76 protein-coding genes and 2 pseudogenes are annotated in these 87,144 nt (G+C 47.4%); 60 read left to right on the top strand and 18 right to left on the bottom strand.

The features are described from left to right. Positions 1-319 precede the first annotated feature (319 nt). From A4U59_RS15800 to A4U59_RS21860, 6 genes are all read left to right on the top strand, one after another. Positions 320-4,006 (top strand): nitrate reductase subunit alpha, encoded by a 3,687-nt coding sequence (locus A4U59_RS15800; RefSeq protein WP_070121362.1) that lies wholly within the window; start codon positions 320-322, stop codon positions 4,004-4,006. Then, positions 3,996-5,543 carry a nitrate reductase subunit beta gene (gene narH, locus A4U59_RS15795; RefSeq protein ID WP_070121361.1) on the top strand — a complete coding sequence of 516 codons (1,548 nt, stop codon included), beginning with the start codon at positions 3,996-3,998 and terminating at the stop codon, positions 5,541-5,543. Before A4U59_RS15800 ends, narH begins: the two co-directional genes overlap by 11 nt. Continuing rightward, positions 5,530-6,066: a nitrate reductase molybdenum cofactor assembly chaperone gene (gene narJ, locus A4U59_RS15790; RefSeq protein ID WP_070121360.1), complete on the top strand. Its 537-nt coding sequence runs from the start codon at positions 5,530-5,532 to the stop codon at positions 6,064-6,066. Before narH ends, narJ begins: the two co-directional genes overlap by 14 nt. Positions 6,067-6,081: 15 nt before the next feature. Continuing rightward, positions 6,082-6,789, top strand: coding sequence for a respiratory nitrate reductase subunit gamma (gene narI / locus A4U59_RS15785; RefSeq protein ID WP_070121359.1), 708 nt, complete (start codon positions 6,082-6,084; stop codon positions 6,787-6,789). A gap of 63 nt (positions 6,790-6,852) precedes the next feature. Beyond that, the gene (locus A4U59_RS15780; RefSeq protein ID WP_169823986.1) at positions 6,853-7,254 is read left to right on the top strand and encodes a hemerythrin domain-containing protein; all 402 of its coding nucleotides are present in this window, start codon (positions 6,853-6,855) and stop codon (positions 7,252-7,254) included. Positions 7,255-7,545: 291 nt separating this feature from the next. Continuing rightward, the gene (locus tag A4U59_RS21860) at positions 7,546-7,689 is read left to right on the top strand and encodes a hypothetical protein (protein WP_169823985.1); all 144 of its coding nucleotides are present in this window, start codon (positions 7,546-7,548) and stop codon (positions 7,687-7,689) included. A gap of 484 nt (positions 7,690-8,173) precedes the next feature. Here A4U59_RS21860 and A4U59_RS15775 read toward each other — a convergent pair whose 3' ends face one another. The 3 genes from A4U59_RS15775 to A4U59_RS22060 form a co-directional block, all read right to left on the bottom strand. Beyond that, positions 8,174-9,673: a nitrate/nitrite transporter gene (locus tag A4U59_RS15775; RefSeq protein WP_070121375.1), complete on the bottom strand. Its 1,500-nt coding sequence runs from the start codon at positions 9,671-9,673 to the stop codon at positions 8,174-8,176. Between the two features lie 305 nt (positions 9,674-9,978). Then, on the bottom strand, positions 9,979-11,340 hold the full coding sequence (locus A4U59_RS15770) for a TrkH family potassium uptake protein (RefSeq protein ID WP_281183834.1): 1,362 nt from the start codon (positions 11,338-11,340) through the stop codon (positions 9,979-9,981). A 209-nt stretch (positions 11,341-11,549) separates the two neighbouring features. After that, positions 11,550-11,699 (bottom strand): hypothetical protein, encoded by a 150-nt coding sequence (locus A4U59_RS22060; protein ID WP_211274952.1) that lies wholly within the window; start codon positions 11,697-11,699, stop codon positions 11,550-11,552. A gap of 263 nt (positions 11,700-11,962) precedes the next feature. On the opposite strand from A4U59_RS22060, the gene A4U59_RS15765 reads away from it, so the two are divergent. Further along, positions 11,963-12,349, top strand: a complete 387-nt coding sequence (locus A4U59_RS15765) for a hypothetical protein (RefSeq protein ID WP_070121373.1) — start codon at positions 11,963-11,965, stop codon at positions 12,347-12,349. 50 nt (positions 12,350-12,399) lie between these two features. Here A4U59_RS15765 and A4U59_RS15760 read toward each other — a convergent pair whose 3' ends face one another. Then, the gene (locus A4U59_RS15760; protein WP_342670201.1) at positions 12,400-12,801 is read right to left on the bottom strand and encodes a DUF2500 domain-containing protein; all 402 of its coding nucleotides are present in this window, start codon (positions 12,799-12,801) and stop codon (positions 12,400-12,402) included. A gap of 135 nt (positions 12,802-12,936) precedes the next feature. On the opposite strand from A4U59_RS15760, the gene A4U59_RS15755 reads away from it, so the two are divergent. After that, positions 12,937-13,803, top strand: a complete 867-nt coding sequence (locus A4U59_RS15755; RefSeq protein WP_070121372.1) for a 5'-3' exonuclease — start codon at positions 12,937-12,939, stop codon at positions 13,801-13,803. Between the two features lie 225 nt (positions 13,804-14,028). On the opposite strand, the gene A4U59_RS22625 is transcribed toward A4U59_RS15755, so the two are convergent. Together A4U59_RS22625 and A4U59_RS22620 are read right to left on the bottom strand one after the other, a co-directional pair. After that, positions 14,029-14,862 (bottom strand): methyl-accepting chemotaxis protein, encoded by an 834-nt coding sequence (locus A4U59_RS22625; RefSeq protein WP_425388916.1) that lies wholly within the window; start codon positions 14,860-14,862, stop codon positions 14,029-14,031. Positions 14,863-14,973: 111 nt separating this feature from the next. Next, positions 14,974-15,774, bottom strand: a pseudogene (locus tag A4U59_RS22620) (cache domain-containing protein); the annotation flags it as partial. 513 nt (positions 15,775-16,287) lie between these two features. Between A4U59_RS22620 and A4U59_RS15745 the strand changes: the two are divergent. Together A4U59_RS15745 and A4U59_RS15740 are read left to right on the top strand one after the other, a co-directional pair. Then, positions 16,288-16,845 carry a P-loop NTPase family protein gene (locus tag A4U59_RS15745; protein WP_070121355.1) on the top strand — a complete coding sequence of 186 codons (558 nt, stop codon included), beginning with the start codon at positions 16,288-16,290 and terminating at the stop codon, positions 16,843-16,845. Between the two features lie 168 nt (positions 16,846-17,013). Next, entirely contained in the window at positions 17,014-17,952 is a 939-nt protein-coding gene (locus tag A4U59_RS15740; protein ID WP_070121354.1) for a manganese-dependent inorganic pyrophosphatase, read from the top strand. Positions 17,953-19,013: 1,061 nt separating this feature from the next. Here the strand turns inward: A4U59_RS15740 and A4U59_RS15730 are convergent. Continuing rightward, positions 19,014-19,421 carry an anti-sigma regulatory factor gene (locus A4U59_RS15730; protein ID WP_070121352.1) on the bottom strand — a complete coding sequence of 136 codons (408 nt, stop codon included), beginning with the start codon at positions 19,419-19,421 and terminating at the stop codon, positions 19,014-19,016. A 545-nt stretch (positions 19,422-19,966) separates the two neighbouring features. Between A4U59_RS15730 and A4U59_RS15725 the strand changes: the two genes are divergently transcribed. The 22 genes from A4U59_RS15725 (at position 19,967) to A4U59_RS15620 (ending at position 43,495) form a co-directional block, all read left to right on the top strand. Then, complete coding sequence (locus A4U59_RS15725) at positions 19,967-20,644, top strand: GntR family transcriptional regulator (protein ID WP_070121351.1); 678 nt, start codon at positions 19,967-19,969, stop codon at positions 20,642-20,644. A gap of 98 nt (positions 20,645-20,742) precedes the next feature. Continuing rightward, a complete protein-coding gene (gene hpaI / locus A4U59_RS15720) occupies positions 20,743-21,669 on the top strand; it encodes a 2,4-dihydroxyhept-2-ene-1,7-dioic acid aldolase (protein ID WP_070121350.1) in 927 nt (308 codons plus the stop codon). A 3-nt stretch (positions 21,670-21,672) separates the two neighbouring features. Continuing rightward, the gene (locus A4U59_RS15715; protein ID WP_070121349.1) at positions 21,673-22,473 is read left to right on the top strand and encodes a fumarylacetoacetate hydrolase family protein; all 801 of its coding nucleotides are present in this window, start codon (positions 21,673-21,675) and stop codon (positions 22,471-22,473) included. Further along, positions 22,469-23,935, top strand: coding sequence for a 5-carboxymethyl-2-hydroxymuconate semialdehyde dehydrogenase (gene hpaE, locus A4U59_RS15710; RefSeq protein WP_070121371.1), 1,467 nt, complete (start codon positions 22,469-22,471; stop codon positions 23,933-23,935). The genes A4U59_RS15715 and hpaE overlap by 5 nt, the downstream gene beginning before the upstream one ends. A 136-nt stretch (positions 23,936-24,071) precedes the next feature. Next, positions 24,072-24,935: an FAD synthetase family protein gene (locus A4U59_RS15705; RefSeq protein ID WP_070121348.1), complete on the top strand. Its 864-nt coding sequence runs from the start codon at positions 24,072-24,074 to the stop codon at positions 24,933-24,935. Between the two features lie 197 nt (positions 24,936-25,132). Continuing rightward, entirely contained in the window at positions 25,133-26,323 is a 1,191-nt protein-coding gene (locus A4U59_RS15700; RefSeq protein ID WP_070121347.1) for an ABC transporter substrate-binding protein, read from the top strand. 12 nt (positions 26,324-26,335) lie between these two features. Continuing rightward, positions 26,336-27,217, top strand: a complete 882-nt coding sequence (locus tag A4U59_RS15695) for a branched-chain amino acid ABC transporter permease (protein ID WP_070121346.1) — start codon at positions 26,336-26,338, stop codon at positions 27,215-27,217. Between the two features lie 14 nt (positions 27,218-27,231). Then, positions 27,232-28,290 (top strand): branched-chain amino acid ABC transporter permease, encoded by a 1,059-nt coding sequence (locus tag A4U59_RS15690; RefSeq protein WP_070121345.1) that lies wholly within the window; start codon positions 27,232-27,234, stop codon positions 28,288-28,290. Beyond that, on the top strand, positions 28,287-29,072 hold the full coding sequence (locus A4U59_RS15685; RefSeq protein ID WP_070121344.1) for an ABC transporter ATP-binding protein: 786 nt from the start codon (positions 28,287-28,289) through the stop codon (positions 29,070-29,072). The genes A4U59_RS15690 and A4U59_RS15685 overlap by 4 nt, the downstream gene beginning before the upstream one ends. Beyond that, a complete protein-coding gene (locus A4U59_RS15680; RefSeq protein WP_083270888.1) occupies positions 29,065-29,871 on the top strand; it encodes an ABC transporter ATP-binding protein in 807 nt (268 codons plus the stop codon). Before A4U59_RS15685 ends, A4U59_RS15680 begins: the two co-directional genes overlap by 8 nt. Then, positions 29,852-30,289 carry a pyridoxamine 5'-phosphate oxidase family protein gene (locus tag A4U59_RS15675; RefSeq protein WP_169823984.1) on the top strand — a complete coding sequence of 146 codons (438 nt, stop codon included), beginning with the start codon at positions 29,852-29,854 and terminating at the stop codon, positions 30,287-30,289. Before A4U59_RS15680 ends, A4U59_RS15675 begins: the two co-directional genes overlap by 20 nt. 29 nt (positions 30,290-30,318) lie before the next feature. Beyond that, on the top strand, positions 30,319-31,740 hold the full coding sequence (locus A4U59_RS15670; protein ID WP_070121341.1) for an aldehyde dehydrogenase family protein: 1,422 nt from the start codon (positions 30,319-30,321) through the stop codon (positions 31,738-31,740). A 55-nt stretch (positions 31,741-31,795) separates the two neighbouring features. Continuing rightward, on the top strand, positions 31,796-33,283 hold the full coding sequence (hpaB, locus tag A4U59_RS15665; RefSeq protein ID WP_070121340.1) for a 4-hydroxyphenylacetate 3-monooxygenase, oxygenase component: 1,488 nt from the start codon (positions 31,796-31,798) through the stop codon (positions 33,281-33,283). Positions 33,284-33,319: 36 nt separating this feature from the next. Further along, positions 33,320-34,321 (top strand): 3,4-dihydroxyphenylacetate 2,3-dioxygenase, encoded by a 1,002-nt coding sequence (gene hpaD / locus A4U59_RS15660; protein WP_070121339.1) that lies wholly within the window; start codon positions 33,320-33,322, stop codon positions 34,319-34,321. A 1,020-nt stretch (positions 34,322-35,341) separates the two neighbouring features. Further along, positions 35,342-36,547: an MFS transporter gene (locus A4U59_RS15655; protein WP_070121338.1), complete on the top strand. Its 1,206-nt coding sequence runs from the start codon at positions 35,342-35,344 to the stop codon at positions 36,545-36,547. 138 nt (positions 36,548-36,685) lie between these two features. Next, on the top strand, positions 36,686-37,471 hold the full coding sequence (locus tag A4U59_RS15650) for a carbon-nitrogen family hydrolase (protein WP_070121337.1): 786 nt from the start codon (positions 36,686-36,688) through the stop codon (positions 37,469-37,471). A 122-nt stretch (positions 37,472-37,593) separates the two neighbouring features. Continuing rightward, a complete protein-coding gene (locus A4U59_RS15645; protein ID WP_070121336.1) occupies positions 37,594-38,283 on the top strand; it encodes a type 1 glutamine amidotransferase domain-containing protein in 690 nt (229 codons plus the stop codon). Positions 38,284-38,866: 583 nt separating this feature from the next. Beyond that, a complete protein-coding gene (locus A4U59_RS15640) occupies positions 38,867-39,733 on the top strand; it encodes an alpha/beta hydrolase (RefSeq protein ID WP_070121335.1) in 867 nt (288 codons plus the stop codon). Then, positions 39,730-40,428, top strand: a complete 699-nt coding sequence (locus A4U59_RS15635) for a Type 1 glutamine amidotransferase-like domain-containing protein (RefSeq protein ID WP_070121334.1) — start codon at positions 39,730-39,732, stop codon at positions 40,426-40,428. The genes A4U59_RS15640 and A4U59_RS15635 overlap by 4 nt, the downstream gene beginning before the upstream one ends. 128 nt (positions 40,429-40,556) lie before the next feature. Continuing rightward, positions 40,557-41,585 carry a CsxC family protein gene (locus A4U59_RS15630; RefSeq protein ID WP_070121333.1) on the top strand — a complete coding sequence of 343 codons (1,029 nt, stop codon included), beginning with the start codon at positions 40,557-40,559 and terminating at the stop codon, positions 41,583-41,585. Positions 41,586-42,014: 429 nt separating this feature from the next. Next, on the top strand, positions 42,015-42,779 hold the full coding sequence (locus tag A4U59_RS15625; protein WP_070121332.1) for a DUF3794 domain-containing protein: 765 nt from the start codon (positions 42,015-42,017) through the stop codon (positions 42,777-42,779). 89 nt (positions 42,780-42,868) lie between these two features. Beyond that, positions 42,869-43,495, top strand: a complete 627-nt coding sequence (locus A4U59_RS15620; protein ID WP_070121331.1) for a class I SAM-dependent methyltransferase — start codon at positions 42,869-42,871, stop codon at positions 43,493-43,495. 57 nt (positions 43,496-43,552) lie between these two features. Here A4U59_RS15620 and A4U59_RS15615 read toward each other — a convergent pair whose 3' ends face one another. Then, positions 43,553-43,741, bottom strand: coding sequence for an alpha/beta-type small acid-soluble spore protein (locus A4U59_RS15615; RefSeq protein ID WP_070121330.1), 189 nt, complete (start codon positions 43,739-43,741; stop codon positions 43,553-43,555). 1,095 nt (positions 43,742-44,836) lie between these two features. Beyond that, positions 44,837-45,061, bottom strand: coding sequence for a DUF3892 domain-containing protein (locus tag A4U59_RS15610; RefSeq protein ID WP_070121329.1), 225 nt, complete (start codon positions 45,059-45,061; stop codon positions 44,837-44,839). Between the two features lie 140 nt (positions 45,062-45,201). Between A4U59_RS15610 and kynU the strand changes: the two genes are divergently transcribed. The 4 genes from kynU to A4U59_RS15590 all read left to right on the top strand — a co-directional run bounded on the left by kynU (position 45,202) and on the right by A4U59_RS15590 (position 49,114). Next, positions 45,202-46,488 (top strand): kynureninase, encoded by a 1,287-nt coding sequence (gene kynU, locus A4U59_RS15605; RefSeq protein WP_070121328.1) that lies wholly within the window; start codon positions 45,202-45,204, stop codon positions 46,486-46,488. Between the two features lies 1 nt (position 46,489). Beyond that, positions 46,490-47,137 carry an arylformamidase gene (kynB, locus tag A4U59_RS15600; RefSeq protein ID WP_070121327.1) on the top strand — a complete coding sequence of 216 codons (648 nt, stop codon included), beginning with the start codon at positions 46,490-46,492 and terminating at the stop codon, positions 47,135-47,137. A gap of 15 nt (positions 47,138-47,152) precedes the next feature. Continuing rightward, positions 47,153-48,007, top strand: a complete 855-nt coding sequence (kynA, locus tag A4U59_RS15595; protein ID WP_070121326.1) for a tryptophan 2,3-dioxygenase — start codon at positions 47,153-47,155, stop codon at positions 48,005-48,007. A 444-nt stretch (positions 48,008-48,451) separates the two neighbouring features. Beyond that, positions 48,452-49,114, top strand: coding sequence for a YkuS family protein (locus A4U59_RS15590; RefSeq protein WP_070121325.1), 663 nt, complete (start codon positions 48,452-48,454; stop codon positions 49,112-49,114). 77 nt (positions 49,115-49,191) lie between these two features. Here the strand turns inward: A4U59_RS15590 and A4U59_RS15585 are convergent, their stop codons facing one another. Both A4U59_RS15585 and A4U59_RS15575 read right to left on the bottom strand, forming a co-directional pair. Next, positions 49,192-49,512 (bottom strand): hypothetical protein, encoded by a 321-nt coding sequence (locus A4U59_RS15585; protein ID WP_070121324.1) that lies wholly within the window; start codon positions 49,510-49,512, stop codon positions 49,192-49,194. Between the two features lie 450 nt (positions 49,513-49,962). Further along, positions 49,963-50,463 (bottom strand): CBO0543 family protein, encoded by a 501-nt coding sequence (locus A4U59_RS15575; RefSeq protein ID WP_070121370.1) that lies wholly within the window; start codon positions 50,461-50,463, stop codon positions 49,963-49,965. A 405-nt stretch (positions 50,464-50,868) separates the two neighbouring features. On the opposite strand from A4U59_RS15575, the gene A4U59_RS15570 reads away from it, so the two are divergent. Then, positions 50,869-51,306 (top strand): hypothetical protein, encoded by a 438-nt coding sequence (locus A4U59_RS15570; RefSeq protein WP_070121322.1) that lies wholly within the window; start codon positions 50,869-50,871, stop codon positions 51,304-51,306. 84 nt (positions 51,307-51,390) lie between these two features. After that, on the top strand, positions 51,391-51,603 hold the full coding sequence (locus A4U59_RS15565) for a hypothetical protein (protein WP_070121321.1): 213 nt from the start codon (positions 51,391-51,393) through the stop codon (positions 51,601-51,603). 192 nt (positions 51,604-51,795) lie between these two features. Here the strand turns inward: A4U59_RS15565 and A4U59_RS15560 are convergent, their stop codons facing one another. Further along, positions 51,796-53,025 (bottom strand): MFS transporter, encoded by a 1,230-nt coding sequence (locus tag A4U59_RS15560; protein WP_425388915.1) that lies wholly within the window; start codon positions 53,023-53,025, stop codon positions 51,796-51,798. A 650-nt stretch (positions 53,026-53,675) separates the two neighbouring features. On the opposite strand from A4U59_RS15560, the gene A4U59_RS15555 reads away from it, so the two are divergent. After that, the gene (locus A4U59_RS15555; protein WP_070121320.1) at positions 53,676-54,944 is read left to right on the top strand and encodes a CNNM domain-containing protein; all 1,269 of its coding nucleotides are present in this window, start codon (positions 53,676-53,678) and stop codon (positions 54,942-54,944) included. A gap of 94 nt (positions 54,945-55,038) precedes the next feature. On the opposite strand, the pseudogene A4U59_RS15550 reads toward A4U59_RS15555, so the two are convergent. Continuing rightward, positions 55,039-56,659: pseudogene (locus A4U59_RS15550) on the bottom strand (bifunctional metallophosphatase/5'-nucleotidase). A 326-nt stretch (positions 56,660-56,985) separates the two neighbouring features. On the opposite strand from A4U59_RS15550, the gene A4U59_RS15545 reads away from it, so the two are divergent. The 7 genes from A4U59_RS15545 to A4U59_RS15520 all read left to right on the top strand — a co-directional run bounded on the left by A4U59_RS15545 (position 56,986) and on the right by A4U59_RS15520 (position 62,602). Continuing rightward, positions 56,986-57,630, top strand: coding sequence for a FusB/FusC family EF-G-binding protein (locus A4U59_RS15545; RefSeq protein WP_070121319.1), 645 nt, complete (start codon positions 56,986-56,988; stop codon positions 57,628-57,630). 227 nt (positions 57,631-57,857) lie between these two features. Then, positions 57,858-58,061 (top strand): hypothetical protein, encoded by a 204-nt coding sequence (locus A4U59_RS21855; protein WP_169823983.1) that lies wholly within the window; start codon positions 57,858-57,860, stop codon positions 58,059-58,061. Positions 58,062-58,782: 721 nt separating this feature from the next. Next, the gene (locus A4U59_RS15540) at positions 58,783-59,451 is read left to right on the top strand and encodes a hypothetical protein (RefSeq protein ID WP_070121318.1); all 669 of its coding nucleotides are present in this window, start codon (positions 58,783-58,785) and stop codon (positions 59,449-59,451) included. Further along, entirely contained in the window at positions 59,448-60,191 is a 744-nt protein-coding gene (locus A4U59_RS15535) for a cytochrome c biogenesis CcdA family protein (protein WP_070121317.1), read from the top strand. The genes A4U59_RS15540 and A4U59_RS15535 overlap by 4 nt, the downstream gene beginning before the upstream one ends. A 22-nt stretch (positions 60,192-60,213) precedes the next feature. Continuing rightward, positions 60,214-60,819: a redoxin domain-containing protein gene (locus tag A4U59_RS15530; RefSeq protein WP_342670200.1), complete on the top strand. Its 606-nt coding sequence runs from the start codon at positions 60,214-60,216 to the stop codon at positions 60,817-60,819. 30 nt (positions 60,820-60,849) lie between these two features. Continuing rightward, entirely contained in the window at positions 60,850-61,536 is a 687-nt protein-coding gene (locus tag A4U59_RS15525) for a response regulator transcription factor (RefSeq protein ID WP_070121316.1), read from the top strand. Next, the gene (locus tag A4U59_RS15520; RefSeq protein WP_083270886.1) at positions 61,520-62,602 is read left to right on the top strand and encodes a sensor histidine kinase; all 1,083 of its coding nucleotides are present in this window, start codon (positions 61,520-61,522) and stop codon (positions 62,600-62,602) included. Before A4U59_RS15525 ends, A4U59_RS15520 begins: the two co-directional genes overlap by 17 nt. 55 nt (positions 62,603-62,657) lie before the next feature. On the opposite strand, the gene A4U59_RS15515 is transcribed toward A4U59_RS15520, so the two are convergent. Continuing rightward, a complete protein-coding gene (locus A4U59_RS15515) occupies positions 62,658-63,515 on the bottom strand; it encodes a YihY/virulence factor BrkB family protein (RefSeq protein ID WP_070121314.1) in 858 nt (285 codons plus the stop codon). A gap of 444 nt (positions 63,516-63,959) precedes the next feature. Between A4U59_RS15515 and A4U59_RS15510 the strand changes: the two genes are divergently transcribed. From A4U59_RS15510 to A4U59_RS15470, 9 genes are all read left to right on the top strand, one after another. Next, positions 63,960-64,652, top strand: a complete 693-nt coding sequence (locus tag A4U59_RS15510) for a FadR/GntR family transcriptional regulator (RefSeq protein WP_245680572.1) — start codon at positions 63,960-63,962, stop codon at positions 64,650-64,652. A gap of 54 nt (positions 64,653-64,706) precedes the next feature. Then, entirely contained in the window at positions 64,707-66,005 is a 1,299-nt protein-coding gene (locus A4U59_RS15505; RefSeq protein ID WP_342670202.1) for an FAD-binding oxidoreductase, read from the top strand. After that, entirely contained in the window at positions 66,005-67,405 is a 1,401-nt protein-coding gene (locus tag A4U59_RS15500) for a (Fe-S)-binding protein (protein ID WP_070121311.1), read from the top strand. Before A4U59_RS15505 ends, A4U59_RS15500 begins: the two co-directional genes overlap by 1 nt. Positions 67,406-67,459: 54 nt before the next feature. Beyond that, positions 67,460-68,872, top strand: a complete 1,413-nt coding sequence (locus A4U59_RS15495) for an FAD-linked oxidase C-terminal domain-containing protein (protein WP_070121367.1) — start codon at positions 67,460-67,462, stop codon at positions 68,870-68,872. A 347-nt stretch (positions 68,873-69,219) separates the two neighbouring features. Further along, positions 69,220-70,002: a fumarylacetoacetate hydrolase family protein gene (locus A4U59_RS15490; RefSeq protein WP_070121310.1), complete on the top strand. Its 783-nt coding sequence runs from the start codon at positions 69,220-69,222 to the stop codon at positions 70,000-70,002. A gap of 255 nt (positions 70,003-70,257) precedes the next feature. Further along, the gene (locus tag A4U59_RS15485; protein ID WP_070121309.1) at positions 70,258-72,042 is read left to right on the top strand and encodes an L-lactate permease; all 1,785 of its coding nucleotides are present in this window, start codon (positions 70,258-70,260) and stop codon (positions 72,040-72,042) included. Between the two features lie 1,069 nt (positions 72,043-73,111). Next, a complete protein-coding gene (locus A4U59_RS15480; protein WP_070121308.1) occupies positions 73,112-74,617 on the top strand; it encodes an MMPL family transporter in 1,506 nt (501 codons plus the stop codon). 1 nt (position 74,618) lies between these two features. Then, positions 74,619-76,025, top strand: coding sequence for an efflux RND transporter permease subunit (locus A4U59_RS15475; RefSeq protein ID WP_245680571.1), 1,407 nt, complete (start codon positions 74,619-74,621; stop codon positions 76,023-76,025). 7 nt (positions 76,026-76,032) lie between these two features. Then, entirely contained in the window at positions 76,033-76,602 is a 570-nt protein-coding gene (locus A4U59_RS15470; protein ID WP_070121365.1) for a TetR/AcrR family transcriptional regulator, read from the top strand. A gap of 60 nt (positions 76,603-76,662) precedes the next feature. Here the strand turns inward: A4U59_RS15470 and A4U59_RS15465 are convergent, their stop codons facing one another. Both A4U59_RS15465 and A4U59_RS15460 read right to left on the bottom strand, forming a co-directional pair. Next, positions 76,663-78,249: a putative sodium/potassium/calcium exchanger gene (locus tag A4U59_RS15465; protein WP_070121307.1), complete on the bottom strand. Its 1,587-nt coding sequence runs from the start codon at positions 78,247-78,249 to the stop codon at positions 76,663-76,665. Between the two features lie 34 nt (positions 78,250-78,283). Then, positions 78,284-79,252 carry a hypothetical protein gene (locus A4U59_RS15460; protein ID WP_070121306.1) on the bottom strand — a complete coding sequence of 323 codons (969 nt, stop codon included), beginning with the start codon at positions 79,250-79,252 and terminating at the stop codon, positions 78,284-78,286. A 206-nt stretch (positions 79,253-79,458) separates the two neighbouring features. Between A4U59_RS15460 and A4U59_RS15455 the strand changes: the two genes are divergently transcribed. Further along, positions 79,459-80,193 carry a ZIP family transporter gene (locus A4U59_RS15455; RefSeq protein WP_070121305.1) on the top strand — a complete coding sequence of 245 codons (735 nt, stop codon included), beginning with the start codon at positions 79,459-79,461 and terminating at the stop codon, positions 80,191-80,193. A gap of 694 nt (positions 80,194-80,887) precedes the next feature. Here the strand turns inward: A4U59_RS15455 and A4U59_RS15450 are convergent. Beyond that, entirely contained in the window at positions 80,888-81,913 is a 1,026-nt protein-coding gene (locus A4U59_RS15450; protein WP_070121364.1) for a DUF2332 domain-containing protein, read from the bottom strand. A gap of 257 nt (positions 81,914-82,170) precedes the next feature. Between A4U59_RS15450 and A4U59_RS15445 the strand changes: the two genes are divergently transcribed. After that, positions 82,171-82,848, top strand: a complete 678-nt coding sequence (locus A4U59_RS15445; RefSeq protein WP_083270885.1) for a hypothetical protein — start codon at positions 82,171-82,173, stop codon at positions 82,846-82,848. A 197-nt stretch (positions 82,849-83,045) separates the two neighbouring features. Next, positions 83,046-83,414, top strand: coding sequence for a hypothetical protein (locus A4U59_RS15440; RefSeq protein ID WP_070121304.1), 369 nt, complete (start codon positions 83,046-83,048; stop codon positions 83,412-83,414). A gap of 67 nt (positions 83,415-83,481) precedes the next feature. On the opposite strand, the gene A4U59_RS15435 is transcribed toward A4U59_RS15440, so the two are convergent. Then, on the bottom strand, positions 83,482-84,747 hold the full coding sequence (locus tag A4U59_RS15435) for a sensor histidine kinase (protein WP_083270884.1): 1,266 nt from the start codon (positions 84,745-84,747) through the stop codon (positions 83,482-83,484). 554 nt (positions 84,748-85,301) lie between these two features. On the opposite strand from A4U59_RS15435, the gene cbpA reads away from it, so the two are divergent. Both cbpA and A4U59_RS15425 read left to right on the top strand, forming a co-directional pair. Continuing rightward, a complete protein-coding gene (gene cbpA, locus A4U59_RS15430; RefSeq protein ID WP_157888204.1) occupies positions 85,302-85,922 on the top strand; it encodes a cyclic di-AMP binding protein CbpA in 621 nt (206 codons plus the stop codon). A 247-nt stretch (positions 85,923-86,169) separates the two neighbouring features. Continuing rightward, positions 86,170-86,670: a DoxX family protein gene (locus A4U59_RS15425; protein ID WP_070121301.1), complete on the top strand. Its 501-nt coding sequence runs from the start codon at positions 86,170-86,172 to the stop codon at positions 86,668-86,670. Positions 86,671-87,144 lie beyond the last annotated feature (474 nt).

Raw genomic sequence — 87,144 nt, 5'->3', positions numbered from 1 at the left:
TTTTGTTCTGTATGGGTGTTCTCCCTTTTAATTAAGTTTAATTCGAAAAACAGGACTCCCAGGTGCAGCGCACCATGTCAGGGGCACCCGCCCACCTTTGCAGTACGTGGTGTGCAAAGCGCCGGGTTTTAGATAAATAGATAAGCGGATACCAATAGTTGGTCTTCAAAATGGAAGAAGTCAACCATACCGGTCATCATTCAAAGGAATAAAATACTGATTATGTTATTATTAGCCAATGTTCTGACTAATCTGTTAACATGGAAAATGAGTAATCCAAATACATGTTTTACCGAAAAAATGCGAGGGAGATGTGAAGATGCGAAAGAAAACGCCACCTTTTTTGCAGAAACTCAAGTATCTGGGTAAAACGAACGAGGAAACAGACCACAGTGAAATGTCACCTAAACCCCGCAAAAACACCGAGCAATATTACCGGAAGCGCTGGCAGCATGACAAAGTCGTCCGCTCCACTCATGGCGTGAACTGCACCGGCTCGTGCAGCTGGAAAATCCACGTAAAAGACGGGATCATCACCTGGGAAACACAGCAGACGGATTACCCGACGACAGGGCCGGATATGCCGGAATATGAACCGCGCGGCTGTCCGCGCGGCGCCAGTTTTTCCTGGTACACGTACAGTCCGCATCGCGTCCGCTATCCTTACATAAGGAGTTCATTACTCAAACTTTGGCGTGAGGCCGCAGCTGATACGGATGATCCTGTTCAAGCGTGGGCATCGATTTCCGAAAACGAAGAATTATCTTCACAGTACAAACAGGCCCGCGGCAAGGGCGGTTTCGTCCGTGCTGAATGGGATGAAATCGAAACCCTCATTTCCGCTCAGCTTATTTATACCATTAAAACATACGGCCCTGACCGTATCTTCGGTTTTTCCCCGATTCCTGCCATGTCGATGGTCAGTTACGCAGGCGGCGGCCGGTTTTTGAATTTGATCGGCGGTGTTTTACTGAGCTTCTATGACTGGTATGCCGACCTTCCGCCAGCTTCCCCGCAAATATGGGGCGAGCAGACAGATGTTCCGGAAAGTGCTGACTGGTATAATTCCAGTTACTTGCTTGTATGGGGTTCCAACCTCCCGCAGACCCGCACCCCGGATTCCCACTTCATGGTAGAGGCGCGATATAAAGGGACCAAAGTAGTTGCCGTCAGTCCGGACTATGCGGAATTCGTCAAGTTCGCTGATGACTGGCTGCCGGTCCAGGCCGGCATGGATGGCGCGCTGGCAATGGCGATGACCCATGTCATCCTCCAGGAGTTTTACATCGACCGCCATGTGCCCTACTTCGACAACTATGCGAAAACTTACACAGACCTTCCTTATTTGATCACATTGAAAGAGACAAAACACGGACTGAAGTCCGACCGCTTTTTGCGGGCAAGCGACCTGTCGATCGATACTGAAAAAGCCGAATGGAAAACGGTTGTCTTTGATGAAGATGCCGGCCAATACGCTGTTCCAAACGGTTCTATCGGCCACCGGTGGGATGGCGAGAAGAATTGGAACCTTTTAAAAGCGGATAAAGTCAACAATCTGGATATGATTTCGCCTGCCTTGACGATGCAGGGTCATGAAGATGCAATCGAACAGGTATGCATTGCCGAATTTGATGCTGACGATAACCGTGTGTTGAAACGGGATATTCCCGTTAAAAAGGTGGATACGGGTGAAGGAGAGGTTTATGTCACGACTGTGTTTGACATGATGTGCGCCCAGATGGGAGTGAACAGGAGCCTGAACGGCGATAATCCGGATGGGGCCGGCTATGACGAAGACCGCCCGTATACACCAAAATGGCAGGAAAAATATACCGGCATCAACCCGAAGCTTGTTGCCCAAATTGCCAGGGAGTTCGCCCAGAATGCGATTGACAGCAAAGGGCGTTCCATGATCATTATGGGATCGGGCATCAACCACTGGTATCATTCCGATACGATTTACCGCGCTGTGCTGAACCTTGTCCTTTTGACTGGTTCCCAGGGGGTGAATGGAGGCGGATGGGCCCACTATGTCGGCCAGGAAAAAGTCCGGCCGCTTGAAGGATGGCAAACGGTGGCAATGGCCAGAGACTGGGGCGGGCCGCCGCGTCTGCAAAACGGCACGTCATTCTTTTATTTTGCGACCGAGCAGTGGAAATACGAGGAACAAAAGACACGGGATCTAGCATCCCCGCTCGTTGAAAAAACGAAATATCAAAACCTGGCTGATTACAACGTGCTTGCGGCGAGGCTCGGATGGCTCCCTTCATATCCGCAATTCAACAAGAATCCAATACAAATGTATGAGCAGGCCAGGTCCGCAGAAGAAAATGTCAATGACATTGTCGATTCTGTTCAAGACCATAAAATGAATTTTGCGATCGAATCGCCGAACGATCCAATCAATTTTCCGCGGTCGATGTTTGTCTGGAGAGCTAACTTGCTTGGAAGTTCGGCAAAAGGGCATGAATACTTCCTGAAGCATTTACTCGGCACGCACGGCCATAATTTGAGTGAAGAAAATGAATCGCTTGAAACAACAGAACTTAATCTTGACATCCCATCAGCAACCGGAAAATTGGACTTGCTCATCAATCTTGATTTCCGCATGTCAGGGACAGGGCTTTATTCCGATATCGTATTGCCGGCAGCTACATGGTATGAAAAACACGATATCAGCTCGACTGACATGCACCCGTTTGTCCATCCGTTCAATCCGGCCATTACACCGCCGTGGGAGAGCCGTTCCGATTGGGATATCTTCAAGAAGCTCGCGAAGCGTTTTTCGGAAATGGCGGCTGATCATTTTCCGGAAATTGTCCATGATACGGTCGCGGGTCCGCTGCTGCACGATTCAACAGATGAAATAGCCCAGACATTCGGGCAGGTTCCGGATTGGAAAGCGGACGGCACACGCCCGGTACCGGGCGTGAATTTCCCGAGGGTTACTGTCGTTGAGCGTGAGTACGCAAAAGTATATGACAAATTCATTTCGCTTGGGCCGAAAATCAAAGAATCGATTGGTGCCAAAGGGATGGCATGGAAAGCTGATGAGGAGTATGCGAAACTGCTTGATATGCTTGGGCCTTCCAAAAAATCGGCCTATTATAAGGATTGCCCGAGCTTAGACAAGGATATTAACGTCGCCGAGACGATTCTGACCCTGTCGAGCACGACGAACGGTTCCCTCGCGATGAAGGCATGGAAGACGCTTGAGGAAAAAACAGGGCAATCTTTGCAAGACCTTGCCGAAGAACGGGCGGAAGAGCATCTGTCCTTTGCGGAAATAACGGCTCAGCCCCAAAAGGTGATATCATCACCGGTTTACAGCGGAACGGAAACAGGCAACCGCCGTTATTCGCCGTTCACGACAAACGTGGAACGGATGATTCCTTGGCGCACGCTGACAGGCAGGCAGAGCTTTTATTTAGACCACCAGACAATGCTTGAATTCGGCGAGGAACTTCCGACGTTCAGGCCGCCGTTGAAAAAGGCGGCGTTTTATACAAATGACAACAGGCCGGAAAGCCGTGAGAAAGAGATTACGCTCAGATATTTGACACCGCACTTCAAATGGTCCTATCACAGTACGTACGGCGACACGCTGCCGATGCTGACGCTGTTCAGGGGCGGTCCGCATGTCTGGCTGAATAACCTGGATGCTGAAGAGGTCGGCATCAAGGATAATGACTGGCTTGAAATGTATAACCGCAATGGTGTCGTCGTCGCCAGGGCAGTCACGAGCCACCGCCTGCCGCGCGGAGTTGTCTTCATGTACCATGTCCAGGACCGGCTCATCAATGTGCCGGGATCAAAAATCACGAAAGACCGCGGCGGAACATTCAACAGCCCGACGCGTATCCATATTAAACCGACCCAGATGATCGGCGGATATGCCCAGCTCAGTTACGGATTCAATTATTATGGCCCGACGGGAAACCAGCGTGATGAACAGGTGCAGATCAGGAGAATGGATCGAAGCGAGGTGGATTGGCTTGAAGATTAAAGCTCAATTTGGAATGGTGATGAATCTCGATAAATGCATCGGCTGTCATACGTGCAGTGTCACATGCAATAATACGTGGACAAACAGGCCTGGTGCTGAATACATGTGGTGGAACAACGTGGAGACGAAGCCTGGCATCGGCTACCCGAAAGAATGGGAAAACCAGGAGAAAAACAAGGGCGGCTGGGAAATGCGCAATGGCAAGCTGTCCCTGAAAGCGGGAGGGAAAGCAAGCAAGCTCTTGAATATCTTTTTTAATCCCGACATGCTTGATATGGATGAATATTATGAACCATGGACCTATGAATACGATAACCTTGTCAACAGCCCGGAAAAATCACACCAGCCGGTCGCGCGCCCGAAATCGCAGCTGACCGGAGAATACATGGATATCCTCTGGGGGCCGAACTGGGAAGATGATCTGGCCGGTGTCCATGAAACGGGAAAACGGGATCCGAATATGCAGGGGATCGACGAAAAAGTGAAGTTCGAATTCGAACAGGCGTTCATGATGTATTTGCCGCGTATCTGCGAACATTGTGTCAATCCGTCATGCGTCTCCTCCTGTCCTTCAGGCGCGATGTACAAACGTGAGGAAGACGGCATTGTCCTTGTCGACCAGGACGCATGCCGCAGCTGGAGATACTGCATGTCTGGCTGCCCTTACAAGAAAGTGTATTTCAACTGGCAGACGAACAAAGCAGAAAAATGTACGTTCTGTTTTCCGAAGATCGAAAACGGCGATCCGACAATCTGTTCGGAAACGTGCGTCGGCCGGATCCGCTATATCGGCATTGTCCTTTATGATGCCGATCGCGTGAAAGAAGCAGCTTCTGTTCCGAACGATCAGGACCTTTACCAGGCCCAGCTCGACTTGATTCTTGATCCGAACGACCCGGAAGTCATCGCCCAGGCAAAAAAAGACGGCATTCCGGAAGACTGGATTGAAGCTGCCCAGGAATCGCCGGTGTACAAGCTGGCCTGTGAACAGAAAATCGCGCTTCCGCTCCATCCGGAATACCGGACGCTGCCGATGGTCTGGTATATTCCGCCGTTAAGCCCGATTGTCGATGCGTTCAACGGCCATTTCAACGACCTTGACCCGTCTGTCGTTTTCCCGGCAATTGACCAGTTCAGGATTCCGATTGAATATCTTGCAAACCTGATGACAGCAGGTGACACGGAACTGGTATCACACGTACTGAAAAAGCTGGTTGCCATGCGGACATATATGCGCAGCATCGACCTTGGCAAAGAACCGGATACAAGGCTCATCGACGAAGTCGGCATCTCCGAGCAGATGGCGCGTGACATGTATGAATTATCGGCTATTGCAAAATACGGGGACCGTTATGTCATTCCGAAAGCCCATCGTGAACAGGCTGAAAATATGTTCAACCATCAGGGAAGTGCAGGCTTTGACTTCATGGAAGGCTGTGAATCCTGTGCCGTAAACGGCGAATGGAAAGACCCGTATGAATACAGTGAATCTTATTGGAGTGATGTGACAGGAGGTGCGAAGGATGGAAGACAGTAGAAATGTGTTGAAACTATGCTCTTTGTTCCTCCGTTACCCTGAAGAAGACTGGCACAGGAATGAAGAAGTTGCCCGGTTCATTGCCGGGCTTCCTGACAGTCCGGTCAAAAAGAATATCGCTGCATTCTGGGATTATGCGGTTTCTGTCCCCTGGATGGAATTCAGCCAAAATTATGTGAAACAGTTCGATTTCAGCCAGGACTGCTCCTTATATCTCACATATGGCGTGTTTGGCGATAAGCGGGAACGCGGGCTCGGATTCGTGAAACTGAAAATGGAGTTTGCGAAAGCGGGGTTTTATATAAAGGATGGCGAACTGCCCGACTACCTGCCCCTGATTCTTGAATTCATGTCAGAAGCGGATGAGGGTTTCATCCAAAAACTTTATTTTATCCATAAAAAGGCGATGGATGAACTCTTCGGACAGCTGCGGGACCAGAATTCCCCTTATTCGTTTCTGCTTGCAGCCGCTCTGGAAACATTGGATGCGATCGCGCCAGGCCAAAAGGCCAATACGGTATGAAGGGATGGATTCCGCATGACACCAATTGATTTCCTGTTATGGGTCGCTTATCCTTATATAACGTTGACAATTTTTGTTGTCGGGCATATTTACCGGTACAATTATGACCAGTTCGGCTGGTCTGCGCAGTCAAGCCAGTTTTTGAAGTCGGACGCGCTCCTCCGGTGGGGGAGCATCCTATTCCACTTCGGTGTCATTTTTGTATTTTTCGGGCATGTCGGCGGTATTCTTGTGCCGAAAGCCTTTTACCCGATGATCGGAATCACGGAAGAGATGTATCACTTCGGAGCCGTCTGGTTCGGCGGGCTCGCCGGTGCTGCGATGGTGATCGGTGGTGCGCTCCTCACGATCCGCAGGCTGAAAAACAAACGGGTCAGTGAAACAGGTTCACGGAAGGATTTATGGGTTCTGTTGCTGATCGGGGTCGTAACGGTGGTCGGCTTCACGAATACGGCCTGGTACACTGCATCTGGAGGCGAGTTCGATTACCGGGATACAATCGGTCCGTGGTTCCGCGGCATCCTCACCTTCAGGCCGATGCCGGAAATGCTTGCAACAGCTCCCTGGGGCTTTCAGGCCCATGTGTTTGCAGCCTTCACCCTTTTTGCGGTTTGGCCGTTTACAAGGCTTGTTCATGTGTGGAGCCTTCCGCTTGAATACATTGCCAGAAAATATGTCATTTACAGGCGGGCAAATCCGGATAGATCAAAAAAGGTGCAGTGAAATAGTGAAGAGTAATGATTGTTAACCAGAAGGAAAAGGAATGATTTCATGTCAGGACCTGCATTGCGACAGCTGAATCAACACCGATCCATTCATGAAGCGGCATATGGACAGGTGGAAGAAATGACGGAAGTGTTGAAAAGACTTTATCAGGACGGCCGCACAAAAGAAGCGGGCCAGGCAGAAGTGATTTTGATTGAACACTGGCAGGACCATATTCTTACCCATGCCGAGTCGGAAGAAGAGGGGCTTTATGAGGAGATGAAGCAAAAGAAGCCCGAACTGACCGAAACGATAACCCAGTTAAAAAGGGACCATGATTTACTCAGGAAAATCATTGCTGGTATTAAAGAATTGCTTAATGACGAAACGGCTATTGAAAAACGGCTGGCGATGTTTGATAGCCTGCTTGTCGTTAACTGGCATCACAGCCGTGATGAAGAACGGTATTTGCTTGATGACTGAAACGAAAAGGGCGCTCCGCTGGATGCGGGGTGCCCTTCTTTCAATGGGTAAGAAAGGTTTCAAGCAAGATCAATGTTCAGCTGCGAGCCCTAGCGGCTATCGTCATAAGCATTGCCGCCCCATGAAGGGAAAAACGCCCTTCCTGGTGCGGCCCTGCTTATGCGTACGCCGCTGAACAAGGGCTTTCCGTATTTCAAGATGTGCAGCTTCAGGCGCCAGCGGCTATCGCATTTCGAATGTCCGGGTGCGAGCCAGGGTTTATCGCCATGCTTGAAAAAAAGGAGTTCCGGCGTGAAAGCCGGGCTGAATGGCGCGAAACAGCTGCTCCGGCGTGAAAGTTGGACTCTACGGCATGAAATATGGAAGATTATGCGTGAAACAGTGATCGTTTGGCGTGAAAGAAAACAGATGCCGCGCGAAAGTGCATCCCCCTGATCGCGGTTGTTCGTAAACGGCGTGAAAAGCCGGGGATATGGCGCGAAGGAACAGTCATCTGGCGTGAAATAAGAAGAAAAGTAATAGTTTTTTTTATAAAATGAGACAAATCCGGCAGGTTACCGGACCTAAATGGTTTGAGTGATCATGTATATGAGTATATAACCCTATTTTGGCCGTCAGCTTGCTTGACAGGTGGTAGAACGTGCAAATTTCCATGGCCGGGGTACACAGGCTGTGCTGGTTGGGCATTGTTTAGGGATGCGGATCAGCTGCTCCCCTCCGGGAGGGAAAACCGCCTTATTGCTGATACTCCCGATTATGAGTACGCCGCTAAGCGGCGCCTTGCGCATGTCGAATGTCCGGCTGCGAGTCGTAGGGGCTATCTTCTCAAGCATTGCCGCACCATGAAGGGAAAAGCGCCGTTCCTGGTGCGGCCCCGTACATGCATACGCCGCTATGCGTACGCCTTGCGCTTTTCTTATTACCTGGATTCTTCCTTCAATTCGGAGAACATCGCGACATATCCTGTGACAGGCTGGTTGCTTTCGCTGATCGGACTGATGGTCAGCCACTCCAAAAACAAATCCCCATTCTTTTTCCGGTTCCATATTTCCCCTTTCCAGAAGCCGTCGCGCTCGAGATTATCCCACAATTTACGGTAAAATTGTTCATCATGTTTCCCGGATTTCAAAATGCTGGGCGTTTTGCCGACCGCTTCGTCTTCCTTAAAGCCCGTTGTCTCCGTAAATGCGGGATTCACATATTGAATGATGCCGTTTTGGTCTGTAATCATAATTCCTTCCACTGTATGTTTCATTGCCGTATAAGTCATTTGCAATTTGTCGGTAAAATACATCCAGATGACGATAATCAGACTTGCCAGGGCGAACTGTGAAAGTGCCATGAAACCGATCGCATAATGGCCGGTTATTCCGTAAACGGCACTGAGCACAAGCGGCGGGAAGAATCCGCCAAGCCCGCCGATCGCAGACACGATGCCGTTGACGATACCTGCCTGCCGGGAAAAATAAAACGGCACCAGCTTGAACACAAGCCCATTTCCGATACCTGCGCAAACGGCCACACTTAAGACGCCGACTGTATATAGCCCGATTGTCGGAGAAAAGGACAACAGCACGCCGGCCAGGGTCAGACCCGCAAACACAGCCATCAGCAGCTTGAACGAATCAAATTTGTCGCCGAGCCAGCCGCCAACAGGACGTAAAAAGGTAGCCAGCACGATGAATCCAGCCGTCCGCATTCCAGCGTCGCTGCTGGACAATCCGAAATTGGTCACGAGGAAGTTGGGCAGATAAATTGTAAAAGCGACGAAAGAACCGAATGTAATGAAGTAAAACAAACTCAAGAACCACATTTTCTCATTTGGAATGACTTCTTTTATTTGAGGAATGACAGGTACTTTCACCTTCCGCTCACGGCGGTCGCCGAATAGGAAGTTAAGGACGATGAAAAACAGCAGCAGTACGAGATAAAGGCGGATTGTAGCCTGCCAGCCGACTTGTGCAGCAATGAGCGGAGCGGCAAATGAGGTGACAGCCGTTCCGATATTGCCGACTGCATAGATGCCGTTTACGAAACCGTGCCGCGTTTTATCGTAATATTTTGGCAGCGACGTAACACCAATCGAAAAGACAGCACCACCCAGTCCAACGAGAAGCCCGCCAAGCACAAGATCTAAAAAAGAGTCGGCAATGCTCAGATAGAACACTGGAAATAAGAGGATGATGAAACTGATTGTGAATAAAAGGCGCGCACCGTATTTATTTGCCCAATAGCCAAGCGGCACGCGGAGAAGCGAGCCAAGGATTACCGGAATTGCGGTTGCCAGGGCGATTTGGTTTGCGCCAAGATCAATGTCTTCCTTGATAAACGGCATGAGAGACGAAATAATGACCCATACCATAAAACCTGCTAGCAGACTGAACGTCTGCAGCCCTAACTGAAGTCCCGGTTTTTGCATGAAAACACCTTCCTTTGTGATTTTGATCTTGAACACCTGGGAACCGGACAGTGGTTTCAAGATGTGTGGAGCTTTTGCAAGGAGCAAGTTTCTCAGAAGCTATCATGCAGCACCTGAAAGCCAGCACATTCTGCTCTATTTATACTATTATCTATTAAGGATGGAATAAAACTCATTTTAAGGTAACAATGCCCATATTTTGAGTTATTTCCATATGTCTATACATACTTCCTTTATCAGACGAAAAAATCCGCCACACACGGCGGATTTTTCGCAAACATGATAATCTGTCAGAATAAGGTCCCTCAACCGATGATCACTCTTTCCCTCGGATAACGGTAATGCTCCGTTGCCGTTGTTCCGCGGATGATCAACAAGAATGAAATGAGGCCGACCCTTCCCACAAACATTAACACAATGATTACCAGCTTTCCGGCAGTGCTCAGATCCGGCGTAATTCCCATCGACAGACCTGTCGTACCAAAAGCGGAGGCTACTTCAAAGGTGATTTCCAATAAACTGAACGAAGGCTCAAGGAAACTGAGAAGCATGACAGCAGATATGCAAAGCATCATTGCTGTCGTAATGACAATAAATGAACGGTGGATGTCCGTGCTGTCGATTTCCCGCCTGAAAATTTTAATCGTGTTTTTTCCTCTGGCGAAAAAGAAAATGCTTAACAGCACGATCGCAAACGTCGTTGTTCGGACTCCGCCGCCGACACTGCTTGGTGATGCGCCCACGAACATTAAGAAACAAATGAGCAGAAGTGTCGGTTCGGAAAACTGGCTGACATCCATTGTGGCAAGTCCGCCGTTTCTGGTTGTCACAGACTGGAACAACGAATAGAAAAGCGATTCATGCCATGTTTTATCTGCAAAAAAACGGTTGAATTCAAACAGGTAAATAAGAATTGTACCTGCAGCAATTAGGGCGAAAAACGTGATGGTGGTCAATAACGTATACAGCGAAAACCGATACCGTTCTTTTCCTTTATGCTTTATAAATTCCTGTGTTTCAATGAGAACCGGAAATCCGATCGCACCCGATATTAACAAAATGATATTGATGAACTGAACAAAATAATCATTTGCGAACGGAACGAGTGATGCCCCGGTAATATCAAAGCCGGCATTCGTTGTTGCGCTTACTGCTGCAAATGCCCCCTGCAAAAAGGCTTCCTGCCAGGTTGGATAGTATGTAAGAAAATAGATTCCCAATATGATCGCACCTACAAGTTCGATCGCCAGGATAAGGGTCAGTATTTGTTTCATTAGACGGACAAGTCCGCTGAAGGTTGAACGGTTTTGATCCGTCATAATCAACTGGCGTTCTCTGAATCCGATTTTCCTCCTGAACAGCAGCCAAATGAACGTTCCGAGTGTCATAATGCCAATGCCCCCGAACTGGAGAATAAACATAAGAATGAAAACACCCGCCGTACTAAAGGTTCCCGCTGTCGGAACAACTGTGAGGCCGGTGACACTGATAGCACTTACAGCTGTAAAGAGGGCATCAATAAATGTCCAGTCGACATCAGGCTGATGAGCGACAGGAAGGCTTAACAAAATCGTGGAAACAGCTGCCGCCGAGAAGTAAAACAGAATGATTAATTGTACGGATGACAGCCGTATTTTCTTTCTTAGCTGTATATTTCGCATAACCATAAATTCACTACCTTACAATTTGATAACACCATTATTATCCTATTATTACAATTCTGCAAGTGAACATTTAAAAAAAGACCCCGCTGAAAACACCTTTGAATACGGCATTTCCCGGGAGAGGTCCCTGATCCTTCGATATTTTCCAGCACTCGGACCGGCATGGAGCGTTTTTTCTTCCGGCTGCTGTATAGTACAGCGGTTTGGGAGGATCACCAAATTAAAACTGGAATAACGGACAAATTAAACGTGACCGCATTTTCGGCTACTGAAGCTCCTTTTTTGGCATGGGCAAGTGCAGGCGCCCTTCCGATACCCCCGCCGCCAGTGACGATCGCTTCTTTGTTTTCAAAACTTCTCATTTGAGCCTCCCCATAAAGATAATGAACTTGCATAAATTTTTTTTGCGATGAAACAACTTCTCTTTAAGGTTAGCCGGCCGGGGCTGACTTTATACTGAGCGGAGACGGGCAAAAAAGTGATAGGATGTAAGAATAGTTAAGAAGTGAAATGTAAGTCTTATTTTGATAACTTGTAAGATAGTGAAACGGCAGCGGGCTGCTTTCAGCCGGAGGCCGTGGAAACTGAAACTTTGCTTTGTAAAGACAGGGGGATGCAGCACGTGATGGAAAAATACAGTTCGATTCTATTAAAGTTTTCGGCAGCGTTCGGTCTTATAGGTGCGTTTCTCGGCTCCCATATGGCCGGAGCCGGCTCACTGGCATTCAGGCCGATCCATGCTCACATTCTTGTTGTAGGGTGGCTCAGCTTATTTGCATGGGCAGTATACTATAAAGTCTTTTCACCGAATCGCCCGCTTCTTGCAAGATTGCATGTATGGACGGCAATCATCGGCTCGCTTGGTTTGACGATTGGCATGTGGCTCTACTATTTCAAGCCCCTTGGCCTGCCTGATGCAGTTGTCCTCATTTTTTACATTGCCGGCGGCAGCACGCTCCTCTTGAGCTTCCTGTTTTTCTTCCTGCTCGCAATGATGCAAAAAGACGTTTGAACGAACAAACACCCGGCCAGGCGGTGACGCCTGTACCGGGTGTTTTATTGTCAGCGTACTGCATTCAGGGTGCCGCGTTCAAAGCCGAGGTAACGGGTGCCCTGAAACGTAAGCGTTCCGCTGTCCCCTTCAACGATTTGCCCATATTCCCTTCCATCAACCTGCAACTCTGTCCTGTCGCCGCTTTCGAATTCAAACGTGACAAAATAAGATGTGCGTGACCCGCTGTGCATGTGATCATTATGAGCTTGTGCACGCCTGCTGACATGCGTCCGCTTTGATACAGCTTGAGCCGGCACGGACAGCCGCGGCGATGCATTGTTTTTTTGCCATTGGCCGATTCCTTTAACGACGGTGAACAAAATGCCCCCAATGACGATGATGAAAACGAGTCCGATGAAAATCGGCCCAATTCGGAATAATATATCACCTGGAAAAAACTCAGGCCCCATCATAACATCCCTCCAATAAACGTGTCTGTCCTTGTGTACGGGCGGCACGTGTAAAAAGTTTCACGGAAGATGATTTTTCCGAAACGTTTTTTGTTTTATAATGGATGTATGTCTGTAAAAAGGGGTTAGGAAATGATGAATGGAAATAAAGTAATGCTTATCGATGGCATGGCGCTATTATTCCGCTCGTTTTATGCGACAGCGATGAGCGGTTATTATATGGTGAACAGCAAAGGCATCCCAACAAACGGCATCTACGGTTTTGTCAAACATTTGTTTACTGCAGTCAACACATATCAGCCCAGTCATGTCGTTTGCACCTGGGACATGGGCGGCAAGACGTTCCGTAATGAAATGTTCGATGGATATAAAGCGAACAGGGGAGAACCGCCGGTCGAGCTTCTGCCGCAATTCGATCTAGTAAAAGAAGTATCCGAATCGCTCGGCATCCCAAATATCGGGCTTGAAGGCTTTGAAGCGGATGACTGCATCGGCACGCTTGCCAGACAATACAGCACCGATGCGGATGTGATGATCCTTACCGGTGACCAGGATATCCTGCAGCTCCTGGATGATAAAGTTTCAGTATTGCTTCTTAAAAAAGGGTACGGAAACTACGCGGAATACAGGACGGACAGCTTTTTGAAGGAGAAAGGCATAACCCCGCAGCAGATGATCGACTTGAAAGCGCTGATGGGAGACAGCAGCGACAACTATCCCGGCGTGAAAGGAATCGGTGAAAAAACAGCGATGAAGCTGCTCCAAACGCACGGTACGATAGAAGGCATCCTCGAAAATCTGCATACGCTGACAAAATCGCAGCGCGCAAAAATCGAACAGGATCTCGACATGCTTCACCTTTCCCGCAAGCTTGCAGCCATTCATTGTGAAGTGGAAGTGAGCTGTCCGCTGGATACCGCGGTTTTCAATGTGGACCGCGAACGGATGATGGAAAAGTTCAAGGAGCTTGAATTGAAAAATCTTCATACGATGATTGGGTAAGGATTGAAGGGATAAATCTAATGAGGCACTGAGTCTTAATCTAAGCAGTTCCGATAAGGGAAAGGAAATGTAAAAGAGCAAGTGAAATAATTTAGCATGATCTTCATCCGTTCAGTTTCTCGAAATTAGGTCCCCGAGCCGGCATTCCACACCGTTTCCTTTTACATTCCGACTTATTTTCCTGAAAAAAACCCCTGCTCACCAAAAGCAGGGGTTTCGTTTCTCTTATACAAGTTTGATCCGCGCAATTTGTTCGCGCAGCTGTTCTCCTGATACGTTCAGTTCTTCTGCTGAGGATGCGATGGTTGCGATCGCCCGCAGCTGTTCTTCAGTGGATGCAGTCACTTCTTCGGTAGCTGCAGCGGATTGCTGGGCAACAGAGGCGATGCTCCCGACTGACTCGAGTACTTCGTCTTTGTATAAGGACATTTGTGTGATTTCATGGCTTACGCCTTCAATTGACGAAACGATGCTGTCAATCGAAACGGCGATTTCTTTGAAGACCTTCTCAGTATCCGCAGTGACAGCGGTCTGCTGAGTTGAAAGCGCCTGGTTTTGCTTAATGGCTGCAGTTGCTTTGTCGGACTCGCTGATAATGCCTGAAAGGGTTGTGCGGACCTCTTCAGTAGCATGGGATGATTGTTCAGCGAGCTTACGGACTTCTTCAGCGACTACTGCAAAGCCTTTGCCATGCTCGCCGGCTCTGGCGGCTTCGATTGAGGCATTGAGGGCCAGCAGGTTCGTCTGGTCGGAAATCTCGTTGATGGCAGACATCACTTTTTCAATTTCCTTCACTTTATCGGACAGGCTGTCCATGACATTAGCAACGGTCTCAGTAAGTTCATTGGCTTCCTTCGTTTTGGACTGGAGAATATCGATTTGCTTAATGCCGTTCTGGCTGGCTGAACCTGCCGCCTTACTTTGTATCACCATTTCTTCGTTCTGTTCCTGAACCTTTGCAATCTGCGTAGACAGATTGGCCATCTTCTGGTTTGTTGTATCGGCATCTTCAGCCTGCTGGGCGGCGCCGCCGGCAATTTCCTGGATGGCATTGCCCATCTCTTCGCTGGCAGCTGAAGTTTCTTCTGAGACCGCACTCAAATTTTGGGAAGATGCACTCACCTGCTGGATGGAATCTTCGACAGCCTGGATCAATGTGCGCATGCTGGCGACCATTCCGTTGAAATCACTGGCAAGGGTGCCGATTTCATCCTTGTTTTTCACGTTCAGTTCTTCGACGGTGAAATCACCGTCCGCCACTTGTTTTACGTGATTGGATACAATTTTAATCGGTTCGGCCAGTGAACGTGAGAAAAAGATAATAATGACCGCACCGGCGGCAAATGTAATTCCGAGTGTCGTGAGAATGAGCATCAGCACTTCGTTAGCGCCTTGATTGAAGTCCAATTTGTATGTGCCGGCTGACACAATCCATCCCCAATTCGGATCGAGTGCATTGTATGTGATCTTTTCGCCGGTATTATTTTCGCTATTCGGGAGTGCCCAAACATAGGTGGTGAATCCGCCGCCGTTTTGGGCCGCTTTTATTTGTTCCTGGACTAACAGCGTTCCGTTTTTATCTTTTGTCTCCCACACGTTTTTTCCTTCAAGCGTAGGGTGCGCCACTTCATTTCCTTTTTGGTCATATACCATAAAATAGCCATTTTCACCTAGATCGACTGGACTTTTGATGTCTCTTGTCCCATCAGCATTTTTGGGACCGATCAAATAGGTCTTGGCCTGTTCCTGTGCGTCTTCAAGCGACAACGTACCCTGTTCGACTTTTTGATCAAGGGCGTCAATGAGCTGAAGGCTCATTTCCACACCGTTTTTAAGCGTTGTTTCGCCGGCTTTATCAAGATTGCTCTTTGATGTCAGATAAGCCGCTGCTCCTATGATGACACTTGGAAATACGAGTAACACAATTGATACGACAATTAATTTTTTGCGGATTGAATTGAACAAAAACATGAATTTCCCCCTCTTAAGATGTGATGAGAGGCCTTTTTTTACAAAGGCTATGGTAAAGGTTGCTGTTGTTTTCGCCGCAAGTCGATTGGAACGGAAGGGCGAGACTCCTCGAAACTGCTCCGCATATCCTTCGTGCGTTGACAATTCGAAGATGACTATCCGTCCTTTGAGGGAAGCGGACCAGGGGAGCCCCAACATGCGTGATTGAAACGCCGGGGAGGCTCTCGGGGCCCGGCAGAAGGCGGGCACCTGCAGCGTAATTCAACAGCCGCGTTTAACACAGCCTTAACGAAATCACAGAATGTGTGTACATATAAAAAAATCGGCCTAACAAATATATCGGCAGTTACTGCCTGGACGTGAATAATATGTGTGTAAAAAAACAAAAAAGAGATTAATAAAAATACTCTGAAAAAACAGTGGTGAAAAATCTTATGTACTATGTAAAAATATTCTAGTAAACGGTAACAACAATAGATCACACTGAAACAATCAGGGAAGGGGCGAGGGGACATGGAACGGATTATGGTAGTTGGAATCTCGGCAGGAGCAGGGAAATCGACATTTGCCCGCCAGCTTGGCGGAGCTCTTGGACTTAAGGTTGTACATCTTGATACACTGTACTGGAAGCCCGGATGGGTGGAAGCTCCAACCGAAGAATTCAGGGAGGCACAGCGGCAGGCTGTGCAGGGAAAGAACTGGATTATTGAAGGGAACTACACTGACTCAATTGATATTCGGATGGAAAGGGCAGATACAATTATCTACCTGGAACTCCCGCTCTATGTATGTCTGTACCGTGTCGTAAAACGGCGGATCATGAATGCAGGTAAAACCCGGCTGGATATGACAGCTGGCTGCAATGAAAAACTCGATTGGGATTTCCTGAAATTCATTTTATCGACCTATTACCCCCGCAAAAAGAAAATGCAAAAGCGATTTGCTGATTTTAAGGGGCGCGGTGAAAATAAAAATGTGATTGAATTGAATAGCAAGCAGAAAATTCGAACTTTTCTTGCTGAGCTGGAAAATGGGAAAACGGATAAGAACCTGAAAGGTATCTCGCCTTAAAGCCTTAGTATGGAATCGGTATAAACAGGAAACCCGCCTGATTGGACAGGATATTCCGAGATATTCCTTTTCAGGAAATGATTCCGTTGAGAAGACATTGTGGACATTTCCCGCATGCCGTACCATAATGGTAATGGGATAAATTATGCAAAATGAGGTGTTGTATCGATGGAAAACGTTTTAATCTTCGGTCATAAGAATCCTGATACGGATTCAATCTGTTCTGCAATTGCTTATGCAGAACTGAAAAAACAACTCGGCGTTGATGCTGAACCGGTCCGCCTCGGCGAAGTCTCCGGTGAGACCCAATATGCCCTTGACCAGTTTAACACTGAAGCTCCGCGTCTTGTGGATAAAGTAGCGCCGGAAGCAGCGGGTGTCATTCTTGTCGACCATAATGAACGCCAGCAAAGTGCTGATGATATTAATGAAGCGAACATCCTCGAAGTCATAGACCATCACCGGATCGCTAATTTTGAAACAAGCGGCCCGCTGTATTACCGTGCCGAACCGGTTGGCTGTACAGCAACGATTTTGAATAAAATGTATAAAGAAAACGGCGTGCAAATAAAGAAAGAAATCGCTGGCTTAATGCTCTCAGCAATCATTTCAGACTCCCTGCTGTTCAAATCTCCAACATGTACGGACGAAGATATTTCTGCTGCAAAAGAACTTGCTGAAATCGCCGGCGTTGATGCCGAAAGCTATGGACTCGAAATGTTGAAGGCCGGTGCCGATACGACCGGAAAGACATCCGGCCAATTGATTTCCCTTGATGCCAAGCAATTTAAGATGGGCGGAGCCAATGTTGAAATCGCTCAGGTGAATACGGTAGACCCAGAAGAGGTACTAACTGGCCAGGCAGATTTGGAAGAAGCGATCAACAGCACGATCAGTGACAAAAACCTTGACCTGTTCCTGTTTGTTGTGACCGATATTCTGAACAGCAGTTCCATCGGCCTTGCGCTTGGAGAAGAAGCGTCCGCAGTCGAACAAGCCTATGATGTGACATTGGAAAATAACAGAGCGGTTCTCGAAGGCGTTGTATCCAGAAAGAAACAAATCGTGCCGGTCCTGACTGAAGTTTTTGAGAAAAAAGGAAAGTGATCAAATTTGTGGAAGAGCGGTGCTCCTGTGTTGGAGTACCGCTTTTTACACCATATAGGAAATTGTCAGCACGGGAGTTTTTCGACGCAGCAGCCAATTTTAAAAATATAGATAAGGGGCCTGCGCCTCTGTCTTCCTAAAAACTCGCCAATCGGCGAGTTTTTTCTTTATAGGAAAGAATGAGTTTTTTAGCAAGATTCGTGTCCAGCTCCAGGTGCCAGCGGCAAACGTCATAAGCGGTGATCCCCTCCGGAAGGGAATGCGGGGACCGCTTATGCGTAAGTCGCTAAGCGGGTGCCTTGCGCTTTTCTAAAAGATTGTTGATTGCCCCGCGCGTGAATTATAGGCATTGTGGCGTGTAAACCGGGCTGAATGGCGCGAAACATGCGCTCTGGCGTGAAAGCCGGGTCTTTTGGCGTGAAATATAGGGGATTGCGCGTGAAACGCTTGCAGTTTGGCGTGAAAGGCACGGAATTCCGCGCGAAAGTGCATCTCCCTCATCGCGGCTGATTGGATACGGCGTGTAAAGCAGAGGCTATGGCATGAAAGAGCCGCCATCCGGCGTGAAACATATGAGCATGAAAGAAACTAGGTTGTCTTTTTTGGGAGTATAAGTTTTTAAGCAAGATCCATGTCCAGCTCCAGGTCCCAGCGGCTAATGCCATAAGCGGTGATCCCTTCAAAAAGGGACCCCCCCTTATGCGTACGCCGCTAAGCGGGCGCCTTGCGCATTTATTCCCATATAGGAAAGTATAAATTGTCAGCAAGGGAGTATTTCGACGCAGTGGCCAATTTTAAGATTATAGATAAGGGCAACTACGCCTTTGTCTTCGCCTAAAGGCTCGCCATCGGCGGGTTTTCTTTATTAGTCAAGGTGTGCGAAACATCTTCGAACATGCTCTGTATGTTTTTCTGTGGTGAGGATGCGGGAAAGCTACTTCAACGTCCACAAGCACAAACGGATAGATAAGAGCCTCACAATATGATAGTGAGGAGCGCCGCTAAAGAAAAGCGGGCACACAAAAGACATCCGCTCCTGCAGGATGTCCTGTGTAAACCATTCACGATTTTTTAAGCCATTTGACGGCAACAATTTTCGTTCCTCTTCCTTTTTCGGAGTCGATTGTCACCTCATCCATCATCCTCTTCACGGAAGGGAGTCCATATCCTAAACTGTTTGCTGTTGAAAAACCGTCTTGAAGCGCCTGGTCGATATTTTCAATCCCAGGACCCTGGTCAAAGGCGGATATTTTGATCCCCTTTTTACCCGGTTCTGTTATTGTTTCAAAGGAGATTTCCCCTTTTTCTGCATGCACAAGGATGTTTTTAGAAAGTTCTGCTGCCGAGAGAATAATTTTGCTTTTGTTCACGTCACAAAAGCCAAGCCGATCAGCAAATTTTTTTGCTGAAACCCTGGCAAGGAAATAGTCCCATTCATTTGTTATCTTTTCCGTCACAAAGCTATCCATCATTGTCCTCCAGTGAGTATCACTACTTGTTATTGTGGGAAACTGCTGCTGCGAATGCTGGTTAAGATTATGTACCCATAAGAATGAGGAAATTAAACCATATGATTTCCAACATACCACCCGGAAGAGGAAAAAGGAAGGGAGAAAAGCCCGTTCCACCTAAAGTATCGTTTCACTTAATGTTTTCAACACAAAAGCTATGTTAAAGAATGTTGTTGATTTTACATGTTGTTGGGACGGATTCTCAAGAACAAGCCCTACGTTTCCCGTCTCAAACCGGGCAAGGGCGCTTTAACAGAGAGACAGATGAGGCCGCGCTTTGATAAGACTCGCCGCCTATCCCTCGGCATACAAGACATTGTGGATGCGGCCGAAGGCAGGGTCGCATTTGCCCATTCGTGCAAGCGAGTTCCTGCAGCGGATTTCAATAGCCGCCCATAATAGAGCCAGCAAAAATTCGTTGGCTGCACAATAATATATGAAATCCTATATTTTTTTATAAAATTTGTATTGAAATCATATATGATTTCAATTATGATGAAGTCATGGAGAAGAACAAGAGTAAGTTAACCAAAAAAGAATACGCTTACAATATTATTAGAGAACGAATTCTTGATGGCACATATGCACCCGGCCATCGGGTCGTCATCGACCAGCTTTCGAAAGAAATTTTCACGAGCGCAATTCCGATCCGTGAAGCCATCCGCCAGCTGGAGTCTGAAAATTTGATTGAATACAAGCAGTATTCCGGTGCTGTCGTTACACCTATTGACGAAGATCAATATCTTGAAGCTCTGACAGTACTGTCTGTGTTAGCCGCGCATGCAACAGCTCTTGGAGCACGGCATTTTCCAAAACAGCAAGTCCCTCAATTGAAAAAAATGAATGAAAGGATGAAAATTGCGCTTGATGATTTTGATTTTGCCGCTTTTGGAAAACTGAACCGCGAATTCCACTGGCTGACGTATTCCTATTGTGATAACAGCTATTTGCTGGAACATATTAAGCAGGTGCACAGAAAACTTGATTCAATCAGGAGGACCGGTGCTGCATTCGTGCCGCCGAGGGCAAGGGAATCCATCAAGGAACACGGCAAAATCATCGAATTGTTAACCGAAAATGCTTCATTTGAAGAAATTGAAAGATTTGTGAAGCAGCATAAAATGAACACGGTTGAATCCTTTAAAAAAAGAAAAACAAAATTGACATATCCTACAGTGTAGGGGAGGAATGCAATTTTTTTTCGTTAAAATTAACTGAAAATTACTAAAGTTTAGAATATTTTATTGAAATAACAATTAATAAGAAGGGTGGAGGTTACATGAACGCATATGAGAAAGCAAAGGAGCAATTCCGGGGATCGATTGCGCCGATCATTACACCATTTGATGAGAACGGTATGGTTGATGCCGCTGCGCTGGAAAGCCTGGTGAACTGGCATATCGAGAGCGGCAGCCACGGCATTTCTGTTACGGGTACAACCGGTGAGCCGAGTTCCCTGACCATAAAGGAAAGGGAACTGGTCATGGAAACGGCCATCAAGGCTGCTAACGGCAGGGTGCCGGTCATCCCTGGAACGGGTTCGACAAACCACGATGAAACGATGCATCTAACAAAAGCTGCCAAAGAAATGGGCGCCGATGGAGCGATGGTCATCGTCCCATATTACAACAAGCCTTCCCAGCATGCATTATATAAACATTTCAAAACGGTTGCTGATGCAGTTGATATTCCGATCATCATCTATAACATTCCCGGCAGGACTGCTGTGAACCTGGAGGTCAAAACGCTGGCACGCCTGAATGAAGACTGTGAAAACATTATCGGTGTAAAAGAATCCAATAAGGATTTCGAACATGTGAACCGGGTTCTTTTGAACTGCGGACGCGACTTCCTGCTATTCTCAGGGATCGAATTATTGTGCTACCCGATGCTGGCAATAGGAGGAGCCGGATACATAAGCGCAACCGCAAATGTATTGCCGGGCCGGGTTGCTGATGTTTATAACGCCTGGGCTGAAGGTGATGTGAAGCGGGCCCAGGATCTCCATTACGATCTCATGCCTCTGAATGACGTATTGTTCAAAGACACGAACCCGGCACCGCTGAAGGCGGCCCTCGGCATGATGGGCAAAATTGAACCGCGCCTGAGGATGCCGATGGATCTGCCGTCAAATGAACTGCAGGATGAAATCAGGGAGGTCCTGACCAGTTACGGATTATTATCTACAGAAGTGGGGAGTCGATAGGTTATGAAAACGGCACGGTTTATTGCTGGAGGAAGAGAACAGATAGGTGTCATTTCCGCTGATGGAAAACAGGTGACAGCTGCGTCAGGTGACTGCTGGCATCCAGACGATATTCAAGTGTGGCTGCCGCCGGTCAAGCCTAATAAAGTGATCGGCCTGGCCCTGAACTTTACTGACCATGCAGATGAGCTCGGACTGGAAAAGCCTGCTGAACCCGTACTTTTTATCAAGCCCAATTCATCCATTGTCGGACATAAAGCGGATGTGTATTATCCGGACGGAGCGACGTATATGCATTATGAAAATGAACTGGCGGTTGTGATCGGCAAACATGGACGCCATGTCAAAAAGGAAGATGCTTACGATTATGTAAGAGGATATACAATCGCCAATGACGTGACGGTCCGTGACTTTGTGAACAACTTCTACCGGCCGCCGGTCCGCGCCAAAGGGCACGACACGTTCGGTCCGCTCGGGCCGTATCTGGTCAGCAGGGATGAAGTGGCTGATCCTGATAATCTCACGTTGAAGACGTTCGTTAACGGCGAACTGAGACAAGAAGGAAATACCCGTGATCTCATATACAAGATTCCTGATTTAATAGAGTTCATCAGCTCATTCATGACACTTGAGCCTGATGACATCATTTTAACCGGCACTCCTAAAGGGCTGTCCCATATTTATCCGGGAGATGAAGTAAGACTTGAAATCGAGGGGGTGGGTGCACTTGAAAATACAATCAAAGACGGCAGGGGAAAGGTCGGTACAGGAAACAGCGGAAGCTACGCAGCACAAGAAAATTGATCATGTCCTCCATTACATTAACGGAGAATTCACCGCCTCTGTTTCAGGTGAAGAGTTTGAAAACCGCAGCCCATTCACTAATCAAGTCCTGAACCGGGTCGCAAGCGGGGGCAGAGAGGACATCAGGCGGGCAGCTTCGGCTGCACACGAAGCGTTTACCAGCGGATCCTGGAGAACGATGAAGCTGAAGGAACGGATGAAACTGATCAATCGAATCGCTGATTTGATTGATGAAGAGGTCGAGGAGATTGCATACCTCGAAGCCCTTGATACGGGTCTTCCGATCAGCCAGACAAGGAAGATGACAGCACGTGCTGCGGAAAACTTCCGCTTCTATGCAAGGATGGTCCAAACGAGATTGGTAGGTGAAGCCTATCAGGTAGATGATGAGTTTATGAACTATACCATTAATAAACCGGTGGGAGTGGCCGGACTGATCACACCATGGAATGCACCATACATGCTGGAAACGTGGAAAGTGGCGCCTGCCCTGGCAACCGGAAACACCGTTATCCTAAAGCCGGCTGAGCTTTCGCCGCTGACAGCGAACAAACTGGCACAGATCATCGATAGGGCAGGACTCCCGGCAGGGGTTTTCAATGTTGTGCATGGATTCGGGGAATCGGCTGGCGATGCACTTGTGAGAAATCCTGATGTTAGTTTGATTTCATTCACGGGCGAAACGGTAACCGGCACGACCATCATCAAAAATGCAGCTGATACGCTGAAGCGGACATCGATGGAACTTGGCGGGAAATCGCCTCTGATCGTATTCGAGGATGCTGATTTCGACCGGGCCCTTGATGCCGCGGTTTGGGGATTGTTCTCATTCAACGGTGAAAGATGTACAGCAAACTCAAGGGTTTTCCTTCAGGCATCCATCTATGATGATTTCGTCAGCGCCTTGAAAGAGCGGGTGAGAAATATTAAAGTCGGTGACCCGATGGATCCGGAAACCCAGCTTGGGCCGCTGATCGATCCGAGTCACCGGTCAAAAGTGTCAGGTTATATCGAGACTGGCCGGGAAGAAGGGTGTGAAGTATTCTCACCTGATATCCCTGAGGAACTGAAACAGGGCAACTTTGTCAGCCCGACATTGCTCCTGAATGCAAGAAATGAAATGAGAGTCGCCCAGGAAGAAATTTTCGGACCGGTAATGGCTGTCATTAAATTTGAAACAGAAGAAGAAGTGGTCCGGCTGGCTAATGATGTAAAATACGGCCTTGCCGGTTATGTGTGGACGAATGACTTGAAGCGGGGCCACCGTGTTGCCCAGGCAGTCGAAGCCGGCATGCTGTGGATCAATGCCCAGAATGTCCGGGATCTCCGCATTCCGTTCGGAGGAATGAAGGCTAGCGGGATCGGCAGGGAAGGCGGCCATTATGCGTTCGAGTTTTATACAGAACCGAAAGTGATCCATGTTGCCCTCGGGGAACATCACATTCCTCAGTTTGGTAAATAAAAGGTGATCCGGGAGGTCGCCTCCCTCCCGGCAAGATTTCAATTAAGATGGACACGAACACTGTCATGTTAAATGACGGCAGGCGGCAGACGCCTTTAATGTAAAGGCTTACAGATGTAGAAGGGGGTGGATTTGAGTGAAAACGATTTTTTTGAAGCACGGGGTTCGGGAAACTTTGGAGAAAACACCTGCAGTCATGGCTCTCGGCTTTTTTGACGGAGTCCATCTTGGCCATCAGAAGATCATCCATACAGCCCGTGCCATTGCAGACGATAAAGGGCTGCCGCTTGCTGTGATGACATTTGATCCCCACCCGCGAGAAGTTATGGGGCTGCGTGATAAGACAGGAAAACATCTGACACCTTTTCAAGAGAAGGCAGACATTATGGAGCAATTGGGAGTCGACTATCTTTACGCCGTTCACTTTAATAAGCAATTCGGTGCTCTTACCCCGGAGAAGTTTGTGCAATCATACATCATAAATCTTAATGTCAAGCATGTTGCAGCAGGCTTTGATTTTACATACGGCCGCGGCGGCAAAGGGGATATGGAGCTTCTGAAGCAATTGGGTAAGGGCATATTCGGCGTGACGGTTGTCGAGAAAGTGGAAAGCTGCAGCAGGAAAATCGGTTCCACTCTTATAAGGGAGCTTGTTTCGAGCGGCAGTGTTTCAAAAATTCCGCCGCTTCTTGGAACACATTATGAAGTAAAAGGGAAGGCCAGCAGCACGCATAAGATGACAGGCTTCGGAACAGGTTCGGGTATCGTTAAGATGGATTTCAGAAAGGATTTTGTTTTACCGCCGCCCGGCCGTTACCGTGTCAATATATCGATAGGAAGCGTAAATCAGCCAGGTGTCTGCATAATGACCAGGGGGAGGGGATCAATTCTGGTTCCGGCTATGCCGGACAGGGTGATTGGCAGCACAATACGTTTGGAGTGGGTCGACCGATTGCCGGATTTTACAGAACTGCCTGGTAAACAGGCAGTTCAAGCATAATTTGAGGGCTGTGTTAATTCAATGCAGGTTTTCAAATCGGAAATTGGAGTCAAAGCGGCAGTTCTTCGGCGGAAGAGCGGGCAAATCAAGGTCCCGGAGTATAAGGGAGGCCCGCACTGAATACGGCGATATTGACCGCTGTTATCAACATTAAGCTTAACAGAGCAATCTTTTATAAAGGAGAAGGGGGAGAACGAATGAAAAAGGTAACAGTTGTACTGATGAGCATCCTTTTGATTATCGCTCTGGCAGCATGCGGTTCTGAAACTAAAACGAAAACTGCATCAACAGGAGGCGGCGGAGGAGAAGATGTCATTAAAATAGGGGGCATTTTTGCTGCTTCCGGAGGAGCGGCCCCGCTTGGCAAAGGGGAGATGGACACCGCCAAAATGCTGGCTGAACAAATCAACGAAGCCGGCGGCATAAACGGCAAAAAAGTGGAGCTCATCGCGTATGACAGCAAATCCGACCAGAATGAAGCGGTCCTTTCGATGAAAAAGCTTATTGAACAGGACAAGGTTCTGGCGATTGTGGGTGGCACTACAAGCGGAAATACCCTCGCGATGCTTCCGCAGGCAATGAAAGCGAAAGTGCCGTTCGTTTCCCTGGCGGCAAGCAAACAGATCAACAATCCTTCAGACGGATCGAGCAGGGAATGGGTATTCAAAACGGCACAAGGGGACGACGTTGTCATACCAAAAGTCCTTGAGTACCTGAAAAGTGAAAACCTGACAAAGGTTGCCTGGCTCAACGTAGCAAATTCATTCGGGACAAGCGGGCATGAGGAATTTATGCAGCTGTCTCCGGATTATGGCGTTGAAGCCGTAATTGAAGAGGAATTTGAAGCGACGGTCAACGATGCCAAAGCCATGCTGACAAGGGTTAAGAAGGCGAACCCTGATGCGGTAATCGTCTGGGGAACGGCACAGGAATCAGCTGTTGTCACAAAAAACATCCATGAACTGAACATGGATATTCCGGTTGTTGAAAGCCACGGCATCGCTTCCTCAAAGTTCCTGGAGCTTGCCGGAGATGCGGCGGAAGGGGTTGTTTTCCCGGCCGGAAGAATCCTTGTAGCGGACCAGCTTGCTGACTCAGACAAGCAAAAAGAGACGATCACAACGTTCAAAGATGACTTTGAAGAGAAATTCGGTTATCCGGCAAGTGCGTTCGCAGGCCATGCATGGGACGGAATCCAGGTGCTGAAGCAGGCGATTGAAGAAGGCGGAGAAGATCGTGAGGCGATTAAAAAAGCCCTCGAAAACACAACGGACTTTGTCGGCATCAGCGGTGTCTTCAATATGAGTGCGGATGACCATAACGGGCTTGGCAGTGATTCCCTTATCATGATTGAAGTCAAGGACGGTAACTGGACTATTAAAGAATAAGGGGGAGGGATTGTGGAAGTACTCAGCCAGATTATACAATTGCTGTTTTCAGGAATGACGATCGGAAGCATCTATGCTCTGATCGCCATCGGATTTGTCGTCACCTACAACGTGACAGGGGTGCTTAACTTCGCCCAGGGGGAATTTGCGATGCTAGGTGCATTGATCAGCATTTCCCTTACAGGGATGGGGCTGCCGCTTTTGGCAGCCGTCATCCTTGCTGTATTGATCGTCTCGGCTGTAGGAGCATTGTTTGAACGGACAGCGATTTACCCGGCAAGAGGTTCGTCCGTTCCGACATTGATCATTATTACAATTGGTGTGTCAATTGCATTAAGAGGGGTTGCGATTTTAATCTGGGGAACCCAGCCTCAGTCCCTGCAGCCTTTTACAAAAAATGAGCCGATCACCATCCTTCAGGCGGTTCTGCTCCCACAGAGCATCTGGGCTATCGGCATTTCGCTCATCAGCGTGTTCATCATGGGATACTTTTTCGATAAGACCTATCTTGGGAAAGCTCTTACAGCATGTGTCGTCAATAAGTTTGCTGCCAGGCTGATGGGGATCAATCCTGAGAAAATGTCATTGATCACCATTGCAATCAGCGCCGGAGTCGGTGCAATCGCGGGCATTATCATTGCCCCGATTTCAGGTGCTTCCTACAGCATGGGGATGATGCTCGGAATGAAGGCGTTTGTTGCAGCGGTCATCGGCGGCCTTACAAATGCGCCGGCAGCCGTCATCGGAGCATTTCTCATCGGCATTTTGGAAGCCTTCACTGAAGGACTATGGTCTTCAGGCATGAAAGATGCCGTAAGTTTCGGTCTGCTGCTCCTGATTCTTTTCTTCATGCCTAACGGATTGTTTGCAAAAGCCACTGGAAAACGGGTGTAAAAGGGGGAGATGGCGTGAAAGACAACAATCTTGGAAGAGTGTATAACAGAAGCTTGCTTGGCCCTCTCCTATTTGCCGCGGTTATCTTTGCGATACCGCTTGCTGCCCAGTCCAACTACCTGTTGAGCATGTTCATTGTCATTGGATTTTACTCGCTTGTCGCTGTCGGCCTCAGCCTTCTGATGGGCTATGCCGGCCAAATTTCCCTCGGCCATGCTGCATTTTACGGAATCGGGGCCTACATGTCCGCTGTCATCAGCGGAACATACGGCCTCTCGCCATGGCTCGGGATGGCTGCCGGTGCCGTGCTTTCCAGCCTGATTGCCTTCATTGTCGGCATCCCGACATTCAAGCTGAAAGGGCACTATCTGGCACTGGCGACACTGGGATTTGGTGTCATCATGTACACCGCTTTTAAGGAACTTCGTGAGTTGACAGGCGGAATGAATGGTTTTTTCGGCATTCCTGTACTCAATATCGGATCGCTGGAAATGAACAGTGACTTCCGTTATTTTTATCTCGTTTGGGCATTTGTGATTGCGGCCCTTTTATTTTCGCGCAACATGATTCAGTCGAGAACCGGAAGGGCGCTGCGCTCTATTGAAGGAAGCGAAGTGGCTGCGGATGCACTTGGAATCAACATCATGAAAAACAAACTACAGGTCTTTGTGCTGAGTGCAGTATTTGCTTCGGTTTCAGGCAGTTTATATGCACATTACGTCACGTTCATCAATCCGCAGTTGTTCGATGCGATGACATCGATTTATTTTCTGATCATGGTTGTGATCGGAGGAGTGAGCAGCATCTGGGGTGCGGTCATCGGCGCGTTTGTGTTTGTCATGCTGAGCGAGGTGCTGAAAAGCACGATACCGCTTATTTATCCGAGTGCAGGCGGGGAGTTTGAGATCGTTTTCTTCGGCCTTTTGCTTGTCGTGACGCTGATATACATGCCGAACGGCCTGATGCCGACCTTCTCAAAGCTGGCGTCAAGACTTAAACCTGACAGAAAGCCGCCTATTCAGGATGCAGCGGCAGCCAGGGAACAAATCAATTCAGGGGGTGGAAAACAATGAGCGCCCCATTCTTGCATGTGGAGAACCTGACCAAACAATTTGGCGGAGTACTCGCTGTCAACAATACGTCTTTTAAGGTGGAACAGGGTGAAATCTTTGCTGTGATCGGGCCGAACGGAGCAGGCAAGACAACGCTTCTGAATATGATTTCCGGCGTTCTGCCGAGTACATCCGGGAGCATACGGTTTCAAGGTAAAAACATAACTGGACAGCCGCCTTATCGCATTGCGCGTGCCGGGATCACCCGCACATTTCAGAATCTTGAAATTTTCAAAAATATGTCTGTCATCGAAAATGTCATGACAGGAGCCCATATCCGTTTGAAAACGGGGCTTCTTGGGGCAGGATTCAGGCTTCCCGGCGTTTTCAGGGAAGAAAGGAAGACGGCGGAGCTTGCGCTGAAGTGCCTGGAACAGGTGGGCATTGCCCATCTTGCTTATGAAAAAGCGGAAACCCTTCCATATGGGAATCAGCGACTGCTTGAAATTGCCAGGGCATCCGCTTCTGATCCGGCCATGATTTTGCTTGACGAGCCGATGGCAGGGTTGAATGCCCAGGAAACAGAACGGCTTGTCGATGTCATTTTGCTTATGAAGCAAAAGGGCATGACCTTCATGTTCGTGGAACATGACATCGAAACGGTCATGGCAATCTCTGACCGGATCCTTGTCCTTGATAACGGCATCCAGATCGGGAGTGGGACGCCGGAAGAGATTTATCAAAATGCTGCTGTCATTAAGGCATATCTCGGTGACGAGAGAGAGGAGATTGTCCATGCTTAAAGTTGAAGGCCTGCATACTTACCATGGCTATCTTCATGTCCTGAAAGGTGTCAGTTTTGAACTGGAGGAAGGTGAGCTGTACAGCATTGTCGGCTCTAACGGAGCAGGCAAGAGCACATTGCTCGGCACCCTTTCCGGCGTTTACGAAGCAAGGCACGGAAGCATCAGGTTAAAGGGCAAGGAGCTTGCGAATAAAGGTGTCAGGGAGACGGTCGCAAACGGTATCAGCCTTGTTCCTGAAAGAAGGCAAATATTTGACTCAATCTCCGTTCAGGACAATTTGATGCTGGGTGCGTTCCACCGCTACAAAAAGGATAAAGCGACCGTGAAACGCGACATGCAGACGGTTCTGGACATTTTTCCGAGGCTGGCGCAGATGCTTGACCGGCCAGGAGGTCTTTTATCAGGCGGGGAACAGCAAATGCTTGCCATCGGCAGGGGGATTATGGCACAGCCAAAACTCCTGATGCTTGATGAACCTTCACTCGGCCTCGCTCCCCTGATCGTAAAGGATATTATGAACGTCCTGAGGAGCCTCTGTAAAGAACGCGGAACCACCATCATCCTTGTGGAACAAAACGTAAGGGCAGCTTTAGCCATCGCAGACAGGGCAAGCGTCCTCGAGCGCGGCGAAATCTTCATAAATGGGACTGCAAAAGAGCTGCTGACAGACCCGCGCGTCCAGGAGGCCTATTTCGGGAAAAAGCAGTCCAAAAAAAATGCTGTCCGTAAGGAAATAAAAGAATGGAAGGAAGATGAATTTGCCGAAAACAGACCCGTTGACCACGTTAACGGATGAATTGACCGAGTTTCTGGAAAACGAAAACCTGGTGCTGTTATCGACAATTGATGCATCAGAGCCTGTGCCAAATCTCACTGCCATCTCGTGGGTGAAGCCGGCGGACAGTGAACATGTCCGTTTCAGTGTGACAACCCAGTCCAGGATGCTGGAAAATATCAGGCATAACCCAAATGTTATCCTTACTGTCATTGCAGGTGAAACCGTTTATTCCATAAAAGGGAAAGCGAGCATTCTTGAAGAGCCGATGCCGGGTGTTTCCTTGAAGCTTACCAAAGTGGAAGTGAAAGTGAGCCAGGTGTTTGAAAGCATGTTCTGGGGTGCGAAGATCACGCAGGTGCCCCAATTCGTAAAGACCTATAACCCGGAAAAAGCAAAGAAGCTTGATGATGAAGTGTATAAAGCGTTAATGAAATAATGGACTATTTTTGATGGTGAGGTGCTGAAGTGAAAAAAAAGCTATTCATTGGCGGCAGCTGGATTGAAAGTACGGAATACCGGGAACTTACCGCGCCTTATTCCGGTGAAGTGCTTGCCGAAATCCCTGCTGCCTCAGAAGAGGAAACAGACCGGGCCATTGCCGCTGCCTACGAGGCAAAGGAAAAAATGAAAGGGCTTCCAGCTTATCAGCGGGCGGCGATCCTTGAAAAAGTGGCTGATCTACTTGAGGAGAGAAAAGAGGAAGCGGCTGCCATTATTGCAGAGGAAGCGGCAAAACCAATCAAAACAGCACGCGGAGAAATTGCCAGGACAATCGAAACGTATAAATTTTCGTCGGAAGAAGCCAAACGCATCCACGGTGAAACGATCCGCATGGATGCAGCAGCGGGCGGGACCGGCCGGATTGCATACACGGATTATGAACCGCTCGGTGTCGTCGGGGCCATCACCCCGTTCAACTTTCCGATGAACCTTGTTGCCCATAAGCTGGGACCTGCATTTGCTTCAGGAAACAGTGTCGTATTGAAACCGGCCTCCCAAACACCGCTGTCCGCCTTTTTCATTGCCGGTTTGTTCGAGGAAGCCGGGCTGCCGGCAGGAGCGCTCAATGTCGTGACAGGAAGCGGAAGGACAGTCGGCGATAAGATTGTCACGGATTCAAGGGTCAATGTCATCACCTTTACCGGCAGCCCTGCAGTCGGGATCGGCATCCGCAACAAAGCCGGTTTGAAGCGGGTTCTGCTCGAACTGGGATCCAACTCGGCGGTGATCGTCGATAAGCATGCCGACATTCCGAAGATCATCAACAGGTGTGTCACTGGCGCATTCGCCTTCCAGGGGCAGGTTTGCATTTCCTTGCAGCGCGTCTACGTACATGAGGAGATTTATAAACCATTCGTTGACGCATTTATTGAAGAAACTCGGAAAATGAAAACAGGCGATCCATTAAGTGAACAAACCGACCTGTCCGCATTAATCACCAGCGGCGATGTGGAGCGGACGCTCGATTGGATAAAAGAAGCGGAACAGCACGGGGCGAAGGTTGCAGCGGGCGGGAAAACTGACGGACAGATGCTTGAGCCGACAGTCATCCTCGATGCCGACAAGGATTTGAAAGTGTCCTGCCAGGAGGTTTTTGCGCCGATCGTCCTGATCAACTCGGTCGGAAGCGTCAAGGAGGCTATCAATCTTGTGAATGACTCCCCATACGGCCTGCAGGCCGGCATCTACACAGATCACGTTCCGACAGCGCTGGATGCGGCTGAACAGCTGCATGTCGGCGGCGTCATGATCAATGATATTCCGACGTTCCGGGTTGACCAGATGCCATATGGAGGCGTCAAGCAAAGCGGAATGGGGCGGGAAGGCATCAAGTATGCCATGGAAGAAATGATGGAAATGAAACTGGTTGTCTGGAACAGGAATTGATGCGGAATCATTTGTTTGAATATTCTGTTTGATTATTTTGAAGGGGGAATTCAGAATGGGAGCACGAACAGGCCAGCAATATATTGAAGGTCTAAAGAAAGCGAAGAACAATGTCTATATTGACGGGCAGAAAATAGACGATGTGACAGAACACCCATCTTTTAAAAATGTGGTGCAGTCCGTTGCCGAACTTTATGATCTTCAACATGAAAAGGCCGACAAGATGCTTTATACATCACCTGTTACAGGCGACCCTGTCGGACTGTCTTTTATCGCGCCGAAATCAAAAGAGGACCTCATTGCCCGCCGGGAGATGGTGTCGGAATGGGCCGGCCATACAGGCGGGATGATGGGCCGCTCACCTGACTACATCAACACGAGCCTGATGGCATTCGGAACCGCTGGTGACTTTTTCAGCAAGGCCAATAAAGACGGCATCGATTTCGGAGCCAACGCCCGGAATTACTATGAAATGTGCCGTGAAAAAGATTTAAGTCTCACCCATACGCTTATCCATCCCCAGGTAAACCGCTCAAAAGCACAGCATGAACAAAAGGATCCGTATGTCTCTGCGAGGATTGTGAAAAAGGATCTCGACGGCATATACGTGTCGGGCTGCCGGCTGCTTGCAACACTGGGCGGCATCACAGATGAGCTTGTTGTATTTCCGTCGACGTTAAACAAAGCATCTTCTCAGGATGATCCGTATTCAGTTGCATTCGGTGTTGCCAACAATACACCTGGCGTCAACTTCTATTCACGTGAATCATTTGATTACGGCCGGAATCAGTGGGAGCACCCCCTTGGCGCCCAGTTCGATGAAAGCGATGCGATCGTCGTCTTCGATAACGCCTTCATTCCATGGGAGCGCGTCTTTGTGGCGGAAAACTCCGATGTCTGCAACCGCACATACCGCGAAACGAATGCAGTTGTCCATATGTCCCACCAGGTCATTGCCAAAAATGTCGCCAAAACGGAATTTGTCCTTGGCGTGATTTTGAGCATCATTGACGCAATCGGCATCGAAAGGTTCCAGCATGTTAAAGAAAAGGCGTCCGAAGTAATGGTCACGCTCGAGGTGATGAAGTCACATCTGTACCGGGCTGAACATAATGCCGCAATCGATCAATACGGAAATATGACGCCGGATTTTGCTCCGCTGGATGCTGCAAGAAACTGGTACCCGAAAATGTACCCGCGTCTGGTAGAAATTGTCCGGACACTTGGCGCTTCGGGACTGATGGCCATTCCGACCCATCAAGACTTCGAAAACGAGGAGATCGGGCCGTTAATGCATAGATACATGCAAGGGGCAAATATAGATGGATATGAACGGGTGCAGTTGTTCCGCCTGGCCTGGGATGTCGCGATCAGTGCCTTTGGAAACCGTCAGGTCCTCTACGAATACTACTTCTTCGGCGATCCTGTACGCATGTCCAATATTTATTATGATCAGTACAACAAGGAGCCGTACAAACAGCATATCCAGGCATTCCTGGAGCGGGCTAAAAAGCGGTCAGGCATATCGGCGATCAAGGCATAGAGCGGATGGATCATTTCATAAGGAAGGAGCAAACGGATGGAAAAGAAACCATTTGATATCGTCAGGCTTCATCACGCGGAAGTGACAGTTACCGATTTGGAACGCGCAAAGGAATTTTATGTCGACGGACTTGGGTTGATCGTTACAGAATCGGATGATCGCCATCTCTATCTACGTGCCCTTGAGGATGCAAACCATCATTGCCTTGTCCTGACAAAAGGGGAGCAGGCCAGCCTCAACCATATATCATATCGGGTAAGTGCCGATGAGGATCTGGATGAACTGGATAAAATGTTCAGCAAGCTCGGTGTAGCGAAAAAATGGATAAAGCCAGGAGAAGAACGGGGCCAGGGCCGGGCCCTCCGCATTCAGGATCCCGGAGGACTGCCGGTTGAATTTTTTTACGAAATGGATAAGGCGGAAAGAATGCTGCAAAAGTTCCATTTGCAGGGCAATACGAAAATCAAAAGAATCGACCATGCAAACTGCTTGATCACAGACATTAACACGTTATATGACTGGTATGCCGACAACCTCGGTTTCCGTACTTCCGAATATACGGTAACCGGATACGGAGAGGGAGAACGGATGTGGGCAGCGTGGATGCACCGCAAACCGAGTGTGCATGATCTGGCCTTGATCAGTGAAAAAGGCCCGCGCTTTCATCACGTCGGCTTTTGGATGGATGATGCCAAGTCGATCCTTGATGCATGCGATCACCTGGCGGCCGCCGGCTTCTCGGCGAACATTGAAAGGACGCCGGGCCGGCACGGCACGTCCAATGCATTCTTTGTCTATGTGAGAGATCCGGATGGAAACCGTCTTGAATTATATACTGGCGATTATTTTACAAACGATCCGGACTGGGATCCGGTGAAATGGCACCTGGATGACCCGCAGCGGGCGACATTCTGGGGAGCGGCCCCTCCGCTGAGCTGGACCACGGAAGCAGTGCCGGTCCAGGATATTATGACAGGGGAATTGATTGAGCCCCAGCCGCTGAAGCTTCCGGCTGATGCGGATACTGTTGAAAGTTAATAATGATAAAAGATGAAGGCGAGCGCTCAAAAAGCAGCTTGCCTTTTTTATTGTTTAGCGTGCTGGAGAATTTATAGTTGGATAATTGGGAGTGGGGTTGGGGAGGGGTGTTGAGAGACGATTTGGACAGTAAAACGCGGAAACTGGACAGGAACAGGCAATAATTCTCCGGGACTATAGTAAAAGCTAGGGATTCTGTGGCAAACCGGGTTCAACTCAGAGAGGAAAGGCAGTATATGTATGATAGGTGCAGGGAAAACAGGATTCAGTGCCCTATATTTTGTCCATTCGAGCGATTATAGGCACTGAATGCTGGTTCAGTACCTGTAATGCAGGTTCAGCACTGATTATCCGCACTGAATAGATGTTCAGTGCCTGTAATGAAGATACAACTCCGATCATAGGCACGAGAAGGAGGCAAGCGTGCCTATAATGAAGGTTCAGCTCTAATTATAGGCACGAGAAACAGGTTAGCGTGCCTATAATGCAGGTACAGCTCTGATTATAGGCACGAGAAAGAGGTTAGCGTGCCTATAATGCAGGTACAGCTCTGATTATAGGCACGAGAAAGAGGTTAGCGTGCCTATAATGCAGGTACAGCTCTGAATATAGGCACGGAAAAGAGGCTAGCGTGCCTATAAAGAAGGCCCAACTCTGATTATAGGCACGGGAACCAGTCTTACATGCCTATAAAGAACGTACAGCTCCGATTATAGGCACGGCCAACAATCTTCCATGCCTTTCCCCTGTACATTCTACATAACACCAGCCTGAAAATTATGTTTCTTTTTCCCCTTCCATGTGATAATATTTAGGAATCCGAAAGAAATACAAGTGTTTATAATCCGGAGTGGTTTATTCCGGTTTCACCGTGGTATGGTAGTTGTGTTAAAGATGTAGTGTATGCGAACCTTTGTGTCTTTTTAACTGGAGGTTCTTTTTTTTTCTGCCTTCCATGCTGACAGAATGGAAAGCAGCTGCTTCAATAGATTTCGTATAAGAGAAAGGAAGGGAAAAAGCATGAGATTGGAACCGAAAGATCAGCTGTGGACAAAACCGTTCATCATGCTGATGATCGGCAATTTATTCTTGTTCATGAGCTTTCAGATGCTGATTCCTACACTGCCGCCATATATTAAATCGATTGGCGCTTCCGGCCTGGAAATTGGGCTGGTCACGACATTATTTTCAGTCGGAGCGGTACTGAGCCGCCCGTTTATCGGACATATGCTTGAATACAAACACCGAAAGCCGCTTGTTGTCATCGGGGCCGCTTCGCTGCTGGCAATTACGGTCATCTATCCGGTAACGCAAGTCGTTTTCATTTTTCTCGTTTTCCGGCTTATCCACGGCCTTGCCTGGGGCTGGTCGACTACGGTTAACGGTACGGCAGCAGTTGATGTCGTGCCGAATTCAAGACTTGGAGAAGGTATGGGGTATTATGGGCTTTCGATTACGATCGGGATGATCATTGCGCCGAGCCTTGGAATCTTTCTTTTCCAGCAGACCACATTCTCCAAACTGATTATGGTGTCGGGGATTCTGGGAGCCGTAGCTCTCACTCTGCTGGCAGTCGGCAAATATCATACACCTGAAGAGGTGAAAGAGACAAACAAAGAAGACCTCAAGTTTTCCTATATTGGTTCACTTGTCGAGAAATCAAGCTGGTACCCGTCTGTTGTCACGATGATGGCGACGTTTGGCTACGGTACGATCGTGACCTTTATCGTGATTTTCGGGGAAGAGCGCGGCATCGATAATATTTTCCTTTTCTACTTGTTCAACGCAGTTATGGCCACCGTATCCAGGCCGATCGCCGGAAGGTGGTTCGACAGAAACGGGCCGAAAGGATTGGTGATTTTCTGTGCATCCCTTTCATTTGTCGGCATGTGGGTCCTGTCATTTGCAACTTCCGGTGTGCTCATTGCCGTTTCGGGGATTCTTTTCGGAATCGGTTTCGGATCGCTCATTCCGACTCTGCAATCGTGGACGCTTTCCATGACGCCGATGAAGCGCAGGGGCGTCGCCAATGGGATGTTTTTTTCATCCATCGATCTCGGCATCGGCTTGAGCAGCCTGATTTTTGGTGTTGTCGCCCAGTTTGTTGATATCGCCGTTTTGTTTAAAATTTCAAGCATCTTTTTTGTCCTGACGATCATTTTGACGCTGCTTGAAGGAAAAAGCATGGATACGGCGCGCAGCAAGCCCGTCAGCCACACAACGTGATCGTGGAGTTACCGTCTTTCCGTCTGGAGAGGCGGTTTTTTTGACTTGAACGATAACGGGGGTTGTGAAAACTGTTAGAAGGGAAAATGATATGTAAAGAGAAGTACAGTAAAGGATGGTATTTTGGAGGTGTTTTAGTTGAAAGCAGCGATATATCAAATGGATATCGTGCCAATGAATCCAGAGGCAAACCGGAATAAAGTGAAAGCGTGGGCTGGCCGGGTTGCAAATGAGGAACAGCCTGATTTACTGGTGCTGCCGGAAATGTGGACAACCGCTTATACGCTGCCTGAACTCGGTCAAGTTGCCGACCGGGAAGGAGAGCCGACCACCTCTTTTTTACAGGATTTGGCCCGGAAATATGGAGTGAATATTATTGGCGGGTCGATTGCTAACCGCAAAGAGGAAAAGTTTTATAATACTGCGATGGTGATTGACCGCACCGGAAATGTCGTATACAGCTACGACAAGATTCACCTTGTTCCAATGCTGAATGAGGATCATTACCTTGAAGGCGGAAAAGAGAAGGTTGAGATATTCGAACTTGATGGCGTGAAGATGGGGTTGATCATCTGTTATGATCTTCGGTTTCCGGAACTCGCCCGCAAGCTTGCTCTTGAAGGGGCCCAAGTGTTACACATCGTTGCGGAATGGCCGGCTGCAAGGCGGGAACACTGGAGAGCACTGCAAATTGCACGGGCGATTGAAAACCAGATGTATGTTTTATCGTGCAATCGGATCGGATCGTATAATGGCGTGGCATTTGCCGGTACGTCCATGGTCATCGATCCGTGGGGGACGGTAATCAGGGAAGGCACCGAGACAGAGGAAGAGACGCTGGCGGCAGATGTATCATTCGATCAGGTACCCGAAGTGAGGAAAGAAGTGCCGATTTTTGCGAGCCGAGTACCTGGCCTTTACTGATAGTATCATTTTAGAATACAGGTGCCTTTACGTTTATTCTTCCGTGAAAAAGGAAATCCCGAAAAGAGAAGTTTTTATATGAAACTTCTTTGTTTCCAAAACACTTTACGGGAGGGATATTTATGGCAAAAGTGTTAGCCGTATTATCAAGCGGCCATACAGACGAAGAAAACAACTATGAAACAGGCTGGTGGGCTGAAGAGCTTTTTGCCCCGTGGAATTTGCTTCTTGAAGCAGATCATCACCTTACACTCGCTTCCCCTGAGGGCGGCAAACCGCAAATAGATAAAATGAGCATATCTGAAGATTATGATCCAACCGGGAAATATACTGCTTTGTATGAATCGGGAAGGGCCGATAAAACGGAAAAATTATCATCAATCAAGCCCGATGAGTACGATGTCGTACTGGTTGTCGGCGGCCATGGCGCAATGTATGACCTTGCGAAAAATGAAGACTTGCACAAAATCATCAACAAAATTTATGATAACGGCGGCATTGTTGCTGCAGAATGCCACGGTCCGGCTCCGCTTCTATGGACAAAACGGCCTGATGGCAAAAGCATCATTGCCGGCAAAAAAGTAACCGGTTATCCGGACGAAATCGAACCGGAAGGATTGCTCGATATCCTGCCGTTCAGCCTTGAACAGGAAATGAGGGAAATCGCCGAGTATCAGCAGGGCGATCTGGAAAAGGCCGGATTTGCCGTATGGGCAGACGATCAGATTGTGACCAGCCGCGACCCGTTTTCCTCCGAGCTGATGGGACAGGAACTGGTTAAAGCACTTGAATTGAAAAAAGAAAAAGAGTGATTATAGGGCGGGCCGCGTGGAGCGGCCCGCTTTTTATGGGGTGGGCTGTGATATTCGGCAGTTTGGCCGGCGGTTTGGCGTGAAAACTGTGAGTTGCGGCGTGAAACAGGCTACCCGGTGCGAAACCGGGGCTATACGGCGTGAAATACGCGAAATTGCGCGTGAAACGTGTTAGGTTTGGCATGTAAAACACGGAATTCCGCGTGAAAAGGACTCCCTCGCAATTCAGCTGTATGGATACGGCGCGAAAGGGGTCCGGTATGGTGTGAAAAAATGGTTATCCGGCGTGAAACGCGGGGAGCATGTAAGAAAATAGATTGTCTTTTTATAAAAAAAGAAGTGAATCTGCGGTGATTTTGTCTTTAATCAGTATTTTAAATGAAAGCTCAAAAAAGTCTATTGTCCAGTTTGTTTTTCAACGCACGGATTTCCGGTTTTTCTGTGAGGATCTAGGTGTGCTGGTGTAGATCATATTGAAAGGCTGGCCGGAAAACAGGAAATCCTCCCCTTTTTAACGTATTAACAAGGATATACGCTCAAAAACACAAGAACCATTCGTATTACTTGAAGAGGGGGAGAACACATGCCCGGATGGAAACAGAACATTATACGTACAAATAGAGGAAACTTTGAAATTTTCACAAAAGGTGAAGGAACACCGCTTTGTGTCACGCACCTTTATTCGGAGTTCAACGAGTCGGGAGATCATTATGCGGAACAGTTCACGCCTGATCATCATGTCATTCTCGTCAATTTGCGGGAAGCGGGCCGATCTGAGAAGGCTGCCGAACCGTTCCAGCTGGGGATGATTGAAACGGTATTTGATTTGGAGGCGATACGGGAAGCACTCGGCTATGAAAGGTGGATTTTCGCCGGCCATTCAACAGGCGGCATGCTTGGACTGGTGTACGGGATCCATGCTTCTGTATCACTCAGCGCCTTGATCATCACAGGTGCAGCCGCACGAGAATATGCATCCTCATCACCAGAGTGCATATATCACCCGGCGCATTCACAATATGAAAAAATGCAGCAACTGATTGAAGAACTGAAAAATCTGGGCCTGACAGCCGAACAACGTAAGAAGCTGGCAGCGGAACGGACAAAGCTGTCGCTGTACGAGCCTGACAATTACAGTGATCTTTTTGATCCGGCAATCCAGAAAAAAATGTCTGCAGTCCGGATGAATTTTTTCGCAAGAGAGGTTTTGCTGTTCGGGATAACTGAGCAGCTTCCTCGCATCACTGCAAAAACGCTGATTTTGTGCGGCCGCCATGACGTCCAGTGCCCGATTTCCTATTCAATTGAAATGCACCAGAGGATGCCGGGTTCTGAGCTGGTCATTTTTGAAAAAAGCAATCATTATCCGTTCTTGGAGGAGAAAAAGGCATTTAATGAAGCGGTACACGTTTTTTTATCTGAAAACGCGAGTGGGGAGGAAGAAGGATGAAACAGATTATTGCCATGGGCGGCGGAGGGTTTTCGATGGAACCTGACAATCCGCTGCTCGATCAATATGTACTGGAGCAGTCGCCGGCACAAAAGCCGAAAGTATGCTTCCTGCCTACGGCAAGCGGTGATGCGGAAAGCTATATCAACCGCTTTTATGACGCCTTCAAAAAGCTTGAATGCGAGCCGTCACACTTATCGTTATTCAAGCCTCACACCCGTGATTTGGAAGGGTTCCTGCTCAGCAAGGACATCATTTATGTCGGAGGCGGCAATACAATCAATATGCTTGTCCTCTGGAAAGAGTGGGGCGTCGATCGGATTCTGAAAAGAGCATGGGAAAAAGGCATCGTTCTTACCGGATTAAGCGCAGGTTCGATCTGCTGGTTTGAAGAAGGAGTGACCGACTCTTTTGGTGACGAACTTGAACCGATGGAAGCGCTGGGTTTCCTGCCGGGAAGCCATTGTCCTCATTATGACGGTGAGGAATACCGGCGTCCGGTCTTTGGAAATTTGATCGCGGAAGGGCGGATGCGTCCTGGTTATGCTGCGGATGACTGTGCAGCCCTCCATTTCATCGGGACGGACCCAGTGAAATCGGTCAGCTCCAGGCCGGATGCAAAAGTTTATTATGTCAGGAAGAATGAAGGCAGCGCAGAGCATAGGGAACTGGAAATGGACTATTTGGGTGAATAATACTGGAGATTGACTTGTCCGGATTTGAAAAATGTATGCTTGTGCTGATACGTTCGTCCACTCCTTTTTGTACAGGTTGAATAACCTGTTATCGTAACACCAATTACAAAAAGGAGAGGATGTTCAAGATGCCACTGTCAAAAATCCCTGTGGTACTTGCAGAACAGGACGTAAGCTTCACAATTGATGAAGAAATCGTCTTTCCGGAACCTGTTCTCGAGATCAAGAAAGTTAAAAAACGTCTCAAATTGACCCAATGCCGTTTGATGCTTCCAACAAATACCATCTTGCTGATGGGATTTATACGGAAAAACATCCAGTATGCAACACCGGTTGTCGGTGACGATGGAACTGTCACTTCAAATATCCGTTCGTTTACGGTTGATATTCCTTTCACAGAAGATGTGGATGTGGATGAATTCATCAACATGCCTGCAATGCTGGGCTTCAACCAGTCGAACGAATTCGGTTTTTTGCGCAATACGCCACTGCCTGCGACCGGGTTCTCGTCAAAGGACACTCTGATGGCAAACGACCTGTCAGAGTTTGACGTTGTATATGAAGAGTCATTTAATGAACTGCCTTATTGTGAACTGACAGGGACTGCAAGATTTGTGGAATACGACGAAGCACTTGACCGTACACAGGGAGTCGTAATCGGCCCAGACGGTGATGAAATTGATGCACCGTTTGAAGAAGGCACATTCACTACAATCATTGAAAAAATGGTTGTCAACTTCACTGTGAAAGTACTTCAGCTGCAACAGATCAATGTTGGAGAGGAAGACAACGGCAACAACGATGATATGCCATATCCGCATTACAATCAATGCAAGAAACACGACCGTACCGGCTATGGTTATCACTGCTGCGACATGAAAGACGGTCACGATGAAAATGCCCGCAAGCCAAAACGGAAGAAATCCGTCCATTACGGCTATAATGGATATGACCACTGTGACAAGAAAGACAAATGTGACCACCATGACAAGAGGGACAAATGCGACTACCATGACAAGAGGGACAAATGCGACTACCATGACAAGAAAGACAAATGCGACCACCATTATGGCAAGAAACGCAGAAAGGACTGTAAGCCGAAGTCCAGGTGCAAAAAGGTCTGGATCGACCCTTCATGTGACCGCTACTATGACTGATAGCCCCCTTCTTTAATATTAAGCTATTCAAGAAAGAGGGCATTGGTTCCTCATGAAAAAGCCTGCATTTTGCAGGCTTTTTTTATTGTACAAGAGCGAAATTGCCAGCAAGGAAATGTTGCGGAGCAGTTACCGTTTTAAGTATAAAATATGGGCAGCTGCACCTTGGTTTTCGCCTAAAGGCTCGCCAGTCGGCGCGTTTTCATGAATGCTGTAAAAGTCCTGTTAAGTGCCGGTCAAAAGGGTTAAGGCACACGCTGCAAGTAAATTGGTTTACAGTTGCTCAGATTAACCGGTTTAAGAAACGTTGCAAGTTTCATTTCAGACACACCGTTATTCATCACAAGAAGTGGTTTTTCGTCTATTCCCTTTTCATGACCTGGTGAATATCCTGTAACCGTACCCAATTGTAAAGGAGAGACGCTTGATATGACCCTGGTTAAAATCCCTGTCGTTTTGGCTGAACCGAAAGTTCAAGTAGATATTGAGCAGGAAATCACATTTCCTGAGCCAGTCCTGGAAATCAAAAAAGTGAAGAAACGCCTGAAGCTTACCCAATGTCGGCTGCTTTATCCCACCAATAAGCTTTTCATCAGAGGGTTTGTACGCAAAAATATTCAGTATGCAACTCCGACTTCCGCTACGGAAAAAAGCGTTACTTCAAACATCCGGTCACTGACGGTCGATATTCCGTTCAGCGAAACAGTCGAAATCAAAGAATTCATCAATCCGCCTGCCGTTTTAAGAGGGAACACGGAAACCGAATTTGGTTATTTGAAAGATATGCCGCTTCCGGCTGGATTCCCAGGCAAGGATAAACTGCTTGCAAACGATCTGTCGGAACACGACATGCATTCAATTGAATCATTCAACGAATTGCCATACTGTGAACTGACCGGTTCGGCCACCTTCGTGGAATACGATGAAGCGCTGAACCGTATCCAGGGCCGTGTGATTTCCCACCAAAAATGCCACGATGGCCCGGATGCCCCGTTTGAGGAAGGGACGTTCACAAGGCTTCTTGAAAAAATGGTCGTGGAGTTTACGGTCAAAGTTTTACAAAAGCAGCAATTGAATGTCTCAACAAAACCTGCACCTGTTTATGATGGTTGTTTCTCATCAGTCGGAACTCCTGTTTTTGATTGCAAGGAGGATGACAAAAAGAAGAGGGATGACGACAAGGACAAATGCTGATACGGATAAGCGGGCGGAACTTCAACAGAAGTTTTTTCGCCTGCTTTTTTGCGATATAATTGTTCACAGTACACAAAAGGAGTAACGTTATGATTAATGAAGCATTGAAGCATGCACTCGTGGATTCGTATGATAACCATGCAAGCGAACGGGAGAAAAACGATCTACAGGATTGGAAGAGTTCGGAGCGTGAGGTGTTTTACCGGGTTCTGGCTGAAAGAGGCAAGACATCACTCCTTGAAGTTGGAGCGGGCCCTGGCAAGGACAGTTTGTTTTTTAAGGAAATGGGAATGGACGTGCTTGCGACGGATATATCTCCGTCAATGGTTGAGCTGTGCCGCAGCAAAGGGCTCAATGCCAGGGTGATGAGCTTTGATGAAATTGATCTTCCGGAACAGTCACTTGATGCGGTCTGGGCGCTGAATTGCTTGCTGCATGTGCCGAAAGCTCAAATTCGTAGCGTGCTGGCAGGTTTGAAACGTGTGTTGAAACCGGACGGCCTCTTTTACATGGGAGTATACGGCGGCAAGGACCATGAAGGAATCTGGGAAGAGGACCCGTACAAACCCGCGCGTTTCTTTTCCTTTTTTGAGGATGAACAGTTGAAAGACTTGCTTTCTGAGTTTTTTACGGTTGAATACTTCAATGTGGTTCCCGCATCTGTCGTTGGCGGAAAGTTCCACTTCCAGTCGGTCATCCTGCGGAAGCCTGAATAGCCGGGCCGGTACATAAGTGGCCGGGAACCAAAATGGTTCCCGGCCCTTGAACAGTCCTTACTGCTGCTTTGGCATGTTTTCCTCGGCATACTTGATCATCCGCTTGACCATTTCCCCGCCGACTGATCCGTTGGCACGCGCAGTTGTGTCTGCACCTAACTCAACACCGAATTCCGCGGCGATTTCTTGTTTCATCTGGTCGACTGCATTTTCGGCTCCCGGCACTAACAATTTATTCCTTGCCATGCTGAATCACCCCTGTGCAGTTGTTGAACAGTAAGGAACTGTTCGAACTTAACATATGGAAAGAACCGGTGTCTTACCCTTATAAAAAAAAGGAAATGCAGTGAATGGTGCCGTTGATTTCTATAGAGGCTTCCACCATCACAATGTCGAGATTCGTGATATAGAAAACAACTGCTGGCGGAACCTGTAATTCCGGGGTGATGGGGGGAGGTCTTATGATGGGACAGATGCCGCAATTCGATTAGGCATGTAAATTAGGTGTAAGAGTAAAAATGATCCATTAAACGGAATCTTTCGTGCGTATAAATTCGTGGACCCTGCATTATGGGCACGTAAAAGGGTGTTCCGTGCCTATAAAAGCGAGGATTCCAACATTACGGGCACGCAAAAGGGTAACGCGTGCCTATAAAAGCGAGGGTTCCAACATTATGGGCACGCAAAAGGGTAACGCGTGCCTATAAAAGCGAGGGTTCCAACATTACGGGCACGAAAAAGGTTATCCCATGCCTATAAATACAAGGATTCCAACATTACGGGCACGCAAAAGGTTATCCCGTGCCTATAATGCAAGGATTCCAACATTACGGGCACGCAAAAAGGTATCCCGTGCCTATAAATGCAAGGATTCCAACATTACGGGCACGCAAAAAGGTATCCCGTGCCTATAAATGCAAGGATTCCAACATTACGGGCACGCAAAAAGGTAACGCGTACCTATAAAAGCGAGGGTTCCAACATTCTGGGCACGCAAAAGAGAATCCCGTGCCTATAAATGCAAGGATTCCAACATTACGGGCACGCAAAAGGGTATTCCGTGCCTATAAATGCAAGGGTTCCAACATTACGGGCACGCAAAAGGTTATCCCGTGCCTATAAAAGCGAGGATTCCAACATTACGGGCACGCAAAAGGGTATTCCGTGCCTATAAAAGCGAGGTTTCCACCATTACGGACACGTAAAAAGGTATTCAGTGCCTATAAGTTCATGGGCCCCCACATTATAGGCACTGAACGGTTATTTTGGACAAGAAAGCCAAATTTCGGCTATGCAGGTCTTGCAAAAAAAACCGCCGTGGCGGTTTTTTCAAACAGATTGTTAAAAAGTCGGCAAGTTGTCCAGATTATTGTCAGGAATTCCATCGGCATCAGACCGCAAATGTTCCTCGCCGTCACGGCCTGTAAAAACATTCACATGTTCAATCTTATCATTTTTTGCCAGATGCTGAGCCTGCTTATAATCGACGACTTCTCCGGAAGAAAGCTTGACCTGGACAATATCGCCATCACCGTTTTTACGTACTGCTGTAATTTGTTCTTTCATTCTCATCGCCTCCTCGAATGTAGTATGAGAAGCAAACCATTTTGTTATTCAGGCGGAAATGCTGAAAAACTGCGGCATAATGGCAGAAAAGAGCTAATCCTTATACAATGGAGGAAAGCGCTGTCAAAGGAGGAGAACATATGGGTGAAAACCTGGAGATATACAGTAAAAAATATGCGCAAAAGCTTGACGGGGAAGACCCGCTTGCCTCTTTCCGAAAAGAGTTTTACATAAAGGAAAGCACCACTTATCTTGACGGTAATTCGCTTGGCCTCCTTTCAAAACGGGCCGAGCAATCCCTCCTCGGCATCATGGATTCCTGGAAAACGTATGGAATCGACGGCTGGACGGAAGGAGAGCATCCGTGGTTTTATTTATCGGAAACAATCGGTGAAAAAATGGCGGCTCTCGTGGGCGCCGAACCTGAAGAGGTGGTTGCATCGGGTTCAATCACCGTCAATCTTCACCAGCTCGTTTCCACGTTTTATGAACCGGAGGGAAGCCGGACGAAAATCCTGGCGGATGAACTGACATTTCCTTCTGATATTTATGCACTGCAAAGCCAATTGCTCCTGAAGGGGTTTGATCCGGATGAACATTTGCTGCGGGTGGAAAGTGAAGACGGCCATTTCCTGAAGGAAGAGAATATCATTGAAGCGATGAACGAGGATGTCGCGGTGATTCTGCTGCCGAGTGTGCTGTACAGAAGCGGGCAGATTCTTGACATGGAACGCCTCACAGATGAAGCCCATAAGCGCGGCATCATTATCGGGTTTGATCTGGCCCACTCGGCAGGCGCCATTCCCCATAAACTGAGTGAGTGGGGCGTCGATTTCGCGGTATGGTGCACATATAAACATTTGAATGGAGGACCTGGGGCGGTCGGAGCACTATATGTGAACAAAAAGCACTTTGGCAGAAGACCCGGTCTTTCAGGGTGGTTCAGTTCCAAAAAAGAAAAGCAATTTGATATGGATCATGAACTTTCACATGCAGATGATGCCGGTGCTTATCAGATCGGCACTCCGCATGTACTCAGCCTCGCGCCGCTGCTCGGTTCACTGGAGATTTTTGAGGAGGCGGGAATCGGACAGATCCGAGCCAAGTCACTCAAGCTGACAGGATACATGCTGGATCTGATCAAACACGAATTGGCCGGACACGGTTTTGTGATTCGGAACCCGGAAAAAGACACCGGACGGGGCGGGCATCTGTTTTTGGAACATCCGGAAGCGGCCCGGATCAGCAAGGCGCTGAAAGCAAACGGCATCATCCCTGATTTCCGTTCCCCGAATGGGATCAGGCTTGCGCCAGTCGCACTTTACAACACATTCACTGAGGTGTGGGAAACGGTGCAGGCTCTGAAAAGGATTATGGATGAGGAAGAATATAAAAAATTTGAAAATAAACGGGGAGTGGTGGCATAGCATGAAAGGCAAATTTGAGAAAGAAGGCGGATGGGTCGATATTTCCCAGCCCCTTCATAATGGAATGCGGCACTGGCCAGGTGACACGCCTTTTGATTATACGACAGCCGCAACAAAAGAAGAAACCGGTTCTGTCAATGTTGGCCGAATAACAACGAGCGTCCATATGGGAACGCATGCGGATGCACCGTTCCATTTTGCGGATGACGGTACAGATATCCTCAGCCTTGATGTTAACGTATATATCGGAAAAGCGGCAGTAGTGGATGTATCCGGCCATTCAGAGATTAACAGCCGGCTGTTTGATGATGTGGAGATCGAAGGAACACGCCGGTTGCTGCTGAAGACATCCAGTGCCGGCACAGACGCGTTCCCTGAGAGCATTCCTAACCTCTCTGCGGAATTGGGTCCGTTTTTAAAAGAGAAAGGGGTTGTGCTTGTCGGGGTTGATGTGCCTTCAGTAGACCCGCTTGACAGTAAAGAACTTCCTGCCCATCATTCATTTGCAGAAAACGGCATTCATATTTTAGAAAATCTAGTTCTCAAAAACATATCGCCGGGCAGTTATGAACTCATTGCACTGCCGCTTGCGATCAAAGGGTCAGACGGCAGTCCAGTCCGGGCAGTGCTTCGGTCTTCTGACTCATAAATTGGAGGTGGCAGAATGAATAAAGGGAACAGAGGGAACGGGCAAGATCATCATAACGAGAACGGGATACATACCGACTTCTCCGAAAACATGACCTATGGGGAGTACTTGCAGCTGGACCGGCTCCTGTCAAGCCAGGACAGGCTGTCGGAACACCATGATGAAATGCTGTTCATCATCATCCACCAGGTCAGTGAATTGTGGATGAAATTGATTCTGCATGAGACGAATGCAGCTATTTCATCCATCCAGGAGGATGACCTGCAGACAGCATTCAAACGGCTTGCGCGGGTTTCCAAAATACAGTCGCAAATCATTCAAGCGTGGGATGTCCTGTCGACGCTGACACCGGCTGAGTATATGGAATTCCGCGACTTTCTCGGCCAGGCGTCGGGCTTTCAGTCTTATCAATACCGCTTGATTGAATTTGCGCTGGGTTATAAGACGCCGCATGTTTTAAAAATATACGAAAAGGACCCGGAATTGCACCGCAAGCTGACCGCCGCTTTTCAGTCACCCGGTCTTTATGACGTAGCCATTCAGACGCTGGCCAGGGAGGGGTTTGCCATAGACAGAGAAGTTCTGGAACGGGATTATTCAGAACCTTACCATGAAAACAAATCGGTCAGGGAGGCATGGCTTTCCGTTTATCAAAATGTCGAAGACAACTGGGACTTATACCAGCTTGCCGAAAAACTGGTTGATATTGAAGACTGGCTCCAGCAGTGGCGGTTCCGTCATATGAAGACGGTCGAGCGGATCATCGGTTTCAAAAAAGGCACTGGCGGATCCTCTGGCGTCAATTATTTGAAAAGAGTGCTGGATCACCGATTTTTTCCGGAATTATGGAACCTGCGGACCGAAATCTAAGCGGTGACTGTTTCTATTGTCTTTGGCTCTGTTAAAGCACAATATTGATTTTTTCACTAGTTGATTGGAGTGGAAGGTGCGAGACTCCTCGAAAATAAAAGTCAATTTTCTTCGTGCGGTGTCTTTTCAAAGAAGCTTATTCAACGTCCTGCGGGATTAGCGGGAAAGGTGAGACCCCGCAAGAGCGATAGCGATGAGGAGGCTCACCGCCCGCCCCGCGGCAAGGAAGACACCGTGAGTGCGACCGGAGGGAAGCAGAAACGGATGTCGCACTTGTGCCCTTGGGTGAAAGCGAGTACCTGCAGCGGAAATCAACACTAGCGTTTAACAGAGCCTTGTCTTTAAGAGCCGGATTCCGAAGAAGAAACATTCGTTTAACACGAGATAGGAGTGGGTACTGATTATTATAAGCGGATGATAATGATTAATAGGAGGATGGTATAAATGGCAAAAGTTGCAGTTGAACAACCACTTACCGATGTAAAGAAAGTGCTTGAAAAGCGAGGATATAAAGCAAAAATGGTAACAGGCCCGAATAAAATCCAAAAATTTGATATGTATGTCGCCCGAACTAACCAGGACTTTACCGATCAGACTTCAAAGGTTCCGGTAGTAGGCGCACGCGGCCGCTCCGTAAACCAGATCGTATCCGAAGTTGAAAAACGCTCAAACCTTGTGCCGGGTACCAACAAAAGCAGCAAAGAAACCGCAAAGCAAATGGGCATGGGCGCTCTTGCAGGCGGCGTAGTCGGATATGTAGCAGGTATGCTTCTTGCACCTAAGAGCGGAAAGCAAATGCGCAACGATATTGCGGAGAAAACCCAGCAGGCGAAAGAAAAGACAGCAAATGCAAGAGACTCTGTAAAAGAGAAAACAGAAAACGTGAAAAGCAGCGTGAATGATAAAGTGAACAAAGGCAAAGAAAAAGTGAACGAGATGAAACAAAAATCAGAACAAAAACAGGCTGAATCCCAGCAGCAAAATCAAACCGATCCTGCACAGGAAGAATATATTGTTAACGAACGAGTTGTCGTAGAGGACGAAGACCGTGACATTTATGCGATTGGTGAATCTACAAACGTTGTTACGGATGAAGATATGAAATAAAGACGGCTCACCATAACCCGGTCACGCAGAAGGCGGACCGGGTTATTCTTTTCGTTAATGCCAATTCCTGCTTGCAGCTATGCACTCTTGCCCTTATAAAAAGTATTGATCATTTTCGCTGTTTCTTCTGATATCCGCCGGTACTCAATCCGATAAAGTATTTCTCCGGCATATATGGTTCGCTGATAGTCATAAAAATTGAAATAATCCACACTTAAGTTTTCTTTCAAAAACTTCCACTGCTGCATCGTTAACGTAGTATCTACTGGAAAAAGACCTGAGATATCCTGCTTTCTCTTTTTCAACAGCTTGATATCAACCACCATGCGCCTGTAAAACATCCCCGAAACCACCACGGCTGATATAAACGTGAGGAGATCAATGGCTGCCTCTTCCATTCCTGCTGCCCTCCCTGCCTGTATAATAATTCCATTTTAACACGAGAGCATAGTTTAGTAAGGACCATTTCTTGTAATCTTTTGACGGAAAACCGAGAATGCAACATCGGTATGTAACTCTTATTTTTTGGAATTTCTATCATGCAGCTGGTGGGGCTCAAAAGAATACTGGCACAACTATTACAGCCACTGAATCAGCATTCAATGCCTATAACATGCTGAATGAGGAAAATAAAGGAACGGAACGGAACTTCGATTTCCGTGTTTATATGCAATTAGAATGCAACATTACAGGCACTGAACCAAGATTCAGTGCCTGTAAACGATTGTGTGAGGAAAATAGAGGCCGTAACTTTGAAGTTCCGTGCCTATAAACAGCTGTATGAGTAAAATATAGGAGAGGAAGAGTTAGGCCAAAATCGGCAAGGAATAAATTGATGTTCTTTTTTATTATGACCTGGATAGTCTAACGAGCCAATCGATCAATAATTTTAGCAGAATGCCATTTGTTAGATACAGCACAAAAGAATACCTATATTTCCAATCCAGAAGATGATAAAGCTGCAGCCGGTTTGCAAACGGTTCGCCGATAAAAGCGAAGCCGACAGCCATTGCGAGAAGGGCAGGAAGGTATGTCCGCCAGGGGACAAAATATTGATAGAGAAGCATAAAGGCAACTGCTATCATGCCAAGGTCGAAAGAGATGCCCCCCGGATCGGCGGGAAACAGTTCAATCGGATAGCCCCAGAAACCATTATGATGACCATACACATCCAAGGTGATCACGATGACTGACGTCATCATGCCGAATAGGAGGATTTCAAGAATCCGCTTACGGTCCACTAGCAGGAACCAGATTCCCCATGGTATAACCAAAAAGCCGACAAGGACCCACCACTGCCATGTGAACAATTCATTCTGGAGCCAGGCTTCCGTGTCAACGTCATTCATTTTTTCTATAAGTTTCTGCACTTCCCAGAAAACGGATAGAATAACCAGCGGTCTCACACCCTCTCATTTTCAGTTTCGACATGAAGGGTGGCGTTTATACTGCCTGAACATTGAAGTCATCCGGAAAATAGTAAAGCTTGACTCCATATAAAAGGAGTATAATTTAGGAAGAAGGATGTTGCTGGTCTTTACTTTTTTAATATGTAGAAAGTTCTTCAGCAAGATCAGTGCCCAGCTCCAGGCGCCAGCGGCTATCGTCATAAGCGGTGATCCCTTCCGGAAGGGAAGACCGCCTTCCAGCAGGCACCCCCGCTTATGCGTACGCCGCTATGCGGGCGCCTTGCCCTTTTCTTAATATCCGGGAAAGCAGTTCTTATCTAAAATCAAGAAAGGAAGCGAATTACGGTGAACAAAGAAAAGAGACTCTTCTGGTCAATTGGAATTTTGCAGGGTTCAGTAGGGGTAGGGGCCGTTCTGGCAGGAATAGGGTTCATTATGGAACCGGATGGAAGCAATTTGCTGATGACTACAGACATTTTGGAAGATTCGCCATTTGAAAGCTTTCTCATTCCGGGCATTGTCCTTCTTGCCGTTAATGGTCTAGGGAGCCTTGCCGGAGCCGTTTTATCTTTCATCCAGAGCAAAGCTGCCGGAGAGGCGGCGATCATCCTTGGAACTTTACTGATGGGCTGGATAGCGGCACAAATTTTTTGGATTGGATATGTCAGCTTTTTGCAGCCTGTTTTCTTTGGAGTGGGGGCAGTTGAAGCTGCAGTCGGTTATTTTATGATGAGGATGGTTCGAAAAGGCAGTGCTCATGCATCGTTTACACATAGTGCTTAATAGAATGAATTCATCAAAGGGTATCCAACCGGTTTGTCGAAAAAGTTTTAACGGTATCAGGCAAACAAACGGGAGGGTTAACCTATGGAACGGAACATAAATGAGTTCACGGTTGTCATCAGGCCGTTTTCAGAAAGAGATGTGGCGGATATTCACAGTCTCAATGGGGCAGAAGGATGGACTTCTTTTGCCAATCGGAAAGACGATGTTCAATCAGCGTGGAAAAATTCGAATGCTGCGATGGTGGCAGTCATTGGCGGCGAGATCGCCGGCTGTCTCAGCGGAATGACAGAATAGTATATTACGCTATACGTTTGCGAGATGCTGATCGCCCGGCAGTACAGGGGGATAGGAGCAGGCCGGGCATTGCTCGATCACATCCAATGCCTTTATCAGAAAATGGGGTTCAGGCCTTTCTATGGTTTCCGAAAAACAATTGATGTGATCTAAAAAGCCAGCTCTTTTGTGATGAAAGAGCTGGCTTTTATATCAACGATTCAATGACAGATTTTGACCGGCCTGCTGTGAACGGCGATTGACGCTGCCCGCGAGAAGCATTGCGCTGACAGCAAGCAATCCTGTCGTCACAAAAAATACGGATGAAATGCCGGATATGCTGGCGATGAATCCGCCGAGTGCAGGGCCGATGACATTGCCGAGAAAACGGAGGCTCGTATTGTAGCCCAGCACCTCGCCCTGAATGGAAACAGGAGCGACCTGGCGAATATACGCTGTCCGCACCGGAATGATTCCGCCGATTACCAGGCCAAGCATGAACCTCAGTCCGACAAGCTGCCAGATGTTGCTTACAAATGCTCCCGGAAAATAGAAAACAGCTGAAAGGACGAGAAGCAGGATCATGACTTTTTCATAGCCGATTTTATCGGCAAGCCGTCCCCAGTTCCGGGTCATCATCAAGTTGCCGAGACCGGCGATCGAAAAGGCCAGGCCTGAGAAAAAGGCAAGGTTTACCGGACCATGAAGTTCACTGACATAAAGGGCCAGGATCGGCTGGATACTGAAATGGGCGATCTGGACGAACATGGAAATCACCATGACCATAATCAGCACCGGGTCTGCAAATATATATTGGAGAACTTCTTTGCGTGAATAGTTCTTTTTCGATTCCTCTTTCGATTCAAGACGGAATTCTTTTACTCCAAAAAGAACAAAGATTGCAGCCAGTATAAGAGTGATGGCCGTCATCTGGAATGTTGCCGCAAACCCTACAGCATCCGCAAGCACACCGCCGAGCAGCGGTCCGAACAAACTGCCGGATACACTTCCGGTCTGCAGCGTGCCGAGTACTTTACCGGATGTGCTTTTCGGCGTTTGCGTGGAAATGAGCGCCTGTGATGTGGATATGAATCCGGTGAACACTCCCATGAACAATCTTAAAATGAAGAGCTGCATCACCGAAGTAACAAATCCCATCAGAAGGACACTTGCCGCCAGGCCGAAGCCGGCAATGACCAATATCGGCTTCCGTCCGTACTTATCGCCAAAACGTCCCCAAATCGGAGAGAAAATAAACGCTGTAACAAACGTAACCCCGAAAACGAGTCCGGACCATAGCTGGACATCCGCTTCGGGAAGAGTGCTCAACTTTTCAATATATAAAGATAAAAACGGCATTACCATTGTCATGCTGCCGGCAATAAAGAAATTCGCAAACCACATGATCGCAAGGTTGCGTTTCCCTATTTGGTCTTGAGTCAAAACATAACACCTTCTTTGGTTATTTCGAGTACCTAAATATACAGTATAATCTAATTTTGTAAGAAATGAAAAGGATGAGCCTTAGATTTGTCCACATTTAATTTCTATACCCGATTTTCATTTCGCTAATAGCAAAGATTGTTTCCCGGGGAATAGAGGGGAAAAGGTGGGATCGGGTTCCTGTTGGAAAACCTGTCGATCCTGGTCGGGGCGGTTGAATATATATCGGGTAAGAGAGCTGAAGACTGGCCTTTGCCAGAAGGTGGTTGTCTTGTTATAAGACTAAATCATGTAATTTGAGGGCGGCTGATTTTTTGTAATGATTGCATGTGAAGTGTGCTTATAAAAAGGAGATGGCCGGGTGATTAATCAGAGAATAGCGTAATTATAGAGATATATTGTCCTGAATAATCCTTCTAAAAAGTACTGCAGCGGTTGATGGAGACGGATAGTATGAAGTGTGCCTGAGAAAGGGAACCGCCCAACTAGTTGGACTGGGGACCCCAATCGAACCGCAAATGATTACGTACGATTTATAATGGAGCCGGCAGTTCCATCACTATGATCGGAAATTCCCCCTGGAAATCGGGCAAATACATCTGGCTTAATAAGGATAAAAGCAATTATATAAGGGTAGAAAAACAATAACGATGAAATTTGACCAATTTGGAGGGTTTGATGTGGTATTTGCCATCATCTTTTTTATTCTGGTGTCATTCTTTTTATCCGGGAGTGAGACAGCGCTGACGGCTGTCAACCGGATGAAAGTGAAAACAAGAGCGGAAAATGACGATCCAAGATCAAAAAAAATGCTTAAGCTGATTTCCCGTCCCGATCGAATGATCACCTCGATCCTGATCGGAAACAATATTTCAAATATTATGCTGCCCACACTTGTAACGATTTTTGCACTCAGCTACGATTTTAATGTTGGCATTGCCACCGGTATTTTAACAATTGTTTTAATCATTTTTGCCGAAGTGCTGCCGAAAACGATTGCAGCGACGTTTGCAGATAAAGTTGCTTATATCGTGCTGCCTGTTATTGCTGCTCTGGTATGGGTGTTGAAGCCGATTACCTTTTTGATGTCCAGTTTCACCAATTTCATCATTAAATTTTTCACGGGAGGTGCCGTTCAGGAGACGAGCCTTTCCAGGGAAGAATTGATGACCATGGTCGATATCGCTTCCATTGAAGGAACTTTTAAAAATGAAGAGAGCCAGCGGATAAAAGGTGCTATCGATTTTGCCAACAAAGATGTTCGCGACGCTTTGAAAACACCCCGGGTAGAAATTACGGGCATCCCGTGGGCGTCTTCTTTTGAAGAAGCGAGGGAAATCGTCTTAAACAGCAGGCATACAAGGTTTCCGGTGTATAAGGGTAACATGGATACTATTGTAGGCGTGTTCCATTCAAAACAGCTATTAAAATGGTCGGTGGATCACGATAAAAGCCTGTATGATTTCACAGACAATGAACCGCTCTTTGTCGGTGAAACAACATCGATTGCAAAAGTTTTTAAGATGATGCTGAACGCGAAAAAACACCTGGCCATTGTGCTGGATGAATACGGAGGAACAACGGGAATCATATCCAGTGAAGATATTATTGAAGCGATGATCGGGCAGGAAATCGAGGATGAAACCGATGAGGAAGAAGAAGTGCTTATTGATGAAATGACGGATACCCATATCATTTGTCACGGCAAATTATCGATCAGCCGCCTGAATGATGTGTTCAGGACAAGGATTCCGGAAGAAGAGGATATCATTGCAGGGTTTTTGCTGAAAGAGTTTGGCCATATACCAGGGGAAAAAGAAACGTTAAGCAGGGGCCCCCTTTACTTTGAGGTGTTGGAAGTGGAGCGGAACAAGATCACGAAGGTCATGATTACAAAAGAAGCAGATGAAATGGATTAAGAGATAAGAGCATGTTGATAACCTTTGAAGATAAGTTTCTATATTAAAAGAAAGCTTGCTTCCTCTTGATAGGAAACAAGCTTTCTTAGGGTCTTTACTGGACGTCGATCCTGTCGGTTGCCGGAGCTGTGACAGGCCCATCAAGTGCTTCAAGGTAATCGACGAGTGCATCAAGATCGACAGGGCCGGTTACCTGGTCATCGGCTTCTGTAAGAACGGTGAAGCCATCACCGCCGGCTGCCATAAAGGAATTGACGGTTACGGAATACGCAGCAGCCGGGTCAATAGCTGTGCCGTCTTCTGTTGCAACAGAACCTGGAACGACTTTTTCACCGATTGGGGCACTTGCATCCCATGTATACGTCAGTCCGGAAACTTGCAGGATGTCCGCATCGTCTTCTTTCCACTGCTGTTCCAGCAGCCTGTAAATCTGGTCGCCGGTTAACGTCATTTCAACGAGTGTGTTATTGAACGGCTGGACGTTATACAGTTCGCCCCATGTGATATCGCCTGCATCAATGTTGTCTCTGACGCCGCCCGGGTTCATGAAGGCAAAATCAGTTTCCATTGTGGCACGCTGGGCGTCGGCGATCAGGTTGCCGAGCGGGGATTCACCGCTGTCATCCTGTTCTCTGGTAAGGGGTTGTGCAGCTGTTGCCACGACCTGTTCCACAAGCGGTGCGACCTGCTGCTCGTAGCTTGCCACAAACTCCTGGACATCTTTTGCCGGCTCGATGCCTTCATGGAAAGTAGTGACGATTTCCGCCTCTTTATGGACGATATCTTTCGTTTTCGGATCTATCAGAGTCGACATCAGAAAATGCTGTACCGTAGGAATAAGACTGCACGAGCAGCTTTCCGTCTACAAGCGTATTTGTGTAAGCATGGTTGTGTCCGCCGTAAATGATATCGATTTCGTCATCGACTGCATTTGCCATATCGACAAGTTCGCCGCCAGCACCACTGCCGTCCGTATTGGAACTTCCCGGCACGTGGGACATGACGACAATTGCTTCAACACCCTGTTCTTTCAGCTCGGCAGCAGCTTTATTGATTGCTTCCGCTTCGTCAATGAACTCGACATTTGCCACTCCTTCAGGAATGACAATCGAAGGTGTTTCCGTTGTGACGACGCCGATGAACCCGATCGGCATGCCGTTTACTTTCTTCACGACATAAGGAGGAAGAATCGGTTCGCCAGTCTCTTTATCAAGCACATTGGCAGCCGTGTATGGGAAATTCGCTCCTTCAAAATAGCCTGTTTCTTCATGATAGCCGCCGTTAATCAGGCGCAGCATTTCCTCGGTGCCTTCATCAAATTCATGGTTTCCGAGAGTGCCGATGTCAAAGCCGAGCATGTTCAAATATTGAATTGTCGGTTCATCCTGCAGCAATGCTGATACAGGCGGGCTTGCACCGACCATATCACCATTATGTAACATTAACGTGTTCTTCTTATTTTCTTCTTCATGTTCCCGCAAATAGGCAGCAAGGTAATCGGCCCCGCCTGCTGTTCCGATAACATTACCGTTTTCGTCTTTAATTGTGCGTGTAACATTCAGTTTTCCGTGGAAGTCATTGATAGCCAGAAGCTGGACAGATTTGTAGCGATGCTTATAGTTATCCGTTTTCGCTTCTGTGTGACCTGAAAAAAGCGGTGCAGCGAGCAATGTTACCGATAAGGCAGCTGCTGATAATGTTTTTAGTAGACTCATACTTTTTTCCCTCCTAATTTGCTGAGATTCATCAATAAAATAAATAGAATGGCAGAAAATTTCAACAAAAATTACAAGATTTTGACACTATTATTAAAAAACAGTAGATTTGGTTCATTTTTGAAGTAGGCAGTTATGACTGATGGATGAATTCAGCTGAGCAAAAAGAACTGGATTGGACTTTACAGGTCAAGTAAATGTCATTCTTTTGTTAGACGCCAAAGCTGGAATGAATAACAGCCATCAGTGATATAATGAAGGGGTCCTGAAGTCATCAGCAGTACTGTCGCGTACGTTATTTATTTCTAAAGTAAGGAGGCCTGGCGATGTCCGAGCCATTTATTCATAATCATCAATTCAATGTAGTCAGAAAACAGGGAGTGATCATTCAAAACGCACTGAATTCGGTTACTGACAAAGATGTTCTTGAAGCAGTCAAATATGGGGCAGAAGCAAAGGTCCTCGACATGTTTCCTGAAGCAGACGGTCAGCAGAAACACCTGCTTGGCCTTATAACAGATTTGAAAACAGAGGAGCAATTAACAGCTTATCTCGAAAAACTTTCCGAGTATCGCATCCCTTTCCCGAAAATGACGGAAAGGGAAGTGAAGAAGCTTTTCAGGAAAAACAAGAAGCTGGCACTTCCGGATTGGGAATCGATCAACTGGACGGAACTCACCTATCTGGGTTGGAACGATGCCGGCCAAAACCGTAAATTCATCATTTACGAGCTTGACGGCAAACTGACTGGAATTGCGGGGCGGTATACACCGGTGGGCAAGAAAAACATCTGTTCACTGTGCAACGAGTATACAAATGTTGCGCTTGTGACGGCAGTAACGGAAAAATCCAGTGGAGACCAGTACCGGTCACTCGGAAATTATTTTTGTGCTGATAGTGAAGAGTGCAATAGCAATATCACGGACACGGAATATTTGGAGAAATTTATCAGGAATGTAAAGACAAAGTAAGCGGAAGGCCGAATCTGATGGGATTCGGCCTTTTTTAATGGTTAATTCAGGGACTGTTTCGCGGTGTTGAGCCGAGTTGGTGCATGTAAGCAGAGGGGCTTGTCTTGGAAAAGATCGGGTTTGTCGCGATAAAGCCGAGATGCGGGATGAAAGGGCAACCCCGGTCCCCTGAGATGATTCTTTTGGCGTGAAAGCATGGGTTAGCGGCGTGAAACCGAGGTTTCGGCGTGAAAGTTTGGCTGTACGGCGCAAAAAACGGAGTGTTACGCGTGAAAGTGGCAGGGTTTGGCGTGAAACCGACGGGATTCGGCGTGAAAGGACACCCCCCGGTCCGCTGGGAGAATTCTTTTGGCGTGAAAGCATGGGTTAGCGGCGTGAAACGGTGGTTTCGGCGTGAAAGTTTGGCTCTACGGCGAAAAAAAACGGGGTAGTATGCGTGAAATTGAAAGGTTTTCGCGAAAAAGCCGAGATACGTCGCGAAAGGGCAACCCCGGTCCTCTGAGAGAATTCTCTTGGCGTGAAAGCATGGGGTAGCGGCGTGAAACCGAGGTTTCGGCGTGAAAGTTTGGCTGTACGGCGCAAAAACCGGAGTAGTGCGCGTGAAAGTGGCAGGGTTTGGCGTGAAAAAGCCGAGATACGGCGCGAAAGGGCAACCCCGGTCCCCTGAGAGAATTCTTTTGGCGTGAAACCGAGGTTTCGGCGTGAAAGTTTGGCTGTATAGCGCAAAAACCGGAGTGGTATGCATGAAATTGACAGGGTTTGGCGTAAAACAGCTGGGATGCGGTGTGAAAATCCAACCGATGCTAAGTGAAAAGCTGTAATTATGCCTTGCAAACAATTCTTTTTTTGGACTGCAAGGAGAGTATGAAAAAGATGAGGTTGTTTTTATGTTGCAAAACAAGTAAAACGCACGAATTCCATACCTAGACTTCATTACTGAAATTTGGCGATCCCGTGTACTGCCCAATTTCGGCCATTTCCGTGCACCTGCCTAATCCAACCCTGGTAAAGAATGCCGGTAAAACCGCCTGGTTGGCATCCCCTCGCATAAGCCACAAAAATATCGAATGGAAACACCCCCGTTCATAAAACATTAACAATTCACCATTACACTGGGAGCAGGAGTAAAACAGCATTGTGCAGGAGGCGTATATGTTCAATTCTCTTGTTTTGGGAGTGGTGGCCGCAAGATTCACCTGGCTGATTGTGTTAGTGGGAATAATCGGAGGGGCCTTTTTTTTCAGGATGTTTTCGGGCATGCCTGATGATGACAGAAAGAGATTGTTAGAAACGGTAAGCGGCCTTGCCGCAACATTTGTCATCGTGTTTCTGTTCGGCAAAATTGTCATTCAATTCCCGTTATTCATAGAGGAACCGCGGGCGGTTCTTTCGTACCCAAGCGGCAGGAAGAGTTTTTATTTGGCGAGTGCAGCGGTTGCCTTGCAAGCTGCATATTTGATCAAACAAAAGCAGGCTGGCAGCAGGGAGTTATTTGAAGCCGGGCTGCAAATCCTGCTGCCGGCATTGTTGATCCACAAGTTTTTATCGATCGTATATATTTACTCAGGCGTTTCATCTGCCGATCTGGTTGAGTTCGGTTTCCTGCTGGTCATCATTCTTTATCTTACATTTAAAGAGGTAAGCTTTCGGCGATTGGCAGGTGTCTGGGTGGCGTGGCTGGGGATGAAGCTGGCCGTTTCTTATTTTTCTCCATTGCTGACCGTCATGGGGGTGCTGGTTGACCGCTGGTACTTGTTCATCTTACTGGCAGGTTCAATCATTTATATAACACAAACAAAAAATCGGAGGGGTATGGTATGACTTCAGCAGCAGATGTAACAATCTGGCTGGCGTTTGGGGCAGGTGCATTGTCATTTTTGTCGCCCTGTACGCTGCCGCTGTTTCCGGCTTATCTGTCGTATATCACCGGAATGAGTGTCAAAGAAATTGAGGAACAGAAGGACAAAAAAGTCAAAACGAAAGTGCTTCTTCATTCAAGCTTTTTCCTGTTTGGGGTTTCGCTGATTTTTATTAGTCTTGGAATCGGTGCGTCTTATTTGGGGTCGTGGATTCAAGGGCTGCTTTCCGGGGATTCGGGTCTGCTTATCCAGCGTCTGGCCGGCGTGTTCATCGTTGTGATGGGATTATTTGTGGCCGGCTGGATCAATTTCAAATGGCTCATGAAAGATAAAAGGTTCAGATTTTCAAAGAAGCCTGTCGGTTATATGGGCACCGTCTTTGTCGGAATGGGCTTTGCGGCGGGATGGACGCCGTGCATCGGGCCTATCTTTGCATCAATACTGCTGCTTGCCGCCAATGAGCCGGCACAGGGGCTTGTTTATACACTGGCGTACGTTATCGGGTTTGCGCTGCCGTTTCTCGTCTTTTCGTATTTCCTCGGGTCGGCAAGGTGGGTGATGAAACACAGCCAGGTAGTCATGAAAGCCGGGGGAAGCTTGATGGTAGTTATGGGCATTCTGCTTTACACCGGGCAGATGGCGAGGATTTCAAATACTTTGCTTCAGTTTGTGCAGGATACATGGTTCGGTAAATTAGGATAAAAAGTGCGGGAGGGACAAGGGAATGGTGAAAAGAGCAGCTGTTTTGATTGTGGTTCTTCTTATGGCGGGTTGGGCGGTCTATGATATGATAGGAAAAAAAGAGGCGGAGCCTGAATCGGATACGGCCACGGAACAGGATGTCTCCAGTCCATCCGTATCGGAAACGGATACAGCCGGCGGGGAAGCTGCTGCAGAGCCGGCAAGTACCGGCCTGCAAAAAGGCGATATGGCTCCGGACTTTGAATTAGAAACACTTGGCGGCGAGGCGGTGAAGCTTTCGGATTACCGCGGCAAAAAAGTCCTTGTCAATTTCTGGGCGACCTGGTGTCCGCCTTGCCGGGCCGAAATGCCGGATATGGAAAAGTTTTATAACGATAAGGACGTTGAAATTCTTGCTGTCAATTTGACTGAAACAGAAGGGACGCCTGGAGATGTGCAGCCGTTTGTTGACGATTTCGGACTGACATTTCCGATTTTGATGGACACTTCTTCTGATGTCTCGTCGAAATATCGGATAAGTCCAATTCCAACCTCCTACTTCATCGATACAAAAGGGCGCATCGCCAGCGTGTCACTCGGTGCGATGAACTATGACCATATGGTTCAAACATTTGAGCGAATGGAGTAGCAGGAAGGCAGCTAAAGAAAAGGTGATGACATGAAGCAAAAAATCCTTGTGGTTGAAGACGACCAAATGATCCGGAACCTGGTTGTCCTCTATCTGGAAAACGCAGGTTATGAAGTGGTGGCTGCAGAGGATGGGGAACAGGCGATGGAAATGTTCCTTAAAGAATCTCCTTGCATGATCATCCTCGACCTGATGATTCCGAAAGTGAGCGGGGAAGAGTTTTGCCGCTGGGCTCAAGAACAGGAAAACAGCGATTTTTCCATCATTATGCTTACAGCAAAAGCAAGGACGGAAGATAAAATTGCCGGTTTGAAGATGGGGGCTGACGGATATGTGACAAAACCGTTCAGCCCTGAAGAACTGGTGGCACAGGTGGAGGCTGTCCTGAGAAGGACCGGACGTTTTTGCCAGCGTATCACGATGGACGGTCTCACACTTATGCCGCGAAAAGGAGAGGTAACCCTTAACGGCGAGCGGCTCAATCTGACAAAGTACGAGTTTGATCTCCTCAAATATTTTATGGAAAATCCCGATATCGTCCTTTCCAGGGAACAGCTTATGAACAGGCTCCATCCGTATGAAGAAAGCGAGATCCTGGAAAGAACGATTGATGCCCATATCCGCAAACTGCGCAATAAGGTAGAGGATCAGCCGGCCAAACCGAAACGGATCCTCACTGTCAGGGGAATGGGGTATAAATTTGCTGCAAAAGATTAACGTTGTGAAAAAGCCGAAAGTCGGCCTGTTGTGGAAATTGACGGCTGTCAATATTTTTATCGTCAGTTTATTTGTGCTGCTGAGCGGCACCGCCATTTACAATATGGCGTGTTTTCTTGCCGACAGGGTTGGAAACCTGGAGGGGGCACAGCAGATTAGATTCAATTCGACGCTCCTGCAGTATCTTTGGATGTACAGCATCGGTGCGATCATCATCGGCAGCTTCATCCATTACATGATGACAAAGCGGATGATGAGGCCTGTCCGTAATCTAGCTGCTTCCATGGAAAGTCTGAAAGAAGGGAAATACCCGGATTTGATCCAAACCAGCTCCATGGATGAAGTCGGCCAGCTTGTCAGCCATTTCAATGATCTGATCGTCCGCCTGAAGGAAAATGAAGAAACGAGAAATAAAGTCATTACGGATATGGCGCATGAATTGCGCACACCGATGTCGAATATAAACGGCTATCTGGAAGGAATGAGCAAAGGCGTTATCAAAGGGAGCCCGGAATTATACCATTCCCTTCATCTCGAAGCCAAACGGATAACGAGCATGATCCAGCAGCTGTATGCCATAAAAGAATGGGATTCGTTTCTGGAGCCGACGCCGCTTGACAGAGAACCGGCGGACATTAAAAAACTTGCAGTCAATTGCCTTGGTTTGTTTGAATGGGACCTGGAGCAGCGAGGTATAAAGGCCGAGGCTGACATAGAAAGCAGAGAGCTAATGCTGCACAGGGAAGGAATCCAGCAGGTGCTGACCAACTTGCTTCAGAATGCTGTGCAATACTATGAAGGTTCTGCCCCCATTGTGGTGAAGGGCGCCACTCGCGAAGAGCATTATGAGTTATCGGTCAGCGGACCGGGAAAGCTGATTGCTGAAAATGATAAGGAAAAGGTATTCGAAAGGTTCCACCGCACCGATGCTTCAAGGAGCAGGCAGACTGGCGGGGCAGGGCTTGGCCTTGCGATCAGCAGAGAAATAGCAGAACGGCATAATGGTGAGTTGTTACTTGAAACGGACGGCCAGCATCATCATTTCATTTTAAAGCTGCCAATATAGAACGATCAAATGGAAAGCATCAGGGAAGTGTCCCTGATGCTTCTTTCCGATTTTATCAAGTTGTAACGGTGCGCCCATCGTTCTGGCTGCTGTCCCGGTCGCGCTTGTATTTATGAAATAGCGCATTAATTTCGCCGCCTAAGACAAGCACGAGGCCAGTGAGGAAAAACCACAGCATCAGGACAATCACTCCGCCAAGGCTGCCGTACGTTTCGGAATAGCTGCCGAAGTTGCTGACATAGAAAGAAAAGCCAAGTGAAACGAGCTGCCATAGGACGGTCGCAATGATTGCGCCCGGAATAACATGCTTGATTTTGAAGTGTTTGTTCGGAGCAAATCTATACAGGGCTGTAAGAATCGCAGCCATCACTATAATGGCGACTACCCAGCGCAAAACACTGAATACAATCTCCATCTGGTTCGGCATCGGCATAATGGACTTAACGAGGTCCATAATGACATTACCGAATACCGGCAAGAGGAGCGCTACCACCAGAGCGATAATCATGCCAAGCGTAAGTAATATCGCAATGAGGCGCTTTTTGATAAAGGAGCGGGTTTCGTCCACATCATATGCTTTGTTCATCGAAGTCATGAACGCCTTCATTCCATTGGAAGCGGACCAGATCGTACCGATAATACCAAAGGTGAGCAGCCCGCCATTTTTACTGCTGACGATGTTTACTACCTGTTTTTCAAAGGTTTTAGCGGTTCCTGAAGGCATAACACTCTCAAGAAACTTGATAGCCTGCTGCGGGTCGATTTGCAAATATGGAAGTATGGATAGGAGCAGGATCAGCATCGGAAAGATTGAGAGCATATAATAATAAGCCTGTTCGGCTGCAAGCCCGGTGGCACGGTCTTCTTTAAACTCTTTCCCGAGCCGTTTTCCGTAGCTCATCATTTTACTCATTTACATTCATCCTTTCGCTGTATATTTCTTGAAGCTTGTTTATCTACTTCCTTTTTCCCGCAGAACAGGGAAGCTAATCCACCGGAAATGGAGTATCCGGCGAACCGGCCGAAAATTTTCACTTAAATCAGGGCTCTGTTAAATGCGGCTGTTGATACCCGCTGGGTCTTCCATATAGATGTGCCCTCGCCAGACTAGAGGGGCAAAATTGAATACCTTGCCTTTAAAAACCGCCCTGGCAATGTGTAAAATCAACACCGCTTTTTAACATAGCCAAAATCAAAAAAGCTATAATTAAATAATTCAGAAAATTAGTAATTGACAAACTTATCAGCCTGCGGGTAGAATACAGACATCGAATACTTATCAGATATCTGATAGCTGACATCCGATAGTATGAAGAATTGCAAACGAACAGGAAAGGGGGACCCCCCACTGGAAGCAGTGAAGATAACGACGAAAAAGATATCGGATCAGGTTGCCGATTACATCGAACAATGGATTGAAACAGGCCAGGTTAGTCCTGGGGATAAGCTGCCTTCTGTACGAGAATTATGTGAGCGGTTTCAAGTTGGGCGATCGGCCGTCAGGGATGCGCTCACAACCCTGAAAGGAAAAGGACTCGTTGATGTCCGCCATGGTGAAGGTACGTTCATCAGCAAGTTTGATTCCGCTCATTTGTTCCAGGGCCTTCTCGCCAATGAACAGGATATCCGGGAGCTTTTCAGCGTACGGAAAATCCTTGAGGCAGGAACGGCTGAATTGGCAGCCGAAAACAGCAGCACGGAAAATAGAGCGGCAATCAAAGAAGCCGTAAATGCCATCACCAGTTCCGATTCCGTATCCGGCTGGCAGGCAGATTTCGAGTTCCATTCATTAATCGCACAAGCAACGGAAAACAAAACCCTCATACAGTTGATGCAAACGATATCCCAGACAATGCAAAAAGCAATGATTGACTTTCATCACATCATTTCAAGTGACAGCACCCTTACAGCAGAAGCCATTCAACAGCACATCGCTATCTCAGAAGCAATTGAACAAAAGGACGGGGCTGCGGCCAGGACTGCAGTCATCCGCCATCTGGAATTTGTGGAAGAAACCCTTTCCCGCCAGCTGGCAGAGGAAGGGAACTGACAGACGCATCCAGGACATCAAACTTTTTATAACAAAGGGGGAAGCAAGTTGACGGTGACCAATCTACAAAAACGCATTCCTGACGCCCGGATCGAGGAATCCTCAGAAATCCATGCACTCGGCAACAACGGTAAAACGGTTGTGTATCCGGAGAGCGAACAGGATATTGCGGAGGTTCTTATGTTTGCAAATGATAACAACCTTAAGGTGGGCATTGGCGGCAGCGGATCAAAGCGCGGATTTGGCGGTACCGAAGAGAATAGTGATATTTTCTTGTCTTTGAAGCAATTTAAAGGGATTGTTGAACACTCTCTCGGCGACATGACAATGACGGTCAAGCCCGGCACGACAATGAAGGAAATCAATGAATATCTTTCCGGGCATAAACAGAAGCTTTCCGCCGATCCGCGCTGGCCTGAATACGCCACTATCGGCGGTGTCATCGCAGCCAACGACAGCGGGCCGAAACGGCTTAAGTATGGATCAGCCCGCGACTATGTGATCGGTCTCAGGATCGTATACCCGAACGGTAAAGTGATCCGGACAGGCGGAAAGGTCGTCAAAAATGTAGCCGGATATGACATGAACAAGCTGTTCATCGGTTCAATGGGAACACTTGGTGTCATCAGTGAAGTGACACTGAAATTAAGGCCTATTCCAAAATATCAAAGCATAATCCTGATTTCTTTCAGCGAGCAATCCTTTAAGAAAGCACCTGATTATGTGAAACAACTGCACGATTCAACGCTCGAACCTGTTTCGATGGAGTTGCTGAATCCGGAACTGGCCATCGCTACGGGAGGTAAAGCCCGCCACACGCTTGCTGTCTCTTTTGAAGATGTGGAAGAGGCTGTCCGTTACCAGGCCGAGTGGCTGAAAAACAACCGTCCTTCCGGCACGGAACTTCAAGTGTTATCAGGAGAGGATGCAGAAGCGTGGTGGAACGATTTTGCAAAAATCCCGCCAGCCGGATGCCTTGAGGATGATAATGAAGTGCTGTCCGTCAAGATCGGCAGCAAAAACGCCGATGTCTTCCCGCTAGTTTCAGCAAGTGAAGAATTCGCGGCCCGCCATCTTCTGAATGTGAAGGTTCACGGCGGCACAGGTCATGGAATTTCCAGAGTCTATGCATCGGGAAATCCGGAAAATTTCATTCCGTTCCTGAAAGAATTGCGTGCTGAAGCTGAATCGAGAGGCGGTTATGCGATTGCTGACCATATGCCGCTCGCACAGCGGAAAGAGCTCGACATATGGGGAGGAAACATCACCTACCGCCCATTGCTCGAAGGTATTAAAAAGTCGATTGATCCGAATTCGATTTTGAATCATAAACGGTTTGCGGGAGGTTTGTAATGAGTACAGCAGAAAAAGATTTACCAAAGGTGCCAGCAGGCGATCCGTCGTGTTCGACCCTTTCTCTAGGCAATTATTTGAATAATGATATGCCGGATGCCGATAAGTGGGCAGATTGCGTGCATTGCGGCATGTGCCTTGAATCATGCCCGACTTACCTTGAAACCGGCCAGGAACACCAGTCACCAAGGGGCCGTGTATATTTGATCAAATCGGTAGCGGAAGGAAAGGTGTCCCTTAACGAACAATTTATGGATCCTGTCTTCACCTGTCTCGATTGCCGGGCCTGTGAAACTGCATGCCCGTCCAATGTCCAGGTCGGCAGCCTGATTGAATCCGCACGCGGCCAGGTCCGTGAAGCGATTCCGCTTACCGGATGGAAGGGAGCGGTAAGCAAATTTTTCCTTGACGGCGTTTTCCCGAATCCGAAAAGACTCCATACGATCGGAAGCTTGCTCAAGTTTTACCAGAAAAGCGGCCTGCAAAAGATGGCAGAGAAAACAGGAGCCGTCAAGATCCTTCCTGAACATCTGCGTGATATCCAGAGTGTGACGCCAAAAGTCAATAAGCCGGTACTTGGCCGGCTGCCGGAAGTGCTCCCTGCGGCGACCCCTGAGAAAAAAGGAACTGTCGCGCTGTTCACCGGCTGTGTCATGGATGTTGTGTTCAGCGATATCAATGAATCGACTATCCGCGTGCTCCAGAAGAATGGTTACGAAGTGAGAATTCCTCAGGAACAGCGGTGCTGCGGCGCATTGCATGTCCACGCCGGGAACCGTGAACAAGGCCGGGAGCTTGCCCTTAAAAACATGGAAGCTTTTGAGGATGTCGATAAAATCATCATCAATGCGGCCGGCTGTGGTGCGGCAATGAAGGAATATGCTGAACTCTTTAAAAATGAACCGGAGCTTCAAGATAAAGCCGAGCGGTTCTCAGATAAAGTTGAAGATGTCTCGAAATTCCTTTATGACGGGGGATTCCGCAAGCCTGAAGGAGAAATCAACACGCGCATCACATATCATGATGCCTGTCATCTTGCCCACGGCCAGGGAGTCCGTGAAGAGCCGCGAAACCTGCTTAAATCGATCCCGGGCGTTGAAGTGGTTGAAATGGAAAACTCCGACCGCTGCTGCGGAAGTGCTGGAATCTACAACATTACCAATCCGGCGATGGCAGGGGCTGTCCTCCAGGAAAAAATGCAATACGTACCGGAAGATGTAGAAATGATTTCAATGGGCAACCCTGGCTGCATGCTGCAGATGGCGATGGGCGTCATGAAAAACGGCCGCAGCGAGAAAATCGTCCATACGGTACAGCTGCTTGATTGGGCTTACGAACAAGAAGATAACAGAAAATCGTCCGCGCCAGCAGGCGTAAAACAAACGGTAAAGGAGGGGTGAAGATTGCTTTTTAAGAAGAAACAGAAAGCAGTCGATCCGGTCATCCGCAGTTTGATGGACATTGTCGGGGAAAGTTCGGTCCTTCACCATCGCGAAGATCTCGTCGCTTACGAATGCGATGGATTCACCTTGAAAAAAGGACACGCGAAAGCTGTTGTGTTTCCAAAGAATACAGAAGAAGTGGCGAAGGTCGTCAAATATCTAAACGCCAAAAAACTGCCTTTTCTCGCGAGGGGGGCAGGTACCGGACTGAGCGGGGGCGCCATTCCGCTTGGCGGTGAAGTCATCATCAGCCTTGCCAGGATGAAAAAACTTCTGAAAGTGGACTACGACAACCTGTATGCCCTCGTAGAACCGGGCTATATCAACTTGAAGCTGACCCATTCGATTACGGATAAGGGATATTATTATGCGCCGGACCCTTCCAGCCAGAGTGCCTGCACAATCGGGGGCAACATCGCCGAAAATGCCGGCGGTGCCCACTGTTTGAAGTACGGGGTAACGACGAACCATGTACTTGGTCTTGAAGTCGTGCTTCCGAACGGAGAAGTGGTCAACATCGGCGGCGAAGGAATTCCGGATATGCCGGGATACGATCTGCTCGGCATCCTGACAGGGTCTGAAGGCACGATGGGAATCGTAACGAAAATCACCGTCAGGATCCTGAAAAACCCGGAGACGAAGAAAACCATACTCGCTTACTTTGATGACGTTGAAGATGCATCCCAGGCGGTTTCCGACATCATAGCTGCCGGCATCGTTCCCGCTGCGCTGGAGATGATGGACAAAGTGGCAATCAAAGCGGTGGAAGCCGCCAACTATCCTGTCGGCCACCCGAAGGACCTTGCCGCATTGCTGCTGATTGAAGTGGACGGCATCGCTGCGGGCATCGACGGACAGGTCGAAGAAATCCTTGATGTTTGCCGCAATCGGAACGTGCGTGAAGTAAAAGCGGCACGAGATGAAAAAGAACGGGCCGCATGGTGGGCCAATCGGAAAACGGGATTCGGGGCGATGGGGGCCATTTCTCCTGACTATCTCGTTCAGGACGGTGTCATCCCGAGGAGCCGGCTGCCGGAAGTTTTGCGGAGAATCAACCAGATCAGCGAAGAAACCGGGCTCAAAATCGCGAATATTTTCCATGCCGGGGACGGCAACCTCCATCCGCTCGTCCTGTTTGATGAAAAGAAACCGGGCGACATTGAAAAGGCGCTGAAAGCCGGTTCCGATTGCCTGAAAGCCTGTGCCGATGCAGGAGGCACCATTACCGGCGAACATGGTGTCGGCATCGAAAAAAAGGAAGAGATGCGCTTCGTCTTTACCGATGACGAACTCGAAGCCCAGATCAACATCCGGGAAGTATTCAACCCGGAAGATCTGCTGAATCCAGGTAAACTGTTCCCGACTCCGAGCCGTTGTGCGGAAGTGAAGCAGGAATTGAAAAAGCAGGAAAAGTCGCTGGCATAATGGGGATTCGTGCCCGAGGCATGAGCAAAAAATTATCATGCTAACCTAGTGCGTGCCTCGTGTGAGCGTTAAAAATACGGGCGCGCAACCCCTTATGCTTTCCCAAAATAAGAAGATAACTGCAAAAATGGTCACGCAAACGCATATGCGTGCCGAAAAAGCGGTGGAACTGCAAAAAGAGGTCACGCAAACAACGTATGCATGCCCAAAATGAACAGAACCTGCAAAAAAGGTGACATAAGCCCCGAAAGCTTATTCAACTAAGACAAAATAAAAGGGGCAGGCCGCAAGAAGCAAAAAGAGTATTGTAAGACAAATCATATTACTTAAATTGGAGGAATTACTTAATGAAATTTATAAGATTCACAGCAGGGCAGGAAACGGAAATCCGTACAGGAGTTTTAGAGAATAACAGTGTGAGAGAAATCTCCGGTGATATGTTCGGAGACTGGGAATATACCGGCACCAACTTCCCAGGTGATGAGGTTACGCTGAAAGCACCGCTTGAACCAAACCAGGTCATCGGCATCGGCGCAAATTTTGTTGCATCAAAAGACGACCTGCCTGATGAACTGCCTGAAATACCGGTCTTTTTCTATAAACCTGTCTCATCAGTGATTGGACCGGAAACACCGATCGAAATTCCGGCAGCACTCGAAGAAGTGAAATTTGAATCCGAACTGGCGGTTGTTATCGGCAAAGAGGCAAAAAATGTGGATGAAAAAGATGTTGAGGATTACATTTTCGGCTATACAGTAGGCAATGATGTGACAGCACCGCAGTATTTCCATAAGGACGGACACTGGACGGTCGGAAAATCTTTCGATACGTTCACGCCGCTCGGGCCGGTCATTGAAACTGAATTGGACCCGGCCGAAGTCAAGGTTGAATCTTCACTGAACGGCGAGAAAAAACAGGACAGCCATGTATCGCTGATGATTGTCCCAATGGCCAATATGGTTTCCTATCTATCAAAAGTGATGACACTTAAGCCTGGTGATGTCATCCTGACCGGAAGCCCGCTCGGCGCTGAATTTTTGAAAGACGGCGACCGAATCGAGTGCACGATTGAAGGAATCGGAACACTCGCCAACAATACACAAAAAGCAAAGGACAAAGTATCTGTCTAGCTCTTTTGCATCATTTGATACAAGCCGACACTTCCCGTTTATGTTCGGGAAGTGTTGTTTTTATGTTTTATTAAAAAAATATTTCAGGTGGCATAAACCTTTGTTTTAAACAGTTTCCGCCTGTTGCAAGCTAACTTGAGGACAAAATTCGTTTTTAGGCATATTGACAATCCGTCTGAATAATGTAAACTAATATTCAGAATATTGTCATTATTGGTTATTTTGAATCTCATCATGGGAAGCAGGAGGGAGAAAATGGGTACAGGTATGTTGTCGTTTTTGTCGTTGCTGCCGATTATCGCGGTTGGTGTTTTTCTTGTAGGCTTGAGGTGGCCTGCGAGCAAGGCGATGCCGATTTCGTACATCGTCGCAGCTTTTCTGGCTCTGGCTGTTTGGAAGATTTCATTTGCACAGGTGGCTGCCGCTTCAGTCAATGGACTCGTTGTTGCGTTGACGCTCCTTTATATCATCTTCGGAGCCATTTTGCTGCTGAACACATTGCAGCAAAGCGGCGGTCTGAAAACGATACGTGAAGGGTTCACCGGTATCACACCGGACAGGCGTATCCAGGTCATCATTGTTGCGTGGCTGTTCGGGTCTTTCATCGAAGGGTCGGCCGGCTTTGGCACTCCCGCAGCTGTTGCGGTACCGCTCATGGTCGGATTGGGATTCCCGGGTATGGCGGCGGTTGTTGCCGGCATGATCATCCAGAGTACGCCGGTATCATTCGGTGCCCTTGGAACACCAATGCTCGTAGGTGTCCAAACAGGTTTATCAGCGGACAGCTCCATTACGGATAACTTTCTGGCTTACACTACGATGGTTGCGGGAAATGTTGCCATCCTGCATGCCATTACCGGTTTGCTTGTCCCGCTGTTCGTTGTCGCGATCATGACCCGTTTCTTCGGAAAAAACAAATCATTCAGTGAGGGCTTGAAAGTCTGGAAGTTTGCATTGTTTGCTTCCGTTTCGATGACGGTGCCATATGTGATCGTCGCAAATGTCCTCGGACCGGAATTTCCATCACTGATTGGCGGTCTTGTCGGACTTGCAATCGTAGTTCCGGCTGCGAAAAAAGGTTTCTTGATGCCGCCGAAAGAAGAGGCATGGGACTTTGCTGATAAGAGTGAATGGGATCCAGAATGGACCGGATCCATTGAAATCAAGGAGTCTGATCTGGCAAAAGGCAATATGAGCATGATGAAAGCATGGACACCTTACCTGCTGATTGCCGTGTTCCTGGTTCTGACCCGTTTGAAATCGCTTCCTTTCCTGGAATGGCTGAAAGCATGGACAGTCAGCTTTCCGAACCTGTTCGGCACCGAGATCACATCAAGTTTCCAGCCTCTGTATTTGCCTGGTACGATTTTCATCTTCGTATCGATTTTAACTTACTTCATTCATCAGATGACCGGGTCGGAGTATAAGAAGGCGTGGGCTGCTTCCGGAAAGTCCATTATCGCCGCTTCCACTGCTCTTGTATTCACGGTTCCGATGGTACAGGTGTTCATCAACAGCAGCGGCGGTGCGGCCGGATTCGATGCCATGCCGATTGCTCTTGCTGACGGAGTTGCGGGACTGACAGGCCAGTACTGGCCGTTCTTCTCGACCTTCATCGGCGGCATGGGTGCATTTGTTGCAGGAAGTAACACGGTAAGTAACATGATGTTCTCCCTGTTCCAGTATGAAGTCGGTACAAATATCGGAGTTAATGCAGCCTGGATTGTCGCTCTGCAGGCAGTCGGCGGGGCAGCCGGCAACATGATCTGCGTGCATAACGTTGTAGCGGCATCTTCAACTGTAGGCCTTGTCGGAAAAGAAGGGGATGTCATCCGCAAAACCCTGCTGCCGTTCACCTACTATGCGCTGTTCGCCGGTTCACTCGGCTACTCGATTGTATGGTACGCCGATAAAGGCATTTTCAACCTTGGTACACTTGTTGCTGTTCTCATTGCCGCGGCAGCAATCTTCATAATTGGAACAAACAATAAGCGAATTACGGCTATCCCTGAACAGCCTGCAGCAGTGAAGAAGGTTTAATAGGCTGTCTGGATAAGCTTAGAAAACGGATATGAGTTCTTAACGCTCAGGGCATTGCATTGCTCTGAGCGTTTTTCATTTATTTTTGAAACGAAAAAGTACTGCCTTTTAAAGGGTGTTGTACAAACGCAACGGATTAAGTTCCGATAGATTCATTCAAATTCACTGGGTGATGGTTATATAGGCACGGAAAACGTGCTGCCGTGCCTAAGTTAGGGGTGTACAGGAGATTACAAGCGTTGAATAGCGGTCCAGTACCTGTAATGCTGGAATCCCTGAGATTACGGGTAGTGAATGGGGGTTCAGTGCGTGTAATGCAGCAATTCCTCTGATTACCGGTACTGAATAGCAGTTCAGTGCTTGTAATGCTGGAATCCCTAGGATTACGTGTACTGAATAGCGGTTCAGTGCTTGTAATGCTGTGAATCTCTGAGATTACCGGTACTGAATAGCAGTTCAGTGCTTGTAGTGCTGGAATCCCTAAGATTACGTGTACTGAATAGCAATTCAGTGCCTGTAATGCAGCAATTCCTCTGATTACCGGTACTGAATAGCAGTTCAGTGCTTGTAATACTGTGAATCTCTGAGATACGGGTGCTGAATAGCGGTTCAGTGCCTGCAATGCAGCAATTCCTCTGATTACCGGTACTGAATAGCAGTTCAGTGCTTCTAATACTATGAATCTCTGAGATACGGGTGCTGAATAGTTGTTCAGTGCCTGCAATGCAGCAATTCCTCTGATTACAGGCAGAATAACAGTACAGTCCCTGTAATACTGCGCTCCCCCTAAATTATAGCCAAGGAAAACGGAAATCCGTGCCTCTATCATAGTTTTTCAACAGATTATGCTCACTGAGCCGAGGGAGACTGCTCCGGACGCCCTGCGGAAAGTAAAGCCTGCAGCGGAAAGGATCGGGCAAGATTGGGGAATACCAATTTCCTTCTTCAGCTGTCAGTGGAAATTGAAATTCAGTTTGACAAATTGGAAACAAGGAGTTATTGTATGTAAGTAGTCACTTACATTACTTTAAGGTAAGTTATTGCTAACATGCAAACAGGGGGATGACAAATGAAGGTACTGAAATTAATTGCTGACGGAATCGTAAAGTATCCAATGAAAGTTGTAACAATTACAATAGTTGCCATTTTATTGTTTGCTGTCGGAGCACAGCAGGTGGAAATGGCGACAGGGAACAACACACTGATTGAGGAAGATACGAAGGTGTATCAGGATAACCTGAAATTGGAACGGGAATTTGGCGGTGAATCGGTTATCGTGATTTACGAAGCTGAACAAGAAGCCGAATTGTTGACCCCTGAAACCTTGCAGCAAATGAAAGACCTTGAGGGGCAGCTGGCGACGCAGGACGGAATCTATTCAATCGTTGGTCCCCATACAGCTGTTGAAAATATAGCAAGGCAAAAAGCTGAAAAATATGAAGAAGGGCTCACTGAAATGGCTGACGGGCTGCAGGAAATGGGAGAAAAACTTGGAGAAATAAGCACAAATATCGAAGAAAATGCTTCCAGCCAGTCAGGCTTGCCGGATTTCGGATCGAAGATTTCTGAAATGGAGAAGGGCATAGGCAAGATGGTCGAAGGACAAAAGAAACTCGAGCAGGGAACGGGGAAATTGGTGAACGGCTATTCCAGCATGGGAGGACAGCTCAAAGACGTATCGCTGAAACTCCAGCAATCTGCCGTACAAATGGAAAATGCGGCTGCAGGCAGCCAGGCCCAAAAGAAACAGGCAGCCGAGTTGAACCAGCTTGGCCTTCAGCTTGGCGGTATGGCTGATAAGATGGTCACTGCAGCCGAGAAAAGCGGCCAGCTTCCCGGTGTATCCAGGAACACAATCAACGGGCTGGAAGGTATCGAAAAAGGGCTCAAAGGACAGCAGAGTCAGCTGGATGAAATGAGCGAACAGCAGGCTCAGCAGCAAAAAGACCTGGAAGAACTTGCAGATGGTCTAGCAGAAATGGGAGAAAATCTTGTTTCAATGAGTGATAACCTCAGTGAGATGATTTCTTATTCTGACAGTATGACACCTGCCATCCCGGAGGAACAGGCGACACTTGATCAAATGATATATGAAGATGACGGTTCGCTGCGGAGCATGTTTGACGAGATGATGATTGACGGACAGTATATGACGTTCATGATCAAGTTTACGGGCGACGCAACGGATGCCGATAAAAGTGAAGTTGTCGTCTTTGTAAAGGATTTTATGGAAGATAATCCGATTGAAGGGATAGACACGATGGTGTCAGGCAAGCCGGTTCTGGATGATTCAATCCGTACGGAAATGAAAAAGAGCATGCAGAAAATGATGGGTCTTTCGATTTTGTTCATGATTCTCGTTCTTGGAATAGTGTTCAGGGTGAGGTGGCGGATACTGCCGCTTGTGATAATCTTGATTGCCGTTATCGGAACGGTAGGGTTGATGGGCTGGCTAAGTGTGCCGATCACGATGGTTTCCATGGCGGTCTTCCCGATTTTGATTGGACTCGGCATTGACTATGCAATTCAATTCCAAAGCAGATATACAGAAGAAATGAAAGGGGAGGAACAGTAAAATGATGAAAAACAAAAGCGCCGATAGTGCCAAAAAGACCGTGATCAAGATGGCGCCCGCTGTCCTTACAGCCCTTTTGGCGACAGCAGTAGGGTTTTTATCACTATATACTTCACCAGTGCCGATGATACAAGATTTCGGGAAAATGCTGACAATCGGGATGGCGGTCAGTTTTGTAGTCGGGCTCTTCATTTTAATTCCGATTTTGTTTACCCGAGATCATTTTTTCACAAAACCAGCTAAGGAGAAAGAAAAGAGAAAGCCTGAACATTCAAAAATGGAGAACGTATTTGGAGTTCTCACCAACATAATCGTTAAGCTGAGATGGCTGATTCTTTTAGTCGCGATTGTCACTGCCGCAGCCGGCATATGGGGAGACATGCAGACAGGGGTTGAAACAGATGTAGAAACGTTTATGCCGCAGGATACCCAGGAACTGGAGGATATTCACAGGCTGCGTGATATTCTGGGCACCACCGATCAGGTCTCAGTCATGTACAGTGCAGACAATGTTCTTGATGAGGAAGCACTGGAATGGACTGAAGAAATGACTGGTTCTCTCAAGAATGAGTTCCCGTCTGTTGTAGTCGACACAAATTCGTTGACTGTCCTTCTGAAGCAAGCAAATGACGGCGACATGCCAGATCAGGAAGAAACAGCCGATATTCTCGCTGATCTGCCGGAAGAACAGTTGAAGCTTTTTGTGAATGAAGAAAGAGACAGTGCTGTTTTGACAGTCGGGATCAAACACCTGGAAGCAGAGGAACTGCAGAATTTCATTTCGGGGATGGAAGAATACGTTTCAGAAAGCCAGCCGGAAGGCATAGATGCGACAGTAACCGGAAAATCGGTTCTGGATGTGGAAATGGTCACTGCACTGACAACAGGCCGATACAAAATGACGCTGTTGGGGATGGGACTCGTCTTTATGGTGCTGCTGATGATTTACCGGCATCCGGTAAAAGCGTTCATTCCGTTGCTGCCGATCATGTTCATCGTCGGCTGGTCAGGCGGGATCATGTACTTGTATGACATTCATTATACCCCGTTAACGGCTACCCTTGGTGCCCTCATAATCGGAATCGGGACCGAATTCACTATTTTGATCATGGAACGGTTTTATGAAGAACGCCGGAAAGGGGAGCCGAGAAGGGAAGCAATCATGACAGCCAATAAAAAAATCGGCAAAGCCATTTTCGCATCCGCCTTCACTACAATCGGAGGTTTCAGCGCTCTGCTTGTATCAGACTTCGTGATATTGAGCAACTTTGGTATGATGACATTAGTGAACATATCATTTGCTCTTCTCAGTACACTTATCGTCCTGCCGGCAATTTTAATGGTGCTGGACCGGTTTGTCCGGACAAAGGTCACTGATGAGAGCGGAAGAGAAACAGTTGCGGGGTGAAGGATATATGAGGGATAAGACAGAGCAGATTTTAACTGCAGCGATAAAGGTGTTTATAAAGAAAGGGTTCCTGCAGACGACGACCCAGGAAATCGCAAAGGAAGCCGATGTAGCAGAAGTGACGCTTTACCGCAAGTTTTCCACAAAGCAAAATCTTTTTGAAACGGTCGTGAAAAAAGCTCTGGAGAATGAATTTCACGCGAAGATCCTCAAGTATGCGGGAGAACTTGAAACGGAAAATTTTTTAAAAGAAGTATTGAATGACAGGCTCACTGCGCTATCAAAGAATCAGAAGCTGGCCAAAACACTGCTTGCCGAAAGTTTTATGGGCCATTTATCAGATGAAATCAACTTTCCTGTCATCATCTTCAATGGCCTTAAAAAAGGCCTGGATGCCCATTGCACCAATTTGAACGAGAAGCCGGACACGGATCTGCTTGCCAGACAGATCGGCGGGATCCTGCTTAGCACGCTCACTTTTCCAGCCCAAACACCGTATCATAAACTTACAGCGGAAGAGAAGGAAGCGGTATTGACTTACCATGTTAATTCACTGAAAGTGAATTTAGAACGATAATACAGTCAATTAAAGAAACCGAAGGGAAGGACCCCTTCGGTTTTCTTATGGAAATACATTTTATTCTTCGGTTGCAGGCTCAACTGTCACTTCAGTCTCTGTGCCTTCTTCAACTTCAGCAACATCAGTGATTTCTGAATCTCCATCCGTTACGACTTCTTCTGTTGTTTCTTCAGTTTCTTCAGTCAGTGTATCTTCGCTGGAAATATCACCAGCCAGCACTGCAGAATTCTTGGAAGCATGTGCTCTAGCGGTTTCACTTGCACGTACAGAAGCCATAGCATTGATTTTGTTAGCCAATGCAGGGCTTGCTTCAAGATCTTCTGCATCTTCAGCTGCCTCTTCGTCAGTGTCTTCAGAAGCAGTTTCTTCAGTTACCTCTTCGTCAGCGTCTTCAGAAGTGGTGTCCTCAGCTGCTTCTTCCTCAGTATCTTCAGAAGCGGTTTCTTCAGTTACTTCTTCGTCAGCATCTTCGGAAGTGGTGTCCCCAGCTGCTTCTTCCTCAGTATCTTCAGAAGCGGTTTCTTCAGTTACTTCTTCGTCAGCGTCTTCAGAAGTGGTGTCCCCAGCTGCTTCTTCCTCAGTGCCTTCAGAATCCGCATCTTCAGTCACTTCTTCCTCGGTATTTTCGGAAGCAGTATCTTCAGATGTGTTTTCCTCAGCATCTTCAGAAACCGTTTCGTCAGTAACATCCACAGCATGAACAGCAGATTGAGGAGCAGCTACTTCGTGAGCTCTGTCACTGGCATTTTCGTAAGCCATAGAATTGATTTTGTTTTCATGAGACGGGTTCACTTTTTCTTCTTTTTCAGTGTCTTCTTCGTCAGCATCTTCTTCAGTGTTTTCGTCTTGATCATCATCTTCTTTTAGAGCATCTTCGTCTGCATCAAGGTCAAGGCCTTCGTCTTCGTCAGACTCATCTTCACCTTGCTCCTCATCATCTTCTTTTAGAGCATCTTCATCTGCATCAACATCAAGGCCTTCGTCTTCATCAGACTCTTCGTCCTCTTGCAGGTCATCATCCTCTTTTACTGCATCTTCATTTACATCATCTTCTTTTTCAGTTTCGGTATCTTCGTCGGAATCTTCTGTTTCTGTGTTTTCGTCTTCATCCTCTTCTGGTTTTACTTCAACATCTGTATCAACATCTTCAGTTTCTTCAGATTCAGGCTCTTCCACAGGCAGTTCTGCAGTTGCATCTTCTTCCTCATCACCAGCCCGGACGGCGGAGTTTTCAGAAGCGTTCGCTTTAGCGGTTGCACTTGCATTTACGCTGCCCATCGCATTGGCTTTGTTTGCTGCGGAAGGGTTGACTTTCTTTTCCTTTGGCTCTTTAACATCTGCTTCCTCTTGTTGTTCCACTTCAGATTCAACTTTTACAGCAGAGTTTTCTGAAGCATTTGCTTTAGCAGCTGAACTGGCATTTGCGCTTGCCTGGGACTTCCCTTTTTTGGAATCTGTTTCAGTTTTTCCATCATCAAGGCGTACGACTTTGATGTCAGAAGCCTGCTCGACTTTCGCTTTTTCGACTGCCTTGGCGTTTCCTGCTGCTTCACTGATCTGTCCTCCGGCAAACATACCGACTGATAGGACCCCTGCCATGACCAAAGTTTTTACAACTGTAGTTCCATTGTTATTTGCTTTCATTTTTGTATTCGCTCCTTTTTTGTATTGGATGACGTTACCGACTGCCGTCATTTTTTAAAAAAGGAGCATGTTCAGGCGGTGGAGATGGAGGAGCATTCATCCATTGATTAAAATAAATGTGTGAGCCGGAGAAATAGGGCAGAATGACTTTCGAAGCCGTCATCACATTCAGCTCAAGCCATTTATCGAACCATGCTGAAGTACCTGGACCGTTACCTGTTGTCCGGTCTTTTGATGAGCCGGCAGACGAAGCTGAATTCACTTGAGACGAAAAGACAGCGGCATCTGCAGGATACCGGTCCGGAAGTTCTGACGGCGACTCTCCTGATTCCGGCCCGTTATACTCGACCGTTTCCCTGGTGTTGTTTTCTGGTACGGGAAGTGATTCATCAGCAGAGTGTTTTTTCTTCTGCCCATTCCGGTCAGTTAATTTTTCTTTTGTTGAATCAATGTTATGTAGGGTCTTTTCTGAGGAACGTTCGACCTTTACATGAGCCGCAGTTCCTTTTTCAGATGACTTGTTTTCTTTTGTTTGCCCTTTATGCTCCCCGTTATCCGTTCCGGATTGCACGGGCTGGGATTGCGGGATTGCTTTTGTGCTCTTTTTTGGGGCTGCAGGCTGACGCGCAGATCCAGCACGTTTGTCGTCGTGCTGCTGAAGGTTATCCTCAGCCTTATCATGAGCGGCCTTAACAGCTTGTTCCGCTTCACCGCTTGCTTGATCAGGCAGCTGCACATTTTTCTTGTTTTCAGCAGTACCAGAATGTTCCGGTTTTGCCGGGATTTCCGCAGAATTCCCCTTTATCCGCGGCTCCCGTCCAGGTTGTTCGGAAGACATTTTTTCGTCTTCTGTATCGAGCCCTGCGGAAGAGGCTGCTTCAACAGCTTTCTCATTAGGGTCGGCTTTTACAGATTCACCATCGTTTTCCGCAAATGTATCTGCTGGGAAAAACAGTACTGCACTGGCAAGCAGCCCATTAAAAAGTAAGGATCGGAAGTGCATCAATTCACCTCCTTTCAATTGGAAAGTTCTATTAATATATTTTCTTTTAAAAAAGTCAGTTTTTGACCGTAATAGGTTTTGAAACCGGAAAAACCGGGAAATAAGACCGAATTTTGCCCGACCTGAGAGGATAGGAAGCACTAGTAGATTAAAGTTAGAAGACTTAAAAGGCGGGGAAGTGATGGATAACAGAAGGGGAGGATCAAATGAATAACTGGATTACGATGATTTTTTTGCTATTATTACTTGCTATCCATTTCAGTGCCCAATTTGTGCATTCTGCGGAGGATAACATGAAGACGAAAATCCTTTCAGGTGCTGCAGGCGTTTCAGTCGCCTATATTTTTCTTCATCTTCTGCCAGAATTAATGGAACAGCAAAGAAAACTTGAAAACGACACAAATATCTTTCCGTTCATGGATCACCATGTAAATTTTATTGCGGTACTTGGATTTATCACATTTTACGGACTGGAAAAAGCCGCAAAAGTGTCACGTAATAAAGGTGAGGCCGATCAAACAGAGCCAGGCGTTTTTTGGGTTCATATGAGTTCTTTTTTTGTTTACAATGCACTTATCGGCAATTTACTTGTTACCAGATCCAAAGAGGAGACGGTGCTCGGACTGATTCTTTACACAGTTGGAGTGGGCCTGCATTTTTTTGTTGTCGATTACACGCTTACCGGCCATCATAAAAGCCAATTCACCCACATGGGCCGCTGGATATTAAGCAGTGCGATTGCGCTCGGCTGGCTGACAGGGATTCTTGAAATCTTCCCGCCGCTACTGCTTAGTGTCTTGCTATCTTTTCTGAGCGGAGCTATTATCTTGAACGTCATGAAAGAAGAATTGCCGGGTGAACGGCAAGCAAGTTACAGCACATTTGCCGCCGGTGCCGTTGTTTATATGATTTTGCTGGTCACAGCGGGGATTTTCGAATAAACGTCTGACCGAGAAGGGAGGAGGCACCCCCGGAGAGAACATACCCGGGATTTTCGCATTTCAGGTGAGCAGAAAATGGAATTTGCAGATGATGCAGATTGCGTTCAGGAAGAAAAGGCCGTTATTGTGCTGATTGGCGATGAAGATTGAACCTAACTAACCACGATTATGGATGTCAGAACGTCCTTATTTATAAAATCAGGCCATATGTTTTGGGTTTCACGCGGAATAAACGTGTTTTCACGCCATATAAGGCAAGTTTCAAGCAGTTGAAAGGGGCAGTTGCCGCTTTCACGCCGTAGCGCTGAAGTTTCACGCCAAACACCGGTTGATTCACGCCAAAACACCAACATTATATGCCGGAAGAGCAACTTTTCCCGCCGTACAGCTAGTTTCACGCCAAACACCGGTTGATTCACGCCAAAACACCAGCACTATATGCCGGAAGAGCAGCTTTTCCCGCCGTACAGCTAGTTCCACACCAAACACCGGCTGTTTCAAGCCGGAAGGCACGTTCAAGCCGCAAGTCAGAGGTTTAAGCCAAACAGCGCATGTAAAGAACACCGATCAAAACGTACCCGGCCAAACCGCCCCAACAGCAGCAGGGCTTGCCCTATGAACAGGCAAGCCCTGCAAACTCATACCAAACAGCACCGTACTCATGCACGGCGCAATCATCAATAGCCAACTCGATTCAAGTCATCTTCAAAAAGTTCTGTTCAAGCTCCCATTCGAACCACCGCGCATGGCCGTCCGTTTTGGCCGCTACCTGGGACTGCAATTTCCCGTTTATGTAGGAATCCAAATGAAGATCCCTGTCCCACATATTGTTGTAAATGTGATAGAGATCGCGTGTTTGAGCCAGGTCTGTCACCTTGTTGATAAGGTCATATTTGACATCATCCGGCATCTGGTTGGCGACATGGGTGTGGAAAATGCATAGTGTGGAGTCTTCGGGCGCATAGAGGGCCAATTTATCCAGAAGCCGCACCCCGTCTCCTTCAATCAATTGGGGAGGATTGCTTTTTACCATTTGGGCGGCCTTTTTAAAAAGCTTGACCCTTTCTTTGTGTTCAGGCCAGATTAATGCTCTCATCCACAAGTAGTCTTCTTCGTCAGAGAGGTCATTGACATAAAGATCAATCCCGATCCGTTCTGCCACCGGAGGACTTTCAGGAAGCAGCAGCGGCTGCTTTTCACCGCGGATCTCCGAATGAATATGGACGGAAGAATTCCTGTCGCCGTATGTCTGGTCATCACCGTAGGAGTACGAATATTTGTCAAATAACAGCTGAAGCCCTGAGCTTGTTCCGATTTCAATAAGCGTGAGCGGCTTCTGAGTTTTTTGATAGATATGGGAAAAGCAAGGGTAGAGATAGCCGGTGCGCCGCACTTCATTTGTCTGGACCCTTTTTGTTCTGAGGAGCCCGATGATTTCATTTTGATAGATTTTACAAAAATCCTTGAAATGACTGAACGCTTGAGCGGGGTCACGGGCGTTTTTGCTTAAACCGGGGTAAAATTCTTTCAGCTCATGTTTTTTCCCTTTTAAAAGAAGGTAGTGGACTGCTCCGAACAGCAAGTTGGGGACGGGCTGGCCAGGCCGTGCCTCTGAGGCGACAGCAAGCAGCTCCCGGTCTTCTTTTATATTCATGGACAGGGATTCGTAAAGGCTGCTGGAATTTTTGCACTCATTTTCTGCAAATGTTTGAAACCGCATAGACAATGTATTGTCATCCACGCAATACCACCTCCCATTTTAGTTTTTCACCTATCATATACACGTTCGCACTCAATGCACATTATCCTTTAAATCTATAATTTGAAATAAAAATGGGCAAGGGGCTATAGTCTTATTTTCATATTATTCAGAAAATGATAGACTTGTGATAGGTAAAAAGTGTAAGTTGTTTAACTGCTGTTTTTATATTAGGTTTATTTTAGTAGTCTATCATTTATTATGGGGAGGATAGTCCGATGCGGAAAGTCGAACAGACAGCGATTCATACAGCAGTCAGATACGGACAAACCAGGTTTCCGAAATCTGCAAAAACAGAATGTCCAAAGTGTGGGAATATCGCAAATTTTCCAGTGAGATTTGATTATCATATCAATCAGACCGTTTTCTCAAATGCTGCAAGATGTTCGGAGTGCAAACAATCGGTTTTATTCATTTTGGTAAGATCATCTTACAGTGAAGAGGCAGAGGAATTTGAGTTGTTTGTCCATCAGGCTTCCCTGACGAGGCAGCCGCTTGGCCGGCTTGGAAGCACAGCAAAGCTTCCGGACGATCTTGAGAGGGTATACCGTTCAGCCGTCAATGTACATAACGTTAAAGACTGGACAGCAACGGCCGTCATGTCGAGCCGTGTCCTCGAGAGCATCACCAGGAGTTTCCTGGCGGAGAATGAACTGTCCCAGCCGCTGCCGAAACAGCTGGAAATTCTGGCAAAGCAGATTAACCTGGAAGAACCAATCACCCAGCTTGGCCAGCTTCTTGCGAAAGAAAGCACGCTGAATGAATTGCTTGGCCTCGAAAAAGAGACAACGGAGGAAACGGCGAACTTATTAATCGACTTACTGGACTCTCTAATTGAGTATTTATATATTTTGCCGCAGAAAATCGTCCAGCTGCAAAAACGTCTTGAGAGTTGATCTTAACCTCATCATTTGCCCTAATCATTATTTTTCATATCGTTCGTGCCGCTGATTCACTTGCTGAATGAGGCGGTTTTTTTGTGTTTTTTTATTGAGGAAAGATCCGGCCTATCTAAAACAGGAAATGGTGCATAGTCAATTTTAGGAAAGTTATACGCCCAATCTGGACAGAATGATGCCAGAGGAGGGTTAGAATGGATTTATTTACTTTGTTTGATGCAACGAAGCCTTATAAAAGAATATGGAATAATGAAACGGAGACGAAAGGGTTTTATTTTCGTGCGGAAGGATGGGGCTTCACTGTTTGCCGGCTCAGCATTCCTGTCTATCATGAAGCGGTTAATTCGGTTTGCGTGGAAACGGGAGTGATCGGGCATGAAGACCTGTCGGAATTCCTTGATGAAGACGAAGAGCTTAGGGCTATCGGGCCCGCGGCGACAGCAGGTGCCCTAATCCAGCTGGAGGATTTCGCTTCACCTGTTTACGAATTGTTTGATCACTATATAGATGCGGTTAATTCCGTAACGAGAAACGGATATTTTTCGATTGTACGGCTGGATTAAAAAATGAGTGCCCGGGAAGTGCCAGGCAATTGCCAGGCATTTTCCGGGCGTATTTATTTCCATCGGGCTAAACTGCTTTGTCTCCAATCCCTTTAACCCGCGGCAAGCTGATCTCGAAAACCGTGCCGCTTCCCGGTTCGCTTTTGACATGGATATGGCCGCCCATCGAATGAATCACAGAATAGGTGACCATCATTCCGAGCCCTGTGCCCTTGATGCCTTTTGTGGAAAAGTAAGGTTCCCCGAGCCGGTGCAGCTGTTCTTTCGTCATGCCTGTTCCGGTGTCGCTAATCGTTATAAGCATCCGGTTTCCGGTTTGTTCGGCACGAATGAGGAGAACGCCGCCGTTAGGCATTGCTTCAATGCCGTTTTTGACAATATTCATGATGCTCTGGAAAAACTTCGTGCTATCCCCCTTTACAAAACCTGAGCCTTCCAGCTCCTTTCGGATATCGACACTATTCATATTGGCTAGCGGCGTGACGACAGTTGCAACTTTGGCCAGCGCTTCCGTTAGATTGATATCTTCCGTTCGCTGCTGGATCGTCGGTTTGGCGAACGTAAGGTAATCAGTAATGATCTGTTCGGCGCGGTCAAGCTCGATCATCGCCACCTGTGAAAATTCTTTTTTCTTTTCAACAGGGAAGTCCGGCTCCTGGATCAGCTGCAAAAAACCTCTGACAGCGCATAGCGGGTTGCGGACTTCGTGTGAAATCGAGGCACTCAAATGACTGACGACCTCTATTTTTTTGGCTTTCATAATATTATCCCGCATGATGGAATGCTTCTTGATCGATTCTATGGTTAAAATCACAATAACGGAACCGAGCAGCGCGATCGCCAGGAAGCTGAGCCAAATATCCAGCTGGAGACGTCCGACCCGCAATCCCTGTGCAATCAGTGTAATCAGCAGCGGTATGAAAGTAAGCCCGGCCGCCAGCAATACCCTCCGGCTCGTATTTTGCTTCTTGAACCAGGAATGGAAGAAGCCCGTCAAAACGGCCTGAATGGTATAAGCAATCACTGTTACCCAGAACCCATAATCAATTCCAAACAGGGAGCGGATCAAGATGACACTTCCGAGCAAACTGAAACTTCCGAGCCAACCTGCATACAGTCCGGCAAGGGTGGCGGGAATCTGGCGCAAATCGATGATGTAATCATGCCGGATTTCAATGGTTAACAGGAAACAGACGAGCAGGGAGAGGAGAAAATATATGATGTAGCTCCGTTTGGTCGGCGGTTTTTCGTTGCGCTCACTCCACATCTGAAAGAAGAATAAAATAATCAGCAGCAGACTGAGATTTAACAGAAGCTGTTTCAGTATTTCCATCAATACCACCACTTCTTTTTTTAAGTAAGGGCTGCCCTGAATTAATGTGCAGGATCAGTGTATCTGCTAAAACCAGCAAGGAAGTCCTATGTAAAAATAATATCGTCGATGCATAAACTGAGAAAAACACTTTCATAAATGTAAGTATTAGACAACCATAAGGTAAGTCCTGCCTGCCACTCTTTCATTTTAAATTTCAAGTCACTTATGAATCCTGCCCTGCTGTCTTATGATCAGCTGGACATTTCAGGCATGCCCTGATATATCATTCCAATCACGACGGCTGTGAACCAGGCAAGTGTCAGTATGATAGCGCAGCCACCGAAAGCAGAAAACATTACAGTTCCGGCACATAAAGAAGTTACGCCTTGAATCGTTCGAGCTGAAAGCCCGCATTTCCATTTCCTCTTTGTGAAAAAACGATAGATTCCTATTGCCGATTAAATTTCCAAACACTGCAAACTTAGTTGAACGCCAATCATAATCTGCAGAGGATTTGAATATCTTTTTTACAACGTGAACGGAAAATGAAATGGAGTGACAGGATGAGAGTCATGGAGATTCAGCGTACCCCGAAACACAAGGTTGTCCACGCATCAGAGACTGATTCTGTAAAAGAAGCACTGTCAGTATTGGAGGGCTCGGGATATCGGTGTGTCCCTGTGCTGGATGAAACGATGACGCAGTTCAGAGGGCTTGTCTACAAAATCGATCTGGTCGAGTATCTTCTTGAAAAGGAAGGGAGCGAAGACGATCCGATTGAACACTTGGTCACTGACCGGCATGCAAGCATCCGCGAAGATGCATCATTCGCTGAATCACTTAAAATCAAACGCCTTCCGTTTCTCGCTGTCCTCGACAGCACAAACCAATTTACCGGCATCCTTACGCATAACCATGTGATGGGCATGATTGAGGATGCACTCGGTTTCCGTTCGGGCGGCTATCATTTGACCATTGCGACACAGGAACATAAGGGTGCATTGAAGAAATTAACGCGGCTGCTTGACCGGTATAACATTGAAGGGATATTCACTTATGATAACGGGGATCCGTATTTGCGCCGAATCATGGTCACACTTCCATATAACTCGCCGATTGAAGACCTCAAGCAGAAGCTTGAGGTCCGCGGATTCCGGCTGACAGGTGTAGAAAAGATCGGTAAAAAGCAATAGACTGGAAAAAAGCTGCCGGAAATGGCGGCTTTTAGTTTGTCTTACGACCCTGCGCCTGATCATGTGCTTCACAGAGAATTCCCACTCACTTCACACTCGCTTCACAATTACGACACAATGATATGACAAACATGTGAAACGATGAACAAACTTATTTTTTATTATTCATATCATGCTAGTATATAGACATAGAAGTACTTCACTAATAGCACTAATAAAATTCATTCACACTCAAGGAGTGAGTAAAATGGTTAAATGGTTAAGAGAAAACAACATCGCATCTGCACTGCTGCTCGTTTTGAGAGTATATCTCGGTTATTCCTGGCTCACCGGCGGCTGGGGGAAAATCACCGGGGGAGGATTTGACGCATCCGGCTTCCTGCAAGGCGCAGTCGGAAAAGCCTCAGGCGATCACCCAGCTGTCCAGGGCTGGTGGGCATCTTTCCTTGAAGGCTTCGCAATTCCGAATGTCGGCCTGTTCAACATCCTTGTTCCGTGGGGCGAATTCCTTGTTGGGATTGCATTGATTCTCGGCATCTTCACATCTTTCGCAGCATTGATGGGAATCACAATGAACTTTGCCTTCCTGTTCTCAGGCACAACAAGCACAAACCCGCAAATGGTCCTTTTGACAATCTTCATCCTTGTCGCTGGTGCGAATGCCGGAAAATACGGCCTTGACCGCTATGTAATGCCGATCATCCGCAAAGCGCTCAACAAAGACGCAAAAGAAGTTTATACAAACTAAATAGATGCAAACCTGACAAATCCTCCAGCCGGGGGATTTGTTTTTTTGTTAGGGTTAATCAGGAAGAAAAATAGAACTTCCAATTTTACGGAAGTTCTATTTTTGGTGTTTGGCTTTTTGAAATAGCGGTACTTTTTCACATAGAATAGCCTGCTCGTTTTTTTAGCTTTTAACAAAATCTTTGATGATGGATGCAACAGGAAAAGTCAAAATAGCAACGACTATCCACATCGTTTTTATCACTTGACAAGAATCCCCCCTTGCAAACCGACTTCCGTTAGGTTATACCATGTATAAAATCTAGATATTTTGAGTGTATCATATATTCTAGAAATTGGAATTAATTTTCCAATCATTTTGAGGTCATTCATAGTTCATTCATTGATGATGGATGTTCTTTAAGAACTGAAAAACTAATCAGGCAAACAGCATATTAGGGACTTCAATATTATTCAGTAATAGGCGGAGAAGCTT

The sequence above is a fragment of the Bacillus marinisedimentorum genome (assembly GCF_001644195.2).
Classification (GTDB): Bacteria; Bacillota; Bacilli; order Bacillales; family Bacillaceae_O; genus Bacillus_BL; species Bacillus_BL marinisedimentorum.
This window is presented reverse-complemented; position numbering and strand designations above follow the sequence as displayed.

Coding starts and splice junctions, on each gene's coding strand:
- A4U59_RS15500 (WP_070121311.1), top strand. CDS start 66,005: ATGAGTACAGCAGAAAAAGATTTACCAAAGGTGCCAGCAGGCGATCCG.
- A4U59_RS15490 (WP_070121310.1), top strand. CDS start 69,220: ATGAAATTTATAAGATTCACAGCAGGGCAGGAAACGGAAATCCGTACA.
- A4U59_RS22625 (WP_425388916.1), bottom strand. CDS start 14,862: ATGGGCAATGCCATCCAGGAAATTGCCGGCGGCGCCGCCCAGCAGGCT.
- A4U59_RS15730 (WP_070121352.1), bottom strand. CDS start 19,421: ATGGATAGCTTTGTGACGGAAAAGATAACAAATGAATGGGACTATTTC.
- A4U59_RS15725 (WP_070121351.1), top strand. CDS start 19,967: ATGGAGAAGAACAAGAGTAAGTTAACCAAAAAAGAATACGCTTACAAT.
- A4U59_RS15635 (WP_070121334.1), top strand. CDS start 39,730: ATGAAACAGATTATTGCCATGGGCGGCGGAGGGTTTTCGATGGAACCT.
- A4U59_RS15565 (WP_070121321.1), top strand. CDS start 51,391: ATGGAACGGAACATAAATGAGTTCACGGTTGTCATCAGGCCGTTTTCA.
- A4U59_RS15485 (WP_070121309.1), top strand. CDS start 70,258: ATGGGTACAGGTATGTTGTCGTTTTTGTCGTTGCTGCCGATTATCGCG.
- A4U59_RS15620 (WP_070121331.1), top strand. CDS start 42,869: ATGATTAATGAAGCATTGAAGCATGCACTCGTGGATTCGTATGATAAC.
- A4U59_RS15765 (WP_070121373.1), top strand. CDS start 11,963: ATGGAAAAATACAGTTCGATTCTATTAAAGTTTTCGGCAGCGTTCGGT.
- A4U59_RS15535 (WP_070121317.1), top strand. CDS start 59,448: ATGACTTCAGCAGCAGATGTAACAATCTGGCTGGCGTTTGGGGCAGGT.
- A4U59_RS15715 (WP_070121349.1), top strand. CDS start 21,673: ATGAAAACGGCACGGTTTATTGCTGGAGGAAGAGAACAGATAGGTGTC.
- A4U59_RS15515 (WP_070121314.1), bottom strand. CDS start 63,515: ATGAGTAAAATGATGAGCTACGGAAAACGGCTCGGGAAAGAGTTTAAA.
- A4U59_RS15540 (WP_070121318.1), top strand. CDS start 58,783: ATGTTCAATTCTCTTGTTTTGGGAGTGGTGGCCGCAAGATTCACCTGG.
- kynU (WP_070121328.1), top strand. CDS start 45,202: ATGGGTGAAAACCTGGAGATATACAGTAAAAAATATGCGCAAAAGCTT.
- A4U59_RS15640 (WP_070121335.1), top strand. CDS start 38,867: ATGCCCGGATGGAAACAGAACATTATACGTACAAATAGAGGAAACTTT.
- narI (WP_070121359.1), top strand. CDS start 6,082: ATGACACCAATTGATTTCCTGTTATGGGTCGCTTATCCTTATATAACG.
- A4U59_RS15525 (WP_070121316.1), top strand. CDS start 60,850: ATGAAGCAAAAAATCCTTGTGGTTGAAGACGACCAAATGATCCGGAAC.
- A4U59_RS15625 (WP_070121332.1), top strand. CDS start 42,015: ATGACCCTGGTTAAAATCCCTGTCGTTTTGGCTGAACCGAAAGTTCAA.
- cbpA (WP_157888204.1), top strand. CDS start 85,302: ATGGAGATTCAGCGTACCCCGAAACACAAGGTTGTCCACGCATCAGAG.
- A4U59_RS15680 (WP_083270888.1), top strand. CDS start 29,065: ATGCTTAAAGTTGAAGGCCTGCATACTTACCATGGCTATCTTCATGTC.
- A4U59_RS15590 (WP_070121325.1), top strand. CDS start 48,452: ATGGCAAAAGTTGCAGTTGAACAACCACTTACCGATGTAAAGAAAGTG.
- A4U59_RS15760 (WP_342670201.1), bottom strand. CDS start 12,801: ATGGGGCCTGAGTTTTTTCCAGGTGATATATTATTCCGAATTGGGCCG.
- A4U59_RS15465 (WP_070121307.1), bottom strand. CDS start 78,249: ATGAAAGCAAATAACAATGGAACTACAGTTGTAAAAACTTTGGTCATG.
- A4U59_RS15800 (WP_070121362.1), top strand. CDS start 320: ATGCGAAAGAAAACGCCACCTTTTTTGCAGAAACTCAAGTATCTGGGT.
- A4U59_RS15700 (WP_070121347.1), top strand. CDS start 25,133: ATGAAAAAGGTAACAGTTGTACTGATGAGCATCCTTTTGATTATCGCT.
- A4U59_RS15435 (WP_083270884.1), bottom strand. CDS start 84,747: ATGGAAATACTGAAACAGCTTCTGTTAAATCTCAGTCTGCTGCTGATT.
- A4U59_RS15610 (WP_070121329.1), bottom strand. CDS start 45,061: ATGAAAGAACAAATTACAGCAGTACGTAAAAACGGTGATGGCGATATT.
- A4U59_RS15775 (WP_070121375.1), bottom strand. CDS start 9,673: ATGCAAAAACCGGGACTTCAGTTAGGGCTGCAGACGTTCAGTCTGCTA.
- A4U59_RS15455 (WP_070121305.1), top strand. CDS start 79,459: ATGAATAACTGGATTACGATGATTTTTTTGCTATTATTACTTGCTATC.
- A4U59_RS15530 (WP_342670200.1), top strand. CDS start 60,214: ATGGTGAAAAGAGCAGCTGTTTTGATTGTGGTTCTTCTTATGGCGGGT.
- A4U59_RS15770 (WP_281183834.1), bottom strand. CDS start 11,340: ATGGTTATGCGAAATATACAGCTAAGAAAGAAAATACGGCTGTCATCC.
- A4U59_RS15480 (WP_070121308.1), top strand. CDS start 73,112: ATGAAGGTACTGAAATTAATTGCTGACGGAATCGTAAAGTATCCAATG.
- A4U59_RS15685 (WP_070121344.1), top strand. CDS start 28,287: ATGAGCGCCCCATTCTTGCATGTGGAGAACCTGACCAAACAATTTGGC.
- A4U59_RS15755 (WP_070121372.1), top strand. CDS start 12,937: ATGAATGGAAATAAAGTAATGCTTATCGATGGCATGGCGCTATTATTC.
- A4U59_RS15495 (WP_070121367.1), top strand. CDS start 67,460: ATGGACATTGTCGGGGAAAGTTCGGTCCTTCACCATCGCGAAGATCTC.
- A4U59_RS15450 (WP_070121364.1), bottom strand. CDS start 81,913: ATGCGGTTTCAAACATTTGCAGAAAATGAGTGCAAAAATTCCAGCAGC.
- A4U59_RS15630 (WP_070121333.1), top strand. CDS start 40,557: ATGCCACTGTCAAAAATCCCTGTGGTACTTGCAGAACAGGACGTAAGC.
- A4U59_RS15655 (WP_070121338.1), top strand. CDS start 35,342: ATGAGATTGGAACCGAAAGATCAGCTGTGGACAAAACCGTTCATCATG.
- A4U59_RS15745 (WP_070121355.1), top strand. CDS start 16,288: ATGGAACGGATTATGGTAGTTGGAATCTCGGCAGGAGCAGGGAAATCG.
- narJ (WP_070121360.1), top strand. CDS start 5,530: ATGGAAGACAGTAGAAATGTGTTGAAACTATGCTCTTTGTTCCTCCGT.
- A4U59_RS15645 (WP_070121336.1), top strand. CDS start 37,594: ATGGCAAAAGTGTTAGCCGTATTATCAAGCGGCCATACAGACGAAGAA.
- A4U59_RS15440 (WP_070121304.1), top strand. CDS start 83,046: ATGGATTTATTTACTTTGTTTGATGCAACGAAGCCTTATAAAAGAATA.
- A4U59_RS15555 (WP_070121320.1), top strand. CDS start 53,676: ATGAAATTTGACCAATTTGGAGGGTTTGATGTGGTATTTGCCATCATC.
- A4U59_RS15740 (WP_070121354.1), top strand. CDS start 17,014: ATGGAAAACGTTTTAATCTTCGGTCATAAGAATCCTGATACGGATTCA.
- hpaI (WP_070121350.1), top strand. CDS start 20,743: ATGAACGCATATGAGAAAGCAAAGGAGCAATTCCGGGGATCGATTGCG.
- hpaB (WP_070121340.1), top strand. CDS start 31,796: ATGGGAGCACGAACAGGCCAGCAATATATTGAAGGTCTAAAGAAAGCG.
- A4U59_RS15545 (WP_070121319.1), top strand. CDS start 56,986: ATGTCCGAGCCATTTATTCATAATCATCAATTCAATGTAGTCAGAAAA.
- A4U59_RS15445 (WP_083270885.1), top strand. CDS start 82,171: ATGCGGAAAGTCGAACAGACAGCGATTCATACAGCAGTCAGATACGGA.
- A4U59_RS15425 (WP_070121301.1), top strand. CDS start 86,170: ATGGTTAAATGGTTAAGAGAAAACAACATCGCATCTGCACTGCTGCTC.
- kynA (WP_070121326.1), top strand. CDS start 47,153: ATGAATAAAGGGAACAGAGGGAACGGGCAAGATCATCATAACGAGAAC.
- A4U59_RS22060 (WP_211274952.1), bottom strand. CDS start 11,699: ATGAGAAGTTTTGAAAACAAAGAAGCGATCGTCACTGGCGGCGGGGGT.
- A4U59_RS15460 (WP_070121306.1), bottom strand. CDS start 79,252: ATGCACTTCCGATCCTTACTTTTTAATGGGCTGCTTGCCAGTGCAGTA.
- kynB (WP_070121327.1), top strand. CDS start 46,490: ATGAAAGGCAAATTTGAGAAAGAAGGCGGATGGGTCGATATTTCCCAG.
- A4U59_RS15470 (WP_070121365.1), top strand. CDS start 76,033: ATGAGGGATAAGACAGAGCAGATTTTAACTGCAGCGATAAAGGTGTTT.
- A4U59_RS15475 (WP_245680571.1), top strand. CDS start 74,619: ATGATGAAAAACAAAAGCGCCGATAGTGCCAAAAAGACCGTGATCAAG.
- A4U59_RS15585 (WP_070121324.1), bottom strand. CDS start 49,512: ATGGAAGAGGCAGCCATTGATCTCCTCACGTTTATATCAGCCGTGGTG.
- A4U59_RS15615 (WP_070121330.1), bottom strand. CDS start 43,741: ATGGCAAGGAATAAATTGTTAGTGCCGGGAGCCGAAAATGCAGTCGAC.
- hpaD (WP_070121339.1), top strand. CDS start 33,320: ATGGAAAAGAAACCATTTGATATCGTCAGGCTTCATCACGCGGAAGTG.
- A4U59_RS15575 (WP_070121370.1), bottom strand. CDS start 50,463: ATGAATGACGTTGACACGGAAGCCTGGCTCCAGAATGAATTGTTCACA.